General features: G+C 63.6%; 97 protein-coding genes and 1 tRNA gene (2 of these 98 only partly in view). 52 read left to right on the forward strand and 46 right to left on the reverse strand.

Features of this window, described 5'->3' with window-relative positions; all coding sequences use genetic code 11:
* The 6 genes from RE429_RS07405 to RE429_RS07430 all read left to right on the forward strand — a co-directional run.
* Window positions 1-183, forward strand: the 3' portion of a protein-coding gene (locus RE429_RS07405; RefSeq protein ID WP_414473672.1) for a DUF2293 domain-containing protein. The gene continues 123 nt to the left of window position 1, outside the view; only the last 183 of its 306 coding nucleotides appear in the window; the start codon falls outside the window, past its left edge; its stop codon occupies window positions 181-183.
* 33 nt (window positions 184-216) lie between these two features.
* Window positions 217-699, forward strand: coding sequence for an N-acetyltransferase family protein (locus tag RE429_RS07410; RefSeq protein ID WP_414473673.1), 483 nt, complete (start codon window positions 217-219; stop codon window positions 697-699).
* The gene (locus RE429_RS07415) at window positions 696-1,208 is read left to right on the forward strand and encodes a dihydrofolate reductase (protein ID WP_414473674.1); all 513 of its coding nucleotides are present in this window, start codon (window positions 696-698) and stop codon (window positions 1,206-1,208) included. Before RE429_RS07410 ends, RE429_RS07415 begins: the two co-directional genes overlap by 4 nt.
* A gap of 139 nt (window positions 1,209-1,347) precedes the next feature.
* Entirely contained in the window at window positions 1,348-2,496 is a 1,149-nt protein-coding gene (gene hflK, locus RE429_RS07420) for an FtsH protease activity modulator HflK (protein WP_414473675.1), read from the forward strand.
* On the forward strand, window positions 2,493-3,413 hold the full coding sequence (gene hflC / locus RE429_RS07425) for a protease modulator HflC (protein ID WP_414473676.1): 921 nt from the start codon (window positions 2,493-2,495) through the stop codon (window positions 3,411-3,413). The genes hflK and hflC overlap by 4 nt, the downstream gene beginning before the upstream one ends.
* Window positions 3,414-3,419: 6 nt before the next feature.
* A complete protein-coding gene (locus tag RE429_RS07430; RefSeq protein WP_414473677.1) occupies window positions 3,420-3,617 on the forward strand; it encodes a DUF2065 domain-containing protein in 198 nt (65 codons plus the stop codon).
* Here the strand turns inward: RE429_RS07430 and RE429_RS07435 are convergent.
* Window positions 3,614-3,742: a hypothetical protein gene (locus RE429_RS07435; protein ID WP_414473678.1), complete on the reverse strand. Its 129-nt coding sequence runs from the start codon at window positions 3,740-3,742 to the stop codon at window positions 3,614-3,616. The genes RE429_RS07430 and RE429_RS07435 overlap by 4 nt on opposite strands.
* A 287-nt stretch (window positions 3,743-4,029) precedes the next feature.
* On the opposite strand from RE429_RS07435, the gene RE429_RS07440 reads away from it, so the two are divergent.
* Together RE429_RS07440 and acs are read left to right on the forward strand one after the other, a co-directional pair.
* Entirely contained in the window at window positions 4,030-5,673 is a 1,644-nt protein-coding gene (locus RE429_RS07440) for a DegQ family serine endoprotease (RefSeq protein ID WP_414473679.1), read from the forward strand.
* Between the two features lie 167 nt (window positions 5,674-5,840).
* Complete coding sequence (gene acs, locus RE429_RS07445) at window positions 5,841-7,790, forward strand: acetate--CoA ligase (protein ID WP_414473680.1); 1,950 nt, start codon at window positions 5,841-5,843, stop codon at window positions 7,788-7,790.
* Between the two features lie 42 nt (window positions 7,791-7,832).
* On the opposite strand, the gene serB is transcribed toward acs, so the two are convergent.
* Window positions 7,833-8,747, reverse strand: coding sequence for a phosphoserine phosphatase SerB (gene serB, locus RE429_RS07450; RefSeq protein WP_414473681.1), 915 nt, complete (start codon window positions 8,745-8,747; stop codon window positions 7,833-7,835).
* Between the two features lie 15 nt (window positions 8,748-8,762).
* Here serB and miaA point away from each other — a divergent pair, with 15 nt between their 5' ends.
* Window positions 8,763-9,713, forward strand: coding sequence for a tRNA (adenosine(37)-N6)-dimethylallyltransferase MiaA (miaA, locus tag RE429_RS07455; RefSeq protein ID WP_414473682.1), 951 nt, complete (start codon window positions 8,763-8,765; stop codon window positions 9,711-9,713).
* Here the strand turns inward: miaA and RE429_RS07460 are convergent.
* Complete coding sequence (locus RE429_RS07460) at window positions 9,673-10,500, reverse strand: RMD1 family protein (protein WP_414473683.1); 828 nt, start codon at window positions 10,498-10,500, stop codon at window positions 9,673-9,675. The two genes, miaA and RE429_RS07460, sit on opposite strands and share 41 nt — an antisense overlap.
* Before the next feature lie 289 nt (window positions 10,501-10,789).
* Between RE429_RS07460 and RE429_RS07465 the strand changes: the two genes are divergently transcribed.
* From RE429_RS07465 to ilvN, 3 genes are read left to right on the forward strand one after another with little or no spacing between them, the layout of a single operon-like run.
* Window positions 10,790-12,562: an acetolactate synthase 3 large subunit gene (locus RE429_RS07465; RefSeq protein WP_414473684.1), complete on the forward strand. Its 1,773-nt coding sequence runs from the start codon at window positions 10,790-10,792 to the stop codon at window positions 12,560-12,562.
* 18 nt (window positions 12,563-12,580) lie between these two features.
* Window positions 12,581-13,261 (forward strand): glutathione S-transferase family protein, encoded by a 681-nt coding sequence (locus RE429_RS07470; RefSeq protein WP_414473685.1) that lies wholly within the window; start codon window positions 12,581-12,583, stop codon window positions 13,259-13,261.
* A 29-nt stretch (window positions 13,262-13,290) separates the two neighbouring features.
* A complete protein-coding gene (gene ilvN / locus RE429_RS07475) occupies window positions 13,291-13,836 on the forward strand; it encodes an acetolactate synthase small subunit (RefSeq protein WP_414473686.1) in 546 nt (181 codons plus the stop codon).
* A gap of 4 nt (window positions 13,837-13,840) precedes the next feature.
* Here ilvN and RE429_RS07480 read toward each other — a convergent pair whose 3' ends face one another.
* Entirely contained in the window at window positions 13,841-14,386 is a 546-nt protein-coding gene (locus RE429_RS07480) for a DUF924 family protein (protein WP_414473687.1), read from the reverse strand.
* 269 nt (window positions 14,387-14,655) lie between these two features.
* Here RE429_RS07480 and ilvC point away from each other — a divergent pair, with 269 nt between their 5' ends.
* Window positions 14,656-15,675, forward strand: a complete 1,020-nt coding sequence (ilvC, locus tag RE429_RS07485; protein ID WP_414474145.1) for a ketol-acid reductoisomerase — start codon at window positions 14,656-14,658, stop codon at window positions 15,673-15,675.
* A 71-nt stretch (window positions 15,676-15,746) separates the two neighbouring features.
* On the opposite strand, the gene RE429_RS07490 is transcribed toward ilvC, so the two are convergent.
* Together RE429_RS07490 and RE429_RS07495 are read right to left on the reverse strand one after the other, a co-directional pair.
* The gene (locus tag RE429_RS07490) at window positions 15,747-16,106 is read right to left on the reverse strand and encodes a hypothetical protein (RefSeq protein ID WP_414473688.1); all 360 of its coding nucleotides are present in this window, start codon (window positions 16,104-16,106) and stop codon (window positions 15,747-15,749) included.
* 251 nt (window positions 16,107-16,357) lie between these two features.
* Window positions 16,358-16,879 (reverse strand): DedA family protein, encoded by a 522-nt coding sequence (locus tag RE429_RS07495; RefSeq protein ID WP_414473689.1) that lies wholly within the window; start codon window positions 16,877-16,879, stop codon window positions 16,358-16,360.
* 145 nt (window positions 16,880-17,024) lie between these two features.
* On the opposite strand from RE429_RS07495, the gene pdxY reads away from it, so the two are divergent.
* The 3 genes from pdxY to RE429_RS07510 are packed head-to-tail and all read left to right on the forward strand — an operon-like array spanning window position 17,025 to window position 19,494.
* The gene (pdxY, locus tag RE429_RS07500) at window positions 17,025-17,873 is read left to right on the forward strand and encodes a pyridoxal kinase PdxY (protein ID WP_414473690.1); all 849 of its coding nucleotides are present in this window, start codon (window positions 17,025-17,027) and stop codon (window positions 17,871-17,873) included.
* A 5-nt stretch (window positions 17,874-17,878) separates the two neighbouring features.
* Entirely contained in the window at window positions 17,879-18,784 is a 906-nt protein-coding gene (locus RE429_RS07505; protein ID WP_414473691.1) for a PhzF family phenazine biosynthesis protein, read from the forward strand.
* Entirely contained in the window at window positions 18,781-19,494 is a 714-nt protein-coding gene (locus tag RE429_RS07510) for an NUDIX hydrolase (protein ID WP_414473692.1), read from the forward strand. Before RE429_RS07505 ends, RE429_RS07510 begins: the two co-directional genes overlap by 4 nt.
* Here RE429_RS07510 and RE429_RS07515 read toward each other — a convergent pair.
* Window positions 19,485-19,817 carry a hypothetical protein gene (locus RE429_RS07515; RefSeq protein WP_414473693.1) on the reverse strand — a complete coding sequence of 111 codons (333 nt, stop codon included), beginning with the start codon at window positions 19,815-19,817 and terminating at the stop codon, window positions 19,485-19,487. The genes RE429_RS07510 and RE429_RS07515 overlap by 10 nt on opposite strands.
* A 442-nt stretch (window positions 19,818-20,259) precedes the next feature.
* Between RE429_RS07515 and RE429_RS07520 the strand changes: the two genes are divergently transcribed.
* Complete coding sequence (locus RE429_RS07520) at window positions 20,260-21,822, forward strand: 2-isopropylmalate synthase (RefSeq protein WP_414473694.1); 1,563 nt, start codon at window positions 20,260-20,262, stop codon at window positions 21,820-21,822.
* A 98-nt stretch (window positions 21,823-21,920) separates the two neighbouring features.
* On the opposite strand, the gene RE429_RS07525 is transcribed toward RE429_RS07520, so the two are convergent.
* Window positions 21,921-22,391, reverse strand: coding sequence for an Lrp/AsnC family transcriptional regulator (locus RE429_RS07525; RefSeq protein WP_414473695.1), 471 nt, complete (start codon window positions 22,389-22,391; stop codon window positions 21,921-21,923).
* Between the two features lie 140 nt (window positions 22,392-22,531).
* Here RE429_RS07525 and phhA point away from each other — a divergent pair, with 140 nt between their 5' ends.
* From phhA to RE429_RS07560, 7 genes are all read left to right on the forward strand, one after another.
* Entirely contained in the window at window positions 22,532-23,389 is an 858-nt protein-coding gene (phhA, locus tag RE429_RS07530) for a phenylalanine 4-monooxygenase (protein ID WP_414473696.1), read from the forward strand.
* Between the two features lie 97 nt (window positions 23,390-23,486).
* Window positions 23,487-23,562, forward strand: a tRNA-Lys gene (locus RE429_RS07535).
* A 321-nt stretch (window positions 23,563-23,883) separates the two neighbouring features.
* Window positions 23,884-27,294 (forward strand): adenylate/guanylate cyclase domain-containing protein, encoded by a 3,411-nt coding sequence (locus tag RE429_RS07540; RefSeq protein ID WP_414473697.1) that lies wholly within the window; start codon window positions 23,884-23,886, stop codon window positions 27,292-27,294.
* Between the two features lie 72 nt (window positions 27,295-27,366).
* On the forward strand, window positions 27,367-28,014 hold the full coding sequence (locus RE429_RS07545) for a hypothetical protein (RefSeq protein WP_414473698.1): 648 nt from the start codon (window positions 27,367-27,369) through the stop codon (window positions 28,012-28,014).
* On the forward strand, window positions 27,936-28,865 hold the full coding sequence (locus RE429_RS07550; RefSeq protein ID WP_414473699.1) for an SAM-dependent methyltransferase: 930 nt from the start codon (window positions 27,936-27,938) through the stop codon (window positions 28,863-28,865). The genes RE429_RS07545 and RE429_RS07550 overlap by 79 nt, the downstream gene beginning before the upstream one ends.
* 632 nt (window positions 28,866-29,497) lie before the next feature.
* The gene (locus RE429_RS07555; protein WP_414473700.1) at window positions 29,498-29,662 is read left to right on the forward strand and encodes a DUF6691 family protein; all 165 of its coding nucleotides are present in this window, start codon (window positions 29,498-29,500) and stop codon (window positions 29,660-29,662) included.
* Window positions 29,663-29,737: 75 nt separating this feature from the next.
* Complete coding sequence (locus RE429_RS07560; RefSeq protein WP_414473701.1) at window positions 29,738-30,661, forward strand: MBL fold metallo-hydrolase; 924 nt, start codon at window positions 29,738-29,740, stop codon at window positions 30,659-30,661.
* A 45-nt stretch (window positions 30,662-30,706) separates the two neighbouring features.
* Here RE429_RS07560 and RE429_RS07565 read toward each other — a convergent pair whose 3' ends face one another.
* From RE429_RS07565 to RE429_RS07580, 4 genes are all read right to left on the reverse strand, one after another.
* Complete coding sequence (locus RE429_RS07565) at window positions 30,707-32,767, reverse strand: NAD(+) synthase (protein WP_414473702.1); 2,061 nt, start codon at window positions 32,765-32,767, stop codon at window positions 30,707-30,709.
* A 232-nt stretch (window positions 32,768-32,999) separates the two neighbouring features.
* Window positions 33,000-33,890, reverse strand: a complete 891-nt coding sequence (locus RE429_RS07570) for a LysR substrate-binding domain-containing protein (protein WP_414473703.1) — start codon at window positions 33,888-33,890, stop codon at window positions 33,000-33,002.
* Between the two features lie 144 nt (window positions 33,891-34,034).
* Complete coding sequence (gene pepT / locus RE429_RS07575) at window positions 34,035-35,270, reverse strand: peptidase T (RefSeq protein ID WP_414473704.1); 1,236 nt, start codon at window positions 35,268-35,270, stop codon at window positions 34,035-34,037.
* A gap of 178 nt (window positions 35,271-35,448) precedes the next feature.
* Entirely contained in the window at window positions 35,449-37,725 is a 2,277-nt protein-coding gene (locus RE429_RS07580) for a CDC48 family AAA ATPase (protein ID WP_414473705.1), read from the reverse strand.
* Between the two features lie 738 nt (window positions 37,726-38,463).
* On the opposite strand from RE429_RS07580, the gene RE429_RS07585 reads away from it, so the two are divergent.
* The 8 genes from RE429_RS07585 to RE429_RS07620 all read left to right on the forward strand — a co-directional run bounded on the left by RE429_RS07585 (window position 38,464) and on the right by RE429_RS07620 (window position 47,210).
* Complete coding sequence (locus tag RE429_RS07585) at window positions 38,464-39,288, forward strand: transporter substrate-binding domain-containing protein (RefSeq protein WP_414473706.1); 825 nt, start codon at window positions 38,464-38,466, stop codon at window positions 39,286-39,288.
* A 49-nt stretch (window positions 39,289-39,337) separates the two neighbouring features.
* Window positions 39,338-40,624 carry an NAD(P)/FAD-dependent oxidoreductase gene (locus RE429_RS07590; RefSeq protein WP_414473707.1) on the forward strand — a complete coding sequence of 429 codons (1,287 nt, stop codon included), beginning with the start codon at window positions 39,338-39,340 and terminating at the stop codon, window positions 40,622-40,624.
* 287 nt (window positions 40,625-40,911) lie between these two features.
* Window positions 40,912-41,886, forward strand: coding sequence for an amino acid ABC transporter permease (locus RE429_RS07595; RefSeq protein ID WP_414473708.1), 975 nt, complete (start codon window positions 40,912-40,914; stop codon window positions 41,884-41,886).
* A gap of 46 nt (window positions 41,887-41,932) precedes the next feature.
* On the forward strand, window positions 41,933-42,721 hold the full coding sequence (locus RE429_RS07600) for an amino acid ABC transporter ATP-binding protein (RefSeq protein ID WP_414473709.1): 789 nt from the start codon (window positions 41,933-41,935) through the stop codon (window positions 42,719-42,721).
* Between the two features lie 44 nt (window positions 42,722-42,765).
* Window positions 42,766-44,373, forward strand: a complete 1,608-nt coding sequence (locus RE429_RS07605) for a phytoene desaturase family protein (protein WP_414473710.1) — start codon at window positions 42,766-42,768, stop codon at window positions 44,371-44,373.
* A gap of 66 nt (window positions 44,374-44,439) precedes the next feature.
* On the forward strand, window positions 44,440-45,501 hold the full coding sequence (locus RE429_RS07610) for a patatin-like phospholipase family protein (protein ID WP_414473711.1): 1,062 nt from the start codon (window positions 44,440-44,442) through the stop codon (window positions 45,499-45,501).
* Between the two features lie 61 nt (window positions 45,502-45,562).
* Window positions 45,563-46,825: a DUF763 domain-containing protein gene (locus tag RE429_RS07615; protein ID WP_414473712.1), complete on the forward strand. Its 1,263-nt coding sequence runs from the start codon at window positions 45,563-45,565 to the stop codon at window positions 46,823-46,825.
* Window positions 46,826-46,940: 115 nt separating this feature from the next.
* Complete coding sequence (locus RE429_RS07620; protein WP_414473713.1) at window positions 46,941-47,210, forward strand: hypothetical protein; 270 nt, start codon at window positions 46,941-46,943, stop codon at window positions 47,208-47,210.
* Window positions 47,211-47,485: 275 nt separating this feature from the next.
* Here the strand turns inward: RE429_RS07620 and RE429_RS07625 are convergent, their stop codons facing one another.
* Both RE429_RS07625 and RE429_RS07630 read right to left on the reverse strand, forming a co-directional pair.
* The gene (locus RE429_RS07625; RefSeq protein ID WP_414473714.1) at window positions 47,486-48,646 is read right to left on the reverse strand and encodes a cystathionine gamma-synthase; all 1,161 of its coding nucleotides are present in this window, start codon (window positions 48,644-48,646) and stop codon (window positions 47,486-47,488) included.
* Window positions 48,646-50,019 (reverse strand): pyridoxal-phosphate dependent enzyme, encoded by a 1,374-nt coding sequence (locus RE429_RS07630; RefSeq protein WP_414473715.1) that lies wholly within the window; start codon window positions 50,017-50,019, stop codon window positions 48,646-48,648. Before RE429_RS07630 ends, RE429_RS07625 begins: the two co-directional genes overlap by 1 nt.
* Before the next feature lie 194 nt (window positions 50,020-50,213).
* Between RE429_RS07630 and RE429_RS07635 the strand changes: the two genes are divergently transcribed.
* From RE429_RS07635 to RE429_RS07650, 4 genes are all read left to right on the forward strand, one after another.
* On the forward strand, window positions 50,214-51,140 hold the full coding sequence (locus RE429_RS07635) for a LysR family transcriptional regulator (RefSeq protein ID WP_414473716.1): 927 nt from the start codon (window positions 50,214-50,216) through the stop codon (window positions 51,138-51,140).
* 226 nt (window positions 51,141-51,366) lie between these two features.
* A complete protein-coding gene (locus tag RE429_RS07640) occupies window positions 51,367-56,937 on the forward strand; it encodes a HAMP domain-containing protein (protein ID WP_414473717.1) in 5,571 nt (1,856 codons plus the stop codon).
* Window positions 56,938-56,957: 20 nt separating this feature from the next.
* A complete protein-coding gene (locus RE429_RS07645; protein ID WP_414473718.1) occupies window positions 56,958-59,033 on the forward strand; it encodes a response regulator in 2,076 nt (691 codons plus the stop codon).
* Between the two features lie 102 nt (window positions 59,034-59,135).
* Entirely contained in the window at window positions 59,136-59,720 is a 585-nt protein-coding gene (locus tag RE429_RS07650) for a transcriptional regulator (protein WP_414473719.1), read from the forward strand.
* 20 nt (window positions 59,721-59,740) lie between these two features.
* On the opposite strand, the gene RE429_RS07655 is transcribed toward RE429_RS07650, so the two are convergent.
* The 14 genes from RE429_RS07655 to hemN all read right to left on the reverse strand — a co-directional run bounded on the left by RE429_RS07655 (window position 59,741) and on the right by hemN (window position 74,287).
* Window positions 59,741-60,418: a helix-turn-helix domain-containing protein gene (locus RE429_RS07655; protein WP_414473720.1), complete on the reverse strand. Its 678-nt coding sequence runs from the start codon at window positions 60,416-60,418 to the stop codon at window positions 59,741-59,743.
* Between the two features lie 110 nt (window positions 60,419-60,528).
* The gene (locus RE429_RS07660) at window positions 60,529-60,906 is read right to left on the reverse strand and encodes a response regulator transcription factor (RefSeq protein WP_414473721.1); all 378 of its coding nucleotides are present in this window, start codon (window positions 60,904-60,906) and stop codon (window positions 60,529-60,531) included.
* 249 nt (window positions 60,907-61,155) lie between these two features.
* Window positions 61,156-61,770, reverse strand: coding sequence for a response regulator FixJ (gene fixJ, locus RE429_RS07665; protein ID WP_414473722.1), 615 nt, complete (start codon window positions 61,768-61,770; stop codon window positions 61,156-61,158).
* A complete protein-coding gene (locus RE429_RS07670; protein WP_414474146.1) occupies window positions 61,760-63,208 on the reverse strand; it encodes a PAS domain S-box protein in 1,449 nt (482 codons plus the stop codon). Before RE429_RS07670 ends, fixJ begins: the two co-directional genes overlap by 11 nt.
* 339 nt (window positions 63,209-63,547) lie before the next feature.
* Window positions 63,548-64,663 (reverse strand): hypothetical protein, encoded by a 1,116-nt coding sequence (locus RE429_RS07675; RefSeq protein WP_414473723.1) that lies wholly within the window; start codon window positions 64,661-64,663, stop codon window positions 63,548-63,550.
* Entirely contained in the window at window positions 64,660-64,809 is a 150-nt protein-coding gene (ccoS, locus tag RE429_RS07680; protein ID WP_414473724.1) for a cbb3-type cytochrome oxidase assembly protein CcoS, read from the reverse strand. The genes RE429_RS07675 and ccoS overlap by 4 nt, the downstream gene beginning before the upstream one ends.
* Window positions 64,810-64,812: 3 nt before the next feature.
* Window positions 64,813-67,062 (reverse strand): heavy metal translocating P-type ATPase, encoded by a 2,250-nt coding sequence (locus tag RE429_RS07685; RefSeq protein ID WP_414473725.1) that lies wholly within the window; start codon window positions 67,060-67,062, stop codon window positions 64,813-64,815.
* Window positions 67,063-67,078: 16 nt separating this feature from the next.
* Window positions 67,079-67,573, reverse strand: a complete 495-nt coding sequence (locus tag RE429_RS07690) for a FixH family protein (protein WP_414473726.1) — start codon at window positions 67,571-67,573, stop codon at window positions 67,079-67,081.
* A 12-nt stretch (window positions 67,574-67,585) separates the two neighbouring features.
* On the reverse strand, window positions 67,586-69,046 hold the full coding sequence (gene ccoG / locus RE429_RS07695) for a cytochrome c oxidase accessory protein CcoG (protein ID WP_414473727.1): 1,461 nt from the start codon (window positions 69,044-69,046) through the stop codon (window positions 67,586-67,588).
* Window positions 69,047-69,185: 139 nt separating this feature from the next.
* Window positions 69,186-70,070, reverse strand: coding sequence for a cytochrome-c oxidase, cbb3-type subunit III (gene ccoP / locus RE429_RS07700; RefSeq protein WP_414473728.1), 885 nt, complete (start codon window positions 70,068-70,070; stop codon window positions 69,186-69,188).
* Between the two features lie 4 nt (window positions 70,071-70,074).
* The gene (locus RE429_RS07705) at window positions 70,075-70,230 is read right to left on the reverse strand and encodes a cbb3-type cytochrome c oxidase subunit 3 (RefSeq protein ID WP_370436822.1); all 156 of its coding nucleotides are present in this window, start codon (window positions 70,228-70,230) and stop codon (window positions 70,075-70,077) included.
* A gap of 10 nt (window positions 70,231-70,240) precedes the next feature.
* Entirely contained in the window at window positions 70,241-70,975 is a 735-nt protein-coding gene (gene ccoO, locus RE429_RS07710) for a cytochrome-c oxidase, cbb3-type subunit II (protein WP_414473729.1), read from the reverse strand.
* A gap of 11 nt (window positions 70,976-70,986) precedes the next feature.
* Window positions 70,987-72,621, reverse strand: a complete 1,635-nt coding sequence (ccoN, locus tag RE429_RS07715; protein WP_414473730.1) for a cytochrome-c oxidase, cbb3-type subunit I — start codon at window positions 72,619-72,621, stop codon at window positions 70,987-70,989.
* A gap of 322 nt (window positions 72,622-72,943) precedes the next feature.
* On the reverse strand, window positions 72,944-74,287 hold the full coding sequence (gene hemN / locus RE429_RS07720; RefSeq protein WP_414473731.1) for an oxygen-independent coproporphyrinogen III oxidase: 1,344 nt from the start codon (window positions 74,285-74,287) through the stop codon (window positions 72,944-72,946).
* Between the two features lie 204 nt (window positions 74,288-74,491).
* Here hemN and RE429_RS07725 point away from each other — a divergent pair, with 204 nt between their 5' ends.
* From RE429_RS07725 to RE429_RS07735, 3 genes are all read left to right on the forward strand, one after another.
* On the forward strand, window positions 74,492-75,472 hold the full coding sequence (locus RE429_RS07725) for a S1C family serine protease (RefSeq protein ID WP_414473732.1): 981 nt from the start codon (window positions 74,492-74,494) through the stop codon (window positions 75,470-75,472).
* Window positions 75,473-75,589: 117 nt separating this feature from the next.
* Complete coding sequence (locus RE429_RS07730; RefSeq protein WP_414473733.1) at window positions 75,590-76,426, forward strand: aldo/keto reductase; 837 nt, start codon at window positions 75,590-75,592, stop codon at window positions 76,424-76,426.
* A gap of 46 nt (window positions 76,427-76,472) precedes the next feature.
* Complete coding sequence (locus RE429_RS07735) at window positions 76,473-77,306, forward strand: inositol monophosphatase family protein (RefSeq protein ID WP_414473734.1); 834 nt, start codon at window positions 76,473-76,475, stop codon at window positions 77,304-77,306.
* Here RE429_RS07735 and RE429_RS07740 read toward each other — a convergent pair.
* From RE429_RS07740 to serA, 3 genes are all read right to left on the reverse strand, one after another.
* On the reverse strand, window positions 77,297-77,908 hold the full coding sequence (locus tag RE429_RS07740) for a hypothetical protein (protein WP_414473735.1): 612 nt from the start codon (window positions 77,906-77,908) through the stop codon (window positions 77,297-77,299). The two genes, RE429_RS07735 and RE429_RS07740, sit on opposite strands and share 10 nt — an antisense overlap.
* 137 nt (window positions 77,909-78,045) lie before the next feature.
* On the reverse strand, window positions 78,046-78,579 hold the full coding sequence (locus RE429_RS07745) for a hypothetical protein (protein ID WP_414473736.1): 534 nt from the start codon (window positions 78,577-78,579) through the stop codon (window positions 78,046-78,048).
* Between the two features lie 65 nt (window positions 78,580-78,644).
* Entirely contained in the window at window positions 78,645-79,892 is a 1,248-nt protein-coding gene (gene serA / locus RE429_RS07750) for a phosphoglycerate dehydrogenase (protein ID WP_414473737.1), read from the reverse strand.
* Between the two features lie 410 nt (window positions 79,893-80,302).
* Between serA and RE429_RS07755 the strand changes: the two genes are divergently transcribed.
* Window positions 80,303-81,142, forward strand: a complete 840-nt coding sequence (locus RE429_RS07755) for an endonuclease/exonuclease/phosphatase family protein (protein WP_414474147.1) — start codon at window positions 80,303-80,305, stop codon at window positions 81,140-81,142.
* A gap of 117 nt (window positions 81,143-81,259) precedes the next feature.
* Entirely contained in the window at window positions 81,260-82,207 is a 948-nt protein-coding gene (locus RE429_RS07760) for a lysylphosphatidylglycerol synthase domain-containing protein (RefSeq protein ID WP_414473738.1), read from the forward strand.
* Here the strand turns inward: RE429_RS07760 and RE429_RS07765 are convergent, their stop codons facing one another.
* Window positions 82,208-83,704: a phospholipase D-like domain-containing protein gene (locus RE429_RS07765; protein ID WP_414473739.1), complete on the reverse strand. Its 1,497-nt coding sequence runs from the start codon at window positions 83,702-83,704 to the stop codon at window positions 82,208-82,210.
* Between the two features lie 330 nt (window positions 83,705-84,034).
* Here RE429_RS07765 and RE429_RS07770 point away from each other — a divergent pair, with 330 nt between their 5' ends.
* From RE429_RS07770 to glgA (RE429_RS07780), 3 genes are all read left to right on the forward strand, one after another.
* Window positions 84,035-84,364, forward strand: a complete 330-nt coding sequence (locus RE429_RS07770) for a DUF2934 domain-containing protein (RefSeq protein ID WP_414473740.1) — start codon at window positions 84,035-84,037, stop codon at window positions 84,362-84,364.
* 198 nt (window positions 84,365-84,562) lie between these two features.
* A complete protein-coding gene (gene glgC / locus RE429_RS07775; RefSeq protein ID WP_414474148.1) occupies window positions 84,563-85,801 on the forward strand; it encodes a glucose-1-phosphate adenylyltransferase in 1,239 nt (412 codons plus the stop codon).
* Window positions 85,798-87,249 (forward strand): glycogen synthase GlgA, encoded by a 1,452-nt coding sequence (gene glgA, locus RE429_RS07780; protein WP_414473741.1) that lies wholly within the window; start codon window positions 85,798-85,800, stop codon window positions 87,247-87,249. Before glgC ends, glgA (RE429_RS07780) begins: the two co-directional genes overlap by 4 nt.
* Before the next feature lie 159 nt (window positions 87,250-87,408).
* Here glgA (RE429_RS07780) and glgX read toward each other — a convergent pair whose 3' ends face one another.
* From glgX to treZ, 4 genes are all read right to left on the reverse strand, one after another.
* On the reverse strand, window positions 87,409-89,616 hold the full coding sequence (gene glgX, locus RE429_RS07785; protein ID WP_414473742.1) for a glycogen debranching protein GlgX: 2,208 nt from the start codon (window positions 89,614-89,616) through the stop codon (window positions 87,409-87,411).
* Between the two features lie 88 nt (window positions 89,617-89,704).
* Window positions 89,705-91,906 (reverse strand): 1,4-alpha-glucan branching protein GlgB, encoded by a 2,202-nt coding sequence (gene glgB / locus RE429_RS07790; protein ID WP_414474149.1) that lies wholly within the window; start codon window positions 91,904-91,906, stop codon window positions 89,705-89,707.
* 139 nt (window positions 91,907-92,045) lie between these two features.
* Window positions 92,046-96,899: a malto-oligosyltrehalose synthase gene (locus RE429_RS07795; protein ID WP_414473743.1), complete on the reverse strand. Its 4,854-nt coding sequence runs from the start codon at window positions 96,897-96,899 to the stop codon at window positions 92,046-92,048.
* The gene (gene treZ, locus RE429_RS07800) at window positions 96,896-98,713 is read right to left on the reverse strand and encodes a malto-oligosyltrehalose trehalohydrolase (RefSeq protein WP_414473744.1); all 1,818 of its coding nucleotides are present in this window, start codon (window positions 98,711-98,713) and stop codon (window positions 96,896-96,898) included. Before treZ ends, RE429_RS07795 begins: the two co-directional genes overlap by 4 nt.
* Before the next feature lie 268 nt (window positions 98,714-98,981).
* Here treZ and glgA (RE429_RS07805) point away from each other — a divergent pair, with 268 nt between their 5' ends.
* Window positions 98,982-100,511 carry a glycogen synthase GlgA gene (glgA, locus tag RE429_RS07805; RefSeq protein WP_414473745.1) on the forward strand — a complete coding sequence of 510 codons (1,530 nt, stop codon included), beginning with the start codon at window positions 98,982-98,984 and terminating at the stop codon, window positions 100,509-100,511.
* A 316-nt stretch (window positions 100,512-100,827) separates the two neighbouring features.
* Window positions 100,828-101,553: a LuxR C-terminal-related transcriptional regulator gene (locus RE429_RS07810; RefSeq protein ID WP_414473746.1), complete on the forward strand. Its 726-nt coding sequence runs from the start codon at window positions 100,828-100,830 to the stop codon at window positions 101,551-101,553.
* 172 nt (window positions 101,554-101,725) lie between these two features.
* Here RE429_RS07810 and RE429_RS07815 read toward each other — a convergent pair whose 3' ends face one another.
* Window positions 101,726-103,150, reverse strand: a complete 1,425-nt coding sequence (locus RE429_RS07815) for a protein adenylyltransferase SelO (RefSeq protein ID WP_414473747.1) — start codon at window positions 103,148-103,150, stop codon at window positions 101,726-101,728.
* Window positions 103,151-103,279: 129 nt separating this feature from the next.
* Here RE429_RS07815 and RE429_RS07820 point away from each other — a divergent pair, with 129 nt between their 5' ends.
* From RE429_RS07820 to RE429_RS07840, 5 genes are all read left to right on the forward strand, one after another.
* Window positions 103,280-103,480, forward strand: coding sequence for a hypothetical protein (locus RE429_RS07820; protein ID WP_414473748.1), 201 nt, complete (start codon window positions 103,280-103,282; stop codon window positions 103,478-103,480).
* A 9-nt stretch (window positions 103,481-103,489) separates the two neighbouring features.
* Window positions 103,490-103,687 (forward strand): hypothetical protein, encoded by a 198-nt coding sequence (locus RE429_RS07825; protein WP_414473749.1) that lies wholly within the window; start codon window positions 103,490-103,492, stop codon window positions 103,685-103,687.
* 186 nt (window positions 103,688-103,873) lie between these two features.
* Window positions 103,874-104,248 carry a hypothetical protein gene (locus RE429_RS07830; RefSeq protein ID WP_414473750.1) on the forward strand — a complete coding sequence of 125 codons (375 nt, stop codon included), beginning with the start codon at window positions 103,874-103,876 and terminating at the stop codon, window positions 104,246-104,248.
* 211 nt (window positions 104,249-104,459) lie between these two features.
* Window positions 104,460-104,687, forward strand: coding sequence for a hypothetical protein (locus RE429_RS07835; protein ID WP_414473751.1), 228 nt, complete (start codon window positions 104,460-104,462; stop codon window positions 104,685-104,687).
* Between the two features lie 233 nt (window positions 104,688-104,920).
* Window positions 104,921-106,408 (forward strand): diguanylate cyclase domain-containing protein, encoded by a 1,488-nt coding sequence (locus RE429_RS07840; protein ID WP_414473752.1) that lies wholly within the window; start codon window positions 104,921-104,923, stop codon window positions 106,406-106,408.
* A gap of 14 nt (window positions 106,409-106,422) precedes the next feature.
* On the opposite strand, the gene greA is transcribed toward RE429_RS07840, so the two are convergent.
* The 7 genes from greA to RE429_RS07875 form a co-directional block, all read right to left on the reverse strand.
* The gene (gene greA / locus RE429_RS07845; protein ID WP_414473753.1) at window positions 106,423-106,890 is read right to left on the reverse strand and encodes a transcription elongation factor GreA; all 468 of its coding nucleotides are present in this window, start codon (window positions 106,888-106,890) and stop codon (window positions 106,423-106,425) included.
* Between the two features lie 63 nt (window positions 106,891-106,953).
* Window positions 106,954-108,072: a branched-chain amino acid ABC transporter permease gene (locus tag RE429_RS07850; protein ID WP_414473754.1), complete on the reverse strand. Its 1,119-nt coding sequence runs from the start codon at window positions 108,070-108,072 to the stop codon at window positions 106,954-106,956.
* Window positions 108,069-109,094, reverse strand: coding sequence for a branched-chain amino acid ABC transporter permease (locus RE429_RS07855; RefSeq protein WP_414473755.1), 1,026 nt, complete (start codon window positions 109,092-109,094; stop codon window positions 108,069-108,071). Before RE429_RS07855 ends, RE429_RS07850 begins: the two co-directional genes overlap by 4 nt.
* Entirely contained in the window at window positions 109,091-109,816 is a 726-nt protein-coding gene (locus RE429_RS07860) for an ABC transporter ATP-binding protein (protein ID WP_414473756.1), read from the reverse strand. The genes RE429_RS07855 and RE429_RS07860 overlap by 4 nt, the downstream gene beginning before the upstream one ends.
* Window positions 109,809-110,588 carry an ABC transporter ATP-binding protein gene (locus RE429_RS07865; protein WP_414473757.1) on the reverse strand — a complete coding sequence of 260 codons (780 nt, stop codon included), beginning with the start codon at window positions 110,586-110,588 and terminating at the stop codon, window positions 109,809-109,811. The genes RE429_RS07860 and RE429_RS07865 overlap by 8 nt, the downstream gene beginning before the upstream one ends.
* Window positions 110,589-110,594: 6 nt before the next feature.
* Window positions 110,595-111,785 (reverse strand): substrate-binding domain-containing protein, encoded by a 1,191-nt coding sequence (locus tag RE429_RS07870; protein WP_414473758.1) that lies wholly within the window; start codon window positions 111,783-111,785, stop codon window positions 110,595-110,597.
* 101 nt (window positions 111,786-111,886) lie between these two features.
* Window positions 111,887-112,774, reverse strand: a complete 888-nt coding sequence (locus tag RE429_RS07875) for a DMT family transporter (RefSeq protein ID WP_414473759.1) — start codon at window positions 112,772-112,774, stop codon at window positions 111,887-111,889.
* Between the two features lie 128 nt (window positions 112,775-112,902).
* On the opposite strand from RE429_RS07875, the gene RE429_RS07880 reads away from it, so the two are divergent.
* Entirely contained in the window at window positions 112,903-113,358 is a 456-nt protein-coding gene (locus tag RE429_RS07880; protein WP_414473760.1) for a PaaI family thioesterase, read from the forward strand.
* 49 nt (window positions 113,359-113,407) lie between these two features.
* Here the strand turns inward: RE429_RS07880 and RE429_RS07885 are convergent, their stop codons facing one another.
* Together RE429_RS07885 and RE429_RS07890 are read right to left on the reverse strand one after the other, a co-directional pair.
* A complete protein-coding gene (locus RE429_RS07885) occupies window positions 113,408-114,322 on the reverse strand; it encodes an SMP-30/gluconolactonase/LRE family protein (RefSeq protein ID WP_414473761.1) in 915 nt (304 codons plus the stop codon).
* A 242-nt stretch (window positions 114,323-114,564) separates the two neighbouring features.
* On the reverse strand, window positions 114,565-115,343 hold the 3' portion of the coding sequence (locus tag RE429_RS07890) for a universal stress protein (RefSeq protein ID WP_414473762.1). 115 nt of this gene lie beyond the right edge of the window; 779 of the gene's 894 nt are visible here — the last part of the coding sequence; the start codon falls outside the window, past its right edge — the gene reads right to left on this strand; its stop codon occupies window positions 114,565-114,567.

Here is a 115,343-nt window from a genome sequence, read left to right on the forward strand (position 1 = left end):
GAAACCGCGGCCTGGCTTTCGATCACGTCCTATATCCGCCATCGCCTGACGGATTACGACAATCTTCTCGATGAGGGTTACGACGTGGAAAGCGCCCGTTTCTTCGTGCTCGACGACATGAACGCCGTTCTGACGGAATGGGGTTCGCCGCGCCGCGTCGAGGCCGAGGACGAGGCGGATTGAATTCACGATCGTTTTTCGCTTCAGTACGGACCCATGACTCTTACGATCCGCAAAGCCGAAGAGCGCGACACGGCGCTCGTCTTCTCCTTCATTCGCGACCTCGCCGAATACGAGCGTCTCGCCCATGAGGTCGACGCCACCGAGGCCGATATCGCGCAGGCGCTCTTCGGGCCCAATCCGCGCGCCTTCGCGGATATCGCCGAGTGGGAGAGCCGCCCCGCGGGCTTCGCCCTGTGGTTCTACAATTTTTCCACCTTTCGGGGCCGCCACGGCATTTACCTCGAGGATCTCTTAGTGCGGCCCGAGTTCCGGTCCAAGGGGATCGGCAAGGCCCTGCTCAAGCACCTCGCCCGCCGCTGCGTGACGGAGGGCCTGGCGCGGCTCGAATGGTGGGTGCTGGACTGGAACGAGCCCGCGTTGAAGGTCTACCGGGCCATCGGGGCGGTTCCGATGGATGAATGGACCGTGCAGCGCGTCACCGGCGACGCGCTGACGAGACTGGCGGCGGCAGAATGACGATTCCGCTCATCCTTGTGGTCGCCGTTGCCAAAAACGGCGCGATCGGGCGCGACAACCAGCTTCTCTGGCGCCTCAGAACCGATCTCAAGCGCTTTCGCGAGCTCACGATGGGCAAGCCCATGATCATGGGCCGCAAGACCTACCAGTCCATCGGCAAGCCTCTGCCGGGCCGGGAGACCATCGTTCTGACACGCGACGGCGGCTTTGCCGCATCCGGAGTCCACATCGCCCACAGCTGGGACGAGGCCGTCGCGAAGGGGGAGGGGCTCGCCGGAGAAATGGGAGCCGATGCCGTTGCGGTGGTCGGCGGGGCCGAGATCTACAGGATGGCCCTGCCGCATGTGGAGACGATTTACCTGACAGAGGTCGCGACGGCTCCGGAGGGAGACGCGTTCTTCCCGCCCGTCGATCGAACACGCTTTCGTGAAGTGGCCCGGATTTCCCACCCGAAAAGCCCGGATGACGAGCACCCGTTTACCTTTATTGACTTCCAGAGGCGTCGCTGACCGGCATTCAGGTTGACGAACGCCTTTTGAAACCCCAATTCGCAGGCTTGACAGGCGGAAGAGGCTAAACCCAAAAACCGTCTAATAGTTTCCCTTCGGCTTTCCAGGCCGGTCTTGTCAGAGTGAGGAATGGCATCCTATGCCTTGGAGTAACCAAAGCGGCGGCGGTGGCCCCTGGGGGCAGCGTGGCGGATCAGGCGGCGGCAAGAGCCCATGGGGTTCCGGCGGATCGCAGGGCAATGGCAATCCCCCCGACCTGGAGGACATCCTGCGCCGCAGCCAGGACCGTCTCAGGGATTTCATCCCCGGCGGCTCCATGGGCGGCAAGGGACTGATCCTTCTCGTCCTGGCCGTCATCGCCATCTGGCTTCTGACCGGGTTCTATACGGTGCGGCCCAACGAGGTCGGCATCAACATGGTCTTCGGGAAATACAGCAGCACCAGCGGCGAGGGCCTGCGGTACAATTATCCCTATCCGATCGGCCGGGTGATCAAGCCCAACGTGACGGCGCAGCAGCGGGTCGAAGTCGGCTATCGCTCCACGGCCACGGGCCAGGGACGCGCCCGCGACGTGATCGAGGAAAGCCTGATGCTGACCGGCGACGAGAACATCGTCGATATCGATTTCGATGCGGTCTGGCAGATCAATCCTGCGCGTCCGCAGGACTATGTCTTCAACCTGCAGAACCCCGACGGCACCATCAAGTCCGTGGCCGAAAGCGCCATGCGCGAGGTGATCGGCCGCCGCAACATCCAGGCCATTCTCACCACCGAGCAGGCGAACATCGCCCAGGAAGTCCGCCAGATCATGCAGCGGGCGCTCGATGCCTATGGTGCGGGCGTGCTCATCAACGTGGTGCAGCTTCAGGCGGCCCGTCCGCCGGCCGACGTCCAGCAGGCCTTCTACGACGTGAACGCCGCCCAGCAGGACGCCGTGCGCGTGCAGAACGAGGCGTCCGCCTATGCCAGCCGAATCGTTCCCGAGGCGCGCGGCGATGCGTCCCGCACGGTCCAGCAGGCCGAAGCGTACCGTGAGCAGTCCGTGGCGGACGCTACCGGTCAGGCCGCGCGTTTCCGTCAGGTTTACGAGGAATACCGCAAGGCTCCCGACGTGAGCCGCGAGCGCATCTTCCTCGAGACCATGGAGCGCGTCTTCGGCGGTGCGGACAAGATCATCGTCGATCAAAAGGGGCAGGGGGTCGTGCCTTTCCTGCCGCTCAATCAGATGCCACAATCCCAGAGCAACGCCGCAGGCACTCAGGGCAACAATCAGGGGGCCACGCGATGAATAACTCCGTCCTTCGCACAGGTCTTCTGATCCTCCTGGCCATAGCGGCGATCGTCCTCTACAGCGCGACCTTCATCGTCCAGCAGACGCAGTATGCGCTGGTGCTGCGCTTCGGTGCGGTGCAATCCGCGATCTCGGAGCCGGGCCTGAAGTTCAAGATGCCGCTGGTCGACAACGTGACCTATTTCGAGAAGCGGGTTCTCGATCTCGATCTGCCGGTGCAGACCCTTCTCTCGGCCGACCGGCAGAACCTCGAGGTCGACGCCTTCACGCGCTATCGCATCATCGACCCGCTGCGCTTCTACCAGGCTGTCGGCACCATCTCCCTTGCCAATCAGCGCCTGCAGAGCTTCACCAACTCGGCCATGCGCAACATCCTGGCCAGCGCCTCGCGCGACGCCATCGTGCGGACCGAGCGTCCGCAGCTGATGGAGCGCATCCAGGGCGACGTGAACCGGCAGGCCGCCAGCCTCGGCATCGAGATGATCGACGTACGGCTCACCCGCGTCGATCTGCCCAACGCCAACAGCCAGGCGGTTTACCAGCGCATGCGCACCGAGCGCGAGCGCGAGGCGGCAGACCTTCGGGCGAACGGCAACCAGCAGGCGCAGACCATCCGGGCCCGGGCAGAGCGCGACGCGACGGTCATTCGCGCCGAAGCGAACCAGAAAGCCGAGGAGCTGCGCGGTCAGGGCGATGCCGACCGCAACCGCATCCTGGCCGAGGCCTTCGGCCAGGATCCCGAGTTCTTCAGCTTCTATCGCTCCATGCAGGCCTACGAGGCAAGCATGAAGGGGACCGGGACCCGCCTGGTTCTGAGCCCCGACTCGGAGTTCTTCCGCTACTTCAACGGGCCCACCGGGCACAATGGTGGCGCTTCCTCAACCCCGGCTCCCCAGCCGGCTCCCGCACAGTGAGAGCTGATGTTGGACTTGATTGCAGCCCTCGGCCTCGCTCTCGCGGTCGAGGGCATTTTGTTTGCGGCCTTCCCTGACGGCATGCGGCGCGCCATGTATGAAGCCGCGCATAGCCCGAGCGAACGGATGCGGCTCGTCGGCATCGTTTCTGCCTTCATCGGTCTCGGCATCATCTGGCTGGTGCGATGGTTCGGCTCGGCCTAGAGCATCGAGCGCAAAAGCGGGAACCGGTTCTGCGTGGAAAGATGCTCAGGCAAGGTGAGCATCGAGCGCAAAAGCGGGAACCGGTTCTGCGGGAAAAGATGCTCAAGACCATCGACCGACAGCATCGGACCCATCCGTGGAATCCGCTGCCGGGATCAATTCGATGCCCCCGCTCTGGAAGTGCGCGTCGGAATAGCGCATCCTGGGAGGCGGAAAACCAGATCCACGTCCCGCCGGGGAGGGCCGCCGGGTCCGCCCGATGCTCCCTCCTGGACGAGCGCATCGTTCGGAGCGGAAAACCGGGTCCACTTTTCCGCCCGATGCGCCAGGGCCCAGCTTCTGCCGCATTCGCAGCTTGAATGACGGGCTGGAACGACAATCTATTATGCCATTCTCCAAGAGAGGGTTCTCGATGTCTCAAGCCACGAAAGCGCTGGCGTTCTCTGCAAAAGCGCGGGACCCGGAAGTGGATTCCACTTTCGGGGCAAATCCGATGCTCTCGCCCGATCACGGATGCATCGTCGGAGCGGATCCGGCGGGCCGCGCCGGCGAAAGCCGGCCCCACCTGTCCGGACAATACGCCAAGGCGCCGTCCGGGCGCCCCCTGCGCCGTCTGGCCGCATCCTTCTTCGCGGTCATGACGTTCGTCGCCGTGGCGATGCCGATTCCGTCCTATGCCCGCTCGGCTCCGGAATCCTTCGCGGACCTGGCCGACGAGGTCACCGGGGCCGTGGTCAACATCTCGGCCTCGACCACCGTCGAAGCCCGCAACCGCACCCTGCCGCAGCTGCCGCCCGGAACCCCGTTCGAGGATCTCTTCGAGGAGTTCTTCAACCGGCGCGGCCAGGGCAACGGCGAGAATACGCCGCCGCGTCCGCGCAGCTCCAACTCCCTGGGCTCCGGCTTCGTGATCGACCCGTCGGGCATCGTGGTCACCAACAACCACGTCATCGGCGACGCCAACGACATCAGCGTCATCTTCTCCGACGGCACCCGCCTCAAGGCGGAGATCGTGGGCAAGGATTCGAAGGTCGATCTCGCGGTGCTGCGCGTGAAGTCCGACAAGCCTCTCAAGGCCGTGAAGTTCGGGGATTCGGACGCCCTTCGCCCCGGCGACTGGGTCATGGCCATCGGCAATCCGTTCGGTCTCGGCGGCTCCGTGACGGCGGGCATCGTGTCGGCCCGCGGCCGCAACATCGAGTCCGGCCCCTATGACAACTACATCCAGACCGACGCGGCCATCAACAAAGGCAATTCCGGCGGTCCGCTGTTCAACATGAACGGCGAGGTCATCGGCATCAACACGGCCATTCTCTCGCCCACCGGCGGCTCGGTCGGCATCGGTTTCGCGGTTCCCGCCTCGACGGCCGCGCCGGTGATCGAGCAGCTGCGCCAGTTCGGCGAAACCCGCCGGGGATGGCTCGGCGTGCGCATCCAGAACGTGGACGATGCCACGGCGGAAGCCTTGAGCCTCGGGAGCGCCCGCGGGGCTCTGATCGCGGGCGTCGACGAGAAAGGCCCCGCCAAGCCCGCCGGGCTCGATGTCGGCGACGTGATCGTCAAGTTCGACGGCAGGGACGTGAAGGATTCCCGCGACCTGCCGCGGATCGTGGCGTCCACGCCCGTGGGCAAGGAGGTCGACGTGGCGATCGTCCGCAAGGGCCAGGAGATGACCAAGAAGGTGACCCTGGGCCGCCTCGAGGACGGCGAGAAGCAGGCGAGCCTGCAGCAGCCTTCCGGCGATGCCCCGGCCGTCACCCGTCAGGCGCTCGGCCTGAGCATGTCCGGCATGACCGACGACTTGCGCCGCCGCTACAGCCTGAAGGACGACCTGAAGGGCGTCGTGATCACCAAGGTCGACCCCAACTCTTCGGCGTCCGACAAGCGGATCCAGGCCGGCGAGGTGATCGTGGAGGTCAATCAGGAGCCCGTGACGAGCCCGGCGGATGTGACCAAGAAGATCGACGATCTCAAGGGGCAGGGACGGAAATCCGCCCTTCTCCTGGTGTCCAACGCGCAGGGTGAAGTGCGCTTCGTGGCCCTGTCGATCGAGTAATCATCGGGCGTTTCCTGAAAAGGCGGCTTCGGCCGCCTTTTCTTTGAATGGCTTGTTCTTAATAAAGAACGTTTTGGTTGACATAGCGTCCTTGTTGGAGGCATCTGGGCCTACCATCCAACACCGCGGGCCTCCGCCACGGCTCGTGGATTCAGCGACGAATTCCGATGACCCAGAACGTTTTTCCCGTCCCGGCCAGCCTTCAGGCCTCCGCCCATGTCGATGCGGAAAGCTATGAGCGGCTCTACCGGCAATCCATCGACGATCCGGAGGGCTTCTGGCGCGAGCAGGCACAGATCCTCGACTGGATGAAGCCGTTCACGCAGGTCAAGTCCACCCGCTACTCGCCCGAGGACGTCACCATCGAATGGTTCGCCGACGGGCGCCTGAACGCATCCTATAACTGCCTTGACCGTCATGCCGAGGCCCGTCCGAACGACGCGGCGATCCTGTGGGAGGGCGATACGCCCGGCGAGACGAAGCGGATCACCTGGGGCGAACTCCATCGCGAGGTGTCCCGGCTTGCCAATGCGCTGACCAAGCTCGGCGTGAAGAAAGGCGATTTCGTCAGCGTCTATCTGCCCGTCGTTCATCAATCGATTGCCGCGATGCTCGCCTGCGCGCGCATCGGCGCGGTTCATTCCGTGGTGTTCAGCGGCTTCTCGTCGGAGGCGCTCGCGGGACGCATCGAGGATTGCCGGTCGCGGGTTCTGATCACCGCCGACGAGGGCATGCGCGGCGGCAAACACGTGCCCTTGAAGAAGAATGCGGATGCGGCCCTGGAGAAGCTCCCCTTCGTCGAGCATGTGCTGGTGGTTCGCCGCACGGGGCGCGAGGTCCCGATGACGGCCGGGCGCGACCGCTGGTACGACGAGGCTCTGGCCGACGTGCCGGAGGTTTGCCCGCCGGTCGAGATCGGCGCGGAGGATCCTCTCTTCGTGCTCTACACGTCCGGGTCCACGGGCAAGCCGAAGGGCATGCTCCACACGACGGGCGGCTATCTCGTCCACGCGGCCGCGAGCTTCCGGGCCATGTTCGACTACCATCCCGGCGACATCCATTTCTGCACGGCGGATGTGGGCTGGGTGACGGCGCACACCTATCTGATCTACGGTCCGCTCGCCAACGGCGCCACCATCGTGCTGTTCGAGGGCGTGCCCACATGGCCCGACGCGTCGCGGTGGTGGCAGATCGTCGAGCGGTACAAGGTCAACATCTTCTACACCGCGCCGACGGCCATCCGCTCGCTGATGCGCGAGGGCGAGGGGCCCGCGCGCAAGCACGATCTGTCGTCGCTGAAGATCATGGGCTCCGTGGGAGAGCCCATCAATCCCGAGGCGTGGCTCTGGTATCGCGACGTGATCGGAGGCGGCCGCTGCCCGATCGTCGACACCTACTGGCAGACGGAGACGGGCGCGGTTCTCCTGTGCCCGCTGCCGGGCGCGACGGCCCTGAAGCCCGGCTCGGCGACCAAGCCGTTCTTCGGCGTGCGCCCCGCGCTCATCGGCAGCGACGGCGCGATCGTCGACGGCGAGGGAGCCGGCAGTCTGTGCTTCGCCGATTCCTGGCCGAGTCAGGCGCGCACGATCCTGGGCGACCGGGAGCGTTTTCTGAAGACCTATTTCAGCGCCTATCCCGGGTATTATTTCACGGGCGACGGCGCGCGCCGCGACGCGGATGGCGACTACTGGATCACGGGGCGCCTGGACGACGTCATCAACGTGTCCGGCCATCGGCTCGGGACGGTGGAGGTCGAGGCGGCCCTGGCCTCGCATCCGTCGGTGGCGGAGGCCGCCGTCGTGGGCGTCCCGCACGAGATCAAGGGCCAGGGCATCTTCGCCTTCGTGACCCTGAAGGAAGGCATTGCCGAGAGCGAGGAACTGCAGCGCGAGCTGATCCAGGTCGTGCGCACCCGGATCGGTCCCATCGCCACGCCGGATCGGATCGAGTGGGCTGCGCAGCTGCCGAAAAACCGGTCGGGCAAGATCCTGCGGCGCATTCTCACGCGCATCGCGGCGGGCGACTTCGAGAACCACGGCGACACCACCACCGTGGCGGATCCCGCCGTGGTCGCGGAGATCGTCGGGCGTCTGCAGGTTCAGGCTCAGGGCGTTTGAGGCGCCCGCCGTCGTTCAGGAATGGACCGCTCCGTTGCGGCGTCAGGCGGATGCCGCAACGATCTCCTCGGCGCGGTAGCCCTGCGCATAAAGCAGCGCCGTCAGATCCGCATGATCGATCCGGGCATGGGCGGCGGCGGCCACCGCGGGCTTCGCGCGGTAGGCGATGCCGAGGCCCGCTTCTCCCAGCATGGCGAGGTCGTTGGCGCCGTCGCCGACCGCCATCGTCTCGTGATGCGCGAGGTTGAGGCGGGAACGCAGTTCGACGAGGGTCGCGAGTTTCGCCTCGCGGCCGAGGATCGGCTCCTCGACGAGACCGGCGAGCTTTTCGCCGTCGAGGATCAGATGATTGGAACGGTCCTCGTTGAAGCCGATCTTCGAGCCGATGGGCCCGGTGAAAAGGGTGAAGCCCCCGGAGACCAGGCAGGCATAGCCGCCGTTCGCCCGGATGGTCCGAACGAGCGACGGGCCGCCGGGGGTCAGGGTGATGCGCTTCTCGATGATCTCGTCCACCACGCCGACCGGCAGGTTCTTCAAAAGGGCGACCCGCTCGCGCAGGGCAGGCTCGAAGGCGATCTCGCCGCGCATGGCGCGCTCGGTGATCTCCGATACCTCCGCTTTGAGCCCCACATAATCGGCCAGTTCGTCGATGCATTCCTGCCCGATCATGGTCGAGTCCATGTCCGCCAGGAACAGCCGCTTGCGGCGGGTGGCGAGGGGCTGCACGACGATGTCGACGGGCTGACCTTCGAGCGCCTTGCGTAAGGAGGCTTCGACGGTTCCGGGCTCGGCCGAGGAGGGGACGATCAGGTCCGCCGCGATTCCCCTTGCCAGGACGGTGCGTTCGGCCTCATGTCCCAGCGCGCCTGCCGCTTCCGCCACGAGGTCGTCGGTGACGACGGGCTTGGCGGGATTGGCGACCAGGGTCGCGACGAGGGGGACTTGAGAAGACGCCATGGGGAGACCGGACCGGTGAGTGACGGGGAGATCGGAGCGGTTCTCATTGCAGGACCGACCGCATCAGGCAAGTCCGCTTTGGGCATCAAACTGGCGCAGGCCCTCGGCGGCGTGGTGATCAACGCCGATTCCATGCAGGTCTATCGCGACCTGCGGGCGATCACGGCCCGTCCGGCGCCGGAGGAGGAGGCCGAGGCGCCGCACCGCCTCTACGGTCACGTGGATGCCGCCGTGAACTTCTCCGTCGGGCGCTATGTGGCCGATGCCGTCGGCGTTCTCCGGGATGTCCGGGGGCACACGCTGCCGATCTTCGTGGGCGGGACAGGGCTCTACTTCAAGGCCCTGACCGAAGGGCTGTCCGACATTCCTCCGGTTCCAGAAGCCGTCCGGGACGAGGTGCGGCGGGAAAGCGAGGGGCTGGAAACGCCCGAGCTGCATCGCCTCCTCGCCGAGCGCGATCCCGAAACGGCGCGGACCTTGCGCCCCTCCGACCGGCTGCGGGTGCAGCGCGCCCTGGAGATCTTCGCGGCCACGGGCCGGCCTCTCGTCTCCTTCCATGGGGCGCGTCAGCCGGGTCCCCTTGACGGCGTGCCCGTCGTCAAGCTCTTCCTGGCGCCGGAGCGCGAGGAGCTGCGCCGGCGCATCGACCGGCGGTTCCTCGCCATGATGGAGCAGGGCGCTCTCGAAGAGGTCCGGGCCCTGGGCGCGCGCAACCTCGATCCCATGCTTCCCGCCATGCGGGCCCATGGCGTTCCGGGCCTCCTGGCCCATCTGCGGGGCGAGATCCCCCTCGACGAGGCCGTTGCCCGGGGACAGGGCGACACGCGCCGCTACGCCAAGCGCCAGTTCACCTGGTTCCGACACCAGCTGCCGGACTGGCGATGGGCGGCGCCGGACGAGGGTTTCGCCGCCGTCATGGCCGCGTTCAATGCGACGGGGCGCCCGTATACATCTGATAGAAGGTGATGAAGATCTCGAAGAGGATCAGGAGGACGATGATCAGTTCGAGGCGGAGCGAGCGCTCCGTGTCGATGATGTCGGTCAGCGCCTGCGCGGTATCCCCCAGCACATCGAGCTTGCGGTGGAGCGCGGCGGCGCGCTCCTTCAGCTCGTACTCGTCCTCGAGACGCGCATAGAGGCGCTCGAGGTCGGGCCGGTCCCACAGCACGTCGGGCTTCTCCTCCACGGCCACGCGGCCGGACATGCGCTGGCGGACGAGCAGGGCCTGGCCGACCTGTTTCAGGATCTTGCGGCGGTCGCTCGGCCGGCGGCCATTCGCCGCGACGTGCTGGACAGAAGGCTCCATCAGCTCGAACGCGGCGGTCGCCTCCCGTTCGTCACGGGCCAGGGTGGCGCTCTTGGAGAGGGCATCGGCGATGACGATGAGCCGCTCCGTGGACAGCTTCTTGAGGTAGATCGGCCCGCCGGGCGGGATCTGGTCGTCCCGGTCGGGGGAGATCTCGATGATGGCGGTCTCCTCCTCGTGGCGCGAGAACTCGCCCTGGATGCGCTGCCGCAGGCCACGGATGACCTCGTCCTCCTCGAGCGGGGTCAGGCCGACGAGAACGGCCACGCCGTAGCGGAACAGGGCCACGAAGCCGTCCTGGCCGGCCCGGAAGGCGAGGGGCGTGGCGGAGAGCACGTCGCTGCGCTCCAGTCCGGCCACATCGAGGCGGTCCCCCAACAGCAGGGCACGGGCGGTGAGCCGCTGGTTCTGCATGGGCATGCCGGTGGATGAGATCGTATCGGTCATCGTCATACGACTAAACTAGGACGGGCAGCGGAAAAGCTAAGCCTGGCGGGGCTATTGTACACCGCTTGACCGAAAGAATGGGATCGGCTAGCGTCCTGCGCAACTTTTGAACCGAGAGCTGCCCAAATGCGCAAGCTTATTCTCGTAGTACGAGCGCCATCGACGGAGCGGGATTGATCCCCGCAGGTCCGGCGATGGCGCACAGGCCCCCTCAGGGGCCTTTTTTATTGCCTGAAACACCAGAACAACGCACACAATCAATCAAGAGAACCCGACGGAGCACAATACCATGAGCGAGACGATGACCGGAGCCGAAATGGTGATCCGAGCCCTGCAGGACCAGGGCGTCGAGCATGTCTTCGGTTATCCGGGCGGCGCGGTTCTTCCCATCTACGACGCGCTCTTCCATCAGGACAGCGTGCGCCATGTTCTGGTCCGTCACGAGCAGGGGGCGGTCCATGCCGCGGAAGGTTATGCCCGCGCTTCGGGCAAGCCGGGCGTGGTTCTGGTGACCTCTGGACCGGGAGCGACCAACGCCATCACGGGTCTCGCCGATGCCATGATGGACTCGATCCCGCTCGTCTGCATCACCGGGCAGGTGCCGACCCATCTGATCGGCTCCGATGCCTTCCAGGAATGCGACACGGTCGGCATTACGCGCCACTGCACGAAGCACAACTACCTCGTGAAATCCATCGAGGACCTGCCGCGCATCCTGCACGAGGCGTTCTACGTGGCGCAGAACGGGCGACCCGGACCGGTGGTCGTGGACCTGCCGAAGGACATCCAGTTCAAGGCGGGCAACTACGTGCGTCCCCTGAGCAACCAGCACAAGACCTATCGCCCGACCGTGAAGGGCGACATGGACCACATCCGCGCCGCCGTCGAGCTGATGGCCAATGCCAAGCGGCCCGTGTTCTATACGGGCGGCGGCGTCATCAATTCCGGTCCGCACGCGGCGGCGCTGCTGCGCGAGCTCGTGCAGCTCACGGGCTTTCCCATCACCTCGACCCTGATGGGACTCGGCGCTTACCCGGCCTCCGGCAAGCAGTGGCTCGGCATGCTGGGCATGCACGGCACCTACGAGGCCAATCTCGCGATGCATGAATGCGACGTGATGATCAATATCGGCGCGCGTTTCGACGACCGCATCACCGGGCGTCTCGATGCCTTCTCGCCGTTCTCCAAGCGCATCCACGTGGATATCGACCCGTCCTCCATCAACAAGACCGTGAAGGTGGACATTCCGATCGTCGGCGATTGCGCGCATGTTTTGGAAGACATGCTGCGTCTGTGGCGCCAGGGCGGGAAGAAGGCCGACACGGTCGAGCTCCAGGAGTGGTGGAGCAAGATCGAGGGGTGGCGCGCCCGCAACTGCCTCGGATACCGGAACTCGAACGAGACCATCAAGCCGCAGCACGCCATTCAGCGCCTCTACGAGCTCACGAAGGATCGCTCGCCCTATGTCACGACGGAGGTGGGCCAGCATCAGATGTGGGCGGCCCAGTACTTCAAGTTCGAGGATCCGAACCACTGGATGACCTCCGGCGGGCACGGCACCATGGGCTACGGTCTTCCCGCGGCCGTCGGAGCGCAGCTCGCGCATCCCGACGCGCTGGTCATCGACATCGCGGGCGAAGCCTCGATCCAGATGATGCTGCAGGAAATGTCCACGGCGCTCCAGTACAACCTGCCAGTCAAGGTGTTCATCCTCAACAACGAATATATGGGCATGGTGCGCCAGTGGCAGGAATTGCTGCACGGCGGGCGCTACTCGCAGAGCTATTCGGAATCGCTGCCCGATTTCGTGAAGCTCGCGGAAGCCTATGGCGCGGTCGGCATCCGCTGCGACAATCCGGCCGATCTCGACGCGAAGATCATGGAGATGATCAGCGTCGACCGTCCGGTGATCTTCGACTGCATCGTCGACAAGACCGAGAACTGCTTCCCGATGATCCCGTCGGGCAAGGCGCATAACGAGATGCTGCTCAACGATTATCTCGGCGAGACCGGAGCCGATCTCGGTTCCGTGATCGACGAGAAGGGCAAGATGCTGGTGTGATCGGAAAAGGTTGAAGCCATGCCCACTCTTGTCATCGCCAACAAGTGCTACTCGTCCTGGTCGTTGCGGCCCTGGCTGCTGATGAAGCAGCTCGGTATCGCCTTCGACGAGATCCTGATCCCGCTCGATCTGCCCGACACGAAGGAAAAGGTGCTGAAACATTCCCCTGCCGGAAAGGTGCCGATCCTCGTCGACGGCGACGTCACGGTGTGGGAGAGCATCGCGATCATGGAATACGTGGGAGAGGCTTTCGGTTCTCCCGCATGGCCCGAGGATCGCAAGGCGCGCGCCATGGCGCGCGCCGTCGCGGCGGAAATGCATGCGGGCTTTCAGGCTCTGCGCGGTGCCTGTCCGATGAATCTCGGCAGGAAATTCGCCGCGAGGGATCGCGGCGAGGCCGTGGCGCGTGATGTCGCGCGCTTCAGCGAAATCGTGCGGCAGGCACGGGAGCGCTTCGGCGCGGACGGTCCGTTCCTCTTCGGCGCCTTCTCGGCGGCCGATGCCATGTACGCCCCGCTCGCGACGCGCCTCGACACCTATTCCTTCGCCCTCGATGCGCAGACCCGCGCCTATGTCGACGCGATTCTTTCGCTTCCCGCCTTCCAGGAATGGCGCGCCGCCGCGCTGAAGGAGAGCTGGATCGTCGATGCCGACGAGGTCGATGAAGACGCCATCGAGAATTTCCGAAAAGCAGCCTGAAGCCTCATACGAACGCCGGACAACGAACCATGCTCCAGATGAAAACCCACTATCCCGATGCGACCCGCGTCGAGCCCGTCAACCGGCACACCCTTGCCATCGTGGTCGACAACGAGCCCGGCGTTCTCGCCCGTATCGCCGGCCTCTTCTCGGGTCGCGGCTACAACATCGAAAGCCTGACCGTCACCGAGACGGAGCACGAGGCGCATGTCTCGCGCATCACCATCGTCACGACGGGCACGGACAGCATCATCCAGCAGATCAAGAGCCAGCTCGAGCGCCTCGTTCCGGTGCATCGCGTGGTCGATCTCACGATGACCGGCGATGCGGTGGAGCGCGAGCTGTGCCTCGTCAAGGTGGTCGGCAAGGGCGATCACCGCGTGGAGGCGATGCGTCTGGCTTCCGCCTTCGGAGCGCGCACGCTCGATGCGACGCTCACCTCCTTCGTCTACGAGCTGACCGGCACGACCGACGAGGTCGAGCGCTTCATCAAGCTCATGACGGCTGTGGGGCTCGTGGAGGTGTCGCGCACCGGCGTGGCGGCGATGGCGCGAGGGGCCGTGGGAATCCTTTAAGGCTTCAGCCCCGGAAGTCGCTCTCTCGCAGGAAGGCTTCCTCGTCCGGCGTCGTCTCACGTCCGAGGATGGCGTTGCGGTGGGGGAAGCGGCCGAAGCGGGCGACGATGTCGCGATGGTGGCGCGCCCACTTGATGGAGTCCTCGCCGAGGGCTTCGTTCAAGGCCACCGAGCGCTCCTGGTGCCGCAAGGACTCGGAATGCATGAAGGGCAGGTAGAAGAAACGGCGGAAGTCCGGTTCCACCTTTTTGTCGAACCCTCTCTCGATGGCGCGGTCCGCGACCATCAGGGCGACGGGATCGGTCCTGTAGGTCTCGCGCAGTCCCCGGAACATGTTTCGCGGGAACTGATCGAGCAGAAGAACAACGGCGAGCGCGCCCTCGGGGGTGAGCTCCCATTCGTTGAGGTCGCCCCTCGCGGCGGCCTCGTAGGTCGGCGTGAAACGGTCCCGGCAGACCTGGTCGAAGGCTTCGTCCTTCGAAAACCACTTCTCCGGTCCGGCATCGCGCCAGAAGGCAAGAACTTCATCGGGAGTGGCGAGGCGTTGCATACGGCTTGTCCTTCTGAAAGGAAGATGGCTTCGAGCCAATCTAGAGCGTATGGGAGGAGATTGCACTCTCGGCGCTCGGACCGTTTGTGGGAGGGGCGGGACCGCGAGGGCGGCTCCCGCAGTTTTCCGACAAACTTCGACTTGTCAGCGCAGTTTTGTTCGCTAAAAGCGGCGCTGGACAAGATAAATGTTGCGCGAAGGTTGGGAGCCGGACCGCAATGCCCATGAAGACAGGGGTCAAGCCCCTTCAAGACAAGGACCAGAGCACCATGCGCGTGTATTACGATCGCGACGCCGATATCAATCTGATCAAGGGCAAGAAGGTCGCCATCGTCGGCTATGGCAGCCAGGGGCATGCCCATACCCTGAACCTGCGCGATTCCGGCGTGAAGGACATGGTCGTGGCGCTGCGCAAGGGCTCTCCTTCCGCCGCCAAGGCCGAGGCCGCCGGACTGCGCGTGTTGGAAGTGGCCGAGGCCGCCAAGTGGGCCGACGTGGTCATGATGCTGACCCCGGACGAGCTGCAGGCCGACATCTATCGGAACGATCTGCACGGCAACATGAAGGAAGGCGCGGCGCTTCTCTTCGCGCACGGCCTCAACGTGCATTTCAACCTCATCGAGCCCCGCAAGGACCTCGACGTGCTCATGGTCGCTCCGAAGGGCCCCGGCCACACGGTGCGCTCCGAGTACCAGCGCGGCGGCGGCGTTCCGACCCTGATCGCGATCCACCAGGACGCCACGGGCAATGCCCATGACATCGCGCTGTCCTATGCCTCCGCCAATGGCGGCGGCCGCGCCGGCATCATCGAGACCACCTTCAAGGAAGAGTGCGAGACCGACCTCTTCGGCGAGCAGGCCGTGCTCTGCGGCGGCCTCGTCGAGCTGATCAAGGCCGGCTTCGAGACCCTAGTCGAGGCGGGCTACGCCCCCGAGATGGCCTATTTCGAGTGCCTGCACGAAGTGAAGCTGATCGTCGACCTCATCTACGAGGGCGGCATCGCCAACATGAACTACTCGATCTCGAACACCGCCGAGTACGGCGAGTACGTCACCGGTCCCCGCATCATCACGCCCGAGACCAAGGCCGAGATGAAGCGCGTTCTGGAGGATATCCAGTCCGGCAAGTTCACCCGCGACTGGATGCTCGAGAACAAGGTCAACCAGACCTCCTTCAAGGCGACCCGCGCCCGCAACGCCGCGCACCCCATCGAGGATGTGGGCGCCCGCCTGCGCGACATGATGCCCTGGATCAAGGAGAAGGCTCTGGTCGACAAGACCAAGAACTGATCTCCGCAAAAGGCGCGAAGACGAAAAGGGGCGGATCATTCCGCCCCTTCTTTTTTGTCCGGCGGGGAGTTTCAGTGCGCAGGGGCCATGCAGGCTGCGACCGCGATCAGAACGCAAAGAGGGAAGATGATGCCGGGGCGCCGGTTCCGGAGCAGCCCGGCGCGGATCGCGAGCAGGACGGGCAGGGTCCAGATGGCCCAATCGGCGTCACTCATGCTCGGCGTGGCCCATGGCGGAGGGCCTGGGGGCAGCGCCCCAAGGAGCCAGAAAGCCGTGATGAGGACGGCCGCTGCCTTCCACTCGTAATAGCGCCAGGTGTCCGGCAGGCCCGCCATGCCGGGATCGGCCGGGAGCTGTCTTTCGAGCGTGTCGTCCTCATCGTGCCAGGCGTAGGAGCCCGGAGCATACGAGCCCGGAGGAAACTGTCCCATGACGAAGGCCACCCGCGATGTCGCGGCTTTGCAATAACATCACGGATGACCTCTGCAACCTCCAGAAACGGAGGGGCTTCGGCGATGAAGCCGAGAACCTGGTGCTTCCACCGCTGATCGCTCTTCGTGTTCGCAGCCTTGTTGTTGTTCTGCTTGCCGGGATCCGTGCGGTTCTTCATGGTGCCGCCCGAGCCGCGGATCTCATGGCCCGGGTGCTTCCTGCCCCCGGCAGACGGGTTCCCGCGAAAAGCCTACCAGGTCAGGTAGTGCGCCAGCCCGGCTCCAGGCGCGAGCAGGGCAAAGGACCACACCGAAGCCGAGGCCATGTTGGCCGCCTGGAAGAGCACGCGCGGCATCATGAAGATGCCGGCGATCAGAGGCATAACGGCCCGGGTCGGGCCGAAGAAGCGGCCCAGAAACATGGCCCAGGGCCCCAAGCGCTGGAAGAACCGCTCTCCCTTGTCGACCAGGTCGGGCTTCCGGGACAGAGGCCAGATCCCATAGGCCCGTTTCTTGACCTTGTAGCCGATCTCGTAGGAGATCCAGGCGCTCACGAAGGCCCCGACGGTGGCGCCCAGCCACACATGCCAGAACGCGATATCCGCCGCCGCGAGCGCAAAGCCGACGGCCACGAGGATGGTGACCATCGGAAGGATGAGCGAGATGAAGGCGAGCGATTCCCCGAAGGTCATGAGGCCCACGATCAGGGGGGCATAGCCCTGGTTCGCCCGGATGAACTCGAGAATGGTGTTGGTGATGGTCTCAAGACTCACGCGCGGCGCCTCCTCATGGCCTTCCCCTTGAACGCATGGACCTCATGCCGCGATCCGGCATTCCTGTGATGGAAAGGATCACATCACGTCAATTGAAGCCGGAAGGGCAATGAGGTAACCGAAAGAGCGAAGGGGGGCTATAGCCATGAATGTTCTCTCGATCCAATCACATGTTGCCTATGGTCATGTGGGCAATGCATCCGCCGTGTTTCCGATGCAGCGTCTCGGGGTCGAGGTCTGGCCCATCCATACGGTTCAGTTCTCCAACCACACGGGCTACGGCTCCTGGAAGGGCCGGGTCTTCGACGGGCCCGCGATCGAGGAGCTTGTGGAGGGCATTGCCGAGCGGGGCGTGCTGGACCGCTGCGACGGCGTGCTCTCGGGCTATATGGGCTCGGCCGATATCGGCAATGCGATCCTGTCCGCCGTGGCGCGGGTGCGGGCGCTCAATCCCCAGGCCCTCTATTGCTGCGATCCCGTGATCGGGGATGTGGGCCGCGGAATCTTCGTGCGTCCCGGCATTCCGGAATTCATGCGTGAGCAGGCGGTGCCCGCGGCCGACATCATCACGCCGAACCAGTTCGAGCTGGACTATCTCTCGGGCCGCCGGACGGAAACCTTGAGCGACGTGAAGCGGGCCGTCTCGGACGTGCAGGAACTCGGTCCCAGGGCGGTGCTCGTGACCTCCGTCGAAGCGCAGGAGACGCCCGCCGGCACGATCGATCTCGTCGCCGGCGAGGGTGGCCGCTTCTGGCGCGTGCGCACCCCCAAGCTCTCGCTCAGCATCAATGGCGCGGGGGACGCGATCGCATCCCTCTTCTTCGTTCACTATGCGCGCTCCGGCTCCGCTGCGACGGCCCTCGCCGAGGCTTCCGCCTCCGTCTACGGCCTGCTGAAACGCACGGAGGAGGCCGGATCCCGCGAAATCCTCACCATCGCCGCGCAGGACGAATTCGTCTCGCCCACGCATCGTTTCACCCCGGAAGAGGTTTGATCCGCATGGCCCGCCGCTTTGTCACCCTCGACGTCTTCACGTCGGAGCGCTTCGCCGGAAACCCATTGGCCGTCGTTCTGGAGGCCGAGGGCCTCGACGACGCGCAAATGCAGGCCGTCGCGAAGGAGTTCAACCTGTCCGAGACGGTTTTCGTCCTACCCCCGGCCGATCCGCATCAGCGCGCCGATATCCGCATCTTCACGCCCGGCCGCGAGCTGCCCTTTGCCGGGCATCCCACCGTGGGGACGGCGGTGCTGCTCGCCCTGCTGGACCAGAACGGCCGGCCCGGCGCCGTCGCCTTCGGGTTGAAGGAGAAGGTCGGCATCGTTCCCTGCGCGGTCGAGGTGAAGGATGCTGTGAGCGCGGATGCGCGTTTCCGCCTGCCGCGCCTGCCCTTCGCGTGGGGTGAGGGCAAGGATACGACGACCTGCGCCTGGGCGCTCGGCCTCGACCCGACGGAGATCGGCTTCGAGCGCCATGTGCCGAGCCGCCACTCGGCCGGCGTCGCCTATGATCTCGTGCCTGTCGCGTCCCTCGATGCCCTGGCCCGGGCCTGGCCCAAGGGGGATGCCTTCGACAAGGCCTTCGCCGATAGCGACCATCCCGCGGCCTACGTCTATGCGCGGATTCCGCAGGCCGATGGTTTGCGGTTCCGCGCCCGCATGTTCGGCCCGGGCTTGGGAGTCGTGGAGGATCCCGCCACCGGCTCCGCCGCGGCGGCTTTCGCAGGCGCTCTGATGCAATGCGAGCCGCTGGGCGACGGCGAGCACGACATCGTCATCGAGCAGGGCGTCGAAATGGGCCGTGCGAGCGAGATCGCCCTGCAGATGACGATCAAGAACGGCGAGCTGGTATCGGCCGAGATCGGCGGCTCCGCCGTCATGGTGAGCCGCGGCGAGATCCTGGCATGACCTCGGACGTTCTGATCAGGCGCGTCTCGCGCGTCGAGGCGAGCTGCAGGCCCATGGAATGGGCGTGGGCCGTTCGGAACCGGGGCCTCATCGAGGAAAACTGGAAGCGCCGCACGGCTCAGACGCCGAAAATGTTCAACGGACGGGTCCTGCTGCTCAGTGATCTGACGTTCGAGCAGGACGTGTGCCGCAACACGTATTTCGAGACCGACTATGCCGGACTCGTCGCCTGGATCGATAACGGCTATCCGGACAAGAGCATCGCCAACGGCTTCGCCATGGGAGCCTTGCGCGGCTCGGACGGCGCCTACATCTGCGGCGTCATGAGCCGGCATACGGCGAATGCGGGCCGGGTCTATTTCGCGGGAGGAACGCCCGACCTTTCCGATCTCAGGCCCGACGGCACGGTCGATCTCGCAACGAGCCTGACGCGCGAGCTGACGGAAGAAACGGGCCTCCGGGACGGCGACTTCCGCGTCGACGACGAGTGGATCATCATCCGGCGCTGGCCGACGGTGGCGCTGCTGCGGATGGTCACCCTGCCGATGACGGCGGAGGAGGGCGCGGCCCTGATCCGCGCCAACATTGCCAAGGAGCGCGAGCCCGAACTGGAAGACGTGCGGATCGTCCGGGACGTGGGGGACATCGACCGCGATGCGATGCCCCTGTTCCAGCAATCCTTCTTCGAGTGGGTCTTCGCTCAGAAATAGCCGTGTCGCGCCTTCGCGGCGTGGACCAGGCGCTGCGCCTCCGCATCGCGCCCGGCGGCGCAGGCGGCCTCGGCCGGCCCGAGTTCCCGGTCCACCTGATTGTAGACGGACTGGTTCACATGGCCCATGGCGAGGTCGTTGCTCATCACGGCCCGGTACCGGGCGATCTCGCCCCGGCAGCCCGAGCCTCCCGGCATGCGGAAGCTGGAGGGGGTGACGCTCGCGCCGGAGGCCGGGACAGGGCCCGAGGCCGTCTGGTTGCAGGCGGCAAGGGGCAGGGCCAGAAGGCCGGTGAGCCACAGGCGGCGGATATCATGGGTCATCGAAGTCTCACCTCGTACGGGTTTGTTGCGATCGGCTTCAGGAACAGCCAAGCTCGCCTTGATCTAGGGCATTTCCCGCTCCGTCCAGGGAGCGGGAGCGAAGGACATTTCCCATACGATCGTCGAGCTTCGGCTTTTCGTTTGTTTCAACCGCTTGCCATTCCGGATCTCCCCCGTTACAAACATGCCGTTCTTCGCGGCAGGGCCGCGGTCTTTGGAGGTTTGGGCAGCGATGGCAATCGGCTCCCACAGCGCTAGCCTGAACGGCGCCGCCCCGGCGGCCGGCCGCGCGCTCCTCCTCGGCCTTCTTCTCCTTAGTCGCCCCTGAGGGTCGGCTGGGCGCTGTCGCCTGGGCTCTCAGGGGTTCTGAAGATTAAAGAACAACCTTGAGCGCATGGCATTCGGACCTCGAACGGCGCTCGCTCCGAGAAGGACTGACACGATGACCGCTTCCACCACCGGCTCCTCCAAGGACCGCGTCCTGATCTTCGACACGACTCTGCGCGACGGCGAGCAATGCCCCGGCGCGACCATGACGCTGGAGGAAAAGCTCGAAGTCGCGGCGCTGCTCGACGCCATGGGCGTCGACATCATCGAGGCGGGTTTCCCGATCGCCTCCAACGGCGATTTCGAGGCCGTCTCCCTCATTGCCCAGCAGGTGAAGAACGCGACCGTCGCCGGTCTCGCCCGCGCGATCTCGGCCGATATCGCCCGCGCCGGCGAGGCCGTGCGCCAGGCCAGGAAGCCGCGGATCCACACCTTCGTGTCCACCTCGCCGATCCATCTGCAGCACCAGATGCGCAAGTCCGAGGAGGAGGTGCTGGAGATCATCACCACCACTGTGTCCCAGGCGCGCAATCTGGTCGAGGACATCGAGTGGTCGGCCATGGATGCCACGCGCACGCCCATCGAATATCTGTGCCGCTGCGTCGAGGCCGCGATCAGGGCCGGCGCCACAACCATCAACCTGCCCGATACGGTCGGCTATGCGACGCCGGACGAGTACCGCTCCATGTTCCGCGCCGTGCGCGAGCGCGTTCCGAATGCCGACAAGGCCATCTTCTCGGCCCATTGCCACAACGACCTGGGCCTCGCGGTCGCGAACTCGCTCGCGGCGCTGGAAGGCGGCGTGCGCCAGATCGAATGCACGCTCAACGGCATCGGCGAGCGCGCGGGCAATGCCGCCCTGGAAGAGATCGTGATGGCGATCAAGACCCGCGGCGACATCCTGCCCTACGAGACGGGAATCGAGGCGACGATGCTGACGCGCGCTTCGAAGCTCGCTTCCGCCGCCACCTCGTTCCCGGTGCAGTACAACAAGGCCATCGTGGGCCGGAACGCCTTCGCGCATGAGAGCGGCATCCACCAGGACGGCATGCTGAAGAACGCGCAGACCTACGAGATCATGACGCCCGAAAGCGTCGGCGTGACCAAGACCTCTCTGGTCATGGGCAAGCATTCGGGCCGCGCGGCGTTCCGCAACAAGCTCGACGAGTTGGGCTATCAGCTGTCCGACAACCAGTTCCAGGACGCCTTCGAGCGCTTCAAGGCTTTGGCCGACCGCAAGAAGCACGTCTACGACGAGGATATCGAGGCGCTGGTCGACCAGAACATCGCCACCGCCCATGACCGCATCAAGCTGGTCTCGCTCTCCATCGTGGCCGGCACGCGTGGCCCGCAGCGCGCCACCATGCGTCTGCAGGTCGACGGCAAGACCATCATCGAGGAGCAGGAGGGCAACGGCCCGGTGGATGCCACCTTCAACGCCATCAAGGCGCTGGTGCCGCATGAGGCCGAGCTGGAGCTCTATCAGGTGCACGCGGTGACCGAGGGCACGGACGCGCAGGCCGAAGTGTCGGTGCGTCTCTCCGCCGACGGCCGCAGCGTGACCTCCCGCGCGGCCGATCCCGACACGCTCGTGGCCTCCGCGCAAGCCTATCTCGGCGCGCTGAACAAGCTGTTGAGCCGGGGTGTGAGCCTCCACGCCCAGCACGCGGCGGAATAGGTCCGCTTTCAGGAATAGGCCCGCTTTCAGCAGCCGTTCCTTTGCGCCTTCGCATGAACCCTCATGCGAAGGCGTTTTGTCATCGCCGTGCCCGTTCATCAATCCGGCACCGGGATCGCGCTCTGCGGCTTGATGGTCGATAGCACGAAGCTCGAGCGCACATCGGCGACTCCGGGCAGGGTCAGCAGGCGATTCATGGTGAATTCGCCGAAGCTCTCGATATCCTTCGCCACGGCATGGACGATGATGTCGACCTCGCCGGCCAGGGCATGGCAGGCGATGACCTCCTCGTAGCCCTTCAGACGGTCCACGAGACGGGTCCGCCAGCCGGGCTCCGACTGCTCCAGCTTGATGAACACGAAGGCTTCGACCTCGAAGCCAAGGGACTTGCGGTCCACCAGGGCCCGATAACCCTCGATGATTCCGTCCTCCTCCAGGGCCTTCAGCCGCCTCAGGCAGGGGGACGCCGCCAGGCCGACCTTCTCGGCGAGGGCGGAGTTGGGAATGCGCCCGTCCCCCTGGACGATGCGCAGGATCCTTCGGTCGGATGGCGAGAGGTGACGCTTCATGGGTTTCTCACGATTGCGGCCTGCAGGTCATTTTATGACCGTCCGGCGCGCTTTCCAGGTGAGGTCCGGCGAATAATGACCCGATGCGAGTGCTATCCTGGACCCCAAGGCAGACGGAGCAAGACAGACGGAGAAAGCGCATGAACACGGCCACCGGCAGTGACGATCCCCGCGATTACATCCGTGATCAGGGTTTCGAGGCCTATACCGAGACGGATCACGCCACTTGGCGCACCCTGGCCAAGCGTCAGCGGGAACTCCTCAAGGGTCGGATCGCCGGCCAGTTCCTGGAAGGGCTGGACCGTCTCGGCATCGGCGAGGAGGGGATCCCCGACTTCCGGGTCATGAACGAGCGCCTCAAGGCGGCGACCGGCTGGGAGGTGAAGGCGGTTCCGGGGCTGATCCCGGATCTGGCGTTCTTCCGCATGCTGGCGAGCCGCCAGTTCCCCGCGGGCTTCTGGATCCGAAAGCCCGAGCAGCTCGACTATATCGAGGAGCCGGACATCTTTCACGACGTGTTCGGCCATGTTCCGCTGATCATGCAGCCGATCTACGCCGATTATCTCGAATCTTACGGCCGGGCCGGTCTGGTGGCGGCCGAGCATGGGGCGCTGAAGCACCTGGCGCGGCTCTACTGGTATACCGTGGAGTTCGGCCTTGCCCAGACGCCGCAGGGCATGCGGATCGTCGGAGCCGGGATCGCGTCGTCGCCCGGCGAGACGATCTTCGCGCTCGAGAGCGCGTCGCCCAACCGGGTCGCCTTCGATCTCGGGCGCGTCATGCGCACCCTCTACAGGATCGACGATTATCAGGAGACCTATTTCGTCCTCGACGGCGTCGAAGCTTGGCCGAGCCTCGATGCCGACCGGTTGATCCCCCTGTGGCGGGAATTGGCGGAGCAGCCCGAGATCGAACCCGGTCAGATCCTGCCGGAGGATCGGGTTCTGACGCGCGGCGACGGCTCCTACCATCACGCGAAACCGAAATCCGCCGCATGAGGAAAAAACCTCTCCGAATGGGCTAGACATGGACCATTCGGTTTGTTACACGCAGCCCACTTCAGCGGGAACGCGCCGCTGAATTCGCTTCGGCGACGGGTGTATAGCTCAGTTGGTAGAGCAGCTGACTCTTAATCAGCGGGTCCAAGGTTCGAGTCCTTGTACACCCACCATCTCCTCCGCAGGACAACAGACGACTTGGTGTAGCGGATGCAGGTTCGAAAGCGGGCCTGCATGGCCCGTTTCACACGCGTTTTACAGCCTTCGTTCGCCTGTTCTCGACCCCCGTCCTACCTGCCGGATGCGCGTCCTCCGCGGTCCGTATCGGCTTCGCGTATCCCGGTTGTCCAAGACCTCACTGCGAGAGCGCTGCTGCCGGCATGAGGCCGTGCTCTGACGGTGCGGTCCGCTTCATGGCGGAAAAGGCTCCTGTCGCTTTGTGATTTATGCTAGCCTTCCCTGCCGTTCGAAGGCGATTGCAGTCGGGACATGCCGTGATTGACGTCGCAAGATGGCTCGTCGAGCAGGGACTTGGACAATACGCCGAGGTGTTCGCCGCGAATGCTGTCGAGGGCGAGGTTCTGTGCAGCCTGACGGAAGCCGACTTGAAGGAGTTGGGGATCACGGCGCTGGGGCACCGCAAGAAGCTGCTTCATTCGATTGCCGCTCTCCGAAGTCAGCTGGAAGCTGAAACGTCACAGCATTTGCATGAGGTTCAGACGGTTTCTCCAGGGATCGCCGAGCGACGCCAGCTGACCGTTCTGTTCTGCGATCTCGTGGGTTCTACGGAGCTGTCGGGCCGCCTCGACCCCGAGGATCTTCGCGAGGTGATCGGTGCCTACCAGGATGCCTGCATCGAGGTCGCCTCCCGATACGAGGCTTACGTCGCCAAGTTCCTGGGCGACGGCGTGCTGATTTATTTCGGCTGGCCGCAGGCGCATGAGGACGATGCCGAGCGGGCAGTGTCGGCAGGCCTCGCGCTGATCGAAACGATTGCCCGGTTACAGCCGGCGGACGGCACTCGGCTGGAGGCGCGGATCGGCATCGCAACGGGACCCGTCGTCATCGGAGACCTGGCCGGCCGTCAAACGGCCGATACCGTGATCGGCGAAACGCCCAATCTCGCGGCGAGACTCCAGACGCTTGCACGACCGGGCGATGTTCTCATCAGTCCGACGACCCATCGTCTCGTCAACGGGTCGTTCGAGCTGGAGGGGCTCGGCGCGCAGCGCCTCAAGGGTTTCGTCAGCGCGCTGGAGGTGTGGCGTGTCCAACGCGCGATCCGAATCTCCGGCCGTTTCGAGGCGAAGCATAAGGATGGCTACACGCATCTCGTCGGTCGCGACGAGGAGCTCTCGCTGCTTCTGCACCGCTGGCAGCAGGTCAAATCCGGCGAAGGCCAGGTCATCATTCTGTCGGGCCCGCCGGGAATCGGCAAGTCGCGGCTTCTCATCGAACTGCGCGAGCGGTTGAGGGGAGAGGCCTATGTTGCGCCGCTCCTCCAGGGTTCGCCCTATCACGCTTCGACGCCGCTGCACCCGGTCGTGCGATATCTCGAATACGCCGCCGGCCTGGAGCACGACGATCCGCCCGGCCTACGCCTCGACAAGCTCGAAGCGCTGCTCGGGCAAAACATGCAACAGCTCGACCTGGTGGTCCCGCTGCTGGCGGCAGTGCTCGGCATTCCCGTGGACACCCGCTATTCTCTGCCCGAGATGACGCCGCAGCGCCAGAAGCAGCTCACTCTGGAGGCGGCGGTCGAGCAACTGGAAGGACTGGCCGCCCGCCAGCCAGTCCTCTTCATCTGCGAGGATGCGCAGTGGGCCGACCCGACGACGCTGGAGCTGCTGAGTCTCGTCAGCGAACGCATCGGCCATCGGCGGGTGATGCTGATCATCACGGCCCGGCCTGAATTCACGCTTCCGTGGAACGGCCACGGGCATATGACCGCGCTCTCCCTCAACGGTCTGGGGCGGGGGCAGGGCGCGATCGTCGTCGAGCAGATCGCCGAGGGCAAATTGCTCCCCGGTCCGGTGCTCGAGGAAATCCTGGAAAGGACGGACGGCATTCCGCTCTTCATGGAGGAGCTGACCAAGCAGGTCATCGAATCCGGGCTCCTGATCGACGAAGGCCACAGCTATGGGCTGGCAGGTCCTCTGCTTCCGCTCACCATACCGGCAACCTTGCACGATTCCCTCGTGGCACGTCTGGATCGTCTCGGCAGGGCGAAGGAAGTCGCGCAGGTTGGCGCAGCCATAGGTCGTGACTTCTCCTACGCCATGCTGGCAGATGTGGCCGGGCGTCCCGACCAGGACCTGCGCGAGATGCTCGAACAGCTCGTTTCGTCCGGATTGGTCAAGCAGAGCGGAGTACCGCCTGCCTCCGCCTACAGTTTCAAACACGCACTGGTCCGGGATGCGGCCTACGAGAGCCTTCTGAAGAGCAGGCGGCGCCAGATCCATGCCACGATCGCGCAAGCGCTTGAGGAGCGCTCGCTTGAGGCCGGAGACGTTCAGCCGGAGCTTCTGGCGCATCACTATGCCGGAGCAGGGCAGGTGCATCAGGCCGCCGATTATTGGCGAATGGCAGCCGAGCGGGCGATGCAGCGCTTTGCCAACAGCGAGGCCATCGCTCATTGCGACAAGGCCGAGATGCAGCTTCGTTCCCTGCCGCGCTCGACCGAGCAGATGCGGGCCGAGCTCGAGGTTCAGCTTGCCAAAGGCGTCGCATTGCGTGCTGCAAGGGGCTACAGCAAGCCTGAGACCGAGCAGGTGTTCCTCCGGGCCTGCGAACTTTGCGAGGAGCTCGGAGACCGGGTCAATCTGGTGCACGCGCTCCGCGGCCTGTTCGGAACCTATTATGTGGCTGCGCGCTGGTCGGATGCTGCTCACGCGGCCGAGCGGATCCGCATCGCCACGGAGGGCCTCGACGACCGCGTGGTGCTGTGCATTCGCTGGATGATCGACGGCGCGGCGCGGCTGTTCAGAGGCGAGCCGTCCGGAGCGGTTGCCTGTCTGCGCGAAGCACTCCGGTGCTACGATGACGCCGACCGCGACAGGCATATCCGGATGACGGGCCATGAGATGGCCTCTCTGATCCGTTTTCATCTCGCCATCGCCGAATGGCTGATCGGGCTGCCTGACACCGCCATGCGCACCGCCGACGAAGCCGTTACGATCGCCAGGAATGCGATGCAGCCGTTTTCCCTCGTGCAGGCGCTCGGAAACGGTGCGCTCCTCCGGCTTCTCGCGAGGGACTGGGACAGGGCGGAGGTTCTGGCGAGCGAGACGCTCGAGGTCAGCATGCAGCATGGGATTCCGGATTACATTCTGTTCGGAAACATGCTGTCGGGTGTTCTGGTCGCCCAGAAGGGCAACGTCGCGCAGGGGGTAGCCCTGGCGCGCGAGAGCATGATCGGCCTGCATCGCGCCGGCTGGCAGTGCTTCGTCCCGATCCTGCTGATCAACCTCTCCGAGGCGCAGGCGGCAAGCGGCGACGGCGAGAACGCTCTTGAAACGGCCGATGAGGCCCTGTCCTTGATACGGATGTACGGAGAGACCGTCTGGGAAGGAGAAGCCCTGCGCGCCCAATCCCTTGGAAAACTAGCCAACGGAACCGACGCCGCCGAGGTGGAGACTGCCCTGCGCGCCGCGATCGACATTGCGGGAGGGCAAGGGGCCAGGGCGTTCGAACTGCGCTCCGCCGTGTCGCTATCCCGATTATGGGCGAGGCGGGGGCAATGGCGCGATTGCAGAGAACTGCTCACGCCCATCTGCGCCGGATTTACCGAGGGTCGGGGTACGGAAGATTTCCTGGACGCACAGACGTGTCTCGCGGGAAGCCTTGAGGGCGTCGACGGAAACAGCGCCTCGAGTGACTCGAAATTTCCATCGGAGGCGCCCTGACGGCCGGCCCTTGAAGCTGGTCACTTTCACACGGCCACGGTACACTTTTCCCGATATTCCGCGGAGGGTGCCATGGCAACCGAGCTGCGTGAGTTTTTGGCCGACCTTGCGACCGATCCGAAGAGCCTGGCCGGGTTCATCGCCGATGCGGATGCCGCCATGGAGCGGGGGGAGCTCTCCGACGGGGATCGCAAGCTTCTCCGGAGCGGTAATCTCGCGGCCATTCAGGCGCGGCTCGCTGGCGCAGATGCAGGCAGCGCCACGACACCGCAGATCGTTGTCGTCGTCGGGCTGGAACAGCTCCGGACGATGTATTCCGATCATATGCGCACGATGCCTCCGCCCGGAGCCGAGGCGCCACGGATCGGGACGCAGCACCAGATGCCCGCCGGGGCGGTTGCACCGCAGTTCGCATCCTGGCAGCAAATGCCGGCAGGCGCCGTCGCGCCGCAGGTTGCGCTTTGGCTGCAGGCGCCCGCAGGCGCCGTCGCGCCGCAAGTCGCGCCGTGGCAGCAGATGCCGGCAGGCGCGGTGGCTCCGCAAGTGGCGCCATGGCAGGTCCTCCCTGCGGGAGCCGTCGCGCCGCAGATGGCGCTGTGGCAACAGGCGCCTCCGGGAGCTTTCGCTCCGCAGATCGCCCCGTGGCAGCAGGCGCTGCCGGGCGCCGTCGCGCCGCAGATCTCGTTCATGCTGGTGCCGTTCCCGTTCTGGTGGCGATAGGCCGGGAACAGGCCCTGAGCGAGGCCGCATCTTACGTCGCGCCGCCCGCGCCAGAGGAGGAAGACAACGTGTACGACGAGCATCTCCTCGTAGTCGGAACGGGTATCCGAACGACGGGTCAACTGACTGTCGAGACGATTGCCTGCATGCAATCCGCGGTTCGGCTCTTCTACATCGTCGCAGATCCCGTGGCCGAGGCGGTGATCCGCCGTTTCTGTCCCGACGGAGCGGAGTCGCTCTACGACCTCTATGGAGAGGGCAAGCCGCGCATGCAGACCTATCGGGAGATGGTCGACCGGATCCTCACGAGCGTGCGGGCGGGGCAGCGCACCGTCGTGGCCTTCTACGGCCATCCCGGTGTCTTCGCCTATGCCTCGCACGAGTCCGTTCGCCGGGCGCGCGCGGAAGGCTATCGTGCACGAATGCTGCCCGGCATCTCCGCCGAGGACTGCCTGTTCGCCGATCTCGGAATCGATCCGTCAGCGAACGGCTGTCAATCCTACGAGGCGACCGATTTTCTTTTCAATGCGCGCACGATCGACAACACGGCGCAGCTCATTCTGTGGCAGGTGGGCCTGATCGGCGACCTGACATTTCGACGTTATGCCTATGATACGTCGGCGATGCCGCTTCTGCTCGAGAAGCTGATGCTCTTCTATCCTCCGACGCATCCGGTCTATCTCTACGAAGCGCCTTCGGTACCCGGATGCGAGCCGGTGATCCGCCCGATCATGCTGGAGCAGATCCTTGCATCGGGTATTACCGCGACCACGACCCTTTATCTCCCGCCCGCTCGCGCAACGACGCCCGATCCCACCTATCTCAGTCGAGCGCGATTGTCTCAAGGCTGAAGGATGCCTTGCCGTAACAGGTACGGCTTTTCGCCTCTGTCGGACCTTCGGAGATCGAGGCGTTCACCCGGCCATTCGTCGTGCGAAACGAGAGCCCTTGAAATGGGCCGAATGGTTGCATCCTTCCGTACAGGATACTCGCTCAGATCGGTCAGGGGAGTTGCGCCGCCTGTGTGGAATCCATTGACCGTCCCGGCGCTTCGAGCTGGAATATCCTCTAAAGTCATCGCCGGAATCGGCGACGCATTGGTTGCGTTTCCAGGGGATGGGCCCACGGAGTTCCGATGCCGCGCATCCATGCGCCGACGTCATCGGTATCACTCGATCCGGTAAGGCGAGGGGGATTTTTGGGACGAGCCTCTTGAAGGATATCAAGTCGACGCTAAATTAGATAAATCTAATATTTAGATTGATGGATATGCCCAGGAGAGAACTGGACCTTCAGACGTTCGAGAGGCAGGCGGGCGAGGTCGCGGATATTCTGCGGGCGCTCGCCAGCGGGCGCCGGCTGATGATATCATGTAGGCTGGTGGAGTGGGGTGAAGCCGATGTGACGTCGCTGGCTGAAGCCGCCGGCCTCTCTCGGTCCGGATTGTCTCGGCGCCTCGCCAAGATGCGTGAGGTGCGGAAAGGTGGGGCACTGTCCCGGGCCTGCGCTGGCGGCGCTGACATTCGGCCCACACGATGTGGTCGTTTTCGTCGCCGCGACGATCGTCGGCATGGCCGTCTTCCGGTTCATGCCGGCGGGCGGGCGCCGGATGACGTTCCGGCGCGAGTCGTTGAGCCTCGATGGTTAGGGCTCGGTCGCTGAGCGCTCAGGCTCGAACGCTATCAAGATGTCAGGTCGTCCGTTCAACTCAGGAGCAGTCGCCATGTCTGCCGCTGTGTCAATCTCGGGTTCTTCATCTCTGAGAAGCCGTCCTGTCGTGAAGGGCTTCTATGAGAAGCGCACCGGCAGCATCCAATATGTCGTCGCCGATCCCGAGACGAGGACCTGCGCCATCATCGACCCGGTGCTCGACTTCGATCCGAATTCCGGCACGACGGCGACTGTCTCGGCAGACGAAATCCTGGCTCATATCGAACGCGAGGGCTACAGCCTGGAGTGGGTTCTCGACACGCATCCGCATGCCGACCATTTCTCGGCGGCCGGTTACCTGAAGGACAAGACCGGAACTCCCACCGCCATCGGCGAGAAGGTGGTCGAGGTCCAGAAGCTCTGGAAGACAATCTACAACTGGCCGGACAGCTTCCCGACCGATGGCTCGCAATGGGACAGGCTGTTCGCCGATGGCGAGCGCTTCAAGATCGGCAACCTGGACGTCGAGGTGATGTTCACGCCCGGCCACACGCTCGCGTCAATCGCCTACATCGTTGGGGATGCCGCCTTCATCCACGATACGCTCTTCATGCCGGACAGCGGCACCGCGCGGGCCGATTTTCCCGGAGGATCAGCGAAGGCGCTGTGGCAGAGCATCCAGCGCATCATGGCCCTGCCGGACGGGACGCGCCTGTTCACCGGGCATGACTACCGGCCCGACGGGCGCGATCCGCAGTGGGAAAGCACGGTCGCTCTCCAGCGGCGGGACAACAAGCATCTCGTGAGGGCGAGGACGGAAGAAGAGTTCGTCGCCTTGCGAGAGGCGCGCGATCGTGAGTTGCCGATGCCGAAGCTGATCCTGCAGGCCCTTCAGGTGAATATCGGCGGCGGGCGTCTGCCGAAGCCCGAAAGCAACGGCAAACGCTATCTCAAGATACCGCTGGATGCCCTCGAAGGGGCTCATTGGAGCGAGTGAGCCGCGATCCGGCGGAAGTTCCTCCGCGGTTCCGGCGAGACGGCGTCAGTCCGATGATGCTTCGGTGTCGGGAACATTGCTCTCCAGTTCGTCGAGCCAGACCTGCGGCCCTGCATCCGACGGCGCGCGCCAGTCGCCCCGCGGGGACAGGGATCCGCCGGAAGAGATCTTGGGGCCGTTCGGCATGGCGGTCCGCTTGAACTGACTGGTGAAGAACCGGGAAAGGAAGACGCGCAGCCACCGCTTGATCTCGCCGAGATCGTAGGACCGGTGCGCGCTTGCCGGAATGTTCGGCGGCCATGTGCCGTCCTGGGCGTCTTTCCAGGCATGCCATGACAGATACGCGATCTTCGACGGAAGGAAGCCGTATCGGGTGAGATAATAGAGGTTGAAATCCTGGAGTGCGTAAGGGCCTATCATGGCTTCCGTCGATTGGATCTGCCCCGCGGCATCCTGCGGAACGAGTTCCGGCGAGATTTCCGTTGCCAGGATCGCATGAAGAATCTCGGCCGTTCCGCCGTCGACATCGCCGGAGGCAGCAACGAAGCGGATCAGGTGCTGAATCAGGGTCTTCGAGACCGATGCATTGACATTGTAATGCGACATCTGATCGCCGACGCCATAGGTGCACCATCCGAGCCCCAGCTCGGAGAGATCGCCCGTGCCGACGACGATGGCCCCGTTGTGATTGGCGAGGCGGAACAGGTAGTCGGTTCGCAGTCCCGCCTGAACATTCTCGAATGTGACGTCGTAGACCGGCTGTCCTTCGGCGAAGGGATGGCCCATGTCCTTGAGCATCTGGCGGGCCGCAGGGCGGATATCGATCTCGGTCGGGCTCACGCCGAGTGCGCGCATGAGCGCCCAGGCATTGCCTTTCGTGCCTTCGCTCGTCGCGAAGCCGGGAAGCGTGTAGGCGAGGATGTTCGTCCGTGGCAATGCGAGCTTGTCCATCGCGCGGCAGCAGACGAGAAGCGCCTGGGTGGAGTCGAGGCCGCCGGAAACGCCGATCACGACCTTCTCGGTCCGCGTCGCCTGCAAGCGCTTCGCGAGACCTTGCACCTGAATATTGTATGCCTCGTAGCAGTTCTCCGCGAGCTTCGAAGGATCGGACGGGACATAGGGAAATCGCTCGACGGGGCGACGGAGCGCGAGGTTCTCGTCCGGCGCGTTCACCGTGAGCGAAATTGTCCGGAAGTCGTTCGGCGTCGCATCCAGGACACGCCCGCAATCGCCGAAGGTGACGCGCCGCATCCGTTCCTGCCGCAGGCGTCCCACATCGACATCCGCGACCGCCATCGCGGAGCCCGCCGGGAAGCGCTCCGTTTCGGCCAGGCGCAGTCCGTCCTCGAAGATTCCTCCATGGCCATCCCATGCGAGATCCGTGGTCGACTCGCCGGGGCCTGCCGCCGAATAGGCATAGGCCGCGATGCACCGCATCGATTGCGATCCGCACAGGAGCCGCCGATCTTCGGCCTTGCCGATGGTGATGTTGCTCGCCGACAGGTTCAACAGAATCTCCGCTCCGGCGAGGGCGGCGACGGTGCTGGGCGGCTGGGGCACCCACATGTCCTCGCAAATCTCCACATAAAACGTGAAGGCGCAGGTGCCGCCTGAGCGGAACAGGAGATCGACCCCAAAAGGAACGCGGTGCCCCGCGACATCGATCTCCTGCCCGCGGATCGTCGCTCCGGGCGCGAAGTAGCGGCGCTCGTAGAACTCCCGGTAATTGGGCAGATAGGCTTTCGGAACGACGCCGAGAACGCGCCCGTCATGGATGACGACGGCGGCATTGTAGAGGCGGCCTTGCCAGCGCAGCGGCGCTCCGACCACGAAGCTGGGAAAGAGCCCGGCGCTCTCGGCCACGAGTTCGGCAATTCCCTGTTCAACGGCGTTCAGGAGGGCATCTTGCTGCAGCAGATCGTCGATCGCATAGGCGGAGAGGCCCAGCTCGGGGAAAACCATGAGGGCGATGCGCTCCCGGTCTCCCTGGCGCAGGAGTTCCAAGGTTCGATGACCGTTGAAACGCGGGTTCGCCACATCGATCTGCGGGACGCAGGCCGCGATCCGAACGAAGTCGTGGCTGTAAGGCGAGAAAAACGGGATCATTCTGCACCCAATCCGATCATGCATGTCTCGATACCTTAACGCCGACAGAGCCTGAATAGTCCAGATCTCAGGACCGAGTTCCTCGGGAGCCTCCCGAGGCGTCCATGTCCCAGCCGCGACCTACGCAATGCCGTGAAGCTCCGGCGTTTCATCGCGGGTGCAGGAATGGACACCGCCTTGGCCGAGAGCCGGGCGGTTCCGCCGCCATCGGGCCGTTCTCCCGATGGAGGCCTCAATCATCGTCGATGCCGTCGAGCAATGCGTTGAAGGCCGCGGCTGCCGGGCTCGATTGCCGGTCGGGGATAAACAATCGGGTCAGGGACCGGCGGATGGTCAGACCCTGCACGGAGAGAACTCTCAATCGGCCGAGCGCCAGATGATCGGCGGCGACAGCAGAAGACACGATACCCACGCCAAGTCCCGCCGTGACGACTCTCGCGATCGCCTCGTTGCTGCTGACTTCCAGAATCCGCTGCGGCGTCAATCCGGTCGAAAGAAGGGCATCCCATGCCACATCGCGCGTGCCGGATCCGCTTTCACGCATGACGATGGTTTCTTCCGCAAGCTCCGTCAGTCGAACGGGGCGCTTCCGACCGGCGAGGGGATGCTCGAGCGCCGCGATGAACACCAGTTCGTCCTCGCGCCAGGGCTCGGCGACGAGATCGGTTGCGTCGACCGGCCCTTCGACGAGCGCGACATCCAGGTCGCGCTGAAGCAGCAGGTCGGCAATCGTCGACGTATTGGCGCTGGTCAGCCGGAGTTCGACGGCCGGATGCATCCGGTGGAAGGCGCCCAGCACCGGTGGCAGGAAATAGGTTGCGATCGTCGTCGAGGCTCCGATCCGCAGCGTTCCCTGCTGAAGTCCCCGCAATGCGTCGAGGCTCTCATGGGCCGATTGCTCGGCTGCGAACAGGTCCCGGGCATGCTTGAGCAGGAGCCGTCCGGCCTCCGTCAGATGCACTCCCTTCGGGCCGCGCTCCAGCAAGGGAATGCCCAACTGGCCCTCGAACTCGCGAACCGCCTTCGATACGGCGGGCTGGCTGATATGCAGCGCTTCGGCCGCGCGGGAAAAACTCCGGTGCTGTGCGACAGCACTGAAGATTCGGAGCGCGTGAAGGTTCATGGATATCCGGTACTCAGACGAAATCGCCGCATGGATGCATGTTAGCGCATCGTGTGGAAAAGTGGACCCGGTTTTCCGGGCCGGCGCCGTCACCGATCTTCGCCCCTCTCGAGGGACACGAGGAGACGCGGCCGGATGCGCCGGCTACGCGCGCTCTTCCCAGAGCCTGGCAAGTTCCACGATGGTCTTCACGGCCTTGTCCATGTCCTGGCTGCTGACGAATTCCAGCGGGGAGTGGAAGGCATGGCCGCCCGCGAAGATATTGGCGCAGGGAAGCCCCATGAAGGAGAGCCGTGAACCGTCGGTTCCGCCTCGAATGCTGCCGCGCACCGGCGTCATTCCAGCCCGTCGGACCGCCTCGACGGCATGTTCGACGATTTCCGGATGCCGGTCGAGCACGACCTTCATGTTGCGGTACTGCTCCTTCACCGTGAACGTGTAGCGGGAGCCGGGATAATCCGCCATCACGTCCCGGGTGATCTCCTCCAAAAGCGCCTCCTTGCTCTTGAGGCCGTCTTCCGTGAAGTCGCGGATGATGAAGCTCAGGCTGGCCTTTTCCATGACGCCGGAAACGCCTGTGGGATGGATGAAGCCGTCGCGATCCTTCGTCGTCTCGGGGGCCATGTCCTTGGGAAGACGCGCCAGGATGGCGCCCGCGATCTTGATCGCATTTTCCATCCTGCCGTAGGCGAAGCCCGGATGGATCGCGACGCCGGTGATCGCGATCTCCACCGCATCGGCCGAGAAGGTCTCGTCCTCGACGACTCCCGCGGTCTCGCCGTCCATCGTATAGGCGAAGTCGGCGCCCAGCTTCTTGAGGTCCACCTTGTCGACGCCGCGTCCGATCTCTTCGTCCGTGGTGAAGAGGATGCGGATCGTGCCGTGCCGGATGTCGGGGTTGCGGATCAGGTGCTCGGCCGCCGCCATGATCTCGGCGATTCCCGCCTTGTCGTCGGCTCCGAGGAGCGTCGTGCCGTCCGAGGTGACGATGTCATGGCCGATCAGGTCGTTCAGGACCGGATGCTCGGCGACCCGGATGATCTGGTCGGGATTTCCCGGAAGCCGGATGTCGCCTCCCTGATAATTTCTGACGACCTGCGGTTTGACGTTGGTGCCGCTGAAATCCGGCGCCGTATCCATGTGGGAGCAGAAGCAGATGACGGGGACGTCGCCTTTGGGCGTGTTCGACGGGATGGTCGCGTAGACATAGCCGTGCTCGTCGAGATGCGCGTCGGACACGCCGATCTCGCGAAGCTCCTCGACGAGAAGGCGTCCGAGGTTCTTCTGCTTTTCCGTGGACGGCTGGGTTGCGGAGGACGCGTCGGACTGGGTGTCGATGACGACGTAGCGAAGAAAACGATCGGTAACGCGAGTGGCCATGGAGCACGATCCGGGTTGCGGCGGGGAGCAGGGCCTTGTAGCGGGCCGATGCTCCGTCGTAAATGGGGCCCGCTTCGGCGGGTCCTACAGGGTCATCGGGTCAGGCTTTCCTCCCGCGGACGATCCCTCGTCGCGAGCCGATGAAACCGGGACGTCCGGGCCGGAGGCAGGCCTGCCGTCATTCGGCCGCCCGCGCCAGCGGAAGGAACCCGATGGACTGGCGCTGCGGGCCCTCCTGCTTCAGGGTGCGCAGCAGATCCTCGTATTCCCGCTCCATCTCGGGCGTGACCGACGGGCGTGTTTCCCGCAAGGCCTGCTCGAAATGAGCCATGGTGACCGTCTGGGCTTCCAGGGATTCCCGCAGCGCGAGCAGGCCGGCTCTCCGGGTGAGGTCTTCGAGATCGGCCCCGGTGAAGCGGCTTGTTCGTTCCGCCACCGAATCCAGATCCACGTCCGGGGCGAGCGGCATGGCCTTGGTGTGAATGCCCAGGATGTGGCGGCGGCCCGGCGCGTCGGGCACGGGCACGTAGATCAGCTCGTCGAAGCGTCCCGGTCGGAGAAGGGCGGGGTCGATGAGGTTGGGCCTGTTGGTCGCCGCCATCACGACGACGCCCTGCAGCTCCTCGAGCCCGTCCATCTCGGCCAGGATCGTGTTGACCACGCGCTCGGTGACGGCAGGCTCTCCGAGGCCGCCGCCGCGCACCGGCGCGAGCGAATCGATTTCGTCGATGAAAATGACGGTCGGCGCGACCTGACGGGCACGGGCGAACAGGCGGGAGACCTGCTGCTCCGACTCGCCATACCATTTCGAGAGAAGATCCGAGGATTTCGTCGCTACGAAATTCGCCTGGGCTTCACGCGCCACCGCCTTCGCCAGCAGGGTCTTGCCGGTGCCGGGCGGGCCGAAGAGCAGGAAGCCTTTGGCGGGCCTGATCCCGAGGCGGCGGAACGATTCAGGGCTCTTGAGCGGAAGCTCGACACCTTCGCGCAGGCGGGTTCGCGCTTCCTCGACGCCGCCGATATCGTCCCAGGTGACGTTGGGCACCTGGATCATGATCTCGCGCAGGGCGGAGGGTTGGATCCGCTTCAGGGCATTCTGGAAATCCTGCCGGGTGACGCTCAGATTCTCCAGCACCTCCGAAGGAATGCCTTCCTTCAGATTCACATCCGGCAGAATGCGGCGCAACGAATCCATCGCGGCCTCCCGGGCGAGCGCGGAGAGATCCGCGCCGACGAACCCATAGGTGGTCCGGGCAAGCTCATCCAGGCTCACATCCTCGGCGAGCGGCATGCCGCGGGTGTGGATCGTGAGGACCTCGCGGCGTCCGGCCTCGTCCGGAACCCCGATCACGATCTCCCGGTCGAAGCGGCCGGGCCGGCGGAGCGCCTCGTCGATCGCCTCGCGCCGGTTGGTCGCGCCGATCACGACGATGTTCTGGCGCGGCTCGAGACCGTCCATGAGCGTGAGCAGTTGCGCCACGATGCGTCTTTCGACCTCTCCGGTCACCTCCTCGCGCTTGGGCGCGATGCTGTCGATCTCGTCGATGAAGATGATCGCGGGTGAGTTCTGCTGGGCTTCCTGGAAAACCTGCCGCAGCCGCTGCTCGGACTCGCCGTAGTGGCTGCCCATGATTTCCGGCCCGGCGATGTGGAAGAACTGGGCTTCGGTCTCGTTCGCGACGGCGCGTGCGAGCAGCGTCTTGCCGGTGCCGGGAGGGCCGTAGAGCAGGACGCCCTTCGGCGGATCGATGCCGAGGCGCTGGAAGAGTTCGGGATGGCGAAGCGGGAGTTCGACCATTTCGCGGACCTGATCGACCGTGTTCCCGAGACCGCCGATATCGTCATAGGTGACGTCCGCGCGGCGCGCCTCTTTCGGTTCCTCGAATTGCGGGCGCAGCTCGAACTCCGTTTCCGCATTGACCTGAACGATGCCTCGCGGCTGGGTCGAGACGACGACGAGGCGGATCTCCTGAAGCCCGTAGGCGGGGACGTTCAACAGGCCGCGCAGCTCCTCCGGAAATCGCGGATCGGCCGCCCGCGGCGAATACACCGATGTCGAGATCACGTCCCCCGCCGCGAGGGGACGGTGATGAAAGGTGCGCTTCAAGGCATCGCCCGAGCCCTGGAGGCGCAGCCCCTTTTGCGCGGGGGCGAGCACGATCCGGGTGGCCGGGCGGGTCTCGGCAGGTTTGATCTCCACGAAGTCGCCGCCGCTGACGCCGGCATTGACACGCTGAAGCCCGTCCATGCGAACGATGTTCAGGCCTTCGTCCTCCGCATAGGGCGCGACGGCGAGGGCGGCCGTATGTCTCTTGCCGATGATCTCGATAGCCTGGCCCTCCTGCAGGCCCAGGCTCGACAGGACCTGCCGGCTCATGCGGGCGATGCCGCGGCCCGCATCGCCCGGCCTCGCATTCGCGACCTGAAGGCGGACGACCTTTCCATCCTCTGACATTGCTGTGTTCCCCTGATGCAGGTGGCGGTTACGTGGAGTGTCGCCCTCTCGTGAGGAAAAAATGTTCTCCCCGTAGAACGCCGGAAAGCCGAAGCGGCGGTCCCGCAAACGAAGGTCAAACGCGACATGGTCTGATTTGTTGCAGGTCCTGTCCGCCAACCTGGCAGCTTCCGCCTCGTTCCGTTCACGATCGCGCATCGGATGCGGCGGCTTGTCCGCAAGCGGGGCGCGCAGCCCTGGCCTTCGCGCCCCGCCGGTTGATAGTTCGCCTTCCTCTACGTCCGTAGACTTGACAGCAAAAAGGATTAATCGTCTGCTGCCAGACAACAATAAGGGTGGAAGTGCCCGAAGGGAGGCCTTATGGCTAAGTTTCTCATTCTTCTGAAGAATTCTTCGCGCGCCGAGTGTTGAGCCGCGTCTTGCTGAGCGGCGTCTTGAGGAGCGTGCGCGGATCGTTGGACGACGTGCTGGCTGGCCACGATGCCGGCCGTCCCGGCCGGCCAGCGAATTCGCCTCCCGGGCGGAAGGCGGCAAGAGCCATCATTCGCGGTCATTCGAGCCGCGCGCTGCGTTTCGGGACTTCTCCAGAATCTCGAATGAACCGATTTTCATGATTGTCCACGCCCGATGCGGCGCGGATTCTTTTGACGCCCGGCCGATCGGGCGTGAGCTTCGGCTCCAAGAAATAGGAAAACCTATCGCTTTTCACTCCAATCACCAGAAGAGGGAAGATGAAGAATGCGTAAGCGCTTTCTCGGTACAATGTTGGCGCTGGGACTTGTCTCGGCGGCAGGCGCGGCTCAGGCCGGTCCGACCATGGATCGCGTCACCAAAGCCGGAGAGATGAAGGTCGCGACCAATAGCGGCTGGCCTCCGCAGAGCTATCTCGACGACAACAACAAGCTCGTCGGCTTCGACGTGGACGTGGCGAACGAGATCGCCAAGCGCCTGGGCGTGAAGGCGAGCTTCGAGACGCCCGAATGGAACGTGATGACGGGCGGCCGCTGGCACGGGCGCTTCGATGTGGCCGTCGGATCCATCACCCCGACCAAGGCGCGGTCCCAGGTCATCGATTTCGCCGGCATCTACTATTTCAGCCCTTACGTCTTCGTGGTGCACAAGGACAGCAAGGCGACCTCGCGCGACGACCTCAACGGCAAGAAGATCGGCGTGGAGACCGGGACGACCTCCGAGGATTACATCAATCGCCGTCTCGAGATCGACGCTCCCGGCGTGGCGCCGATCCAGTACACGCTGACCCCGGGCGAGGTGAAGACCTACGCCGATTCGATGCTGCCGTTCGACGATCTGCGGCTTGGCGACGGCGTGCGCATTCATGCGGTGATCGCGCCCGAGCAGACCGCCCAGAACGCGATCAAGAACAAGTATCCGGTCAAGATCCTGCCCGGTGACTCCGCCTTCAAGGAGCCGCTCGTGGTGGTGACGGACAAGGGCGATCCGGAATGGACCGCCAAGCTCGGCAGCATCATACAGAGCATGAAGGACGACGGCACCCTGAGCAAACTGACCACGAAGTGGTACGGTAACGACTACAGCAAGTAGACGCACCGCTTTCCGATTGAACCCCATCCGCAACACGACACGACCCATTATGTCCTACATCGAAACCTACTATCGTCGAGCGCTCGGTCCGAACGCCGTCCAGAGACCGTTGCTCGAAGGAGGCATCAAGGTCGATGCCTGTGTCGTGGGTGGGGGGCTCGCCGGCCTGACGGCGGCACTCGAACTGGCCCGGACGGGCCGCAAGGTCTGCGTTCTGGAGGCGAACCGCATCGCCTGGGGAGCCTCGGGCCGCAACGGCGGATTCGTCAGCCCTGGCTGGGCCGCCCGTTACAAGAACATCCGGCGCATGGTCGGCGAAGACCATGCGAAGGAGCTGCATCGCCTCTCGATCGAGGGCATGGAAGCGGTTCTCGCGAACGTTCGCAGCCTCGCCATCGAGGGCGCGGAGCCGACCCACGGCATCATGGGAGCGATCCGTTACGAGGCGACGGACGACCTCAAGGCGCATCGGGACTGGCTTGAAAAGGAGTTCGGCTACAAGGTCGAGTTCAAGAGCCGGGACGAGGTGCGGCAGATGCTCGTCTCTCCGCGCTACTACCAGGCCCTTTTCGATCCCAATGCCTTCCATTTCCATCCCCTGAACTATGCGCGGGCGCTCGCTGCGGAAATCGAGCGGCTCGGGGGAGCCGTGTACGAGGGATCCGCCGTCGTCGCGACCGCGTTGAGCGGCGCGACCAAGGTGGCCAAGACGGCGCACGGATCCGTCGAGGCCGATCATCTGGTGATCGCGTCGGGCGGCTATACGGGCAGCCTCGTGCCGCAGCTCCAGCGCAGCTATCTGCCGATTGCGACCTATGTGATGCTGACGAAGCCCGCTCGCGAGCTGATCGCGAGCGCCATCCGCACCGATGCGGCCATCGGCGACGACCGCCGCGCCGGCGACTATTACCGTGTGGTCGACGGAGGCGAGCGCATTCTCTGGGGCGGCAAGATCACGACGCGCACGACGGAGCCGCGCCTTCTCGGCCGCCTGCTTCACGAGACGATGGTCTCCACCTATCCGCAATTGAAGGATCTGGAGGTCGAGATCGTCTGGTCGGGCCTCATGTCCTATGCCCGGCACATGATGCCTCAGATCGGCCGCCTGCAGCCGGGGGTCTGGTATTGCACGGCTTTCGGCGGCCACGGCCTCAACACGACGTCCATCGGCGGGCGCGTGATCGCGGAAGCGATCGCGGGCGAGAGCGACCGCTACAAGCTGTTTTCTCCTTTCGGTCTTGCCTGGAACGGCTGGATCGCCGGGCGCGCGGCGGTTCAGCTGACCTACTGGGCCTATCAGGCGTCGGACTTCCTGCGCGAGCGGAAGTCGGCCTAGAGCATCGAACGTGAAAAGTGGGCACCGGTTTTGCGTGGAAAGATGCTCAAGCCAGGAGAGCATCGAACGTGAAAAGTGGGCACCGTTTTTGCGTGGAAAGATGCTCAAGCCAGGAGAGCATCGAACGCGGGAAGTGGGAACCGGTTTTGCGTGAAAAGATGCTCGAGACCATAAACTTGCAGCATCGGATGTGGATTCGATGTCGCACCCGATGCTGCAGGGCATGGTTCGTCGGAGCTTGAGAGCCGATGCAGCGAGCATTGTGAGGTTGGGGAGAGAAGGGGCCGATGCATTACGCCGACAACGTTGATTACCCCAGGCTGCTGTCGCGGCCGTCCGTCTATGTTCCGGGCCTCGGCCTCCTGTTCGGCGTTCTTCTCTACGCGCAGGCGGGGGCGACCTCGCTGGGCCAGGCGCTCGCGGGCCTGTTCGGCCTTGCGGAAGGCTCGCCCCTGGCGGCGAACCTGATCGTCGCCCTCATCGTGACCGCCGTCGTTGCGATCAATGTCGCCGTGGTGATGCGGTTGAGCCTCAAGCATCAGGTCTATGTCGTCTGGGTCGAGCTCGCGCTTCTCGTCCTGCTGTTCTTCTATTCCTTCGATCTCAGCTTCGAGTTCATCCGCCGCAAGATCGGATTTCTCCTGACGCAGGGTCTGGTGACGACCCTGTATGTCTCGGCGATATCGATCGTCATCGCGTCCGTTCTGGCGATGATCGGCGCCGTCGCCAAACTGTCGTCCAACGGCATCGCGCTGGGCATCGCGAATTTCTATACCTCGCTCTTCCGCGGCCTGCCTTTGCTGATGCAGATCTACATGATCTATCTCGGCCTGCCGCAGCTCGGATACGTCATCAATGCGGTGCCCGCCGGCATCCTGGCGCTGTCGCTCTGCTACGGCGCCTACATGACCGAGATCTTCCGCGCCGGAATCGAGAGCATTCCCAAGGGCCAGTGGGAGGCCTCGCGGGCTCTCGGGCTGAAGCCCCGGGATACCCTGACGCGCATCATCCTGCCCCAGGCCATGCGCATCATCATTCCGCCGACCGGCAATCAGTTCATCGCCATGCTCAAGGACAGCTCGCTGGTCTCGGTGGTCGGCGTCTGGGAACTGATGTATCTCGCCCGCACGCAGGGGCAGACCGAGTTCCGTCACGTGGAGATGATGATCACGGCCTCGCTGATCTACTGGATCCTGTCGATCGTTCTGGAGCTGATCCAGGCGCGCATCGAGCGCCGCTTCAACAAGGCCCATGTCCGATGACGAGGGGCGCGATCGAGACCGGTCACTTACGAGAGGAGATCCACCCGTGATCCAGAACAGGAAGCTCACTCTCGTCGAAACGCCCCCCGAAGCGGCCGGAGCCGTTCCTGCCGTTCGGATCCGAAATCTGTCGAAATGGTATGGCAGCTTTCAGGCCTTGAGGAATGTCGATCTCACCATTGCCCGCGGCGAGAAGCTCGTGATCTGCGGCCCCTCGGGCTCCGGAAAGTCGACGCTCATCCGGACCGTGAATGCGCTCGAGAGCTTCCAGGAAGGGCAGATCGTCGTCGACGGCGTCGAACTCACCCGCAAGCCCGAGGCGGTCGAGGCCGTGCGGAAACGGGTCGGCATGGTGTTCCAGCAGTTCAACCTCTTTCCGCACCTCACGGTGCTGGAGAACTGCACCCTGGCTCTGCGGCTCGTGCGCGGCGCGTCGCACAAGGAGGCCGAGGAGCGGGCGCTGTATTATCTCGGCAAGGTCCGGATTCCGGATCAGGCCCAGAAATACGCCTCGCAGCTCTCCGGCGGCCAGCAGCAGCGCGTGGCGATCGCGCGGGCTCTGTCGATGCAGCCCGATATCATGCTGTTCGACGAGCCGACCTCGGCTCTCGACCCCGAGATGGTCAAGGAGGTGCTCGACACCATGACGCAGCTGGCGGGAGAAGGCATGACCATGGCGGTCGTCACCCATGAGATGGGCTTCGCCCGTCAGGTCGCGGACCGGGTCGTGTTCATGGATCGGGGGGAGATCGTGGAGCAGGGCACCCCGTCCGAGTTCTTCTCCAACCCCAAGGAGCCGCGGGCTCAAATGTTCCTGAGCCAGATCCTTCACTGATCGCGGCTCGGGAAGCGGACAACAACGACGAGTGGAGTGCGTGCGTGGCCAATGATTGTGATGTCGTCGTCATCGGAGCGGGGCATAACGGCCTCGTCTGCGCCTTCTATCTGGCTGCGGCCGGATACAAGGTGAGGATGTTCGAGCAGCGCCCCGTCGTGGGCGGCGCGGCCGTGACCGAGGAGTTTCATCCGGGCTTTCGCAATTCGGTCGCCTCCTACACCGTCAGTCTGCTCAACCCCAAGATCATCCGCGATCTCGATCTGCCCCGCCACGGGCTCAAGGTCGTCGAGCGTCGGCTGTCGAATTTCCTGCCGCTGCCGAACGATCAGTACCTGAAGATCGGGGAGGGGGTGACGCGCTCCGAGATCGCTCGCTTCAGCCCCAAGGATGCGGAGCGCTATGACGCCTATTCCGACGAAATCGACGCCATCGCGGACGTGCTGCGCGATCTCGTTCTCCAGCAGCCTCCGAACCTCGTCGCCGGCGGCCTGCGCGCGACGCTGACGGAGAGCTGGCGGGCCCTGATGACGGGGAACCGCCTGCGCGGCCTTTCCATGGCGAACCGGCGGGCCCTGCTCGATCTCTTCGCCAAATCGGCCGGCGACTATCTCGACGGCTGGTTCGACACCGATTGCGTGAAGGCGGCGTTCGGCTTCGACGCCATCGTGGGCAACTTCGCGAGCCCCTACACGCCGAATACCGCCTATGTGCTGCTCCACCACGTCTTCGGCGAGGTGAACGGGAAGAAGGGGGCGTGGGGCCATGCCATCGGCGGCATGGGAGCGATCACCCAGGCCATGGCGAAAGCCGCGCGCGAGCGCGGCGTCGAGATCGAAACCGATGCGCCGGTGCGTGAGGTCATCGTCGAGAAGGGCAGGGCCGCCGGTGTCGTCCTGAAGGACGGGCGCACCATCCGGGCCCGCGCCGTGGCGGGCAATGTCCATCCCCGGCTGCTGTTCGACCGGCTGGTGCCCGAAGGCGCCCTGCCGGCCGATTTCCTGAACCGCATGCGCCGCTGGAAATCGGGCTCCGGCACGTTCCGGATGAACGTGGCCCTGTCCTCGCTGCCGAGCTTTACGGCTCTGCCGGGGCGGGAGGTCGCGGATCATCACACCGCCGGCATCATCATCGCCCCGTCGCTGTCCTACATGGACCGCGCCTATGACGATGCGAAGCAGTTCGGATGGAGCCGCGAGCCGGTCGTCGAGATGCTGATTCCCTCGACCCTGGACGACACTCTCGCGCCAGAGGGCATGCACGTGGCGAGCCTGTTCTGCCAGCATGTCCAGCCGCGTTTCTCGGACGGGCGCTCCTGGGACGATCACCGCGAGGACGTGGCCGATCTGATGATCGCCACCGTCGACCGCCACGCTCCCGGATTCAAGGAGAGCGTCATCGGCCGGCAGATCATGAGCCCGCTCGATCTCGAGCGCACCTTCGGGCTCATCGGGGGCGACATCTTCCATGGCGCGCTGACCCTCGATCAGATCTTCAGCGCCCGCCCGATGCTGGGGCATGCGGATTACCGCGCGCCCATAACGGGGCTGTACATGTGCGGCGCCGGCACCCATCCGGGCGGCGGCGTCACGGGGGCCCCGGGCCACAATGCCGCCCGGGCGATGATGGCCGACATGCGCCGCGTGAGATGACATTCTGCATCCCGGCTGCCTGACTTGTGCTAAAAGCCTTCTCAGGCAGGCTTGCGGGAGGCCGGGATGACGGGGCGTGCGGCAAAGCAATCCACGAAGCTCCTCGGCCTGGTCGGGCCCAATGCCGAGAAGACCGTTTCGCTCGCCCTTCAGGGCGGCGGGGCGCATGGGGCGTTCACCTGGGGCGTCCTGGATTACCTCCTGGAGGACGGCCGTCTGGCCATCGAGGCCATCACGGGCGCAAGTGCCGGGGCGATGAACGCCGTCGTCCTCGTGGAGGGCTGGCTGGAGGGAGGTCGCGACGGCGCGCGGGAGCAGTTGCGGACATTCTGGAAACGCGTCAGCCTCGACGGTGGCCTTTCGCCCGTTCAGCGCTCTCTGTTCGATCACTTCCTGAGCTATTGGGGCGGGGCCCGGGCTTCCGCACCGCTATGGACGGACGCGTGGGCCAATGTCACGAGCCCCTATGATCTGAACCCGCTGGACATCAATCCGCTGCGGGATGCGCTTGGCGAACTGATCAATTTCGAGCGCGTCAGAAGCTGCACGGAGACGAAACTCTTCATCTCGGCGACGAATGTCTGGACGGGAAAGATCCGGGTCTTCTCGGCCCCCGAACTGACGGTCGATCATGTTCTGGCCTCCGCGTGCCTGCCGACGGTCTTCAAGGCCGTGGAGATCGACGGAGAGCCCTATTGGGATGGCGGCTATACGGGAAATCCCGCGCTCTTCCCAATCTTCTACGAAGCGGCATCCGACGACATCGTGCTGGTTCAGATCAATCCCGTCGAGCGCCGCACGACACCGCGCACGGCGCAGGAAATTCAGGGTCGGCTGACCGAGATCACCTTCAACGCGAATCTCCTCTACGAATTGCGCGCCATCGGCTTCGTCGGACGCCTGATCGACCAGGGAAAGCTTTCGACGCACGACTACAAGCGCGTTCTGATGCACCGCATCCATGGGGGCGCCGCGCTCGATGCCTATGCTGCGTCATCGCGTCTCAATGCGCGCTGGGATTTCTTCAAGAAGCTCAAGAATCTGGGCCGTTCGTCCGCCCGCCATTGGCTGGCCGAGCACTTCGAGGCTCTCGGACGGGAGAGCACGCTTGATCTGAAGAATGCCTAGGCTTAGCTAGCTCGGGTACGTCACACCGGATCGCGAGATCCCGCGAAGGGCCTTACCTCTCATGGCGAGAAAAGCAGGCAGTGCGGACCTGCCGCTGCACGGCGGGCATGTGCCCAGATGGCTTGCGGACCGCATGACGCGCCTCGGCGCCGTGATGAGCGAGGCCATCGTTCATCATTATGGCCGCGACGAATTGCTGCGCCGCCTGGCGCATCCTTTCTGGTTCCAATCCTTCGGAGCCGTCATGGGGATGGATTGGCATTCGTCCGGCATCACGACCAGCGTGATCGGCGCCCTGAAGCGGGGCCTGACTCCCCTGTCGCGGGAACTCGGCATCCATGTCTGCGGCGGGCGAGGACGCCATTCGCGACAGACGCCGCAGGAGCTGATCGCCATCGGCGAGCGCGTGGGCTTCGACGGCTCGGCTCTCGCGCAGGCAAGCCGCCTGGTCGCCAAGGTCGACAGCGCCGCGATCCAGGACGGCTTCGATCTCTATCTGCACGGCTTCATCGTCACCGATGACGGACGATGGGCGGTCGTTCAGCAGGGCATGAACGACGCGCGCCGGCAGGCGCGCCGCTATCATTGGCTGTCGGAGGACCTCAAGAGCTTCGTCGACGAGCCGCACACGGGAATCGACGGGGTCGGGCAGGGGCGGATCGTCAACCTGACGGACCGGCGGGCCGAGGCCTCGCGCCGGGCCCAGATCGACGTCCTGGGCACGCTCGGGCCCGACGGCGTCGCGCGGCGGTTCGTGGCTCTGAGCGAGAGGGAGGTGGAGCCATCGCCGCAGCCCCTGCTGCCCCATCTCGTCATGCCGGAGCATCACGATGTCCGCTCCAAGGACGTGGTGCTGCGCCGCCTGCACGGCAGTCTGGCGGCCGCCGCGGACCGGGGCCCAGAGGATTTTCCCGACCTTCTCCTGACCCCCGGCGTGGGCCCGCGAACCGTGGAGGCGCTGGCGATGGTGGCCGAGGTGGTTCACGGAGCGCCATGCCGGTTCACCGATCCGGCCCGGTTCTCCTTCGCTCACGGCGGGAAGGATCGGCATCCTTTCCCGGTGCCGGTCCGGGTCTACGACGAAACCATCCGGGTTCTCAAATCCGCCGTTCAGAAAGCGAAGCTCGGACAGCAGGATGAGCTTTTCGCCCTGAAACGGCTCGACGATCAGGCCCGCAGCCTCGAGAGCGTCGCCGGCGGTCCCGGCTTCGACGCGCTGGTGGAGGGAGAGCGGAAAAAATCGCACAGCTATGGCGGTCGTTCCGTCTTCGGCGATGAGCCGCCCCCGTCCGGGTCGAGGCCGCAGGGAACCGACGTGAGGTGAGAGGCCGCACGCGCCCCCCATGCCGTCCGCTTGCCGGACAAAGCTATTTCCCCCATGCTCCGGGAGCGGCCGAGCCATACAAAGAGATAACCGGCTGCGCATGGGGCATGACGTCATGGACAGCCAAACAACGGTTCTCGGTATTCTGAAGAAGGCCCGCGACCTCGTCGATGCGGGGCAGCATGCCGGCATCATCGAGGCGATCAGCGCGCTGAAAGACGAGGCCAGCGGACCGAAGCGCGATCTGGCCTATTACGCGGTCCTGGAAACGGCGAGCGCCGGTCGCGGAGAGGTCGGAATGTCGGCCCTGTCAGCCGCAAGCCGGGATGCGGCCATGGCCCTGCTCGATGCGACCATCAGGCGAATGACCTCGAAGCTGCATTAGCAACGTGCGAAAAACCGGGTCCACTCCTTCGCCCGTGTCGTTTTCTCTATCGCGATGGCTCCCTCTCATGTCATCCGCCGCGAAGGCGGGGATCCATGGACACGCGATGCGGGGGGAAGAGGGCAGCGGCAACCGCTCGCCTCATTCGGCCTCGTCGGTGGTCGTGGATCCCGGGCGCGGCTGCGCGGCCCCTGACTGACGGGGGATGCGCAACTTCGTCATCCCGGCTCAGTCTTCGACTGCCCGGGACGACGGAATGCGGAGCGGAGCCCTTCTTATGCGAGGGCCGAACGCAGATCCTGGATCAAGTCGTCCGCGTCTTCGATGCCGACCGACAGACGAACCAGCCCGTCGTCGATTCCGAGCTCCGCGCGCACCTGCGGCGGTACGGATGCGTGGGTCATGATCGCCGGGTGCTCGATCAGGCTCTCGACTCCGCCGAGGCTCTCGGCCAGCGTGAAGAGCTGGCAGCGCTCCAGGAAGCGCGTCGCGCCGTCGAGGCCGCCCTTGATGCGTGCCGTGACGATGCCGCCGAAGCCACGCATCTGGCGTTTGGCCAGTTCATGCTGCGGGTGGGAAGCGAGGCCCGGGTAAATCACGCCGTCCACCTGGGGATGCGCCTCGAGGAATTCCGCGATCTTCAAGGCCGATGTGCAATGCCTTTCCATGCGCAGCGACAGGGTCTTCAGGCCGCGCAGGGCCAGGAAGCTGTCGAACGGGCCCGAGATCGACCCGACGGCATTCTGCAGGAAGCCGATCTTCTCGCGAACTTCCTGGTTCTGGCCGACCACCACGACGCCGCCGACCATGTCGGAATGCCCGTTGAGGTACTTGGTCGTGGAATGGACCACGATATCGAAACCGAATTCCAGCGGGCGCTGCACCCAGGGGCTGGCGAAGGTGTTGTCGGCGACCAGGAGCGTGCCGTGTCCGCGCGCCGCCTGTGCGATGGCTTCGAGATCCGCGAGCTTCAGGAGCGGATTGGTCGGTGTTTCCACCCAGACGAGGCGCGTGTTGGGGCGCAGGGCCGCTTTCACGGCTTCCGTGTCGCCGAGATCGACATAGGTGATGTCGAGGCCCGCGGATTGCTTGCGCACTTTCTCGAAGAGCCGGCGGGTGCCGCCGTAGAGATCGTCCGATGCGACGATATGCGAGCCGTTCTCCAGCATGTCGAGGATCGTGGCGCTCGCGGCCAGGCCCGAGGAGAACGCGAAGGCGGCGGCGCCGCCCTCGAGATCCGCGATGCAGCGCTCGAAGGCCATCCGGGTGGGGTTCTGCGAGCGTGCGTATTCGTAGCCCTTGTGAACGCCGGGGCTTTCCTGCGCAAAGGTCGAGGTCGCATAGATCGGCATCATCACCGCGCCCGTCGTCGGGTCGGGCGACTGGCCCGCATGGATGCAGCGGGTGGAAAAAGCGAGTTGGTTGCGAGTGGTCATCAGGCTTGAATCCGAAAGAAGTTGATGAGGTCGATGCGGGTGGCGAGGCCGACGAAGGTGTCGCCGTCCATGATGACAGGGACGAGACCGGCGGCAAAGAGCGGCAGGAGGTCTTTCACGGGCGCTTGGGCGGATAGCGTCTGGAGGCGCGTGACCATGATCTCGCGCACCGGCTTGTTGAAGACCCTTTGCGGATCGTTCTCGTTCGCCACCAAAGCATCGAGAATGTCGCTTTCGTCGACGAGGCCGACGACGCGCCCGTCCTCGATCACGGGCAGTTGCGAGATGTCGGAGGACCGCATCCGCGCGAAGGCGGAGCGGAGCGTCTCATGAGGGGAGACGAAGATCGTCGCGCCTTCGCCGAAGGGGTTGATGACCACGTCGCGCGCGGTTCCGGTGGCCTTGCGGTCGAGCCAGCCCTCCTGCGCCATGAAGGCGTCGTTGAACACCTTCGACAGATACTTGGCGCCCGTATCGCAGACGAGCGTCACGACGCGCTTGGCCTCGCTCTGCTCGCGGCAATAGCGCAAGGCGGCGGCGAGCAAGGTGCCGGAGGATGAGCCGGCGAGGATTCCCTCCTTGCGGAGCAGTTCGCGCGCCGCCGAGAAGCTTTCCTTGTCGCTGACGGAATAGGCCTTCCTGACCAGGGAGAGATCGCAGTTCGGCGGCACGAAGTCCTCGCCGATGCCCTCGACGGCCCAGGATCCCGCCTCCGTCATCTCGCCCGTCTCGACGAGCGGTGCGAGGATCGAGCCGGCCGGATCGGCCAGAACCATCGCGGTCTTGGGAGAGGCCTTCTTGAGATAGCGCCCGATGCCGGTCAGGGTGCCGCCCGAGCCGACCCCGACCACGACCGCGTCCACGTCCCCGTTCATCCCGTCGAGAATCTCAGGCCCGGTGCTGGCTTCGTGCGCGGCCGGATTGGCCGGGTTCTCGAACTGGTTGATATAGACGGCGCCGGGAGTCCTGCCGGTGATCTCCAGGGCGAGGTCCTGATAATAATCAGGATGTCCCTTGCCGACGTCGGAGCGCGTGATGACGACTTCCGCCCCGAGGGCCTTGGCATGCAGCACCTTCTCGCGGGACATCTTGTCCGGAACGACCAGGAGCGTGCGGTAGCCCTTGCTGGCCCCGACCAGGGCGAGGCCGACGCCGGTATTGCCCGCCGTCGCCTCGATGATGGTGCCGCCCGCCTTCAGGCTGCCGTTCCTTTCGGCGGCCTCGATCATGGCGCGGGCGGGACGGTCCTTGATGGAGCCGCTCGGGTTGGCGCTCTCGAGCTTCAGGAACAGACTGCAGGGACCCGTATCGAGGCTTGTCACCTCCATGAGGGGGGTCCGACCGATCAGGTCGAGGGCTCCGCGAGCAGCCATTTAACATAATCCTTATGTATAATAAGTTTTCACTTCTATATAAATGTGAAAATCGCTCCTGCCTATAGTCACCGGAGGAAACTTGTAGGCTTCCATGGGCACTTTCAATCGGTGCCCGGCTCGCCGACACTTCATTCCTCGCATTGCCAATTCGGGGCGAACGGATAAAACCTCACCTGTCTGGAGTGAGATCCATGCTCGACCGCTTTACCGGGATGCAGATTTTCGTGCGGGTCGCAGCCCTCGGCAGCCTCTCGGCGGCCGCGCGCTCGCTCGGGATTTCACAGACCATGGCGACGAAGCATGTCGGTGCCATCGAGGAGCGCCTGGGCGTCAAGCTCCTGCACCGGACGACCCGGCGGCTGACCCTCACCGAGGCCGGGCGACGCTATCTCGAAAGCGCTGAGCGCATCCTGGCGGAGGTCGAGGAGGCGGATGCCGCCGCCTCGGCCGAGCGCGTCGAGGTGCGGGGCATGTTGAGGGTGAATGCTCCCCTGTCCTTCGGCGTCCGGGAGGTCGCCCCCCTCATGGCCGAGTTCTCGCGCCTCCATCCCGCGGTGGCGGTCGATCTCGGCCTGAACGACCGCTTCGTCGATCTGATCGAGGAGGGGTGGGACGCGGCCATACGGATCGGGCGGATGCGGGACTCGACCATGATCGCCCGTAAGATCGCACCGTGTCGGCTCGTGGTTTGCGGATCTCCCGCCTATCTTGCCGAGAGGGGGACGCCGAGCACCGTCGCGGATCTCCAGCAGCATAATTGCCTGGGTTACACTCTCTCCCAAGGCGTCGGACCGGACGGATGGGCCTTCGGGGCCGACGGCAAGGTGAAGGTGCCGATCAAAGGAAATCTTCGCATCAACAACGGCGATGCCCTGGTGGCGGCGGCCGTCGCAGGGCAGGGGCTTGTCTATCAGCCGACCTTCATCACGAGCCATGATCTGCGCGAGGGGCGGCTGATCGCGTTGACCCTCGACCATCCCCCCCTCGATCTGCCGGGCATTTTCGCCGTCTACCCGTCCAACCGTCATCCCCCTGCCAAGGTACGCGCCTTCGTGGACTTTCTCGCACGGCGCTTCGGATCCGAGCCCCCTTGGGACAGGGGGCTTAAACGCCCGTAGGTCGAAATCGCCCAGGCCGAAAACTAAAAGTTGCGGTGAGGGACAACGCGACCAGCATTCGGGTCCTAAGGCGCCGAAAAGAGTCCTTCCCCTTTCGGAACTTTTCTCCGGTCCCTACGTTATCGATGGTCGGCATCCGTCCAGAGCGGTGAGAACACCCGTCGGTATGTCCGTCGAGCAAGGGGATCCGGGCCAGTTGCCCGGAACGGTGTTACGAGGGGGCTTCATGCCACAAGTTGAATCTGCCACATCGCAGCTTGATCCCAGGCTGCTGCTCAAAGTCCTGCGCGCTTTCCGCAAGGGGGACTTTTCGGCGCGGCTGCCATCCGACCTGATCGGAATCGACGGAGAGATTGCTGAGGCCTTCAACGATATCGCCGATCTCAATCAGGGGCTTTCCAAGGAGCTCGACCGCGTTGCCAAGGTGGTCGGCAAGGAAGGTCGCATCAGCGAGCGTGGTCAGCTGGACGGGGCGACGGGTTGCTGGAGCGACTGCATCAATTCCGTGAACGCCATGATCGGCGACATCGTGCAGCCCACCATCGAGGTGGCCCGTGTGATCGGCGCCGTGGCCAAGGGCGATCTCAGCCAGACGATCGAACTCGAAACGGAGGGGCGCCCCCTGCGCGGCGAGTTCCTGCGGATCGGCAAGGTGGTCAACACGATGGTGGGCCAGCTCGGCAGCTTCGCGTCCGAGGTGACGCGCGTGGCGCGCGAGGTGGGCTCGGAGGGCAAGCTCGGCGGGCAGGCCAAGGTGAAGGGCGTGGCCGGCACCTGGAAGGACCTGACCGACAACGTGAACCTCATGGCGGCGAACCTCACCGGCCAGGTGCGCAACATCGCCGAGGTCACCACCGCCGTCGCCATGGGCGACCTCTCCAAGAAGATCACCGTGGAGGTGAGGGGCGAGATCCTCGAGCTGAAGAACACCATCAACACCATGGTCGATCAGCTCAACTCCTTCGCGGGCGAGGTCACCCGCGTGGCGCGCGAAGTGGGCACCGAGGGCAAGCTCGGCGGCCAGGCGCAGGTGCGCGGCGTCGGCGGCGTCTGGAAGGACCTGACCGACAACGTGAACATGATGGCCGCGAACCTCACCGGGCAGGTGCGCAACATCGCGGAAGTCACGACGGCGGTCGCGAGAGGCGATCTCTCCAAGAAGATCACGGTCGACGTCAAAGGTGAAATTCTGGCCCTGAAATCGACCATCAACACCATGGTCGATCAGCTCAACTCCTTCGCGTCGGAGGTCACCCGCGTGGCGCGCGAGGTGGGCACCGAGGGCAAGCTCGGCGGTCAGGCCCAGGTGGAGGGCGTCGGCGGCGTCTGGCGCGATCTCACCGAGAATGTGAACATGATGGCGGCCAATCTGACCGGCCAAGTTCGTAACATCGCCGAGGTGACGACCGCGGTCGCGAACGGCGATCTCTCGAAGAAGATCACCGTGGAGGTGAAGGGCGAGATCCTGGAGCTGAAGAACACCATCAACACGATGGTGGATCAGCTCAACTCCTTCGCGTCGGAGGTGACGCGCGTGGCGCGCGAGGTGGGCTCGGAAGGCAAATTGGGCGGCCAGGCGCAGGTGCGCGGCGTCGCCGGAACCTGGAAGGACCTGACGGAAAACGTGAACCTCATGGCCGCGAACCTGACCGGCCAGGTGCGCAACATCGCTGAAGTCACGACGGCGGTCGCGAACGGCGATCTCTCCAAGAAGATCACCGTGGAGGTCCGCGGCGAGATCCTGGAGCTGAAGAACACCATCAACACCATGGTGGACCAGCTCAACTCCTTCGCGGGCGAAGTCACCCGCGTGGCCCGCGAGGTGGGCTCGGAAGGCAAGCTCGGCGGGCAGGCCCGTGTGGAAGGCGTGGCCGGCACCTGGAAGGACCTGACCGACAACGTGAACCTCATGGCGGCGAACCTCACCGGCCAGGTGCGCAACATCGCCGAGGTCACCACCGCCGTCGCCATGGGCGACCTCTCCAAGAAGATCACGGTCGCCGTCGAAGGCGAGATTCTCGAGCTGAAGAACACCATCAACACCATGGTGGACCAGCTCAACTCTTTCGCGGGCGAAGTCACCCGCGTGGCCCGCGAGGTGGGCACCGAGGGCAAGCTCGGCGGCCAGGCGCAGGTGCGCGGCGTCGGCGGCGTGTGGAAGGACCTGACCGACAACGTGAACATGATGGCGGCCAATCTGACCGGCCAAGTGCGTAACATCGCCGAGGTGACGACGGCGGTCGCGAACGGGGACCTCTCCAAGAAGATCACGGTCGATGTGCGCGGCGAGATCCTCGAACTGAAATCGACCATCAACACCATGGTCGATCAGCTCAACTCCTTCGCGTCGGAGGTGACGCGCGTGGCGCGCGAGGTGGGCATCGAGGGCAAGCTCGGCGGCCAGGCGCAGGTGCGCGGCGTCGGCGGCACCTGGAAGGACCTGACCGACAACGTGAACATGATGGCGAACAACCTCACCAGCCAGGTGCGCGGTATCGCCAGCGTCGTGACGGCGGTTGCGGAAGGCGATCTCAAGCGCAAGCTCGCGGTCGACGCCAAGGGCGAGATCGCTGCCCTCGCGGATACGATCAACGAGATGATCGACACGCTGGCGACCTTCGCCGATCAGGTGACGAACGTGGCCCGCGAGGTGGGCGTCGAAGGCAAGCTGGGCGGCCAGGCAAGGGTGCCGGGTGCGGCCGGCCTCTGGCGTGATCTGACCGACAACGTGAACCAGCTGGCCGCGAACCTCACCACCCAGGTGCGCGCCATCGCGGACGTGGCCACGGCCGTGACGAAAGGCGATCTGACCCGGTCGATCTCGGTGGAGGCTTCCGGCGAGCTCGCCTCTCTCAAGGACAACGTCAATGAGATGATCCGCAACCTGCGCGACACGACGCTCAAGAATGCGGAGCAGGACTGGCTCAAGACCAACCTCGCCAAGTTCACCCGCATGCTCCAGGGCGAGCGCGATCTCACGACCGTGTCGAACATGATCCTCTCGGAGATCGCTCCGCTGGTGAATGCGCAGCACGGCGTGTTCTACTCCGTCAACACCGACGACAGCGAGCCGATCCTCGAGCTCGTCGCATCCTATGCCTTCACGCAGCGCAAGCACCTCAACAACCGCTTCCGCCTGAAGGAGGGCCTCGTCGGCCAGGTGGCTTACGAGAAGAAGCGCATCCTCATCGGAAATGCCCCGAGCGACTATATCACCATCAGCTCGGCGCTCGGTGAGGCCCCGCCGCTCAACATCATCGTTCTTCCGGTTCTATTCGAGCAGGAGGTCAAGGCCGTCATCGAGCTGGCCTCGTTCAGCCGCTTCTCCGAGACGCACCAGTCGTTCCTCGATCAGCTGACCGAGTCGATCGGTATCGTGCTCAACACCATCGCGGCGAACATGCGGACGGAAGGCCTGCTCAAACAGTCGCAGCTTCTGACCATCGAGCTGCAGAGCCAGCAGGAAGAACTGAAGAACACCAACGACCGCCTGGAGCAGCAGGCCGCTACCCTCCGGCAGTCGGAGGAGCTCCTGCGCCAGCAGCAGGAGGCGCTTCAGCAGTCCAATGAGGAGCTCGAAGACAAGGCGCGCCTGCTCGAACTCCAGAAGCAGGAGGTCGAGGACAAGAACCGCGAGGTTTCCATGGCCAAGACGGCCTTGGAGGAAAAGGCCGAGCAGCTGTCGCTGACCTCGCGGTACAAGTCGCAGTTCCTGGCCAACATGAGCCATGAGCTGAGAACGCCGCTCAACTCGCTTCTCATCCTCTCGAAGCTCCTGACCGAGAATCCGGAAGGCAATCTCAGCGACAAGCAGAGGGAATTCGCCAAGACGATCCACGCGGCTGGCTCGGATCTGCTCTCGCTCATCAATGACATTCTCGACCTCTCCAAGATCGAGTCCGGGACCGTGAGCCTCGAAGTGACGAAAGTCGGCTTCAGGGATCTCGCCAATCACATGGACCGCACATTCCGACAGATCGCGGAGGAGCGGAAACTCGACTTCCACATCGATATCGATGAGAGCCTTCCTTCCACGATCCGCACGGATTCGAAGCGACTGCAGCAGGTTCTGCGCAACCTCCTGTCCAATGCCTTCAAGTTCACCGAAAAGGGCGGGGTAAGGCTCAAGGTCGGGTCGGCCGAAGGATCTCCCCTGCGGGCCGGAAGTCAGTGGATCTCGGTTTCCGTAACGGATACGGGCATCGGCATTCCCGAGGACAAGCAGCGCATCATCTTCGAGGCCTTCCAGCAGGCGGATGGCACGACGAGCCGCAAATACGGCGGAACGGGCCTCGGCCTGTCGATCAGCCGAGAGATCGCCCGTCTGCTGGGCGGCGAGATCGTCGTTTCAAGCGCACCGGGACAAGGCTCGACCTTCACCCTGTTCCTCCCGCTCGAGCCCCCCGCCAATCACAGCGCTCCGGCTCAGGCCCCCGGCGCGCGGACCAATGGCAGCGGAACGGCGACCGGAGCAGGCGAAGAGATTCCATCGGCGATTCTGCGCCAGCCCTCGGCTCCCATGGCGCTCTCGGCATCGCTCGACGACAGGCATGCGATCGTGTCGGGAGATCGGGTCGTCCTGATCATCGAGGATGACGCGATGTTCGCCTCGGTCCTTCTCGAACTCGCGCGCGAGCAGGGCTTCAAGGGGCTCATCGCCATGGATGGCGCCACGGCTCTTGCCCTGGCGCACCGCTACAAGCCGCATGCGATCACCTTGGATATCGGTCTGCCCGACATGGATGGCTGGGCGTTGCTCGATCTGCTCAAGCATGATCCGCGGACCCGCCATGTGCCGATCCACGTCATATCGGTGGACGATCAGAAGAAGCGTGGTCTCAAAGCAGGCGCCTTCGGCTTCCTCGAGAAGCCGGTGGATCGCGAATCCCTGATGACGGCTCTCAACCGCACGAAGGACTTCATCGACAGGCCGGTCAAGAAGCTGATCCTCGTCGAGGACGACGACAACCAGCGCATGAGCATCTCCGAACTGATGAGAGGCGAGGAGGTGGACATCACGGCTGTGGCCACCGCGGAGGAAGCGTTGGAAACCATCCAGGCGCGCCGGTTCGACTGCGCCGTGGTGGATCTCGGGCTGCCGGACCTTCCAGGGGCGGAACTCATCGAGCGGATCCGAAGGACGAAGGGGGGCGAGGACCTTCCGATCGTCATCTATACGGGGCAGGATCTGAACCGCGCCGAGGAGCGTCGTCTCGAGCAGATCGCCGCAACGGTGATTCTGAAAGGCGAGGGATCGTCGGAACGGCTTCTCAATGACACAGCCCTGTTCCTGCATCGCTCCATCAACGCCATCCCCGAGGAAAGCCAGATCATCGTCGAGCCGAAGGGTGAGGCGCCCCTCGAAGGGCGGAAGGTGCTGATCATCGACGATGACATGCGCAACATCTTCTCGTTGACGAGTGCTCTCGAGCAATATGGCCTCACGGTCATCTTTGCCGAGAACGGTCTTGAGGGTATCGAAAAACTGAAGGAAACTCCGGATGTCGACCTCGCCCTCGTCGATATCATGATGCCGGAAATGGACGGCTATGAAACGATGCGTGAGATCCGAAAGGAGCCGCGCTACCGCGACATTCCGCTCATTGCCGTCACGGCAAAGGCCATGAAGGGCGACAGGGAGAAGTGCCTCGAAGCCGGTGCGACCGACTATGTCTCGAAACCTGTGGACATCGATCAACTTCTCGCTGTCTTGCGCGTTCAACTCAGTCGAAGCACTTATGTACCTGAGGGGAAGACATACCCGAATGGTGCAGCAGAGACTGGCCCGATGACATGATGGAACGTTATGGACGAGGCGTGCCCGAATCTGGTCTGAAACCTCAGGTTTCCGGGCACGCCGTGTCTCATCCCGTGCCGGCGAAGATTCTGGTGGTCGACGACGACCTCCGGAATCTCGTTGCCGTCGAGGAGATCCTCCGGGGACCTGGGATCGAGATCGTCAAAGCCGATTGCGGTGAGGCTGCTCTTCGGCAGGTTCTCAAGCACGATTTCGCGGTGATTCTGCTCGACGTGCAGATGCCGCGGCTCGACGGTTACGATGTTGCCGGTCTCATCCGCAACCGGCCCCGGTCCTCACGGGTTCCGATTTTGTTCCTCACGGCTTTCAACAAGGACGACATGCATGTCTTCCGCGGCTATTCGGCCGGTGCGGTCGATTATGTGTTCAAGCCGATCGAGCCGCTGATCCTGAAATCGAAGGTCGATATCTTCGTCGACCTCTATCGGAAGACGGAAGAAATCCGCCGTCAGGGCGAAGAAGAAAGACGCCTTTTGATGGAGAACCTGCGCGTCCGGAGCGAGAAGCTCATGACCGAGCAGGCTTTGCGCCGTCGCGAGGAGCATCAGTCGATCGTTCTGGAATCTCTTCCCATCGCCCTCTATACGGCGTCCGTTCAGGAAGATCACCGGCAGCTGCATTTCACCAACGAGAGCATTGAGCGCATTACCGGGTTCTCGCCGCAGGACTTTCTGGAGAAACCGGACTTCTGGATATCCCGCCTTCATCCGGATGACCGGGATCGGGTTCTGGTCCAGCTTCAGGAACTGACCGCTCAAGGCACGGTCACCTTGGAATATCGCTGGACCTGTGCGGATGGAAGCGAGCGGTTCTTCCTCGATCAGACCATGCTCATGCATGACGACGACGGACGGCCGCGTGAATTTTTCGGCATGTGGTTCGACGTCACTGAGCGCAAGCAGATGGAACAGAATCTGCTTCATGCCAGCAAGCTGGAGGCCGTGGGGCGCCTGACGGGGGGCATTGCCCACGACTTCAACAATATGTTGAGCGTCGTGATCGGCAACCTCGACCTGCTGCAGAGATCCATCAAAGGCAACGCGAAGGCCGAGACCCGGGTGCGGATGGCCCTGGAGGGGGCGCAACGCTGTGCCGATCTCACGCATCGGCTTCTTGCCTTTTCGCGCCGCCAGCCCCTGCAGGTATCGATCATCGATGTCGGCGCCCTGATGCCCGGCCTCCTGGAGCTGATGCGCCGCACCTTGGGGGAGCGTATCAATGTCAGCCTCCAGCTCGAGGACGGCATCCACCCGATCGAGGTGGACAGGGCGCAGCTCGAGGCGGCCCTGCTGAACCTTGCGGTCAATGCACGCGATGCCATGCCCGAGGGCGGCGACCTCTCGATTGCCGTCGGGACGCAGGTGCTGGAGGAAGGCAAGGTCGATCATCCCGGCGAGTTCATCGTGATCTCGGTTCAGGACACGGGGACCGGTATGCCTCCGGAGGTTCTGCAGCGTGTCTTCGAGCCGTTCTTCACGACGAAGGAGAGCGGCAAGGGAACCGGCCTCGGCCTCAGCATGGTCTACGGCTTCGTGCAGCAATCCCATGGGCATGTGGAAATCGACAGCGCACCCGACGAGGGCACCGCGATCCGCATCTTCCTGCCGCGCGCTCATGGAAAGGTGGTGAGTCTGAACGACAGGCAGGCGAACGATGCAGCCCCTTTTGGTGCCGGACAGACGGTTCTCGTCGTGGAGGATAATCCCGCGGTCCGGCAGGTCGCGATAACGACCTTGCGCTCTCTCGGCTTCACCGTGATCGAGGCCGAGACGGGTGATGAGGCGGCAGCCTTGTTGAGGGAGAACGATCGTGTGCGACTGGTTCTGTCCGACGTGCGCATGCCCGGCGGGCTGAGCGGGATCGACCTCGCGCGGATCATCAAGAGCGAGAAGCCGGCCATACAGGTTCTCCTGACGACCGGATATGTCGACAGCGACGAGACGATCGAGGATGTCGACATCCTCTACAAGCCTTATCGCGCCACGGATCTCGCGGAAAAAATCCAGTCCCTCCTGGACAAGCCGCAGCCTCTGGCGAAAAATATCATCCCGATGCGGGCTGCCGCGTCCGTTTGAACCGGCCTGCCTCATGTCGTCCTGCCGGGGGAAGGCCGGCTCGACGCTTCGCTGAACCGAGGACGCGGGGCTCATGAGAGGATCACACTCGGAGCGGATCCGATGAGCATGCAACCGGATGTCGTGTTCCTCGACTTCGAGGCCTCGTCGCTCGGCAAGGAGAGTTATCCGATCGAGGTCGGGTGGATTTTCGCCTCCGGAGGGGAGGAGAGCCATCTCATCAAGCCTGCACCGTCATGGACGGACTGGTCTGCGGAATCGGAGGCGACCCACCATCTCACGCGAGAGCAGCTCATGGCGAAAGGCACGCCGCATGACGTCGTCGCCAGGCACATGCTGGATGTACTGTCGGGCCATGCTCTCTTCGCGACGGCACCTTCGTGGGACGGCCATTGGCTCAGCAGATTGCTGCGGGCGGCCGGACTCCCGCGGCACGCCTTGCGGTTGCAGGACACGGATGTCGCGCATACGGACGCCGTCTCCCTGATCTTGCGGAAGGCCGGCGTGCCGGAGGATACGCTTGGCGCTCGCGCGAAGGCGATTCTGACCGAAGCCCGTCTCACGGACGAAGAAGAGGGCGCCCCCGATCATCGGGCGCTTGCGGATGCAAAACGCGAGTTGCGCCTTTGGCGTGATGTGCAGGGCCGGGCGGAGGCTTACGCGAACAGCCTCGGGCAAAGGCCCTGAGGCGTCTCAGCGGGCGTGCTTCAGGCTTCGAGGCGCCGAAGAGCGGCCTTGTCGCGCAGCACGATCGAACGGCGATGGGCAGGCAGTTCGATGACGCCCTGACGTTCCAATTGAGTGAGCGAGCGCGAGACCGTCTCGATCGTCAGGCCGAGGTGATCGGCGATGTCGATTCGTGACATCGGCAGATCGACGTGACCGTCCTCCGCGAGACGCTCGGACAAAACCAGCAGGAAGGTGGCAATCTTTTCAAGAGCATGCTTGCGGCCGAGCAGGAGCATGTGATCCTGGGCCCGCTCGAGCGCGCGCATCACGGATGAGGTCACCTGATGGGCGAGGGCCTGATCCCGTGAGGCCAGAGCCTCCAGGCTGCAGCGGCGGTAGGCGATGATGGTGACCTCGCCGAGGGCTTCCGCGCTGAAGCGGTGCTCATCGCCGAGCTCCATGCCGAAGATGTCGCCGGGAAGATGGAAGGCGTCGATCTGGCGACGGCCATCGCTCAGGAGCTTGAAGGTGCGCACCGCGCCCGAAACCACCTTGTAGAAATAAGCAGCCCTGTCTCCCTCGGCGAAGATCTCTTCGTCCTTGGACACCCTCCGCGCCGTGCCGAGTTCGGGAGCGGTGCGAGGTGCCGGCGGAGTGCGCAGGAGCGCGACGTTCGGAACAATCTGAGTGCTGATGGAAGCGTGCGCGGTCTGCATGGGGCTCTCGTCGGTCGTTTGGTTGACGTGAGCTCAGCATTAGCCGCCGACCGGGCTTTGCGACATTCAGATGCTCTCCTAAGGGATATCCCGGAGGCGAGCGCAGCCGCTCAGGCGGGAGTATTCAGAGCCCCACGGATGCCGTCGAGCAGGGTGCTGTCTTCCAGAGGTTTTTCAATGACTTGTCTGAACCCGGAGGACGCCGCGCGCCTGCGCATGTCGTCCGTCATGCGGGCGGTGATCAGGATGGCGGGAAGGCGAACCAGCCGTCCGCGGAGCCTGTCCATCAGCTCGACCCCGTTCATGGCCGGCATGTAATAATCCACGACGAGGCAGCCCGAGGTCGGCAACTCCGGATCGGCGAGGAGTTCGGCGCCGCTCTCATAGGTGCGCACCTCCATACCCTCGAGCTCGAGGGCGAACTTCAAAGATTGTCGAACGGCGGCATCGTCGTCCACGACGATGACCGGCCCTGGTATCATGGACATGGGGCGTCCTAACGGGTCCCTGGCTCTCGGATCTCGCTCAGATCTAATCCAACGGGAAGATCAGGGGCTTGATATGGGTCAATCCGGGATTGCCAGCGCGCTCCGGAATGTCCCTTAAGGACTTTCGCCTGCCCTAGAGCATAGGACGTGAAAAGTGGAATCCACTTTTGGGATCCAATCCGATGCTCCACTCCTGAATTGGCGCATCGGTCGGAGCGAAAAACCGGGTCCACTTTTGCGGAAAAGGCTCTAGGGCCGAACGCCGACAAGAAGGGCCATGCGGACAAGCTCCGAGAGACTGGAAGCCTGCATTTTCGTCATCACGTTCGCCCGGTAAATCTCGACGGTCCGCGGGCTGATGCCGAGATCGTAGGCGATCACCTTGTTGGCCTTGCCGGCGACGAGACCCTCCAGAACCTGGCTCTCCCGCTCCGACAGCGCCTCCACGCGCGTCCGCACTTCCACCGCCTGCGCATCCTGGTGCGCCTGCTTCTGCTGATGCCTGAGCGCGGCACGGACGACGGCGAGGAAGAGTTCGTCATCGAAGGGCTTTTCGATGAAGTCGATGGCTCCTTCCTTCATGGCTTCCACCGCAAGGGGCACATCCGCGTGGCCGGTCATGACGATCACCGGCAGGGTGAAACCGCGGACCTTGAGGCGCCGCAGGAACTCGATGCCGTCGATGCCGGGCATTCGGACATCCGTGACGATGCAGCCGTCGGAGGCGATCTTCACGCTGTCCAGAAACGCAGAGGCCGACTCGTGGAGGCGGACCGGCAAACCATCCGAGGCGAGCAGGAAGGAGAGGGACTGGCGTACGGCCAGATCGTCGTCCACCACATGCACAATCGCTTCACTCGGCATTCGCTAGCTCCTCCTGACTGACAGTCCGCAGCGTAAATCGGAACACCGTGCCCTGGCCGACTTCCGATTCGATCCAGATCTTCCCGCCATGGGATTCGATGATGGTTCGGCAGATCGACAGGCCGACACCCATGCCATGCTTCTTCGTCGTCACGAATGGCTGGAACAGGCGCTCCAGAACCTCGGGCTCGATCCCCGTTCCGGTATCCGTGACGCTGACTTCGACAAGGCCATCCTGAGACAGGGCATGGCTGGCGATCACCAGTTCGCGCTTGGGCGCGTCCTGCATGGCCTCGATCGCGTTGCGGATGAGGTTCAGGAGGACCTGCTGAATCTGAATGCGGTCCGCCAGGACAAGGGACGCGTTCGTATCGAGCCGGTACGAGACGCGCACGCCCTTCTCACGGGCCCCGACCAGCGCAAGGGCGCTCGCCTCCTGGATCAGCTTGGGCAGGTTCTCGATATGGCGTTCGCTCTCTCCGCGGGCCACGAATTCGCGCAGGTGACGAATGACCTGGCCCGCCCGCAGCGCCTGCTCGGCGGCCTGATTCACGGCGCCTTCCAGCATCGGCACATCCTGGCCTTCCATGCGCTGCAGGATGCGACGGCAGCCCTTCAGATAATTCGCGATGGCCGTGAGAGGCTGGTTGATCTCGTGGGCCAGCGTCGAGGCCATCTCGCCGAGTGCCGTGAAGCGGGACATGTGCACGAGTTCGGATTGCAGCTCCTGTAGGCGAGCTTCCGTCTTCTGCCGCTCGGTAAGGTCGCGGATGAACCCGGTGAAATAGCGTTGGCCGCTCGAGCGCATCTCGCCGACGGCCAGCTCGATGGGAAAGGTGGCTCCGTCCTTGCTCTGTCCCACGACGACCCGGCCGATGCCGATGATGCGTCTCTCGCCCGTCGTGAGATAGCGGTGCATGTAGCCGTCATGTTGCTCCCGATAAGGATCGGGCATCAGGAGCTTGATATTCTCGCCGATGACCTCCGAGGCCTCGTAGCCGAACAGCCTCTCGGCGGCGGCGCTGAAGAATTGAATGCGGGCCTGCTCGTCGATGACGATCATGGCGTCCGGAACCGTCTCCAGAATCGAACGCAGATGGGCCTCGCGGGTCTTCAGGGCTTCCTCGGCCGCAACGCGTTCGGTGATGTCGCGGGTGACCTTGGCGTAACCGAGGAGCTCGCCTGCCTCGTTCTTCAAAGGGGTCAGGCTGACATGCGCGATGAAGCTCGAGCCGTCCTTGCGCAGGCGCAGGCCCTGTTCCTCGAAGCGTCCCTTGTCGCGGGCGATCTCGAGGGTGAGAGCGGCCTTGCCGGTGGCGAGGTCTTCCGGTGTATGAAAGATGGAGAGATGACGGCCTAGGATCTCGTCTCTGCTCCAGCCGCAGATGTGCTCGGCGCCCGTGTTCCAACTGATGACGCGGCCTTCGGTATCGAGCATGCAGATCGCGTAATCCGTCACGGCATCGACCAGGAGCTGGAAGCCGATATCCTGTTGCGTCGGAGCGATGGGGGGAGAAGCCGAGGCCGTCAAAGGAAACTCCAGTCCGGGATCATTCTCCCGCTGCCGATCGAAGTCGGCACCGGGAAAACCGTCACCATTCCCACGGCGTTTCTAAAGCATCGGACCCAAAAGTGGAATCCACTTTTGGGATTGAATCCGATGCTCCCCCTATAGAACAGCGCCTCGTGCGAAAAACCGGGGCCACTTTTTCGCACGAGGCGCTGGCACAGGCATAAGAGCGTTCATACAGGCCTATTGTGTCGCGAGCGGCGGCGATTACCGCACGAGGCCCGCCGCCATGGCGCCCAGGAGGGCGGAGCCGAGGAGCATTCCGTCATGAATGCCGAGAAGCCAGCGGGAGGGCTCGCCCTCCTCGTGGATCCAAAGCGTCGTCCCCATCGTCACGAGGGACCAGCCGATTCCGAGAAGAGCCGCCGAGAGGGTGAAGGCGCCGGTCGTGGCGGCCAGAAGGAAGATCGCCGCCGCCGCCGAGAGCAGAACGCCGCCGCCGAGGGCGATCCGAAGAGGGCGGATCGGCTTGGGAAGGCCCGCGAGCGCCAGAGAGGGGGCGTACATCGCGATCACATGCCACGCGATGGCGCCCGAAACCGCCTCGCCCAGGCCGCATCCGACCATGGCGATGGGGGTCGCGCCCATGAGAGCCGTCATGGCGAACCAGGCCAGGGCCGCCAGCAGGGTAGGCCATAGAATACGCCGCCATCCCTGCAGGGGAGAGGCCTCCGTGCGTATCCGGCGGGCCCGGCGATGCGGGAGAAGCGCGGTGATCCCGAGCGATCCGACATGTGCGAGGGCGGCCGCGACCGCCATGCCGACCATCGCATGCGGAACGGCAAGGCTTTCCGCGAGGCCTGCCAGGCTCGGCGCGAGAAGACCGGCCGCGGTGGCGGCCCCGAAGACCAGCAGAACGGGTCCCGTTCCCTTGGCTCCGAGAGGCGCGGCCGCATGCCGGTAGAACAGGCTGAAGCCGCTGGCGATCCCGAGCCACAGCGCCCCCAGAACCAGGCCCGTGAACTGCCATTGCAGGAGCGACCACGCGGTGAGCAGTCCTCCGGCGATTCCCAGGCCGGCTCCCAGGGAGAAGGCGGCCCGGCGGCCGAAGGCGTCGAGGAGGAGAGAGGCCGGGAGGCTCGCCAGCGCCGCTCCGGCGTAGAACGCCGCATAGGGCAGGGTAGCCCAGGCTCCGGCAGGAGCAAGGGAGAGGCCTGCGATCGGCAGGATGGTCAGGGTAAAGACCTGCGAGAGCACGGACAAGGCGAAGGCGGCCGCAAGCAGCGCCGTTCCGCCATGATCCGACGTGCCGCCTGCGGCGTCGATCGGCTCGCAAAGGCAGTCGAGCCGCCCCGCGCGCGGTATGGCAGACGACGTGCTCATGGCCGCACGTCGTCATCCTTCAGGACGCGAATGGCCGCGCCGTCCACGTCGTCGAACTGCCCGTTCTTGAGCGACCAGAGAAAGGCCGCCAGGCCTGAGAGACCCAGAACCAGGGCCATCGGCACGAGATAGATCAGAACTTCCATGGTTCATGCTCCCTGCAGGGTCGGAACGGTTGCGGCCGCATTGGCCTGTGAGGGTGCTTCCGCCGCGGATCCGGCCTTGACGCTCCGGGCCCGAAGAGCATTCAGCGTCACGAGGCTCGACGAACCGGACATCGCCAGCGCGGCCACCAGGGGGGTCACGTAGCCCAGGAAGGCCAGGGGAACCGCGACGAGGTTATACACCAGCGCAATGAGCAGGTTCTGGCGCATCAAGGCGCGGGCGCGGCGCGCGATGGTCACGGCATCCAGAACGGGCGAGAGCCTGTCGCCGAGGAAGACCGCATCCGCTTGGGCTTGGGTGATATCGGCCGCCGTGATCGGCGAGATGGACACGTCGGCTGCCGCGAGGGCGGGGGCGTCGTTGAGGCCGTCGCCGACCATGAGCACTCTGCGGCCCTCGGCTTTGAGAGCTTCGATGGCGGCGATCTTCTCGGCGGGCTTCGCACCGCCGCGCCACGCGCGAATGCCGAGGGCGGAGGCGATCGGCGCGACGGCCTCGGGGCGGTCGCCGGACAGGATCCGGCAATCGATGCCGAGACCTTGCAGGGCCCTGACCGCGGCGGCGGCATCCGGGCGCAGCGCCTGACGTACAAGCAGGATGGCGCGCTCATGACCGTGCGAGAAAGCGATCATGGAGACATCCGCCTCCTTGTCCGCGCACGCGGCGGCGAGATCGGCGGCCCCGCAGAAGCTCGGGCTTCCGAGACGAAGCTCCACCCCGGCCACAACGGCTCTTACGCCTTGTCCGGCCTCCTCCGTCGCCTCGTCGTAGGGACGACGCTCCTTCGCTTCCTGCGCCAGGGCCGACGCCAGCGGATGGTGGCTGGACAGGGCAAGGCGCGCCGCCGCCTCGAGCAGTTCGGGGCGGATCGAGCCGGCATTGGCCACGCGCATCTCCGGAAGAGTCAGCGTGCCCGTCTTGTCGAACACGACCGCGTCGATGCGGGCCAGGCGCTCCAACGTATCGCCGGAATTGAGGAAGACGTTGGAGCGGAACAGGGCGCCTGAAGCCACGACCTGAACGACGGGAACGGCGAGGGCCAGCGCACAGGGACAGGTGATGATGAGCACGGCGACGGCCGTGATGACGGCATCGTGCACCGAGGAGCCCATGGCGACCCAGACGACCGCCGTGATGGCGGCGGTGAGGTGCACGACGGGCACATAGGCCCGCGCCACCTTGTCGGCCAACTGCACATAGCGGGACTTGGCGGCGGATGCGGATTCGAGAAGCCGCTCGACCTCATCGAGAAGCGTGCCTTTGCCGGCTGCCGTCACCGCCAGGGTCAGAGTGCCGTCGTAGTTCATGCTGCCGGCATAGACATGTTCGCCGGGCGTGGCGGCACGCCGCACGGTCTCGCCGGTCACGAGGCTCTCGTCGAGTTCCGAGTGGCCGGAAAGGACGATCCCGTCGACGGCGATGCGTTCGCCGGGGCGCACAAGGACACGGTCGCCCGGGTTGAGCGCCGCGGTGGGAACGAGAACGGTCTCGCCACGCTCGTCGATGCGATGAGCCACCTCGGCCTTGAGCGCCGCGAGATTGCCCGCGACGGCGCGCGTGCGGCGGCGCATGGCCTGGTCGAGATAACGGCCGCACAGGAGAAAGAAGAGGAGCATCACGACGGAGTCGAAATAGGTGTTCTCCGCGTGATTGATCGTTTCCACCACCGACATGGTGAGAGCCAGCAGAATGCCGATGGTGATCGGCACGTCCATGTTGGTGCGCTTGGCCCTCAGCGCCCCCAAGGCGCTGCGGAAGAACGGCTGCCCCGCATAGGCGACGGTCGGAAGAGCGATGAAGGCGGCAAGCCAATGGAAAAAGTCGCGGGTTTCCGGCGTGATGTCGGTCACGTTGCCCGACCAGACGGAGACGGCAAGGAGCATGATGTTCATGGAGGCGAAGCCCGCGACCGCCAGGCACCTCAACAGCCATTGCGAGCGGCGTGCTTCCTCCTCCTCGACCAGGCGCGACTGGTAAGGGTGGGCGCGATAACCGAGGCGCTGCAACTCGTCGACAATGGCCGATGGGGCAATGGCGCCCTCCTGCCACTGCACGGACAGGCGGTGCGTCGTGTAGTTGAGGCGCGCATCCACAACGCCGTTCAAGCGGCACAATCCACCTTCGATCTCGTCGATGCAAGCGGCGCAGTCGATGCCCTCGATCGCGAGATCGAGATGCGATGTCCCGTCATCCTGCGGCTTGACGAAAACGGAGAGATCGAGCGTATCGGCCATGATCGCGGTCTTTCTGCTACAGCGAAATGCGGCTCTTCGAGCGGAAGACGACGTCGTCCCCGCGCTTCAGGTTGATGACGAGATCCCAGCGGCCCTCGGGAAGCGGGCCGAGGCTGCGGTACCGGCCGGTGGAAATCTCCGCAAAGTCGATGGAAACATCGTTGCGCTTGTCCGTCGGGTGGGCCAGGAGGACCTGCGCGGTGAGGCCCGCGAGAGGCTGATCCTTCGCGTCGCGGGCCGTGATGACGATGCCGCGGGCCGGGGCGTGTTCAAGCTTCGCTTCCACCGCCCAGTGAAGGGCATCCTGCGCGTGGGCTGCCGCCACATCGCTCTCGAATGTGAGCCCCGCCTTGTACGAACTCTCCGTCTCCACGCCGCTGAAGCTCGAGACGGCAACACGGATCATCACGAAATTCACGGCGAAGATCACGCCGAAGAATGAGACCAGATAGATGAGAACGGTGCGTCCGGTCAGGATGCGAGGGGGGCGTTCTGCCGTCGTCGTGGACATGGCTTGATCCTTTTAAGGCGCCTTGAAGTAATCGCTCATCCGGGCCGTATCGCCCGTGGCGAGATCAGTTAGCGTGAAGTGGATATCGGTCGAGGGAGGAACATCCGAACCCTGCGAACTCACCAGGACACGGGCTTCCAGGGTCTGATCGGGTCCGACCTTGACGACGACCTGGCCCTGCTGGTCGATCTCTCCGCCGACGATATCGAGCTTGGCGCCGGACAGGCCGTCGATGGTGAGAGCATAGCTGCGCTCGTGGAGGTTCTTGTTGGCGACGCGAATGGTGAATCCGTTACGGATCGAACCGTCGGAGAGGTGGACGTAGAGCGGATTGCGATCATGCATGACGCTCAGATAAACCGTCCGGCGCATGGCGAGGGAGCCGATCATCGTCGCGCCGACGAGGGCAATGATGGCCGCATAGAAGATCGTGCGGGGACGGACGATGTGACGGGTCTCCGGCCGGCCCTCGATGCGGGCCTTCACGTTCATCTCGGTGTCGTAGGCGATCAGGCCGAGAGGGCGATTGATCTTCTCCATCACCGTATTGCAGGCGTCGATGCACAGGCCGCACTGAATGCAATCGAGCTGCAGGCCTTTGCGGATATCGACCCCTGTCGGGCAGACATTGACGCATTGATAGCAGTCGATGCAGTCGCCGGCCGGCAGTCCCTGAAGCCTCATGGCCTCATTCTTCTTCATCGATCCGCGCGGCTCTCCGCGGTCGTAGCGATAGGTGACGTTGAGTGCGTATTCGTCCGTCAGCGCGGCCTGAATGCGCGGCCAGGGGCACATATAGGTGCAGACCTGCTCCCGCATGAACCCGGCGAGCGTGTAGGTCGTAAAGGTGAGAATGCCGATCCAGACATAGGCGGTCATCGGGGCCTGGAACGTCGCCAGCTCACGGACCAGGGTAGGGGCGTCGGCGAAGTAGAGCACCCACGCACCGCCTGTCCACCAGGCGATCATCAGCCAGATGAAATGCTTCAGGCCCTTCTGCGCCGCCGTCCTGAGGGTGAGTTTTTCCTTGTCCTTGCGCATCCGGTCGCGGCGATCGCCCTCGATCCACCGCTCGACGGCATAGAAGAGATCCGTCCAGACCGTCTGCGGGCAAAGATAGCCGCACCAGACGCGGCCGGCGACGGCGTTCATCAGGAAAAGAACGAGGGCGGCCAGCACCAGCAGGCCCGTGAAGTAGTAGACCTCCTGCGGCCAGATCTCGATGAAGAAGAAGTAGAAGCGGCCCTGAGCCAGGTCGACCAGGATGGCCTGGTCGGGAGCATGGGGCCCCCGGTCCCAGCGGAGGAAGGGGAGCAGGTAGTAGATGCCCAGGGTGACGGCCAGGACGACCCATTTGATCGTGCGGAAGCGGCCTTTCACGGCCTGCGGGTAAATCTGCTTGCGCGGGGCGTAGAGCGGGGCGTCTTCGGGGCCTGAATTCGTAAGGGAGGGGGAAACAGGAGCGTCAGCCATCGAATCCGTCACAGGTTCTCATCAAGAGAGGACTGGATAGGGGAGACTTCGGGGTTCCGCCTTGATTTGGGTCAAGCAGGCGGCCGGAGATGGCTCTCCGGCCGCCAGTATGAATACGGATGGCGTGCTTTGCCGCGGCTTACGGATTCTGTCCCCCGCCCAGCGAGTGGACGTAGAGCGTCAGGGCCTTGATGGTCGTGTCGTCGAGGCGTCCCTGCCATGTCGGCATCACGCCGCCGCGGCCATTGTTGATCCCCTCGACGATGACCGCCTTGTCGGATCCGAACAGCCAGATCTTATCCGTGAGGTTCGGCGCGCCCATCTCCTGCATGCCTTGCCCGGTGGGGCCATGGCAGGCGGCGCAGTTGTCGGCGAAGATCTTCTCGCCAGCGGCGAGATCGGCGCCCTTGTCCGTCGGCAGGCCCGACAGGGAGCGAACGTAATCCGCCACCTGCGAGATCTCCTCGCGCTTGAGCATTCCGTCGCGGCCGAATGCAGGCATGCTGCCGGAATGGCCCTCGTCGCTGGTGGAGCGGATGCCGAACCGGATCGTCTGCTGGATCTGCTCCAGCGAGCCGCCCCACAGCCAGTCGTCGTCGTTCAGGTTCGGATAGCCCTTGGCGCCGCCGCCGCCGGCCCCATGGCAGGGCGCGCAATTGTCGCCGAAGGCTGCCTTGCCCTGAGCGCGGGCGAAGGCGAACATCTCGGGATCCTGCTTGATCTCATCAAGAGAGCTGGCCGCGAGCTTCGCCGTCATGCCCGAGCGCAGATCCTTGAGAGCCGCCAGTTCGACCTCCACGGCTTCTCGGGACTGCCACCCGAGAACGCCTTTGGTATAGGAGGACACGAGCGGCCAGGCCGGATAGGCGATGCAATACGCGATCGCCCAGACGATGGTGAAATAGAAGGTCCACAGCCACCAGCGCGGCAGCGGATGATTGAGCTCCTCGATATCGTCCCAGCTGTGCCCGGTCGTGGTCATGCCCGAGACGGCGTCGACCTTTTCGTGAATGTCATGGGCCATGGGATCAATCCTCCTGGAGAGGCATGCGGGCGGCCGCGTCGAAACGCTCCTTCCGCGAGGGGGCGAGGGCGTAGACCAGGACCACCAGGAAGACGCCTACGAAGTAGAGCAATCCCCAGGTCTGGGCGAATTCGGCGAAGAATTTGTATGCGGCTGGCATGGCATTGTCCTCAGCGCACGTTGGCCTTGTTGTCGTAGAGCTTGAAGTCGACCTGCGTGCCGAGCATCTGCAGATAGGCGATCAGGGCATCCGCCTCGGTCACCTTCTGCGGGTTGCCGTCGAAACTGCGCGACTGAGCATTCGGGTAGCGCTTGGCAAGATCCTCGGCGTTCGGGTCGTCGGCATTGGCCTGGATGCGAACGTCGCTTTCCGCCTTCTTCAGCATCTCCTCGGTATAGGGCACGCCGAGCATGGCCTGGACCTTCATGTCCTCGGCGATGGAAGACACGTCGAGCTCGTTCTTCTCGAGCCAGGGATAGCCCGGCATGATCGAACCGGGAACGACCGCGCGGGGATCCTTGAGGTGGTCGCGGTGCCAGTCGTCGGAGTACTTGTTGCCGACGCGGGCGAGGTCCGGGCCCGTGCGCTTGGAACCCCATTGGAACGGGCGATCGTACATGCTCTCGGCGGCGAGGGAGTAGTGGCCGTAGCGTTCCACCTCGTCGCGCATCGGACGGATCATCTGGCTGTGGCAGTTGTAGCAGCCTTCACGCACGTAGATGTTGCGGCCTGCCAGCTCGAGAGGCGTGTAGGGACGCACGCCGTCCACCTTCTCGATGGTGCTCTTGAGATAGAAGAGCGGCACGATTTCCACGAGGCCGCCGATCGAGATGACGAACAGCACGCCGATGACAAGGATGATCGAGTTGGTCTCGAAGATCTTATGACGGGACCAGAATGACATGATCGGTTCCTTTACTCCGCTGCAACGAGGGCGGGCTGCGCGGGAAGAGCTTCTTCCTCGACGGCTTCGGCTGTGGTGATCGTCTTCCAGACGTTCCAAGCCATGATCAGGCTTCCGGCAACGAAGAGAGCGCCGCCGAGTGCACGGATGACATAGAAGGGGTGCATCGCCTCCACGGTTTCGATGAACGAGTATTCAAGGAAGCCGAGATTGGTATAGGCGCGCCACATGAGGCCCTGCAGGATGCCGGCGACCCACATGGACGAAATGTACAGGACGATGCCGAGGGTCGAGATCCAGAAGTGCCAGGAGACGGCTTTGATCGAATAGAGCCCCTTCTTGTTCCACAGCCACGGAACGAGGCAGTAGACCGCCCCGAAGGAGATATAGGCGACCCAGCCGAGAGCGCCGGCATGAACGTGGCCGATGGTCCAGTCGGTATAATGCGACAGGGAGTTCACGGCCTTCACGGACATCAGCGGACCTTCGAAGGTGGCCATGCCGTAGAAGGCGACGGACACGACCATGAGGCGCAGCACGGGATCCGTGCGGAGCTTGTCCCAGGCGCCCGAGAGGGTCATGAGGCCGTTGATCATGCCGCCCCAGGAGGGCATCCACAACATGATCGAGAAGACCATGCCCAGCGTCTGCGCCCAATCGGGCAGGGCCGTGTAGTGGAGGTGATGCGGGCCGGCCCAGATATAGATGAAGATCAGGGACCAGAAGTGAATGATCGAAAGGCGGTAGGAATAGACCGGACGCTCGGCCCGCTTCGGGATGAAGTAGTACATGATGGCGAGGAAGCCGGCCGTGAGGAAGAACCCGACGGCGTTATGGCCGTACCACCACTGGACGAGCGCATCCTGGACGCCGGACCATACGATGTAGCTCTTCGGCGAGAAGATCGAGACGGGGATCGCGGCGTTGTTGCCCAGGTGCAGGACCGCGATCGTCAGGATGAAAGCGAAATAGAACCAGTTCGCCACATAGATATGGGGCTCTTTGCGGCGCATGACGGTGACGAGGAAGACGAGGAAGTACGTCACCCACACGATCGTCAGGAAAAGATCCGCGTACCATTCCGGCTCGGCATATTCCTTGCTCTGCGTGATGCCGAGCAGATAGCCGGTTCCGGCGATGACGATGAAGAAGTTGTAGCCGAGAACGACGAACCAGGGCGCGATGTCACCCGCCAGGCGGGCCCGGCAGGTCCGCTGCACCACATAGAACGAGCTGGCGATCAGCACGTTTCCGCCGAAGGCGAAGATCACCGCGGAGGTGTGCAGGGGGCGCATGCGTCCGAAGGAGAGCCAGGCCGTGTCGAAGTTGAGAGCCGGAAAGGCCAGCTGAAGGGCGATGAGAAGCCCGATGGTGAAACCCGCGATGCCCCAGAAGACGGAAGCGAGCGTCGCAAATTTCACCGGGCCCATGTTGTAGTTGGGCTTGCCGTTGATCGTCAGCGCCGGAAGAGCGGCGGGCCGCTCGTAGTAGCGGTTGACGATCGCGAAGACAGCCGCGACGCTCGCGGCCGCGAAGAGATACGCATGGAATGCATATTCGGGCGTGTAGGCCTTCGCCGCGATGATGATGCTGAGAAAAGCCAAGGCGGCGAGTGCAAGAGAAGATCCTGCCTCGCCGATTGTCATTCCTTTGGAAGTTGTTGCCGTTTGAGCCATAGGTCTCGACCGTTCTAAAGTTTGGCGAGGCCCTGGGCATCGCCATCAGTTTTCCTCACTAGGTGGGGGAGTGGAAAGGGGCATTGATGCAAATCAATCGGACGCTCGTGCCCCGCAGAGGCTCGTCGAAAGGACGAGAGCATCGGACGTGGCATCGAACCCGCATCCGATGCCGTAAGCCTCTGTTTGCGAGCATCTTTTCATGCAAAACCGGTGCCCACTTTTGCGTCCGATGCTCTCGGAGGGAGCATCTTTTCACGCAAAACCGGTTCCCACTTTTGCGTCCGATGCTCTAGACAGCGCGCGAATGGCGGGCGCTCCCTCTTTCGAGATATTGGTCGAAGGCCGCGCAGACGTTTCTGACCAGCAGACGGCTGTCCTCGGGAACGTCGATGGAAAGACCGTCGCGCCTGACGAGCCCATCGCGGGCCATTTCGTCGATCGCGAGGAGTTCGGCTGCAAAATCATGCTTTCCGGCCTCGGGGGCGATCTCGGCGAGATCGACGGAGAAATCGCACATCAGCCGCTCGATGATTCTTCGGCGCAGGCGATCGTCCTCCGTCAGGGCCAGGCCCCGCACGGTGGCAAGACGGCCTTTCGTGACGGCCTCCCGATAGGCGACGGTGCTCGGAGCGTTCTGGACATAGCCCTGCGGCAGCGAGCCGATGGCGGAGGTTCCGAAGCCGATGAGGGCCGTGGCCTCGTCCGTGGTGTAGCCCTGGAAGTTCCGGTGCAGGCGCCCTTCGCGCTGGCGCATGACGAGCGGATCCTCGGGCTTCGCGAAATGGTCGATGCCGATTGGGACGTAACCCGCCTTCAGGAGGGCGGAGGCCGCCGCCGTGCTCTGCTCGACACGCTGAAGGGCATCCGGCATGGCGTCTTCCGGCAGGAGTGCCTGATGGCGCTTCATCCACGGAACGTGGGCATAGCCGAACAGGGCAATGCGGTCCGGATCGAGCCGGAGGGACTGCTCGATCGTGCGCAGGACGCTCTCGGTCGTTTGATAGGGAAGTCCATACATGAGGTCCAGGTTGAGGCCGGTGACTCCCGCCCGGCGCAGCCAGGCGGCAACCCGCGCCGTTTCATCGAATGATTGGATCCGGTTGATGGTCTTCTGGACCTTGGGATCGAAATCCTGCACTCCGAGGCTCGCCCGGTTGAGCCCGGACTGCGCGAGCGCCTCCACATGGTCGACAGTGATGGTGCGAGGGTCGATCTCGACGGCGATCTCCGCGGTCGCAAGGATCCCGAACGAGCGTTCCAGGAGGCTCATGATGCGCCGGAGATCGGCTCCCGACAGGATCGTCGGGGTGCCGCCGCCCCAATGGATATGCGCGACGTCCATCCGGTTCGGCAGAGACTTGGCCACGAGCTCGATCTCTCGCGCCAGGAGGTCCACATAGGAGGCGACCGGGCTGTAGCTGCGGGCAACCGTGGTGTGGCATCCGCAGTAAAGGCACAGTTCCGCGCAGAACGGGACGTGCAGATAGAGGGAAAGAGCGGTCTTCGGCGCCAGTTCCGAGAGCCAGTGCGCATAGGTCGCCTGGTCCACTTCAGGCTTGAAGTGGGGAGCGGTGGGATAGCTCGTATAACGCGGAACGCGCTGGTCGTAGCGGGCGATGAGTTCTGGAGTCATGCCGGCTCTTTGCTCCGTCCGGGCGCCGGAAGCCTTGATTTAGGTCAAGCCGATGCCCGCTCCCGCCGCGTCAATCGGGGGCTTACGGGTTGAACGACGGGGATGATCCGCCATCTTCATTCTAAGGATGTCCCCAATTCTAGGGATGGTCCTTCGAGATCTCCTTCTCCGGGGGCTCCGGAGGCGGGTGCAAGGAGTTTGTCGATGCAATCACCTGAGGAGTGGCAGATCCCGCCTGAATTCCAACCTGATCCGGATGCGCTCGCCTACGACCTGCAGGAGGCACTGAAGTCCATCGTTGCGCTCCGGGCCCGGGTCCCGAGCGATGCCTTCACGGCTGAAACCCTCGGGATCGACCGGGCCGGCCAAGGCGTGGTCATCCGGGCGGACGGACTCATCGTCACGATCGGGTACCTGATCGCCGAAGCGGAAGAGGTCTGGCTCACCACGAATACGGGGCATACGGTCGAGGCCCATGTGATCGCCTATGATTACGACAGCGGCTTCGGCCTCGTACAGGCGCTCGAACCGCTCGGGCTGCCGGCCCTGCCTCTCGGGGATTCGCGGCGCATATCGCCTGGCGATCGGGTCGTCATGGGAGGAAGCGGCGGCCGCACGCATTCCTTGGCCGCCCAGGTCGTCGCCTGTCAGGAATTCGCCGGCTATTGGGAATATCTCATCGACAATGCGATCTTCACCGTGCCGGCCCATCCCAATTGGGGAGGCACGGCACTGATCGGACCGCGGGGGGACCTGGTGGGCATCGGGTCGCTTCAGCTCCAGCACCAAGCCCAGGGCGGCGCCATCGTTCCCTTAAACATGAGCGTGCCCGTCGATCTCCTGAAGCCGATTCTGGACGACCTTCTGACCCTCGGCCGGGTCGGCGCTCCTCCCAAGCCATGGCTGGGCTTCTATGCGTCGGAGACGGAAGAGGACCAGGTTTCGATCATCGGCCTTGCGGGCGATGCCCCGGCGCAGCGCGCAGGGTTGAAGGCCGGGGATCATGTGAGGGCCGTCGCCGGAAGCGATATATCGTCTCTGTCGGAGTTCTATCGGGCGATCTGGTCCCTCGGCTCCGCCGGGGTGGATGTGCCGCTGACATTGGAACGCGAGGGCGATACCTTCGACGTGACGATCAGATCCGCCGATCGAAGCCGCTTCATGAAGACGCCGCGCCTCCAATAGAGCATCGACCCGGGGAGGTGGGTACCGGTTTCACGTCGATGCTGTCGTCCGCAATCCCGCGTTCCTCGCTCCTCTGAAAGGACAAGCCATGGTCACCCCTTGCCGCGCAGGTCCGTTATGAACCGGGAGGTTGTGCTGCCGTCGGGCGAAACGGTTCCTGCTCTCGGGCAGGGAACATGGCAAATGGCGGAGACGGCCGGCCGTCGCGCTCAGGAGATCGAGGCCCTGCGTCTGGGCGTCGAACTGGGCATGAGCCTGATCGATACCGCGGAGATGTACGGCGAGGGCGCTTCGGAGACGCTTATCGCGGAAGCCCTGGGCCCGGAGCGCGATCGGCTGTTCCTCGTGAGCAAGGTCTACCCGCATCATGCGAGCCGTACAGGCGTCATCGAGGCATGCGAGCGGAGCTTGAGGCGGCTCAAGACGGACCGGCTCGATCTTTATCTTCTGCACTGGCGCGGAGGGGTGCCCCTGGAGGAGACGGTAGCCGGATTCGAGGAATTGCGCCACGCCGGCAAGATCCGCCATTGGGGCGTCAGCAATTTCGACACCGACGACATGGAAGAGCTGTTCGATGTCGAAGGCGGCGCGAACTGCGCAACCAACCAGGTCCTCTACAACGTCACGCGGCGCGGGCCGGAATATGATCTGATCCCGTGGATGGAGAAGCACCGGATGCCGCTGATGGCCTACAGTCCCATCGAACAGGGACGTCTGCCGAAAGCAGGTCTTCTTCAGGAGATCGGACGCAGGTACGACGCCAGCAGTTATCAGATCGCCCTGGCCTGGCTTCTTCGGAAACCCGACATCGTCGCCATTCCCAAAGCCTCGAGTCCCGCGCATGTGAGGGACAACCGGCGCGCGCTCGATATCCGGCTCAGCCGCGACGAGCTGGAGGCCATCGATGCGCGGTTTCCGCCACCCAGGCGCAAGCGCCCGCTTGAGATGATCTGACATTTGCCGTTATTTGGCATGACCGAACAGGCATGTGTTGAGTCCGATGTTATTTTCCAGAGCCGATGCCCTTACCGTTGCGGAGATTCTTCGGAACGCCGCGCAAACCGAGATCCTGCCGAGGTTCAAAAACCTGTCCGCCGGTGGAATTCGCACCAAGACCTCTCAGCTCGACCTTGTGACGGATGCCGACGAGGCGGCGGAGCGCGCCATCGAAAAAGAGCTTCTGCGGGCCTTTCCGAAGGCCGTCGTGATCGGTGAGGAGGGCGTCAGCCGGGACCCGGCTCTTCTCGACGGTTTGGGGGAGGCCGATCTTGCCTTCATTCTCGACCCCGTCGACGGCACCCTGAATTTCGCATCCGGCCTGCCGCTGTTCGGTGTCATGGCCTCGGCCGTGATGAAGGGCGAAGTCGTCGGCGGTGTCATTCTCGATCCGATCTCGGACGATTGGGCCATCGCCGTTCGCGGCGAGGGGGCTTGGCTGCAACGCTCGGACGGCGCGACGCACGCTCTCACCGTCGCCCCGCCTGTCCCATTGCCGCAGATGGCAGGCAATGTGTCCTGGCGGTATCTGCCCGAGGCGTTGCGCCCGATCGTGACCGGCAATCTGCCGCGCATCGCCATGGCGGCCGACTTGCGATGCGCCGCGCACACCTATCGCCTGCTCGCCGGCGGCCATCTGCATTTCTCCTTCTCGTCGAGCATCATGCCCTGGGACCATGCCGCAGGCTGGCTGATCCATCGTGAAGCCGGCGGCTACACGGCCCATTTCGATGGCTCGCCCTACCGGCCCACCCATCGCGGAGGCGGTCTGATCAGTGCTCCCGACAAGGAAAGCTGGCAGGCTTTGCGGGACGCTCTTCTGCCGGCTCAGTTGTAAGAGCGCGGTCCGGCGGGATCGACGATGGCATCGATCTCGGCGATCCTGGCACTGCGCTTCTTGCACTGCCGATCCAGATGCCAGGAGCGGCCGACGCTCAGCCCGAGTGCGGGCAGAGACCAGAAAAAATCGATCGCATTCAGCACGATGAGGAAGAGGGCCGCGATCGAGACAAGCCATATCTCGATTCGCCCGAAGCCGAGGGTGTACTCGTTTTTCAGGACGAGCTGCTGGCGCTCGAGAAGCAAATCGACATGAGCGGACCTCAGGTTCTTTCGTGTCGAGGATCTCGCTTCCTGGCTCAACGCCTGAAGTGTTTTATGGAGCAGGGTCAATTGGGGCAGGCGGTCGTCGGAGCTGCCGGCCGGCTGGACGATGGAGAACGCGCTGAAGAGACGATTGTAGAGCGCCTGAACGGCAGGAGGAGGGGAATTGTCCTGCTCCGAGCTTATGTGAGGCGCTTGAAGGTGGTCGGTGATGTGCCTGCGGATCTGCGCTGCCGTGCCATCGGCCCTGGAGGAGGTCTCGCCCTGTTTGAAGGAGATTGCAACATGGTCCGCAATCAGGCTCTCAACCGCTATGAAAGTCTTCTCCGCCGGCATGAATCGCTCCCCCCTCACTGAAGGCGGCGTCAGCGGTTTTGATCGTGGCTGCGCCGACCGACGATGGCCTTTCGATCATGAATCCTTAAGGTTAATGGACCCTTAAGGGAGGGCGTTCGGTCCGGGGCAAGTAATGTTTATGCGTCGGGCTCGGCGTCCGGATGTCCCGGAACCATTTTGGCCAAGTTCTGCAGGAAGGTGACAGCCTCTTTAGGGCGTCCTTCCTGCTCGGCGATCTTGCCGATGTTCTGGAGAAGGGTGGCGATCTCGCTTGCCTTCGCGACCCGTCCCACGGCCAGAACGTGGAAGAAAGCCGAGAAGGCGACCATGATGGCCTGATTGTGCTCCTCCAGTCTTTTGCTCTGCTCTTTCAGAGCTTTGATGTCTTTCTCCTGCGATGAAACGATATCCACGAGGGTCAGCATCTGTTCGGCTAAAGTATCGACGGAAGCGCTCATATCGGTCGGGATGTCCTGCTCTTCAGGAGGGGCGGGCGTGAACGCGTCTCCGGTCACGTCATGACCTTCTCGCGGCCGGGGCGGCGCTTGCAAGGCGTCGAGCGCATCGTCCGAATCCTCAACCCTCACAGCCGGGAGACGTGCAGCATCCGCGATGCGTGATGCCGTCTGCTGCAGGAGACTGCGAAGGCGTTCCTGAACGCGTGCGATCATTCGGCAATCCAAGCACGGCTGCGCGCTTTAGGAAAGTGCGATGTCACCACCCTGCGCTTGTCCGCTCAGCCCAGCGCATAGAGCAGGCGCGCCCGGATCGTGCCTTCGAGGGCTCGGATCTCCTTCAGCATCTCACGGCTATGCTCGGGCTGACCCTCGACCTCGATGACGACATAACCGATCTCGCCGTCAGTCTGCAGATGCTGGGCCGTAATATTGAAGCCACGCTGGGAAAATGCCTGGTTGAGGCGTCCGAGGATGCCGGGCACGTTACGATGCACGTGAATATAGCGCGTTCCCGTGGCACGCGACGACAATTGCGCCTGCGGGAAATTCACCGCGCCTATGGTCGAGCCGACATCCGAATAATCGACCAGCTTCCGGGCCACTTCCGTGCCGATGCGCTCCTGCGCTTCCTCCGTCGAGCCGCCGATGTGAGGCGTAAGGATAACGTTGTCGAGGCCCTGAAGCGGTGTCGCGAAGCGCTCCTTGTTCGAGGCCGGCTCGATGGGGAAAACGTCCACGGCCGCGCCGCGCAAATGCCCGCTCTTCAGCGCTTGTGCGAGGGCATCGAGATCGACGACGGTGCCGCGGCTGTTGTTGATGAGATAGGCCCCGTTCTTCATCGCGGCCAATTCCGCGGCGCCGATCATGCCATGCGTGGCGGGTGTCTCGGGGACATGCAGGCTCACCACATCGCTCTGGCCCAGCAGGTCGTACAGGTTGTCCGCCGGTTCGGTGTTGCCGTGCCGGAGCTTGTCGGTGTGATCGTAGAAGATCACCCGCATTCCCATCGACTCGGCGAGATAGGACAGCTGCGAGCCGATATTGCCGTAGCCCACGATGCCGAGCGTCTTGCCGCGGACCTCGTGACTGTCGATCGCCGACTTCTCCCAGCCGCCGGCATGGGCTGCCGCGGATTTCGGGAGGACGCGCCGAAACAGCATGACGATTTCGCCGATCACGAGCTCGGCGACGCTGCGGGTGTTGGAGAAGGGAGCGTTGAAGACGGGAATCCCCGCGTGACGGGCTGCGTCGAGATCGACCTGGTTCGTGCCGACACTGAAGCAGCCGACGGCGATGAGCCGATTGGCGGCAGCGAAGACGTTCGGTGTCAGCTGGGTCCGGGAGCGGATTCCGAGAATATGCACGCCCTGGAGCGCTTCGATCAGCTGCTGCTCGTCAAGCGCTGTCTTGAGATGGGTCAGGTTGGTATAGCCTGCAGCCCTGATCAGCTCGACGGCGCTGTCGTTGACCCCTTCGAGCAGGAGCACGCGAATCTTGTCTTTCTGAAGGGAGAATTGCTCGCTCATGTCGGCTCCAATCACCTGTCACGCTCTGCCCATGGTTCTCCCGGAACGCCTGAAAAGTCCCCTTAATAGTCCTCCTGGGCGCTTCGGCTGCGAACTGAACATCCGTCGGAACGGTCAGTGCCCCAGCCGGGGCCATCTTTGCAAGAGGGCAGGCTCCCCCGAGGAGGCAATTTCATACCTCCTATGCGTTACGGCCCCCTCTGGGAATGGGAGTATCTTGAATCGATCCGGTTGCTCGGGCGACCGGCCAGAAAGGCGGGAGCCGGTGCCGGATGTACGCACGGCTCCCGTTCTTTTGTTTCAGGGCACCCCGGCGATCCGCGATTTGCGCGAGCCTGTCTCCCGGACGTCTCATCAGCGGCGGCAATGTATGGAACCGAGGCGGGAAACTCCGCGTCATTCCCGTGCGGATGCGGCCAAGGCTGCCGTTCCGCAGTTTCGCCTTTGCCGGTAACTACTCTCATAGAGGGGGCGCGGTGCCGCGGATCCTGACCTACAATGTCCACCGTTGTCTTGGAACTGACGGGCGACTTTCTCCAGGGCGGATCGCCGATGTGATCGCCGCATACGAGCCGGATGTGGTGGCTTTGCAGGAGCTCGATGTCAGGCGAGCGCGCACCGGCGGCGTCGATCAGGCGCATGCGATCGCACAGGCTCTCGGGATGCAGATGCACTTCCATGCCAGCCTTCGGGTTCTGGAAGAGGAATACGGCAATGCGATTTTGACGCATCGGCCCTTGCATGTGATCAAGGCGGGCCCGCTTCCGGCCGGATCCGGCCGCCTGGCGCGGGAACCGAGAGGAGCTCTCTGGACCTCGATCGATCTCGGCGGAACGGACGTGCAGGTGATCACCACGCATCTCGGTCTGCACCGTCATGAGCGTTTGGCGCAGGTCGATTGCCTTCTCGGGCCGCAATGGCTGGGGCATCCGTCCTGCCGTGAGCCTGTCATTCTGCTGGGCGATTTCAACGCAGCGCCCCGATCACGGGCTTATCGGCGATTGGCTTCCCATTTTCGCGACGCGCAGATCTCCGAGCCTCACCTGCGCGCGAAGCCGACCTTTCCGTCCCGTCTGCCGATCCTGCGGATCGACCATGCCTTCGTCACGCGCTCGATCCAGGTGGTTCGCGTCGAGTCCGTTCGATCGCCCATGGCACGGATCGCTTCCGACCACCTGCCGCTCATGGTCGAGTTCCTGGTCATGCCCGTAAAGGGCTGCAAGGTCGATATGGAGCATGTCCGGGAGTAGGCGGAATGGGAACCGGCACCCATCACGATCGCTTGTCCTCGGTCGGTCCGGCCCTCAGGCGTGACGGGCCAGATGTGACAGGCTTTTTCGCCGTCTCTTCATAAAACGGGATTATGGATGCGAAAATTCTGGAAGCCCCTTGTTGCGGTCGTCGCGGTCGGCCTCGCCGCGTTCCTGCTCTACCGCACCCTGAGCGGCTACAGCATCGATGACTTGATGAAAGCCGTTGCGGCCATTCCTGCGGGTCGCCTGGTTGCCGCAGGGGGCTTCGCCGCGGCGAGCTACATTTGCCTCAGCGGTTTCGATTACCTCGCGCTGCGCTATGTCGGGCGGCCTCTGCCTTATCGTAAGGCGGCCTGGGCCTCGTTTACCAGCTTGTCGCTCGGTCACAATATCGGTTTCGCATTCCTCAGCAGCGGGGCGGTGCGATACCGGTTCTATCGGCGCTGGGGCCTGAGCGCCGAGCAAGTCGCGAAGCTCATTGTCTTTTGCGGTACGACGGTCGGGGTCGGCCTCATGGCGTTGGGCGGCACGGCATTGCTGTTGCGCCCTCGGCTCGCGGTCGAGATGACGAATCTCTCCATGCCCCTCGTCATCATTCTTGGCGTGGTCTGTCTGGCTTTGCCCGGGCTTTACCTCGTGCTTTCGGCATTCGTTCGCAAACCCCTCAGGGTATGGCGCTGGTCGTTCGAGCTGCCGCGGCTGCGCTTGGCTTTCTGGCAGGTCATCCTCGGCTCCGTCAATTTCGCCTGCGTCGCCGCCTGTCTCTACCAAGCTCTCGCCGCAGTGACGGATGTCTCCTACATGGGCGTGGCGTCCGCTTATGTGATCGCGAATACCGCTACCCTCATCAGCCATGTGCCGGGAGGACTTGGCGTCATCGAAAGCGTCGTCATGTATCTTCTGCCCGGACAGAATCTCATCGGATCGCTCCTGGTCTTCAGATTCGTTTACTTTCTGATTCCGCTCGTCTTGGGCGTCATTGTTCTGCTGGTGACGGAACTTGTCTTTCGCCGGAAGAAGCGAGCCCGCGCTGCGCTCGCGGATGCCCCTGCCGGCGCATGATCAGTCCCTCGATCGCTTCATGAACCAGAATGGTTCGAAGGGCTCGAGAGGATCGAGAAGGTGAGTGCCCATGGCAGGTTCGACCGGTCCCTCGTCGAACATCGCGTCGAACGGATGCAGGCGTCGGTCGCTGACGTTCAAGTGCTCGATGGCGGCGATCATCGACCCTCTCTTCTCGCAGATCATCTTCACCAAGGTATCGACGTCCGTATCCAGGTGCTCCGCGAGAAGACGGTTGCGCAGGCCGTCGATGATGCCGCGCATCTCGTCGTTTGTGGCTTCGATGGCGAGATCGCATTCCGTGTCGAGGCCGATAGAGCGGTTGTTCAGGTTGGATGAGCCGATGCGGAGAAAGCGATCGTCCACGACGATCAGTTTGGAGTGGATCAGGACCTGGCAGAATCCGTCTCCGGCGGGAACGATGGGGTAGTAGGCGCGGAGCCGATCATACCGGTCGGCCTGGCGCAGGCGGCGGATGAGGCGGTCCCGGTTCGTCCCCATGACCTTTTTCTCCGCCCAGCCATGGGATTCATGGGTTTGGATCACCACGATCTCGGGGCCGTTCGGATCGGCAAGATGGCGCTCCAGAACATCGCCGATGCAGGGCGCCGTCATATACTGCGCTTCGATGTAGATGGATTTTCTGGCGGCCGAGAGCGCATCGAGATTGAGTGCCGCGGCTTCCTGAACGGCGGATTCCTGGCCCCAGGCCGGGTAGGTGCGCGCGATGGCGACCGGCGCGTTGGCGAAGTCGGGGGCAAGATCGGAAGGCCAGGGATCCATGTCCGGCCGGGGGAGAGGCTGGACTTCCTCGCCGGTCGCGATCTTCCAGCGCGCATAGGCGAGTTCGGCGATCGAATGCGCGGCAGGGCCGGTAACGGCCATCTGGACGTCATGAACAGGATCGTAGATCGTGCCGTCGTCCCGCAAGCGATAGGGCGTATCGCAGGCATGATCCTTCGTATCCCAACGCCGCACGGTCAGATCCATCCCTCCGACGAAGGCCAGACTGTCGTCGATACAGACGATCTTCTGATGATGAGCGGCGTATAAGGGGTGGTGCCTGTCGAGACGCAGGTGAAGGCGGGGGTGGTTCTGCCATTCGGCGCCGAAGATCAGCGGCCCCGGCGCCCCGGGCGCGTGCACGACGGCCACGCTCCAGACCAGAATACGGACGTCGAGGTCCGGCCTCTCTTCCACAAGGGAGCGCAGCAGGTTCCCCAGAGGTGGCGACTCCGCAGGATCGACGTGGGGCCGAAGGCGAATGCTGCCGTCGAAATCCCAGCCGATGATCATAATGGAATGTTGCGCCTTGCGGAGAGCTGTCTCCAGACGGGTAAAATATTCCTCCCCGTCGACGAGAGCGGCGGCCTTGTCCGCATGCACTCTGCGCCAGCAATTCCTGCCCGGCCGCAGGATCGGGCGTGGGACTGCGCGCGTCGTCTCGGCTCTCCGGTTCCATCCGGTCAGTTCGCTGGTTTCATCAAGAAAGTTCACGTTGCTCATCGTCATGAGGACCGCATCGCCAACTCGATTGCCAAGCCATAGTTCCAACTCATGAGATATTTTGCCTAGCTTGCTTCGAACCCGGTCGTCGTACGCCTAAAAATAATCTTCCGATCGGGCTGAAAACCTCAAGCTTGCCCATATCGAGCCGTTGCCATTCGCCAAGAGCGCCTAATAACTTATGCAGCTTGCAGATGGTGATTGCCGCCTCGCGGATGAAGATCGTTCACCGCGTGTCGAGGCGCATCAGGGTGAAGGCGAAAGGTGGTTATGAACAGTCAGCTAGAACAGAGGATCCGGGAACGGGCATACGAACTCTGGATGCAGCATGGGAGTCTGCCGAACCGGGCCGATGAGTACTGGTACCAGGCCGAAGAGGAGATCCTCCGGCACCAGGAGGACAGAGGGCAAGGACGCGATGAACCCACGACCGTCGGCGATGAGGAGGCAGCCGTCGAGACCAGCCCTGCGCCGCTTGGAATGACCAGTCAAACTCTGGACGAAGTCTTGAGCGCTCCGGCCGCCCCCAAAGCCCGCAAGCGGAGAAGCACGGCTGCCGCAACGGCCGATGCCGCCGCGAACATCAACGGGGCGACCGGCGAGACCGTCGCTGCGCCGAAGCGGAAGCGCCCCAGAAAAACGACCCCATAGACGGGAAGCGCTCAGGCCTTCGCCCGGTTCGGAGGGAAGGCCCGAGGGGCAGGCGCCCGTCGCAGGTTTCCGGAACAGGCGAGAGAACTGCCGGCCGGGTTTGAGAGTCTACAGAGCAGAGCGGGCATCCGCGGTTGATGTGAGGACTTTATCGTGCCTAGCCCAAGCGTTTCTTCTGCACCTCTCGCCCGCCACGCCATGGCTTATATCCTTGCGGGAGGGCGCGGTTCCAGACTTATGGAATTGACCGACATTCGCGCAAAGCCCGCCGTCTACTTCGGCGGCAATACGCGGATCATCGATTTCGCCCTCTCCAATGCGCTGAACTCCGGCATCCGCCGCATCGGCGTCGCAACGCAATACAAGGCGCACAGCCTCATCCGCCATCTGCAGAGAGGCTGGAACTTCTTTCGTTCCGAGCGCAATGAGAGCTTCGACATCCTCCCGGCGAGCCAGCGCGTTTCCGAAACCATGTGGTACGAGGGCACGGCGGATGCGGTGTATCAGAATATCGACATCATCGCGAGCATCGATCCGGAATACATCATCATTCTGGCGGGTGATCACATCTACAAGATGGATTACGAGATCATGCTTCGCCAGCATGTGGATTCCGGCGCGGACGTGACGGTCGGCTGCCTCGAAATTCCCCGCATGGAAGCAACGGGCTTCGGTGTGATGGGCGTCGACGAGACGGACCGCATCGTCTCGTTTCTGGAGAAGCCGGCAGACCCGCCCGGCATCCCGGGCAAGCCCGACATGGCTCTCGCCAGTATGGGGATCTATGTGTTCAACACGCGCTTTCTCTTCGACCAGCTGAAGCGCGATGCCTCGACACCCGGCTCGAGCCGCGATTTCGGGAAGGACCTTATTCCCTACCTCGTCCAGCATGGCAAAGCGGTCGCGCACCGCTTCACCCAGTCCTGCGTCCGGTCAGGTGCTGAAGCCGGAGGGAGCGACGCGCCCGCCTACTGGCGCGATGTCGGAACGGTCGATGCCTATTGGGAAGCCAATATCGACTTGACTGCCATTGTCCCGACGCTCGATCTCTATGACCGCAATTGGCCGATCTCGACATTCTCCGAAACCTGGCCTCCCGGCAAGTTCGTCCATGATGAGAACGGGCGGCGCGGACACGCCATCAACTCTCTCGTGTCGAGCGGATGCATCGTGTCCGGCGCGTCCTTGCGCCAATCGCTCGTATTCACCGCCGTTCACCTTCATTCCTATGCGCATGTCGAGGGTGCGGTGATCCTGCCTTATGTGGATGTCGGCCGGAGGGCGCGGCTCAAGAACGTCATCATCGACCGCGGCGTGCGTATTCCGGAGGGTCTGGTCGTGGGTGAGGACCCGCAGGAGGATGCGCGCCGGTTCCGCCGGACGGACCGCGGGATTTGCCTGATCACGAAGCCGATGATCGACAGGCTCTCTGGATGAAGGCACTGAACGTCCTGTCCGTCACATCGGAACTGTTTCCGATCATCAAGACCGGAGGTCTGGCCGATGTGGCCGGCGCTCTTCCCTTCGCCCTGAAGAAGGAAGGAGTGCGCGTCGTTTCGCTCCTCCCAGGCTATCCCGCGGTCATGAGAGCCCTGGAGCATGTCGAGGTCATTCGAGACTATCCGGATCTCGCGAGAGGACCGGCACGGCTTATTTCTGCAACGGCATGCCGCATGGAGCTTTTCGTTCTCGACGCCCCGCATCTCTATGCGCGTCCGGGCTCTCCGTACCTGACCCCGGAAGGGCGGGATTGGCCCGACAACGCACCGCGCTTCGCCGCGCTCGGACGCGTCGCCGCCGATATCGGGCAGGGGGCAGTGCCCGGGTTCGTCCCCGATATCGTTCATGCCCATGACTGGCAGGCAGGCCTTGCGCCGGCATTTCTGCATTACGGCGACGGACCCCGGCCGGGTACCGTCATCACGGTTCACAACATCGCCTTCCAGGGCATCTTTCCCGCGGACCTTCTCTATGAGCTCGGCCTGCCGCCCCATGCATTCACGGTGGATGGGGTCGAGTATTTCGGTCAGATCGGCTTCCTCAAGGCAGGTCTGCGGCTGGCCGACCGGATCACGACCGTGTCGCCGACCTATGCGAAGGAGATACAGACGCCGGAAAGCGGGATGGGCCTGGACGGCCTCCTGCGATCACGCTCGAAGGACATATTCGGGATCCTGAACGGGATCGACGAAAGCGTCTGGAATCCTTCATCCGACAGATCCTTGGCCGCGACCTTCACGGCTGACGCAATGGAACGACGCACCGCGAACAAGCAGGCGCTTCAGAAACGGCTTGGGCTGGATCCTGATCCCGATGCGCTGCTCTTCGGCGTCGTGAGCCGATTGTTCGAGCAAAAGGGATTCGATCTTGTTCTCGCGGCCTTGCCGACGCTTCTCGCGGACGGAGCGCAGCTCGCACTTCTCGGAGCGGGAGACACGACGCTCGAGGAGAGCTTTCGGGCTGCCGCCATCGTCTATCCGGGACAGGTCGGGTGCTTTTTTGGCTATGACGAGGAGCTTGCGCACCTCATTCAAGGGGGAAGCGATGCTCTTCTCGTTCCGTCGCGTTTCGAGCCCTGCGGCCTGACGCAGCTCTGCGCGATGCACTATGGCAGCGTTCCCATCGTCTCTCGCGTCGGCGGCCTCGCCGATACGGTGATCGATGCGAACGAGATGGCGCTCGCATCCGGAGTCGCAACGGGCTTTCAGTTCTCGCCCGTCAATCTGACCGGCCTCGTGGATTCGATCAATCGCGCCAAGGCGCTCTGGCCGGATCGGAAATCCTGGCGGACATTGCAGCTGAACGGCATGGCGGCAGAGGTCGGGTGGGGCAGACCCGCGCGACACTATGCCGAAGTCTACCGTTCATGCCTTTCAACGGCCTGATCCGATACCTGTGAGCGCATCGTGTGAAAAGTGGCCCCGGTCTTTCGTCCGATGCGCTGGAGCAAATTGCATTCCGACGGGATCAGAATGCTTGCTCTCTCTCTTTGATGAAGCAGCGTTCTTCGCGAAGAACCGGTTCCCACTTCTTCGCGCGCTGCACTAGGTGGCTCGCTTTTTCTCCGGTTTAGGCTGCTCTTCGGGGCGGAGCTGGAACAGAAGAAGCGAGCGTCCCGTCACGGTATATTCCTTGCCGAACCTGAACGGTGTCGGAAAGGACAGCTCGGGCTTGTTCGTGTCGACAAGGCAGATCCAGCCCGTGCCCCCCGTGACAGGCGGCAGCCTGCACTTCACGACGTCATGATGGGCATTGACGATCAGCAGCAGGGTCACGTCCGTGCCGCGCCTGCGGATGCCTGTCGGCTGGGCGCGACCGTCGAGCAGGATGCTCATGCAGCGGGCATGCGGATCCTGCCAGTGCTCGGGAGTCATTTCATCGCCCGCAGGCGTGAGCCAGCTGATGTCCTTGACGTCGAGCTCCTCGTTGTAGACGCCGGAAAGAAAGCGGCCGCGCCGTAAGAGGGGCAGATTCTGCCGGAGCTGGATCAGCTTGCGCGTGAACTCGAAAAGCTCGGCCCCGTCCTCATCGACGCCCTCCCAATCGATCCAGGAGATATCGTTGTCCTGGGCGTAGGCGTTGTTGTTGCCCTGCTGCGTTCGGCCGAACTCGTCGCCCGCCAGCAGCATGGGTGTGCCCTGGGAGAAGAACAGCGTCGCGAGGATGTTGCGTTTCTGGCGGTTTCGCAAAGAGCGGATCTCGGGATCCTGCGTCTCGCCCTCGGCGCCATGATTCCAGGACAGGTTGTGATCATGCCCGTCCATGTTGTCCTCGCCGTTCGCCTCATTGTGCTTGTCGTTGTACGAGACGAGGTCATGAAGCGTAAAACCGTCATGGGCAGTGACGAAGTTCACCGACGCCCATGGTTTCCGGCCACGCTTGTTGAAGAGATCGGCCGAGGCGGTGAGGCGGGAGGCGAGTTCCGGCAACTGCCCATCCTCGCCCTTCCAGTAGGCGCGAACCGTATCGCGATAGCGATCGTTCCACTCGGCCCAACCGGGAGAGAAGCGACCGACCTGGTAGCCGCCGGGGCCGCAATCCCAAGGCTCGGCAATCAGCTTGACCCGGCTGAGAACCGGGTCCTGCCGCACGGCGTCGAGAAAGCGACCATCCTCTTCGAAGCCATGGGGTTCGCGGGCGAGGATGGTGGCGAGATCGAAGCGGAACCCATCGACCCGGACTTCCTGAGCCCAATACCGGAGGCTGTCCGTCACCATCTGGAGGACGCGGGAATGGCTGAGATTGACGGTGTTCCCCGTGCCCGTGTCGTTGATGTAGTATCGCTTGTCCGGGGCAAGCCGATAATAGGAGGCGTTGTCGATTCCCTTGAACGAAAGGGTCGGGCCCAGCTCGTTTCCCTCTGCCGTGTGGTTGTACACGACATCGAGTATCACCTCTATTCCGGCATCGTGGAAATGGCTGACCATCTCCTTCACTTCGTTCACAAATGGAGTTGCCAGATAGCGCGGCTGCGGGGCAAAAAACCCGATGGTGTTATAGCCCCAGTAATTGCGCAGCCCTTTCTCGATCAGGTAACTGTCATCCACGAAGGCGTGAACGGGCAGGAGCTCGATTGCGGTGACACCGAGGCTTCTGATGTAGTTGATGACTTCGTGGTGCATCAGCCCGGCGAATGTGCCGCGGATGTCTTTCGGGATCGCCGGATGCTTCATGGTGAAGCCGCGTAGGTGCGCTTCATAGATGATCGTGCGTTCCCAAGGGGTTTGAGGCCGGCGTTCATTGCCCCAGCTATAGGCCGATTCGATGACGCGGCACTTGGGCATGAAGGGAGCGCTGTCGCGTTCGTCGAAGGAGAGGTCGGCGTCGGGGGAGCCGACCGTGTATCCGAACAGCGCCGGATCCCATTTCAGGTCGCCGAACATCTGTTTGGCATAAGGGTCGAGCAAAAGCTTATTGTGGTTGAAGCGGTGCCCGGCTTCAGGCTCGTAGGGACCGTAGACGCGGTATCCGTAAGTGGTGCCGGGGCGTGCATCCGGAAGATAGCCGTGCCAGACTTCGTCGGTGTACTCGGGAAGCTCGATCCTTTCGATTTCCCGCCTTCCGCTCGCGTCGAAAAGGCAGAGCTCGACTTTGGTCGCGTTGGCGGAGAAGAGCGCGAAGTTGACGCCGAGCCCGTCCCAAGTGGCGCCCAGAGGATAAGGCAGGCCTTCCCGAAGTCGGGATGTGCGCCGCACGGATGGCGCGACGATTTCGGTTGAGGCAGGTTGGTGGACGTCGACTTTGTCGTTCATCGGAAGGCTCTGGGAAGAAAAGCAGATCGGTTTATGCCTTCAACGCGCGAAGAGGCCGGAAGTCCCGTCGAAGCTCGACAATAACGGCTCAAGCCCGGGAGGGCTCCCACACGAAGATCAGAGTGGCGAGCGGCGGAATGGTCAGGCAGAGGGAACAGGGCCGTCCATGGCTGGGCGCATCCTGGGCCGATACTCCACCGAGATTGCCGATATTGCCGCCGCCATAGACGGCGGCGTCCGTATTCACGGCCTCTCGGTAAAAACCCGGGACCGGAACGCCGATGCGATATCCCTCCCGGGGAACGGGCGTGAAGTTCGAGACGACGACGGCAATCGAATCCTCGTGGTCGCCGCGGCGCAGCCAAGCGATGACGCTGTTGTCCCGGTCGTCGGACACGATCCATTCGAAGCCCTTCCATTCGCAGTCGCGCTCATGCAGGGCCGGTATCGTACGATAGGCGTGATTGAGGTCGCGGATGAGAGTTTGAACGCCCTTGTGGGCGGGGTCGTTCAACAGATGCCAGTCGAGGCTGCTGTCGTGGTCCCATTCCCGCTCCTGTGCGAATTCGCCGCCCATGAACAGGAGCTTCTTGCCAGGATGCCCCCACATGAACCCGAAATAGGCACGGAGATTGGCAAAACGCTGCCATTGATCGCCCGGCATTTTGCGAATGAGGGAGCCCTTGCCGTGAACGACCTCGTCATGGCTGAGCGGCAGGATGAAGTTTTCCGAGAACGCGTAGAGAAGACCGAAGGTGAGGTCGTGATGGTGATGGCGGCGGAAGACCGGATCCTTGCCGATGTAACGCAAGGTGTCGTGCATCCATCCCATGTTCCATTTGAACCCGAAGCCCAGGCCACCGGCATAGGTCGGCTGCGACACCCCCGGCCATGCGGTCGATTCCTCCGCGATCGTGATGGCGCCCGGCGAGGAAGCATAGGCGACTTCGTTCATGCGACGCAGGAAATCGATGGCGCCCAGATTCTCGTTGCCGCCGTAGCGGTTGGGAATCCACTCGTCGGGTTTGCGGGAATAGTCGAGATAGAGCATCGAGGCCACCGCATCGACACGCAGACCGTCGAGATGGTATTGCTCGAGCCAGAAGCGGGCATTCGCCACCAGGAAGGCAGAAACCTCCTGTCGCTCGTAATTGTAGATGTAGGTCCCCCAATCCTGATGAAAGCCGAGGCGGGGATCCGCATGCTCGTAGAGATGAGTGCCGTCGAAATAGCTCAGGCCGTGCGGGTCGTTCGGAAAATGCGCCGGGACCCAGTCCAGGATGATGCCGATCCCGGCCTCGTGAGCGGCTCCGACGAATGCCGCGAAATCTTCCGGCGTCCCGAAGCGGCTGGTCGGGGCATAGAGGGAGATCGGCTGATAGCCCCATGAGCCGTCGAACGGGTACTCGGTGATCGGCAGAAGCTCGATATGGGTGAAGCCCAGATCCTTCACATAGGGAATGAGCCGGACTGCAAGCTCGCGGTAGGTGAGATAGCGATTGTCCTCCTCCGGCACGCGCGCCCAGGAGGCGAGGTGGCATTCATAGATCGCCATGGGGGACTTGCGGTGGTTTTTCGCCGCGCGGGACTTCATCCAGTCTCCGTCCCGCCATGCGAACGCCATCTCTCCCTTCAGAACCGAAGCGGTCGCGGGAGGGTTCTCGGCCGTAAAGGCGACCGGGTCCGCCTTGAGCGCCAAGAGATTGCCGTGCAGGCCCACGATCTCGAATTTGTAGCGCTGACCTGCAGCGACATCCGGGATGAAGAGCTCCCACACGCCTCCCTCGTGACGCCGCCGCATGGGATGACGCCGTCCATCCCATGCGTTGAAGTCGCCGACGATGCTCACGCGGCGCGCGTTCGGCGCCCAGACGGCGAAGAGAAAACCCTGGATGCCGCCGAGGTCCAGATGATGCGCGCCGAGCTTCGTGTAGACCGCATCGCTGCCGGGGTGGCGAAGCGCGGCAAGATCCTCGTGAGACAGGAAGGTCCCGAAGCTGTATGGATCGTGCCTCACCTGCGCATGATCCTGCCGCTCGATCCGCAGGCGGTAGTTTGGCCGTTCGGATGCTTTCAACGTGCCGACGTAAAGCCCCTCCGGCTGCCTTTTCTCCATAGGGGCAAGAAGGGTTTCGCCGTCAGGGCCGACAAGAGCCGCATTGTCGGCATCGGGAGCGATGACGCGGATCTCCCACGTGCCGGGGGAGACCTCGTGAGGTCCGAGCACGGAAAAGGGATCGCCCGAGTTGATGATGTCGGCAATGGTTCGCGATTCGTCCGGGCTCTCCATGATGCTGTGCGATCCACCCCTGCGATGAGCCATTTCGGCATTCCCTCGGCTATCCTGCGCAGCCATGGGCATGCCTGCCCGATGGCCTTCTTGCTTCGTGAGAGACACCATTATGGAGCGGGCGCATCGGGCGACCAGATCAAGGTCGGTTCGGCTTGAGGACGGCGAAAGGAAAGGGAGAGAGGATCCTGCTCAAAGCCTGTCCATTATTCCTGATCTCGATGGTCTCGTCTGTTAGGACGTTGCGCCAATGTCCCTCCGGCAGAGCTGCGCTTGTGCCTTCCCAGGCTGCGCGGTCGAACCGAAGGCTGTCCACGCTTGCGAGCCGACCCCAGAGACGCGGGACGATCACGGCAGCCCTGTCCGTCCCATGCCGCCTCTGGAAGGCGATCAGTTGGGACGCTCGTTCGCCTTCGACCGGCAGGGGAGAGTAATCGCCATTGCCGTAGAGGGCAGGGGCCTCGCGGCGCTCCTGCAGGAGGCGCCTGAGGACATGCTGTTTGATGTGGCCGTCCCGCCATCGCGCCAGGAGAGCGTCCGGAGGAGCCGTTTCGTCGAGTGCTTTCGCTCGAATGGCGTAATCCACAGGGCGCCGGTTATCGGGATCGACGAGGGAAAAATCCCAGAACTCCGTACCCTGATAAATGTCGGGTATGCCCGGCAACGTCATCTTCAGAATGGACCGGGACAATCCGTTGAGCATGCCGAGCACCGAGAGGCGCTGCGCAAGCGGACGAAGCCGCGCGAGAATGGCGTTCCTTGGGTCGAGCACCGCCTGCAGAAGGGCATGCGCGGCCCTCTCGTAGGGCTCGTTCGGGGCGACCCAATGGGTCTGGCGCTTGGCCTCGCGAAGCGCTTTCGTGACATAGCCCTGCATCCGTTCGTGAAATGAGCTCAGGTGAACGTCGTCGTCCGCGTCCAGAAGCTCGAGCGGCCATGCGCCGAGGAGAGCCTGAAGCAGGATGACCTGATCGTTGGCGTCCGGTGCTGTCGCTCCGTTCACGTCCGAGAGATAGGGCGCGATGAGATCGCGCCACAACCCGACGGTGCGCTCCCATTCTTCCGGCATCTCGGAGAGTGCGATCAAGCGTGCCCGGGCGTCCTCGCCCCGCTTCGTATCGTGCGTGGCGGTTCCGACCATGGAGTGCGGCCAGTTCAGTGCTCTGTCGGCATTTGCCTCGTGGAAAGCCTTCGGCGTGATGCCGAAATGTCCGGGGTCGCCGCCGACCTCGTTCAGGGCGATCAGCCGGCCGTAGCGGTAGAACAGCGTGTCCTCCAGGCTCTTGGCCATGACAGGTCCGGTCAACTGCTGGAAGCGCCGGCGGAAGCGGCGAATGTCTTCAGGATTTGCCGCTTCCGCTTCGCCGAGGAGGGAGGCCGCTAGGACATGATGCACGCTCCGATCGGGCAGCACGCTGGATCGTTGGGCTGTCCCGACGGTGCTCTCGATCAGGCGAACATCGGCAGGTTCAGGTTCGCCCTCCTTGAGATAACTCCGGTAGACCGGGAATGCGGCGATGATCTCCGCCAGGGCCTGGCGCAGCGCATGAACCGTGTAATCACGCGTGCGGCGGCTGGAATCGGCGATCCTCTTGGCGTCCGAAACCAGGGCTTCGAGCTCGCTTGCGAAATTCGTCCGCGTGATGGCGAGTTTCGCCTGTTTCAGCATCTCGTCGTAGTCCTCCGAGAGGCCCGAGGCCTCCCGGTAGATGCGTTCGAAAGCCTCGCCCAACCGGTGATCGACGAGGACGCCGTCGATCAGATTGAGCACATCGTATCCGGTCGTTCCGGCGACCGGCCAGGGGCGGAGCTTTTCGCCGGGTTCGAGAATCTTCTCGACGACCACATAGAAGCCTGGGCCGACCTTGCGCTGCAGGGCATGGGCATAGCCCTCCGGATCCGCGAGGCCGTCGATATGATCGATCCTCAGGCCGTGAACACGGTCCTCGTTCACCAGCCGGGTGACGAGATCATGGGTGCGCTCGAAGACGTCGGGCATTTCGGCGCGCACGCCTGCGAGGCTGTTGATGTCGAAGAAGCGCCGGTAATTGATGTCGCTCGATGCGACCTGCCAATAGGCCAGGCGGTAGGCCTGGGCTTCGAGCAGGCGATGAAGCGCGTTGAAGCTTTCAGGAACATCCTTCGCGCCGTTGATGATCGTCACGGCATGATCGATGGCTTTCCGGATTGCCGGCCGGGAGGCTGACATCGCCGCCAGGCGTCCCTTCAGCTGCTCGCCTTGCTCGATCACGCGAGAAGCCGGTTCCGACGAAGACGCCTCTCCCATGGCGCGCATCTGCTCCGTCAGCGTGAGGAGCTCGCGAGCCTCCGCGTCGTTGCCGAATTCCGCCACGGCAAGGTCGAGGACCATGGGATAGGCGATCGGACAGACCGGGACGCGATGCTCCCAGTGCCAGACGCTGAAACGTCCCTTCTCCGCATCGAATTTCAGGTGAATCTGTCCGCTCTCCAGCGCCTCGCCATAGAGGCTGCCGAGAACGGGAACGATGAGCTTGCCTTTCGCCGCGGGGCGCTCCCAATCGATGTCGAACGTGCTCGCAAACGGCGACAGACGTCCCCATTCCAGCACGGAGAGCCACCACTCGTTCGCCTCGCCGCCGACACCCATATGGTTGGGGACGATATCGAGAAGGAGCCTCACGCCGTGAGCGGTCAAGGAATCCGACAGCCGCCGGAATCCGTCCTCGCCGCCAAGCTCCGGATTGATCGCGGAATGGTCTACGATATCGTAGCCGTGGGTAGAGCCGGAACTCGCCGTTTGAATGGGAGACGAATAGACGTGGCTGATGCCGAGGTTCGCCAGGTACGGCACGATCTGGACCGCGTCGTCAAAGGTGAAATCCTTATGAAACTGCAGACGGTAGGTCGCCCGGGGCGGAGGCGAGGCGAGGCCGTTTGCGGGGCCTCGTGCACTTCGGCCTTCTTCCTCCAGGGCAACGGACAGCTTCGCGAGCAGTCCGCCGGGGGCCGTGACGGACCGGATGGAGTTGGAAAGGCGCCTGCGCCAGTTCGGATGGCCTGCCTCCCTGCCTGGCATGTTGGGTTGGTTCAACTCACCGGATGCGTCTTCGATCTGCAGCGCCGTGAGAGCGCAAGCCGTTCGGGCGAGATAACGCACGGCCTCCTCCAGGGGCGGCCGGCTCGGCGCATCGGGTGTGGGAAGCAGATCCTCCTCGGCGAGGGCCTTCGCGAAGTTCCGCTTGTCGGCGTCCCGCACCGCATGCTCCTTGGCTGCGGTCTGCGGGTCGAAGATGCCGAGCGTCTCGCGGAGATCGATATCGAGACCCTGCCACCATCCTCTGAATGTCGGAAGGTCGTGGGTCGTGAGCACGGAGAGTGCGGAGCGAGGATACTCGCTCGGCCTTTTGAAAGCGGAACCCTCGCGCTCGAAGGGCAGAACACGGTAGCTGAGCACGCCGGATGCCATGATCGCATCCGAGAAGCCTTCCGGCGCGGTCCCGAGATCTTCCGCGATCACCAGGCACCTGGCACGGTGGCTTTCAACCCGCAGAACCGCCAGCATGGCCTCGAACGGATAGTCGACATAAGCTCCTTGCGACGCCGGCGCACCCGCCGGAATGAGGAAAAGGCGCTGCAGCTGGAAGGCGTGGTCGATCCGGATCGCTCCGGCATGCCGCATATTCGCGGCGACCAGATCGCGGAAGGCCCCTAGGCCTTGCTCTTCCAGGGTCAGCGGATTGAACGGCGGCAGGCCCCAGTTCTGCCCCTGAGGACCCAGCGGATCCGGAGGGGCGCCGATGGAAAGCCCGGAGGCAAATCGCTCAGGGGCTGCCCAGATTTCCGATCCGCCTCCATCGGCTCCGACGGCGAGATCGCGGTAGAGGCCAATGGCCAGGCCGGCCGCGCGCGCTCGCTCCGCGGCATCGGCCAATTGGCGATCCGCAAGCCATTGCAGCCAGACATGGAAGGCGATGCTCTCGCGATGCTCCGAGCGAAAGCGCTCGACCTCCGCAGAGTGCACGTCCCGATAGGTCTCAGGCCAGTCGCCGACCCATGCACATCCCCGCTCGAGCAGATGTTCCGAGAGCGCCTCGAACGTGGCATGCGCCTCGAGACCCGGTCCGCCGTCCCGGCGGAAGGCTTCGAAGGCCGTCTGGTCGCCACTCCGCCTGAAATGCAGCCACAGGGCATCGAGGACGGAACGCTTGATGGACCATGCGGCGCGATAATCGATGAGCTGGGCCTCACGCAGGCGCGACAGATGCTCCTGGACTTCAGGGCTGTCGAAAATCCGCTCGGCCCCGCTCTCGGCAAAGCCTTCGACGGCGGCCGGATCGATATAAAGGGCTTCCAGGAACAATCGTGAGGACGGCGAATAGGGAGAGATCTTCGTGCGATCCGTGGAGAAGAGAGCGTGGACCGGGCTGAGGCCCAGAAAGGACGCTCCCCAGGGACCCAGATTCTCCGCCAGAAGGGCCACGTCGGCGTATCCGCCCACACCGAGGTCATGATCGGAGCGCAGGGAGTAGATCTGCGCTACGGCTCCCCAAAGGCGCTTGTCGTCCTTGAGGGCCTCAGGATGCCAGCAACGGTCGGGCGCCGCGATCAGGGTCGCTTCGAATTCGCCGAGCTGAAGACGATGGTAGCCCATGGGCAGGCCGGGGAGTTTGAGCGTCGAATCTCCTTGCGTGATCTTCCCCTGATGGATCGTCCCGCTCTCCTCGACGAGTGTCCAGCGGACCTGATCGGTCTTCGCGCGCAACGGGATCCGGAGCGGGCGGTCCGAAAAGACCGGAATGACGGCCGGGAGAGGCGCGCCCTTCAGCCTTTCCAGTCTCGCGAGACCGTCCTGCATCTCCTTTTCCGTCGCAACAGGAAGCCCAAGGGCTTCCAGAATGGCGTTTCGGGTCTCCGGGCTGGTCCCGATACGTCGCCCGAATGCATCCGTATAGTCCGGCGACAGGCCGATCAGTCCGGCCATGCGCCTGAGGACGGCATCGCGATCGCTCATGCGGATGCCTCTTTCACGATGATGCCCCTCCATGGTGCGAGTTGAACGACCCCGGAAGTTGCTTCGCTATCCGCGTTCGACCATAGAATGCGGGCATCGTGTCCGATCTCGACGTCGGCGGGACGTTCTCCGAAATTCGCCCGGACGCGCAGGATCCCGGTTTCGAACGTCCAGGAAAGTTCGAGGATAGCGTCCTGCGAGACGATATGGCGCGAACCTCGGAATTCGCTTCCGATCATGGGCAGGATCTCGTCTCTTCGGAGTTCGAGCAGGTGTTGAGTTTCCAGCAGGGCTTCGCGGTGCGGGGAGCGATCCGTCTCTGTCCAGTCGATCTTGGATCGCTGGAATGTCGCCTCGTCCGTCGGGTCGGGGATGCGCCGTGCGGTTTCGGGATCGGCGAAAGCCTTGAAGTGCCTGAACTCTCCCCGGCGGCCATCGCGCACGGCCTTGGCAAGTTCAGGCTCGGCCTCGAAGTCGACGAAAAACTGGAACGGCGATGAAGCCGACCATTCCTCTCCCATGAAGAGGAGAGGGATATGAGGCGAAAGCAGGAAAATGGCCTGGGCCAGCTTGAGCCGGTCGGGCGGAACGAGATGCGCGAGGCGCTCCCCGAACGCCCTGTTGCCGACCTGATCGTGGTTCTGGAGGAAGGATACGAAGGCGGTTGGCGGCAAGTGCGCGGACGGTTCTCCGCGGACCACGCCGGGCCGGTGCGCCGACGGTTCGCCTTGATAGGCGAAGCCCTCGGCAAGCGCCCGGCCGAGGCGCTGCAAGGGTTGGTCCGCATAATCCTCATAATACCCTTCCGCCTCGCCGGTCAGCAGAGCATGCCATGAATTGTGGGTGTCGTCGGCCCATTGCGCCGAGTAGAGGCGAGGCCGCCGGTCGGACCCGCGTGAAAGCCAGCGGGCCTGATTGGCTTCGTTTTCAAGGACGAGATGGATTTCACGATTCGGGAAGGTTCGACGGATGCGTGTTGCAAGCTCTTCAAGGAAATGCGGCATACTCTCATCGACGATGGCGTGAACGGCATCGAAGCGCAGCCCGTCGAAGTGATATTCCTCCAGCCAGTAGAGAGCATTGTGAACGAAGAAGTCACGCACGATGCGGCTTCCCTCGCCATCCACGTTGATGCCGGCTCCCCACGGAGTCGGATGCCTGTCGGTGAAAAAGGATTCCGCATAGGCGTGGAGATAATTTCCGGAAGGACCGAAATGGTTGTAGACCACGTCGAGGAACATCATCAGGCCGAGGCCATGCGCATGATCGACCAGACGCTTCAGATCGTCCGGGCTGCCATAGGCGGAGTCCGGAGCAAAGGGTAGCACGCCGTCATACCCCCAGTTTCTGCGTCCGGGAAATTCCGCAATCGGCATCAGCTCTATCGCCGTAATGCCGAGATGTCGCAGACATTCGAGCTTGCTCATCAAGCCGGCAAAGGTTCCTTCCGGGCTCGCCGTGCCCACATGCACCTCATAGAGAACGGTTTCCTCCCAAGGGCGCCCCGTCCAGGACGAATCCGACCAGCGATAGGATCGCGGGTCCACGACGAGGCTCAGGCCATGGACGTCGTCCGGCTGGAAGCGGGATGCCGGGTCCGGCACGATGAGATCGCCGTCGATTCTATAACCGTAGCGGCTGCCGCTCCCGGCCTTCGACGTAAGCCGGTACCAGCCATCGTCCGACCGGCCGATGACGTGATCTTCCCCGTCGAGCACCAGCCTGACCTCATGGGCCGTGGGAGCCCAGAGTGCAAAGCGTACGCCGCCGTCCACATTCTCGGCTCCGAAAGGCATCCGATGGATCCGCCGCATGAGGTCTCCGAAGGTTTGGGCACTTGCGAACGAGCTTCGCTGTGCAATGTTCCCAGGCGTTGCGAAATTGATTGCCGCGCTTGCGATCTGTCGCTGCCGCCCCTCCAGCCCTCGATGGGAGAACGCTCAAGCCCGAGCCCGATCTCGACGGTTCGGAGTAGTTAGGAATAACCGGGATTTTTTGCGGAACTTTCGGCCGGGAGGCGCGTTAGAAGCCCGACCTGCTTTGGGCGCGGGAGGTCACTGGGGAACGCGCCTTCGTGACAACATGTTGGAAACACTTCACTCGAAAGCTGATGCAGCTTTCGCAACGACGGCGCGTGGCGGTCTGCATCATGATCATCGACGTTCCGTTTCATTAACCCGCAGGCAGTCAATTCTATTCGTAACATCCGAGATCGCCGATTACATCAAGGCGGGAGGGCTCGGGGAAGTATCGGCAGCCCTGCCCAGGGCGCTGAGGTCGCACTACGATGTTCGTATCCTGATCCCGGGCTATCGGCAGGTCCTCTCTCAGATCGGAGCAATCGAGGAGATCGCGCAGCTTCCTCCTTCCTTCGGGATTCCGGCCTGCGGGCTTGGCAGGGGCATGACGAAGGACGGGCTGACGGTTTATGTCCTCCTGTGCCCGGAGCTGTACGACAGGGACGGTTCGCCTTATGTCGATTCGCTCGGCGTGGATTGGAGCGACAATGACATTCGCTTCGCACGCCTTGGTTTAGCCGCTGCCGATATTGCTTGCGGCAAGGGTGACCCTCTGTGGCGTGCGGATCTGCTTCATCTCAACGATTGGCCGTCAGGCCTTGCCGCCGCCTATCTCACCTGGCGCGGTCAGCATGTCCCGACCATTCTGACCATTCATAACCTGGCTTACCAGGGAATCTTCGCCCGCGATCGGTTACCGGCCCTCGGTATCCCTGACGCCGCCTTTCACATCAATGGCGTCGAATTCCACGGCAAGATGTCCTTTCTGAAGGCGGGAATTTTCTATGCGTCGCACATCACGACCGTAAGCTCGACTTATGCAAGGGAGATTACGCAGCCCGAACATGGCTGCGGGCTCGATGGCCTCCTAAGAACCCGTGCGTGGCAAGGGCGCCTTGACGGCATCATCAACGGAATCGATCAAAGCTGGGATCCCAGCAAGGATCCCAATCTGGTCAGCCGCTTCTCCGCCGAAAACTGCAGAGGAAAGCGCGCCAACGCCGACAACGTGCGCAAGAACTTCGGTCTTGCCCTTTCCAGCGGGCCGCTCTTCGCGGTCGTATCGCGGCTCGTCCATCAGAAGGGTGTCGATCTCGCCATTTCTGCCGCGGAAACGATCGTGTCCCAGGGTGGACAGATCGCCGTCATCGGGCAGGGAGAGCCTCGATTCGAAACCGAGCTTCGGGCTCTCGCGCAGCGCCATCCGGGATCGGTCGGCGTGAAGATCGGATATGATGAGGGCGATGCGCGCCGCACGTATGCGGGCAGCGACTTTCTTCTGATGCCCTCTCGTTTCGAACCGTGCGGCTTGAGCCAGATGTACGCACAGCGCTTTGGATCGCTGCCGATTGCCCATAGGACGGGCGGTCTGGCGGATACGATCGAAGATGGAGTCAACGGCTTCCTCTTCGGCGAACCATGCCTCTTGCGCTTCATGGATGCGATCAAGCGAGGACTTGAGACATTCCGGTCCCGTCCGCGACTGACGGCGATGCGGCGAGCCGCGATGAACAGACCGCATGGATGGGATCGCTCCGCGTCCAAGTACAAGGAAGTCTACGAGCGAGCATGCCGGACGGCGGCCTACGCATGAACCGCAATGGTCTCCGGTCGAATGAGGCGAGTGAGTCGGGGGCCTGCTCGCCTTCGCGATGAGGCTCGCTTCGATATCCTGAAGCCGGGACCCGGGGGATCGTGCGTGATGCCCTGAGGGTTCATGGGATGAGGCTCCTCTCGACACCGGTTGAAAAGGGCTATTCCAACGAAGGTCGATAGGCGCACAGGCGCCGACGGCGATATGATATATAATTGACTTCAACAATGCTGCGGCACGTTGTCGGTTTGTCCATTGGGAGTTGTATTTCCTCCTATCATTTCTTATGCGAGCCTCTGTTGGAAGAGGAAGAACAATGGGCACGCCTCCGCGCATAGGCTTAATCGTCGATGACGACGCATGCTACCGCATGGCCATGGGGGCCGTTCTCGAAAGGCAATTCAACTATTCGCAGTTCATCGAAGTCGATTCTCTGGATGCGGCTTTGGACCGGCTCGGGGAATGCGCGAATGTCGATCTGGCTTTGTTCGATCTGTCCGCGCCGGGGGTCAGGACGCCCTCCAACCTGCGCACGGTTCGGGAGTGTTTCCCGCAGACACGGGTTGCCGTCGTCTCTGCGTCCGACAATCGGCGCAATATTCTCCTTGCGCTTGAGGCCGGCGTGCACGGCTACCTGCTGAAGACGATGGGCGCCGCGGATATGGCGAACGCCCTTAAGATCATTCTGGATGGCGGCATCTACGTTCCGGCCAGTTTGGCTGATGTCTCATCGTTCCGGGACGAATTCCCGGACGCCGATCCGGAGCAGAAGGTCGACGGGGATGACGCCTCTGCACGGAGTTCCGAGACAGACATACCGGTCAGTCCCCTGACACCACGTCAGCAGAATGTGCTTGACTTGCTCGTCCAGGGAAAGACGAACAAGGAAATTGCGCTGGCTCTCGGACTGGGTGAGGGAACGGTAAAGATCCATATGGCGGCGATCTTCCGGTATTTCGGCGTCAACAACCGTGCCGCTGCGGCTGTCGCCGGCGCGCGCCCCTACCCGAATCGCAGGCGGAAACTGTTGAGCGGCGTATAGCTTGCGTTGAGTTCCGGCTCTGCCCGATCGAAGGCGCCGGTCCGAGAAAGGCTCTTGTTGTTTGAGAAAGACGCCTTTTCTTCGCAAAACCGGCATCCGCTTTTGCGGAAAAGGCTCTAGCGCATCGGACGTGAAAAGTGGACCCGGCTTTCGCTCCGAACGATGCGCCGCTCTATGCGTCGCTCTGGCCGTATGCCTCGGCCATTTGCCTGATGCCCGCGAGTTTTGAGCTGAAGGCCGACCAATCGTCCCGTTGTGCAATGGGCTCCCAAAGGGCCTCGACCTCGTCGATCAGCATCGTGCAGGGCGTCTCCCTCGCAAAATAGGCGTGGTCCAGCCCGGTCGCCGGGCGAGGTTGGAACTCCTCGACAGCCGTGCGGAACGGTTGAAACGCGGCGTCGGCGTAAAGCGAAGACGAGGGACTCCGCTCTGCGCGTTCGACGCTCGAGATGCCTCCGAACCAGTCGAAGAAGGTCTGCTCGAAGGGGGCCTTGGTACGGTGCAGGAATGTCCACAAGTGTCCTGCAAGGGAACCGTTCAGGTCGGGAGTGCGTGGCTGAAGACCCAAGCGGCGGAGGATCGCGCGTGCAAACTCATCGTGCAGAGCAGGCTCGAAGGCTCGCAGCGATGCTTCGAGCCTGCTCTGCCCCGCGATGGGAAGGAGGCACTCGGCAAGCCTGAACAGGTTCCAAAGAAGAGCATCGGGCTGACGTCCGAAAGCATAAAGCCCCGTCTCATCGAAATACGCGGCCGTGAAGGCAGGATCGTAGGTCGGCAGGAAGCGCCAGGGGCCGTAATCGAAACTCTCGCCCGTGACGTTGATATTGTCGGTATTGAGCACGCCATGCACGAAGCCGGCCGCCATCCATTGCGCGCCCATGCGCGCCACGCGCCGGGAGACTTCCTCGACGAAGGCGGCGGCGCGACCGGTCTCGTTGTCGCGCCAGATTTCAGGCATGTAGGTCGCGATCGTGTAGTCGAGGAGCCTGCTGATATTGCCGGTCTCGCCGAGATAGAGCAGGCGCTGAAACGTGCCGATGCGGATATGCGAATGGCTGAGACGCACCAGGACGGAAGACCGGCTCGGCGAAGGCTCGTCTCCTCGTTCCAGTTCTTCGCCGGTCTCGATCAGGCTGAAGGATTTGGACGTGTCGACCCCGAGCGCCTCCAGCATTTCCGTCGCCAGGATCTCCCTGACGCCGCCTTTGAGGGTCAGGCGTCCGTCGGCATGGCGCGACCAGGGTGTCTGCCCGCTGCCCTTCGTGCCGAGATCGAGCAGTTTTCCATCCTGCGTATCGTGGAGTTGCGCGAAAAGAAAACCACGCCCGTCGCCGAGGGAGGGATTGTAGGTTCGGAACTGGTGGCCGTGATAGCGGAGCGCGAGGGGCTCCTGAAAGCTGCCGGGAAGCGGGTCGAACCAGCCGAAGTGCCGCAGCCAGGCCTCGTCCGTCAGGCTCCCGAGACCGGTTCGCTCGGCCCATCGCTGATTCCGGTATCTGAGACGATGCATCGGGAAGCGGGCGGGTGCGACGACATCGTAAAAGTCCAGCCCGAGAGTCTGGTGACTGATCGACGGGCGGTACGCAGGCGAAGGCATCGGATCAGGTTCCATGTGTCCAGTTCAACTCGCTGCTGGTCGAGCCGTTCACGACGGCGACTTCGCTTCGCAATTCAATGTAACGGGCGCATCTAGGAAACAAAGCTGACATGTCATCGGTGAGTTGTAATGAAGTATATGAATATATCGCTCATCGACCATGCTGTGGAAAAATATTTTTCAGGTAAGACTTCGTTAAATCATGATCATTTTCCGCAACTTGATGCGGAAACTATGGATCGTTTCAGCTTTCCTAGGCTTTTAGCGCAGGTTGGGAGCTTGGCCGACGCACAGGCTGCTCCTATGATTCCTGCAGCGAAGCAGTCCTAGGAGAGATGAATGGTGCCCAAGGAATTGGTTGCCCTCTGTGGGCGTATTGCATTGGTCGTGCTCGTCTTCGCGTTCGTGGCAGGGATCATTGTGGGACCGCTGCTGCCGAAGTCCGGACTCCCTCATTCGGTCACGGCTGCGCAGGACCGTCCGGCTTCCGAACTGATCCGCGTCAAAGCCACTCCGGGTTCGGGAGGGCGGGGCTAAGGGTCTTTCAACGGCATCGGATGTGACATCGAACCCACATCCGATGCCCCAAAGTTTATGTTGCTGAGCATCTTCTCACGCAAAACCGGTCCTCATTTTTGCATTTGATGCTCTCGCTTCGGGAGACTATGGAAGTTGCCCCCGAGGCAGCGGCTTCGGTTGAGAGCTCTTTCGGAAACGCGCGCAATGAACGACGACGCCATCTTGCGGCAGGAAATCCGCGCTTCCTTGAGCGGAGCCCGCAGTCTGATCCGCTGCTATTCAGGGCTATATTCCGGCGAGGATCTTATCAGAGACGTGCTCAAAGCCTGTGAAGAAGTAGCGCAGACCTCCGCCTCGACGCCGCGCCTGCGAGAGGCCCGCCGGCTCGTCCAGGAGCGGTGCGCAAAGCTGGTGCGTGACGCGGATCGATTTTCCACGCGCGATCCTGCGACCATTGCGGCATCCCGGGCTCAAGCCTTCGCGTCGATCGATGCATTTCAGGACGCGCTGTTCGAGATGCGCCGGAATGAAGGAGCCGCTCCGCGGATCGGCGTCCTTCTGAGACGACGAAGCCTCTAGCGCGTCGTGCGAAAAAGCAGCTCCGGTTTCTCGCCGGAACGATGCGCTCACCTGAGAAGGGTGCGTCGGAGGGAATCCCAAAAGCGGATTCCACTTTTCACGTCCGGTGGTCCAAGGCCCGCGGTTCGATGCCCTCCTCGAGAGGCCGGCATGCGAACCTATCGGGCCGAACGGACTTATTCCTGAAGCGACGGACGAGAACGAGGAGCCCATGACTTCCGAGGAGATCAAGGAACTGAATGCGGCGCGCGAGAACCTGGTGAAGCGGCGCCGGGAAATGACCCGGCAGATCGCCGAGGCGCCGCTGCCTTCCGTCGAGATGGCGGAGGAGCTTTCAAAGATCCTGAACGCCATCGAGGCCCTGGACCGTGCTCTGAACGAGGCCGGGCACCCTTACATGAGCCAGTCCGTCGTGGATCAGATGCGCGGCGAAATCTGAGTGGACCCGAGGCGGTCCTCGGATCGCGGTTGAAAGCCCCTCCTGGTCTATCCGGAGAGGCTTTCCAGACCCGAGCCCGAGCCGGGCGCATTCCATGCATGAGGTTCATCGTGCGCAATTGCCACGCTCGCGACTTTCGCAGCATGGAAAGGGCCGGTTTTTGATGTTTTGATCTTGTATTACATCGCCGCTTCAGGGTGAATTGCCGGAGAAAGAATACCTGTAGGCCCTTCATGCCCCATTCCAACGCCCGTACCGTGGCGGCGTCTCATGCAGACAGCCAGCAGGACGATGCCCGTATGTTCGATCTGGCGCCGGTATCCCTCTGGCTGGAGGATTACAGCGGCGTCAAGCAGCTCCTCGAGGAGTGGCGAGGGGCCGGGGTCACCTCATTGCGGGAGTACCTGGAAGAGGATCTGGAGCGTGTCAGCGCCTGTTCGAGCCGGATCCGCGTCATCAAAGTCAACCGCAAGACGCTCAGCCTCTTCGAAGCCGGCAGCCTGACCGAGCTGATCGCCGGTCTCGACCGGATCTTCCGGGCCGATATGCTCAAGACGCATATCGACGAGCTGGTCCAGCTCTGGAATGGGGAACTCCAGTTCGGGAGCAATACCGTCAACTACACCCTGTCCGGAAAGCGGCTGGACATCCAGCTCAAAGGATCGGTCCTGCCGGGCCATGAAGAGCAGTGGGATCGTGTGCTCGTGGCGATCGAGGATGTCACCGAAAGGGAAACGGCCCGCCGCGAGCTGGCCGTCAGCGAGGCCTATGCGCGCGGCCTCTTCGAGCATTCCCCGGTGTCCCTGTGGGTCGAAGATTTCAGCGCCGTCAAGCAGTTGCTCGAGGACGTCCGGCGGCAAGGGATCAAGGATTTCCGGACTTTCACCGATGTGCACCCGGAGTTCATCGCCCGCTGCCTGAGCGAGATCCGGGTCATCGACGTGAACCGGCATACGCTCGAATTGTTCGGGGCCCCCGACAAGAAGACACTGCTCGCCAATCTCGGAGACGTCCTCCGCGAGGAGATGCAGGAGAGTTTCCGGGAGCAGCTCATCGATCTCTGGCATGGTAGGGTTTTCCAGCAGCGGGAGGTCGTGAACTATTCCCTCTCGGGGGACGAGCTTCATTTGCATCTGCAGTTCTCCGTTCTGCCCGGATACGAGGACGATTGGTCCCAGATCCAGGTCGCCCTCACGGATATCACCGCCCGCAAGCGCGCCGAGGCTTATCTGGAATATCTCGGGAAGCACGATGTTCTGACCAAGCTCTACAACCGGTCCTTCTATGTCGACGAGCTTAACCGGCTCGAGCGCAAGGGGCCGTTCCCGGTCACGGTGATCATCATCGACCTCAACGGTCTGAAGGCGGCGAACGATCAACTCGGACATGCCGCCGGCGACGCGTTGCTGCGCCGCGCGGGCGAGGTGCTGGGCAAAGCCGTGGACAGGCCCGCATGTGCGGCCCGCATCGGCGGCGACGAGTTCGCGCTGCTGCTGCCGGGAACGGAAGAGCGTGATGCCAAGCTTGTCCTGGAGAGCATCGAGAACCTGCTCGAGGTCAACAATCAGTTCTATACCGGTCTTCCGCTTCATTTCTCCATGGGCCTCGCCACCAGCGAGCAGGGTGAGCGGATGGAAGCCGTCGTCAAGCGCGCCGACCTGCGGATGTACGAGGCGAAGCGGGCCTATTACAAAGCCATGAAGGCGGAGGGCGAGGGCTGAGATCGGTGGTCTTCTCACTCCGTGATTTCGACGATCTCCGCTTTGGTCGATCCCACGGGGATGACGTCGCCGACTTCCTTGCCCATCAGCGCCTGAGCAAGAGGTGAGACATAGGAAATCGTCCCCTTGGCGGGGTCGGCTTCATCCTCTCCGACGATGCGATAGGTCTGACGGCGGCCGTCCTCGCGCTCAAAGGTGACCCGGGCGCCGAAGCGCACATGCGCCGTGTCGCGGGGATGCGGAATCACCTCGGCCGACACCCGCCGGGCCGACCAGTATCGAAGGTCGCGTGAAAGACGAGCCAACTCGGCCTTGTCGTCCGCAGCCTTCGCCTGCTCGAGACGCTGCTCGAGGGCGGCGATCTCCCCATCCATCTGGGCTAGTCCCGACGGAGTGACGAGATGATGGGGGCTCAAGGCCCGGTCCGGGAGATCCTCGAAGGCTTCCCCACCGTCAGTTTCACGAACAAAGGCACGGCTCATTGACGCTTCCTCCGCGCATTTGAAGAAAACGCATCAAACCCTCGAGGTTTCCCGGTTACGACTTTATTGCTCAGCCTGGCGCAGGCGTCCCACGATTCCACCCGGAAACGCATAGACGCTGATCACGAACAGCGCGCCGAGCCAGAGCAGCCACCGGTCGGGATGGATCAGGTTCGGCAGCACCGGTATGCCCGCAAGCGCCTTGTTGCCGGCGTCCATGAGGACCTGCAGGTAATTCTGGGCCAGAACGAAGAGAACCGCACCGATCACCGATCCATACATCGTTCCCATGCCGCCGATCACGACCATCAGCAGGATGTCGATCATGATGGAAAAGGAAAGCGTCGTGTCCGGTCCGTTGTATCGCAGCCATAGGGCCATGAGGGCGCCCGCGACCGTCGCCGCAAGGGCGGACACGACCGATGCCATCGTGCGGTATGCCACCACCCGGTATCCCAGAGCCTCGGCGCGGAACTCATTCTCGCGGATCGCCTGCAGCACGCGACCGAACGGCGAGTTCACGATGCGCAGGAGCAGCAGGAACATGAGAAGCGCAACGACGAACAGCATGTAATAGGCGACGAGGCGCCCATTGACCGGAACGCCCAGCACCGGCTCCGGCAGAAGCCGGAAGGCCGGACGCAGTTCATAGGGAAGCTGGAACGAAAGGCCGTCCTCCCCGCCCGTGATGGTGGATAGCTGCGAGGCGAGGACAGCCATGGCGGAGGCGACCGCCAGCGTGATCATGGAAAAGAAGATCGCACGCACGCGCAAGGACAGCAGACCGATCGCGACGGCCAGAAGAGCCGAGACGAGCAGCGCCGCGGCAAGACCGATCAAGACCGAGGTCCAGGTCGGCCCGAGCCGTTCCAGCGCGATGGCCATGCCGTAGCCTCCGATGCCGAAGAACATGGTGTGGGCGAAGGAGACGATCCCGGTATAGCCGAGCAGCAGATCGTAGCTCGCCACCAGGACGATGAAGACGCAGATCTTCGCGGCCGTGCTCAGGGGCTGGCTCCCGGAGAACAGGAACGGCGTCGCCGCAAGACCAAACAGGATCGCGAGGAGGACGAAGGTCAGCGCCTTCGAGCGCGGCGGATCCGAGGACAGGATCGCGCTGAAAAACCCGTCTCGCTTGCGGGCTCCGTCGAGAGGGAGGGGTTGGACAGGGGATGAGTTCATCGGCGCGCAACCGGAAAGAGGCCCTGCGGACGCCAGATCAGTACCAGAGCCATGACGAGGATATTGGAGATGAGGGCCAGCTTCGGTTCGAGGAAGCCGACGTAATTTGCAACCAGCGCCACCAGGATGGACCCGACGAAGCAGCCGCCCACGGAGCCGAGGCCGCCGATGATGATGACGATGAATACCAGCACCATCACGTCCATTCCCATCCCGGCGGTCAGCGTCTGCCGGTAGAAGGCCCACATCACGCCGCCGAGCCCCGCGAGGGCCGAGCCCGCCACGAAGACGCTGACGAACAGGCGGCGGATGCGGTAGCCGAGCGCCTCGACCATCTCCGGGTTCTCGACGCCGGCCCGGATGAGAAGGCCGAGGCGGGTGCGGTTCAGCAGAAGCTGCATGCCGACGAACACCGCGAGGCCGATGCCGACGGCCACGATGCGGTAGCGCTCCATCACGACCTCGCCGATCACGAAGGCGCCGCGCAGGGTTTGCGGCAGGGGAATGGGAATCGGCGAGGCGCCCCAGATGGCGTGGATCGCCTGCTCGGCCACGATCAGGCCGCCCATGGTGACGAGAATCTGCTTGAGATGGTTGCCGTAGACCGGGCGGACGATGACCCGTTCGAAGGCCATGCCGACGACGCCCGTGAGGCCCATGGCAACCAGGATGCAGAGCAGAAGAAGGGCGAGATTCAGCCAGAGAGAGTCGGCCTGGGCCCAGCCTGCGAGAGGGCCGAGGACGATGAGGCTGGCATAGGCGCCGAGCGAGATGAAGACCCCATGGCCGAAATTGATGATGTCCATGAGGCCGAACACCAGGGTGAGCCCCGATGCCATGAGGAAGATCATCATGCCCATGGCAAGGCCGGCCACCGTGAGCGTCACCCAGGCGGAGCCGCTTCCGACCAGGGGAAGAGCGGCGAGCGCGAGAGCCGGAACCAGAAGGAGCGGCAGCCAATCCGTCCGCGAGCGGGGGAGAGGATCATGGGACGCGGAGGCGCCGGCAGCCAGATCGGTCATTGGTGAGCATCCATGGAAAGGCCGAGCAGGCGCTGCTGCAGGTTCTTGTCCGTCACCAGATCGTTCATGGCGCCGGAATGCACGACGCGCCCGTCATCCATGACGACCACGCTGTCGCCGAGCGCCGATGCCGCATGAAAATTCTGCTCCACGAGCAGGATCGTTTCGCCGGCGGCCTTCAGGGCCCTGAAGGCTTCGATCATGCTGCGCACCATCACGGGGGCAAGTCCCTTGGTCGGCTCGTCGATGAGCAGAAGGCGGCGCGGTTCCGCGATGGCCCGGGCGATGGCGAGCATCTGCTTCTGCCCGCCCGACAGATTGCCCGCAGGCAGGTTCCAGAAGCGTTTCAGAGCCGGGAAGAGGCCGAGCATCCAGTCGAGGCGCGCGGGATCCACCGGGCCGCTGCGGGCGGCGAGAACGATGTTCTCCCGCACGGTGAGATCCGTGAAGATGCCCATCGATTCAGGAACATAGCCGATGCCCGCGCGCGCGATGTCGGGCGTGCTGTTTCTCGTGATGTCCCTGCCTTCGAAGCGGATCGTCCCGGACGAGGCCTGCCACAGGCCCATGATGGTCCGCAGGGTGGTCGTCTTGCCGGCACCGTTGCGGCCGAGCAGCATGGTCAGCTGACCTGCAGGGACCGCGAAGTCCACGCCGTGCAGGATGTGATAGGGGCCGATATGCGTATGGACCCCGGAGAGCTGCAGCAGGGGCTCAGGCATGGGCCGTCTCCACCCCGAGATAAGCCTCTTGGACCACCGGGGAGGCGATGACCTTTGCGGAATCTCCATCGGCCACGAGGGCGCCGTTGTGCAGCACGACGATCCGGTCCGCGAGCGAGCGGACCACGTCCATCTTGTGCTCCACGAGAAGCACCGTCGCCTCGCCCCGCTGCTTGATGTCCTGAATGAGCTCGAGCACGGTCGGCACCTCGTCGACGCTCATTCCCGCCGTCGGCTCGTCGAACATGAAGACCTTGGGCTCCATCGCGATCAGAAGCGCCACTTCGAGCTTGCGCTGATCGCCATGAGAGAGCGCCTTCGGGGCGATGTGGCGCTTGTCGCTCAGGCGGACCCGGTCGAGAATCTCCTCCGCCTTTCGCATGAGGTCACGGCGAGTGTTCCACACCGTCAGCAGCGACCATCCCGCCTCCGCGCGGCTTTGGACCGCCAGCCGCACGTTCTCCAGCGCCGACAGATCGGGAAAGAGATTGGTGAGCTGAAAGGCGCGGCCCAACCCGCGCTTGGCGCGGACGGACGGGGGGAGGGCCGTGATGTCCTCTCCCTCCACCAGAACCTGTCCCGATGTGGCGCGCAGTTGGCCGGATATCAGGTTGAAATAGGTGGTCTTGCCGGCTCCGTTCGGGCCGACGATGGCCGTGAGCGTTCCGGGAACGAACCGGCACGAGACGGCATCGACGGCCACATGGCCGCCGAAGCGGACGGTGAGCCCGCGCGTTTCGAGCGCGGGCGTTGCGGCTGCCGGGGACGTCACGTCTGATTAGCGCTTGTTGCGGACCGGAATCGGCATCTTGTCGGCCGGGATCGTGGCGACGAGGTCGAGCAGGTCGTTCGAATCCTTGCCGTTGGCCTTGACCTTGAAGTGATACATCTCCTGCTGGGCCTGATGGTCCTCCTTGCGGAAGGTCATGGCGCCCTTCGGGGTGTCGAAGCTCATGCCTTCCATGGCGGCGATCAGCTTCTCGGTGTCGGTGCCTCCGGCTTTCTGAATCGCCGTGACGACGGCGGACGCGGCCGCGAAACCGCCCGCGGTGAAGAAGTCCGGAGGCGCGTTGTAGCGCTTCTGATGCTCGGCCACGAGCCAGTCGTTCATGGCGTTCTTCGGGAAGTCCCAGTAATAATAGATCGCGCCTTCCATGCCGGGATAGTTCTTGTAGATCTGCATGGCGGGCAGAATGTTGCCGCCCGGTGCGATCTCGATGCCGAAGCGCTCAGGCTTCAGGTCCGCGATCTTCGGCAGGGGATGCTGGCCGGCCCAGATGATGTGGATGATCTTCTTGCCCGGCTTGTCCTTGAGGGCGTCGAAGATGCGCTGGGCCGAGGCCGTGAAGTCGGTGGCGTTCTGGGGAGCGTATTCCTCGAAGACGACCTTCGCATTCGGACGGATTTCCGAGAGCGCGCTCTTGAGGGCCGCGACGCCGTCGCGGCCAAAGGCATAGTCCTGAGCGAGGGTTGCGACGGAAACGTCGCCGGTCGCCGGGACGGCGGCCGCGTTGCCATAGGCGTCCTGCGTGGAGTTGCGGGCCGTGCGGAAGATGAAGCGGTTCCACTTCTCTCCGGTGATCGCATCGGCCACGGCGGGTTCGACGATCAGGATCTTGCCGTTTTCTTCCGCGACCGGCAGCATCGCGAGCGCCGCAGCGGACGAGGTGGTGCCGACGGCGATGTCGACATTGTCGTCGTTATAGGCCTGTTCCAGCAGGGTCTTCGCGATATCCGCCTTGAGCTGGTCGTCCTTGACGATCACGGAGATCTTGCGGCCGTTCAGCGCCATCGAGCCCTTGGTGAGGTACTCGAGGCCCATCATGAAACCGGCTTCCGTCTGCTTGGCGTAAGCTTCGAGCGGCCCGGTCTTGCCGGCAATCAAAGCGATCTTGATGTCTTGCGCGAAGGCGGCGGACGTAAACAGAATCCCTGCCGCAACGGCAGAAATGGTGAGCTTGAGACGCATCGGCTTCCCTCTGTGTTTTTATTACGGCATTGACGGTCGCATTGCCGGACCTGTCAAGTTCGTTCGCAGGGAAGTGCGCAGAGTGGCGATCAGTCTTTAGGTTAGGCTTCCGGAAGGACCGGGTTCCTGATGTCCTTGGCCTCGCGCCCGCGCCGGGCGGCTTCGCGTTCGAGAAGCAGCAGCGCCACGCCCGCCGTGCAGATGACGCCGGCGCCCACCAGAGTCCAGAATCCCACGATGTCCCCGAAGGCCAGATAGCCGAGCACGATGGCCCAGACGATGAGGGTGTACTGATAGGGCGCGACGACGGAGGCCGGTGCGATCTTCAGCGAGCGGTTGACGCAGGCATGACCGGCCATGGAGACGATGCCGAGCAGGAACAGGCCGGCAAGGTCGAGCCAGCCCGGCGCCACCCATGCGAACGGCGCCACGGCGATGCCGAAGATGACGTTGCCGAGCATCTGGCCCAGAACCAGCGTTCCGTCATCCGTGTCCCGCAGCTTCCGGGTCGTGATCATCAGGAGCGAGTAGAACATGCTGCCGGCCAGTGCGATGAGGGCCGGCCAGGAGACCGTGGCCGGTGACGGGCGAAGCGCGATCAGCACGCCGATGAAGCCCACGGCAATGGCGGCGATGCGCGGCTTGTCGATCCTCTCGCCCAGCAGGAACGCCGCGAAGGCCGCGACATAGATCGGACCGGCGAGGTAATAGGTCATCACGTCGGCGAGCGGCAGATAGGTGACGGCCCAATAGAAGCAGGAGACTTCGAGGGTCGAGAGCAGGATCCGGAAGGCATGGAGGCCCGGCTGCGGCGGAACCCTGATCGGGACGTTCTGCTGCCGCATGATCGGCAGCAGAACGGCCAGCGCCGCGAGGCCGCGCAGGAGCAGGATCTGCCCGACGGAATAGGTGGCGACGAGCCACTTGCCCATGACGTCGTTCATGGAGAACAGGAAGGTGCCGAGCAGCATCAGGCCGATGCCGATCATGGCACCCGAACGCACTCTCGGGGAGGGGGGCGAAGCGTGACTCATGGCCCCCACACATGATGGAATCACGTCTATTGCACAAGGGGGATGAAAGCTGTCCTAATGGGCGCGAGCAAGGAGATGCGACGATGAATGGCCCGGCACCGCAGGTCCCCGATTTCGAGGCACGGGTGCGCGCGAGTTTCGCGAAACAGGGCCTCATGCGGACGCTGGGGGCCTCCATCGCCCGGGTATCGTCCGGGGCGGTCGAGCTCGTTCTGCCGACGTCGCCCGCGGTGTCGCAGCAGCATGGCTTCACCCATGCGGGGGCGGTTGCGAGCATCGCGGATTCTGCGGCCGGTTATGCGGCGCTGACCCTGATGCCGCCCGGAGCGGGCGTCCTGACGGCCGAGTTCAAGATCAATCTTCTCGCGCCGGCTCTGGGAGAGCGCATCGTGGCGCGGGGCAAGGTCGTCAAGGCGGGCCGCACGCTGACCCTCGCGCAGACCGATGTCTTTGCCGAACGCGAGGGCCATGAAAAGCTCGTCGCCGTTCTGATGGCCACCCTCATGACGGTGGAGGGACGCTCCGGGGTGGATGACTAGACCATTGTTCGGCGAAGTGGATCCGGTTCCCACTTCTGCGTTCGATGCGCTAGAACGTCTTCGCCCCGTTCACGGGGAGCATGATGGCGTAAAGCGACGTCGTCGCGCAGATGAAGAGCCGGTTGCGCTTCGCGCCCCCGAAAACCACGTTGGCGACCGTCTCCGGAACCAGGATCTTGCCGATGAGCGTGCCGTCGCTCTCGTAGCAATGCACCCCGTCTCCCGCACTGGTCCAGATCCGTCCCTGGTCGTCGAGCCGGAAGCCGTCGAACAATCCGTCGGTGCAGGTGGCGAAAATGCTTCCGCCCGTGAGCCGGCCGCGCTCGCTCACATCGAAGACCCGGATATGGCGGGGGCCGTCCGTCACATGCGTCGCGCCCGTATCGACGATATAGAGCTTCTTCTCGTCGGGGGAAAAGGCGAGCCCGTTCGGGCGCACGAAATCGTCGGCCACGATGCCGATGGAGCCGTCAAGCGGGTCGACCCTGTAGACATAACAGGCGCCGATCTCGCTTTCCGCCTTGTGGCCCTCGTAGTCTGAATCGATTCCATAGGCCGGATCCGTGAACCAGATCGAGCCGTCCGCCTTCACGACCACGTCGTTGGGACTGTTGAGGCGTTTGCCTTCGTAATGGCTGGCGATGACCGTGATGGAGCCGTCATGCTCCGTACGGGTGACGCGCCGGTTGCCGTGCTCGCAGGTCACGAGGCGACCCTGGCGGTCGACCGTGTTGCCGTTCGAATATCCGGACGGGGCACGAAAGACGCTGACCGTGTTCGATGTCTCGTCGAACCGCATCATCCGGTCGTTGGGAATATCGCTCCAGACGAGGTAGCGCCCCGCCGGGAAATAGGCCGGGCCCTCGGCCCAGCGGCACCCCTCCGCGAGCTTTTCCAGCCGGGCCGTAGGATTGATCAGGCGGCGGAAGCGCTCATCGAGTTCGACGGCCATGTCACGCAACATGGTGAGCCCTCACTGCTTGGCACATCGTGCGAAAACCTGGACCGGATTGTCGCACGAAGCGCCCTTTAGGGAAGAGAGCATCGGATGGAGCCCAAAAGGGCAGGCTCATCTTTTCACGTCCGATGCTCCCACTGATGCGCTAGAGCCTTTTCCGCAAAAGTGGATGCCGGTTTTGCGAAGAAAAGGCGTCTTTCTCAAACAACAGGAGCCTTTTCCATGAACCGAAGTGCATGGAAAAGGCTCTAGTGAGCCATGAGAACCGGGATGGTGGTGTTGCTCAGAATATGACTGGTCGCCCCCCCGAAGAACATCTGCCTCAGGCGGCTCTGGGTGTAGGCGCCCTTGACCAGGAGGTCGCAGCCGAGAGCCGCGCATTCGGACAGAATGGCCTCGCCCGGCTTGTCCGCCGGGTCGGGAACGACGACGGCCTCGGCGGCGATATCGTGCATCCGCAGGGAGCGGGCGAGCTCGGATCCGGAGGGGCCGGGCACGCCCCAATCCTCCAGCTCGAGGACGACGACGCGCCGTGCCATTTTCAAAAGCGGCATGGCCCCGAGCACGGCGCGCGCCGTCTCGGTGCTGCGGTTCCAGGCGATGACGGCAACGTCGCCGAAGGTCCGGGGCACGCCCGGCGGGGCGATCATGACCGGACGGCCGGTCTCGAACAGCGCGGCCTCGACCGTAGAAAGGCGCGTCTGGCCTTCGGAGCCGTCGGGCCTGCCGACCACGGTCGTGTCGAACACCCGGCCATAGGCGCCCAGGAACGCATCCTCCATCAACCCGTCCTGACGCCATCCGAAACTCAGGCCCGCCAGGCCCGCGGACGCGCGCGCGATCTGCTTGGCGGCCATGAAGCCTTCGAACCGCTCGCGGCAGGTGCGCGCGATGTCGATGCGGTTTTCCGGGGTCAGCGGCGAGGGAACGCCGATGGCGATGTCGACCGGCAGCACGACGGGGTAATCGGGGGTGATCGCCAGACCCTCGATATAGCTGTCAAAGGTTCGGCTGAGGAGGAGAGCCA

The sequence above is a fragment of the Microvirga sp. M2 genome (assembly GCF_047497095.1).
Lineage (GTDB): Bacteria > Pseudomonadota > Alphaproteobacteria > Rhizobiales > Beijerinckiaceae > Microvirga.

Coding starts and splice junctions, on each gene's coding strand:
- serA (WP_414473737.1), bottom strand. CDS start 79,892: ATGAGCGAGCAATTCTCCCTTCAGAAAGACAAGATTCGCGTGCTCCTG.
- RE429_RS07770 (WP_414473740.1), top strand. CDS start 84,035: ATGCAGCATGGGAGTCTGCCGAACCGGGCCGATGAGTACTGGTACCAG.
- glgC (WP_414474148.1), top strand. CDS start 84,563: ATGGCTTATATCCTTGCGGGAGGGCGCGGTTCCAGACTTATGGAATTG.
- greA (WP_414473753.1), bottom strand. CDS start 106,890: ATGAGCCGTGCCTTTGTTCGTGAAACTGACGGTGGGGAAGCCTTCGAG.
- RE429_RS07570 (WP_414473703.1), bottom strand. CDS start 33,890: ATGAACCTTCACGCGCTCCGAATCTTCAGTGCTGTCGCACAGCACCGG.
- RE429_RS07820 (WP_414473748.1), top strand. CDS start 103,280: ATGAAGTATATGAATATATCGCTCATCGACCATGCTGTGGAAAAATAT.
- RE429_RS07885 (WP_414473761.1), bottom strand. CDS start 114,322: ATGTTGCGTGACATGGCCGTCGAACTCGATGAGCGCTTCCGCCGCCTG.
- serB (WP_414473681.1), bottom strand. CDS start 8,747: ATGGCGTCTTCTCAAGTCCCCCTCGTCGCGACCCTGGTCGCCAATCCC.
- RE429_RS07615 (WP_414473712.1), top strand. CDS start 45,563: ATGGCGAGAAAAGCAGGCAGTGCGGACCTGCCGCTGCACGGCGGGCAT.
- RE429_RS07740 (WP_414473735.1), bottom strand. CDS start 77,908: ATGCCGGCGGAGAAGACTTTCATAGCGGTTGAGAGCCTGATTGCGGAC.
- RE429_RS07625 (WP_414473714.1), bottom strand. CDS start 48,646: ATGACCACTCGCAACCAACTCGCTTTTTCCACCCGCTGCATCCATGCG.
- RE429_RS07505 (WP_414473691.1), top strand. CDS start 17,879: ATGGCCCGCCGCTTTGTCACCCTCGACGTCTTCACGTCGGAGCGCTTC.
- pepT (WP_414473704.1), bottom strand. CDS start 35,270: ATGGCCACTCGCGTTACCGATCGTTTTCTTCGCTACGTCGTCATCGAC.
- fixJ (WP_414473722.1), bottom strand. CDS start 61,770: ATGCCGAGTGAAGCGATTGTGCATGTGGTGGACGACGATCTGGCCGTA.
- RE429_RS07810 (WP_414473746.1), top strand. CDS start 100,828: ATGGGCACGCCTCCGCGCATAGGCTTAATCGTCGATGACGACGCATGC.
- RE429_RS07830 (WP_414473750.1), top strand. CDS start 103,874: ATGAACGACGACGCCATCTTGCGGCAGGAAATCCGCGCTTCCTTGAGC.
- RE429_RS07585 (WP_414473706.1), top strand. CDS start 38,464: ATGCGTAAGCGCTTTCTCGGTACAATGTTGGCGCTGGGACTTGTCTCG.
- RE429_RS07640 (WP_414473717.1), top strand. CDS start 51,367: ATGCCACAAGTTGAATCTGCCACATCGCAGCTTGATCCCAGGCTGCTG.
- acs (WP_414473680.1), top strand. CDS start 5,841: ATGACCCAGAACGTTTTTCCCGTCCCGGCCAGCCTTCAGGCCTCCGCC.
- RE429_RS07410 (WP_414473673.1), top strand. CDS start 217: ATGACTCTTACGATCCGCAAAGCCGAAGAGCGCGACACGGCGCTCGTC.
- RE429_RS07850 (WP_414473754.1), bottom strand. CDS start 108,072: ATGAACTCATCCCCTGTCCAACCCCTCCCTCTCGACGGAGCCCGCAAG.
- RE429_RS07590 (WP_414473707.1), top strand. CDS start 39,338: ATGTCCTACATCGAAACCTACTATCGTCGAGCGCTCGGTCCGAACGCC.
- ccoN (WP_414473730.1), bottom strand. CDS start 72,621: ATGACAATCGGCGAGGCAGGATCTTCTCTTGCACTCGCCGCCTTGGCT.
- RE429_RS07880 (WP_414473760.1), top strand. CDS start 112,903: ATGAATGGCCCGGCACCGCAGGTCCCCGATTTCGAGGCACGGGTGCGC.
- RE429_RS07435 (WP_414473678.1), bottom strand. CDS start 3,742: ATGCTGTCGGTCGATGGTCTTGAGCATCTTTTCCCGCAGAACCGGTTC.
- RE429_RS07870 (WP_414473758.1), bottom strand. CDS start 111,785: ATGCGTCTCAAGCTCACCATTTCTGCCGTTGCGGCAGGGATTCTGTTT.
- ilvN (WP_414473686.1), top strand. CDS start 13,291: ATGCTCCAGATGAAAACCCACTATCCCGATGCGACCCGCGTCGAGCCC.
- RE429_RS07515 (WP_414473693.1), bottom strand. CDS start 19,817: ATGACCCATGATATCCGCCGCCTGTGGCTCACCGGCCTTCTGGCCCTG.
- phhA (WP_414473696.1), top strand. CDS start 22,532: ATGAACACGGCCACCGGCAGTGACGATCCCCGCGATTACATCCGTGAT.
- RE429_RS07440 (WP_414473679.1), top strand. CDS start 4,030: ATGTCTCAAGCCACGAAAGCGCTGGCGTTCTCTGCAAAAGCGCGGGAC.
- RE429_RS07760 (WP_414473738.1), top strand. CDS start 81,260: ATGCGAAAATTCTGGAAGCCCCTTGTTGCGGTCGTCGCGGTCGGCCTC.
- RE429_RS07825 (WP_414473749.1), top strand. CDS start 103,490: ATGGTGCCCAAGGAATTGGTTGCCCTCTGTGGGCGTATTGCATTGGTC.
- RE429_RS07660 (WP_414473721.1), bottom strand. CDS start 60,906: ATGTCCATGATACCAGGGCCGGTCATCGTCGTGGACGACGATGCCGCC.
- RE429_RS07690 (WP_414473726.1), bottom strand. CDS start 67,573: ATGTCCACGACGACGGCAGAACGCCCCCCTCGCATCCTGACCGGACGC.
- RE429_RS07815 (WP_414473747.1), bottom strand. CDS start 103,150: ATGCCTTCGCCTGCGTACCGCCCGTCGATCAGTCACCAGACTCTCGGG.
- RE429_RS07840 (WP_414473752.1), top strand. CDS start 104,921: ATGCCCCATTCCAACGCCCGTACCGTGGCGGCGTCTCATGCAGACAGC.
- ccoP (WP_414473728.1), bottom strand. CDS start 70,070: ATGGCCCATGACATTCACGAAAAGGTCGACGCCGTCTCGGGCATGACC.
- RE429_RS07795 (WP_414473743.1), bottom strand. CDS start 96,899: ATGAGCGATCGCGATGCCGTCCTCAGGCGCATGGCCGGACTGATCGGC.
- RE429_RS07460 (WP_414473683.1), bottom strand. CDS start 10,500: ATGACCGATACGATCTCATCCACCGGCATGCCCATGCAGAACCAGCGG.
- RE429_RS07735 (WP_414473734.1), top strand. CDS start 76,473: ATGTTATTTTCCAGAGCCGATGCCCTTACCGTTGCGGAGATTCTTCGG.
- RE429_RS07470 (WP_414473685.1), top strand. CDS start 12,581: ATGCCCACTCTTGTCATCGCCAACAAGTGCTACTCGTCCTGGTCGTTG.
- RE429_RS07520 (WP_414473694.1), top strand. CDS start 20,260: ATGACCGCTTCCACCACCGGCTCCTCCAAGGACCGCGTCCTGATCTTC.
- RE429_RS07560 (WP_414473701.1), top strand. CDS start 29,738: ATGTCTGCCGCTGTGTCAATCTCGGGTTCTTCATCTCTGAGAAGCCGT.
- RE429_RS07465 (WP_414473684.1), top strand. CDS start 10,790: ATGAGCGAGACGATGACCGGAGCCGAAATGGTGATCCGAGCCCTGCAG.
- RE429_RS07510 (WP_414473692.1), top strand. CDS start 18,781: ATGACCTCGGACGTTCTGATCAGGCGCGTCTCGCGCGTCGAGGCGAGC.
- RE429_RS07610 (WP_414473711.1), top strand. CDS start 44,440: ATGACGGGGCGTGCGGCAAAGCAATCCACGAAGCTCCTCGGCCTGGTC.
- glgB (WP_414474149.1), bottom strand. CDS start 91,906: ATGGAGAGCCCGGACGAATCGCGAACCATTGCCGACATCATCAACTCG.
- pdxY (WP_414473690.1), top strand. CDS start 17,025: ATGAATGTTCTCTCGATCCAATCACATGTTGCCTATGGTCATGTGGGC.
- glgX (WP_414473742.1), bottom strand. CDS start 89,616: ATGAACGACAAAGTCGACGTCCACCAACCTGCCTCAACCGAAATCGTC.
- RE429_RS07430 (WP_414473677.1), top strand. CDS start 3,420: ATGTTGGACTTGATTGCAGCCCTCGGCCTCGCTCTCGCGGTCGAGGGC.
- RE429_RS07730 (WP_414473733.1), top strand. CDS start 75,590: ATGAACCGGGAGGTTGTGCTGCCGTCGGGCGAAACGGTTCCTGCTCTC.
- ccoS (WP_414473724.1), bottom strand. CDS start 64,809: ATGGAAGTTCTGATCTATCTCGTGCCGATGGCCCTGGTTCTGGGTCTC.
- RE429_RS07670 (WP_414474146.1), bottom strand. CDS start 63,208: ATGCTCGATACCGAAGGCCGCGTCATCAGTTGGAACACGGGCGCCGAG.
- RE429_RS07545 (WP_414473698.1), top strand. CDS start 27,367: ATGGCAACCGAGCTGCGTGAGTTTTTGGCCGACCTTGCGACCGATCCG.
- ccoO (WP_414473729.1), bottom strand. CDS start 70,975: ATGTCATTCTGGTCCCGTCATAAGATCTTCGAGACCAACTCGATCATC.
- hflK (WP_414473675.1), top strand. CDS start 1,348: ATGCCTTGGAGTAACCAAAGCGGCGGCGGTGGCCCCTGGGGGCAGCGT.
- RE429_RS07595 (WP_414473708.1), top strand. CDS start 40,912: ATGCATTACGCCGACAACGTTGATTACCCCAGGCTGCTGTCGCGGCCG.
- RE429_RS07655 (WP_414473720.1), bottom strand. CDS start 60,418: ATGCAGACCGCGCACGCTTCCATCAGCACTCAGATTGTTCCGAACGTC.
- ilvC (WP_414474145.1), top strand. CDS start 14,656: ATGCGCGTGTATTACGATCGCGACGCCGATATCAATCTGATCAAGGGC.
- RE429_RS07580 (WP_414473705.1), bottom strand. CDS start 37,725: ATGTCAGAGGATGGAAAGGTCGTCCGCCTTCAGGTCGCGAATGCGAGG.
- RE429_RS07725 (WP_414473732.1), top strand. CDS start 74,492: ATGCAATCACCTGAGGAGTGGCAGATCCCGCCTGAATTCCAACCTGAT.
- RE429_RS07835 (WP_414473751.1), top strand. CDS start 104,460: ATGACTTCCGAGGAGATCAAGGAACTGAATGCGGCGCGCGAGAACCTG.
- RE429_RS07705 (WP_370436822.1), bottom strand. CDS start 70,230: ATGCCAGCCGCATACAAATTCTTCGCCGAATTCGCCCAGACCTGGGGA.
- RE429_RS07860 (WP_414473756.1), bottom strand. CDS start 109,816: ATGCCTGAGCCCCTGCTGCAGCTCTCCGGGGTCCATACGCATATCGGC.
- ccoG (WP_414473727.1), bottom strand. CDS start 69,046: ATGGCTGACGCTCCTGTTTCCCCCTCCCTTACGAATTCAGGCCCCGAA.
- RE429_RS07675 (WP_414473723.1), bottom strand. CDS start 64,663: ATGAGCACGTCGTCTGCCATACCGCGCGCGGGGCGGCTCGACTGCCTT.
- RE429_RS07525 (WP_414473695.1), bottom strand. CDS start 22,391: ATGAAGCGTCACCTCTCGCCATCCGACCGAAGGATCCTGCGCATCGTC.
- glgA (WP_414473745.1), top strand. CDS start 98,982: ATGTTGGAAACACTTCACTCGAAAGCTGATGCAGCTTTCGCAACGACG.
- RE429_RS07635 (WP_414473716.1), top strand. CDS start 50,214: ATGCTCGACCGCTTTACCGGGATGCAGATTTTCGTGCGGGTCGCAGCC.
- RE429_RS07480 (WP_414473687.1), bottom strand. CDS start 14,386: ATGCAACGCCTCGCCACTCCCGATGAAGTTCTTGCCTTCTGGCGCGAT.
- RE429_RS07855 (WP_414473755.1), bottom strand. CDS start 109,094: ATGACCGATCTGGCTGCCGGCGCCTCCGCGTCCCATGATCCTCTCCCC.
- RE429_RS07490 (WP_414473688.1), bottom strand. CDS start 16,106: ATGGGACAGTTTCCTCCGGGCTCGTATGCTCCGGGCTCCTACGCCTGG.
- RE429_RS07565 (WP_414473702.1), bottom strand. CDS start 32,767: ATGATCCCGTTTTTCTCGCCTTACAGCCACGACTTCGTTCGGATCGCG.
- RE429_RS07685 (WP_414473725.1), bottom strand. CDS start 67,062: ATGGCCGATACGCTCGATCTCTCCGTTTTCGTCAAGCCGCAGGATGAC.
- RE429_RS07875 (WP_414473759.1), bottom strand. CDS start 112,774: ATGATCGGCATCGGCCTGATGCTGCTCGGCACCTTCCTGTTCTCCATG.
- RE429_RS07650 (WP_414473719.1), top strand. CDS start 59,136: ATGAGCATGCAACCGGATGTCGTGTTCCTCGACTTCGAGGCCTCGTCG.
- RE429_RS07620 (WP_414473713.1), top strand. CDS start 46,941: ATGGACAGCCAAACAACGGTTCTCGGTATTCTGAAGAAGGCCCGCGAC.
- hflC (WP_414473676.1), top strand. CDS start 2,493: ATGAATAACTCCGTCCTTCGCACAGGTCTTCTGATCCTCCTGGCCATA.
- glgA (WP_414473741.1), top strand. CDS start 85,798: ATGAAGGCACTGAACGTCCTGTCCGTCACATCGGAACTGTTTCCGATC.
- RE429_RS07630 (WP_414473715.1), bottom strand. CDS start 50,019: ATGGCTGCTCGCGGAGCCCTCGACCTGATCGGTCGGACCCCCCTCATG.
- treZ (WP_414473744.1), bottom strand. CDS start 98,713: ATGCGGCGGATCCATCGGATGCCTTTCGGAGCCGAGAATGTGGACGGC.
- RE429_RS07745 (WP_414473736.1), bottom strand. CDS start 78,579: ATGATCGCACGCGTTCAGGAACGCCTTCGCAGTCTCCTGCAGCAGACG.
- RE429_RS07415 (WP_414473674.1), top strand. CDS start 696: ATGACGATTCCGCTCATCCTTGTGGTCGCCGTTGCCAAAAACGGCGCG.
- hemN (WP_414473731.1), bottom strand. CDS start 74,287: ATGACTCCAGAACTCATCGCCCGCTACGACCAGCGCGTTCCGCGTTAT.
- RE429_RS07755 (WP_414474147.1), top strand. CDS start 80,303: ATGCGGCCAAGGCTGCCGTTCCGCAGTTTCGCCTTTGCCGGTAACTAC.